The sequence below is a fragment of the Providencia sp. PROV024 genome (assembly GCF_032709665.1).
Lineage (GTDB): Bacteria > Pseudomonadota > Gammaproteobacteria > Enterobacterales > Enterobacteriaceae > Providencia > Providencia huashanensis.
In genome coordinates, this window is sequence record NZ_CP120545.1 from 980416 (window position 1) to 1095758 (window position 115343).

Annotated in this window: 106 protein-coding genes and 1 tRNA gene (2 of these 107 only partly in view); 56 read left to right on the forward strand and 51 right to left on the reverse strand. The window is 39.5% G+C overall.

Features of this window, described 5'->3' with window-relative positions; translation table 11 throughout:
• The 16 genes from P3L56_RS04415 to P3L56_RS04490 form a co-directional block, all read right to left on the reverse strand.
• Positions 1–467, reverse strand: partial view of a LemA family protein gene (locus P3L56_RS04415; protein WP_272686248.1) — the 5' portion only. 88 nt of this gene lie to the left of the window's left edge; 467 of the gene's 555 nt are visible here — the first part of the coding sequence; its start codon is at positions 465–467; its stop codon lies beyond the left edge, outside the window.
• A complete protein-coding gene (locus tag P3L56_RS04420; protein ID WP_208292085.1) occupies positions 457–1497 on the reverse strand; it encodes a hypothetical protein in 1041 nt (346 codons plus the stop codon). The genes P3L56_RS04415 and P3L56_RS04420 overlap by 11 nt, the downstream gene beginning before the upstream one ends.
• Positions 1498–1527: 30 nt before the next feature.
• Complete coding sequence (locus P3L56_RS04425; RefSeq protein WP_129466848.1) at positions 1528–2085, reverse strand: LemA family protein; 558 nt, start codon at positions 2083–2085, stop codon at positions 1528–1530.
• A gap of 227 nt (positions 2086–2312) precedes the next feature.
• Complete coding sequence (gene hpaC, locus P3L56_RS04430) at positions 2313–2831, reverse strand: 4-hydroxyphenylacetate 3-monooxygenase, reductase component (protein ID WP_042846858.1); 519 nt, start codon at positions 2829–2831, stop codon at positions 2313–2315.
• A gap of 19 nt (positions 2832–2850) precedes the next feature.
• Positions 2851–4413, reverse strand: coding sequence for a 4-hydroxyphenylacetate 3-monooxygenase, oxygenase component (gene hpaB / locus P3L56_RS04435; RefSeq protein ID WP_042846857.1), 1563 nt, complete (start codon positions 4411–4413; stop codon positions 2851–2853).
• A gap of 514 nt (positions 4414–4927) precedes the next feature.
• On the reverse strand, positions 4928–5818 hold the full coding sequence (gene hpaA, locus P3L56_RS04440; RefSeq protein ID WP_042846856.1) for a 4-hydroxyphenylacetate catabolism regulatory protein HpaA: 891 nt from the start codon (positions 5816–5818) through the stop codon (positions 4928–4930).
• 189 nt (positions 5819–6007) lie between these two features.
• The gene (gene hpaX, locus P3L56_RS04445) at positions 6008–7375 is read right to left on the reverse strand and encodes a 4-hydroxyphenylacetate permease (RefSeq protein ID WP_042846855.1); all 1368 of its coding nucleotides are present in this window, start codon (positions 7373–7375) and stop codon (positions 6008–6010) included.
• A gap of 163 nt (positions 7376–7538) precedes the next feature.
• Positions 7539–8345 (reverse strand): 4-hydroxy-2-oxoheptanedioate aldolase, encoded by an 807-nt coding sequence (gene hpaI, locus P3L56_RS04450; protein WP_210831591.1) that lies wholly within the window; start codon positions 8343–8345, stop codon positions 7539–7541.
• Positions 8346–8354: 9 nt separating this feature from the next.
• Positions 8355–9158, reverse strand: a complete 804-nt coding sequence (gene hpaH, locus P3L56_RS04455; RefSeq protein WP_048608303.1) for a 2-oxo-hept-4-ene-1,7-dioate hydratase — start codon at positions 9156–9158, stop codon at positions 8355–8357.
• A 192-nt stretch (positions 9159–9350) separates the two neighbouring features.
• Positions 9351–10814 carry an NAD-dependent succinate-semialdehyde dehydrogenase gene (locus P3L56_RS04460; RefSeq protein WP_042846852.1) on the reverse strand — a complete coding sequence of 488 codons (1464 nt, stop codon included), beginning with the start codon at positions 10812–10814 and terminating at the stop codon, positions 9351–9353.
• The gene (locus P3L56_RS04465; protein WP_080750906.1) at positions 10811–12037 is read right to left on the reverse strand and encodes a Bcr/CflA family multidrug efflux MFS transporter; all 1227 of its coding nucleotides are present in this window, start codon (positions 12035–12037) and stop codon (positions 10811–10813) included. The genes P3L56_RS04460 and P3L56_RS04465 overlap by 4 nt, the downstream gene beginning before the upstream one ends.
• A gap of 40 nt (positions 12038–12077) precedes the next feature.
• On the reverse strand, positions 12078–12461 hold the full coding sequence (locus P3L56_RS04470) for a 5-carboxymethyl-2-hydroxymuconate Delta-isomerase (protein ID WP_129466845.1): 384 nt from the start codon (positions 12459–12461) through the stop codon (positions 12078–12080).
• A gap of 9 nt (positions 12462–12470) precedes the next feature.
• Positions 12471–13352 (reverse strand): 3,4-dihydroxyphenylacetate 2,3-dioxygenase, encoded by an 882-nt coding sequence (gene hpaD / locus P3L56_RS04475; RefSeq protein WP_272686249.1) that lies wholly within the window; start codon positions 13350–13352, stop codon positions 12471–12473.
• Between the two features lie 223 nt (positions 13353–13575).
• Entirely contained in the window at positions 13576–15042 is a 1467-nt protein-coding gene (hpaE, locus tag P3L56_RS04480) for a 5-carboxymethyl-2-hydroxymuconate semialdehyde dehydrogenase (RefSeq protein WP_042846849.1), read from the reverse strand.
• Positions 15042–15821, reverse strand: a complete 780-nt coding sequence (locus P3L56_RS04485; protein WP_042846848.1) for a fumarylacetoacetate hydrolase family protein — start codon at positions 15819–15821, stop codon at positions 15042–15044. The genes hpaE and P3L56_RS04485 overlap by 1 nt, the downstream gene beginning before the upstream one ends.
• On the reverse strand, positions 15821–16450 hold the full coding sequence (locus tag P3L56_RS04490) for a fumarylacetoacetate hydrolase family protein (RefSeq protein WP_042846847.1): 630 nt from the start codon (positions 16448–16450) through the stop codon (positions 15821–15823). The genes P3L56_RS04485 and P3L56_RS04490 overlap by 1 nt, the downstream gene beginning before the upstream one ends.
• Before the next feature lie 428 nt (positions 16451–16878).
• Here P3L56_RS04490 and hpaR point away from each other — a divergent pair, with 428 nt between their 5' ends.
• The 5 genes from hpaR to P3L56_RS04515 all read left to right on the forward strand — a co-directional run bounded on the left by hpaR (position 16879) and on the right by P3L56_RS04515 (position 26338).
• Entirely contained in the window at positions 16879–17334 is a 456-nt protein-coding gene (hpaR, locus tag P3L56_RS04495; protein ID WP_042846846.1) for a homoprotocatechuate degradation operon regulator HpaR, read from the forward strand.
• Positions 17335–18740: 1406 nt separating this feature from the next.
• Positions 18741–20414 carry a ShlB/FhaC/HecB family hemolysin secretion/activation protein gene (locus tag P3L56_RS04500; protein WP_198861153.1) on the forward strand — a complete coding sequence of 558 codons (1674 nt, stop codon included), beginning with the start codon at positions 18741–18743 and terminating at the stop codon, positions 20412–20414.
• A 24-nt stretch (positions 20415–20438) separates the two neighbouring features.
• Positions 20439–24869: a DUF637 domain-containing protein gene (locus P3L56_RS04505; protein WP_233102487.1), complete on the forward strand. Its 4431-nt coding sequence runs from the start codon at positions 20439–20441 to the stop codon at positions 24867–24869.
• A 27-nt stretch (positions 24870–24896) separates the two neighbouring features.
• Positions 24897–25736, forward strand: a complete 840-nt coding sequence (locus P3L56_RS04510) for a hypothetical protein (RefSeq protein ID WP_198861474.1) — start codon at positions 24897–24899, stop codon at positions 25734–25736.
• Positions 25733–26338 (forward strand): hypothetical protein, encoded by a 606-nt coding sequence (locus P3L56_RS04515; RefSeq protein ID WP_048608298.1) that lies wholly within the window; start codon positions 25733–25735, stop codon positions 26336–26338. The genes P3L56_RS04510 and P3L56_RS04515 overlap by 4 nt, the downstream gene beginning before the upstream one ends.
• A gap of 98 nt (positions 26339–26436) precedes the next feature.
• Here P3L56_RS04515 and P3L56_RS04520 read toward each other — a convergent pair whose 3' ends face one another.
• From P3L56_RS04520 to P3L56_RS04535, 4 genes are all read right to left on the reverse strand, one after another.
• Positions 26437–28443 (reverse strand): BCCT family transporter, encoded by a 2007-nt coding sequence (locus tag P3L56_RS04520; RefSeq protein WP_042846844.1) that lies wholly within the window; start codon positions 28441–28443, stop codon positions 26437–26439.
• Between the two features lie 419 nt (positions 28444–28862).
• A complete protein-coding gene (locus P3L56_RS04525; RefSeq protein WP_166685449.1) occupies positions 28863–29129 on the reverse strand; it encodes a DksA/TraR family C4-type zinc finger protein in 267 nt (88 codons plus the stop codon).
• Between the two features lie 71 nt (positions 29130–29200).
• Positions 29201–29644, reverse strand: coding sequence for a GNAT family N-acetyltransferase (locus P3L56_RS04530; RefSeq protein ID WP_042846842.1), 444 nt, complete (start codon positions 29642–29644; stop codon positions 29201–29203).
• A gap of 216 nt (positions 29645–29860) precedes the next feature.
• Positions 29861–30184 (reverse strand): hypothetical protein, encoded by a 324-nt coding sequence (locus P3L56_RS04535; protein WP_042846841.1) that lies wholly within the window; start codon positions 30182–30184, stop codon positions 29861–29863.
• Between the two features lie 308 nt (positions 30185–30492).
• Here P3L56_RS04535 and P3L56_RS04540 point away from each other — a divergent pair, with 308 nt between their 5' ends.
• The gene (locus P3L56_RS04540) at positions 30493–31179 is read left to right on the forward strand and encodes a DUF421 domain-containing protein (RefSeq protein WP_042846840.1); all 687 of its coding nucleotides are present in this window, start codon (positions 30493–30495) and stop codon (positions 31177–31179) included.
• A 44-nt stretch (positions 31180–31223) separates the two neighbouring features.
• Here P3L56_RS04540 and cptA read toward each other — a convergent pair whose 3' ends face one another.
• Entirely contained in the window at positions 31224–32933 is a 1710-nt protein-coding gene (gene cptA / locus P3L56_RS04545; RefSeq protein WP_217008440.1) for a phosphoethanolamine transferase CptA, read from the reverse strand.
• A gap of 329 nt (positions 32934–33262) precedes the next feature.
• Here cptA and P3L56_RS04550 point away from each other — a divergent pair, with 329 nt between their 5' ends.
• The 4 genes from P3L56_RS04550 to P3L56_RS04565 all read left to right on the forward strand — a co-directional run bounded on the left by P3L56_RS04550 (position 33263) and on the right by P3L56_RS04565 (position 37531).
• Positions 33263–34441, forward strand: coding sequence for an ion channel (locus P3L56_RS04550; protein ID WP_042846838.1), 1179 nt, complete (start codon positions 33263–33265; stop codon positions 34439–34441).
• A 29-nt stretch (positions 34442–34470) separates the two neighbouring features.
• The gene (ccmA, locus tag P3L56_RS04555; RefSeq protein ID WP_042846837.1) at positions 34471–35103 is read left to right on the forward strand and encodes a cytochrome c biogenesis heme-transporting ATPase CcmA; all 633 of its coding nucleotides are present in this window, start codon (positions 34471–34473) and stop codon (positions 35101–35103) included.
• The gene (gene ccmB / locus P3L56_RS04560; RefSeq protein WP_042846836.1) at positions 35088–35753 is read left to right on the forward strand and encodes a heme exporter protein CcmB; all 666 of its coding nucleotides are present in this window, start codon (positions 35088–35090) and stop codon (positions 35751–35753) included. Before ccmA ends, ccmB begins: the two co-directional genes overlap by 16 nt.
• Positions 35754–35941: 188 nt before the next feature.
• Complete coding sequence (locus tag P3L56_RS04565) at positions 35942–37531, forward strand: hemagglutinin repeat-containing protein (protein ID WP_306804103.1); 1590 nt, start codon at positions 35942–35944, stop codon at positions 37529–37531.
• On the opposite strand, the gene P3L56_RS04570 is transcribed toward P3L56_RS04565, so the two are convergent.
• A complete protein-coding gene (locus P3L56_RS04570) occupies positions 37524–38399 on the reverse strand; it encodes a leucine-rich repeat domain-containing protein (protein ID WP_166687306.1) in 876 nt (291 codons plus the stop codon). The two genes, P3L56_RS04565 and P3L56_RS04570, sit on opposite strands and share 8 nt — an antisense overlap.
• Before the next feature lie 128 nt (positions 38400–38527).
• Between P3L56_RS04570 and P3L56_RS04575 the strand changes: the two genes are divergently transcribed.
• The 3 genes from P3L56_RS04575 (at position 38528) to P3L56_RS04585 (ending at position 40946) form a co-directional block, all read left to right on the forward strand.
• Entirely contained in the window at positions 38528–38872 is a 345-nt protein-coding gene (locus tag P3L56_RS04575) for a thioredoxin family protein (RefSeq protein ID WP_042848788.1), read from the forward strand.
• Between the two features lie 56 nt (positions 38873–38928).
• A complete protein-coding gene (locus P3L56_RS04580) occupies positions 38929–39723 on the forward strand; it encodes a sulfite exporter TauE/SafE family protein (protein ID WP_166687308.1) in 795 nt (264 codons plus the stop codon).
• 215 nt (positions 39724–39938) lie between these two features.
• Complete coding sequence (locus P3L56_RS04585; RefSeq protein ID WP_048608281.1) at positions 39939–40946, forward strand: LacI family DNA-binding transcriptional regulator; 1008 nt, start codon at positions 39939–39941, stop codon at positions 40944–40946.
• A 64-nt stretch (positions 40947–41010) separates the two neighbouring features.
• Here P3L56_RS04585 and P3L56_RS04590 read toward each other — a convergent pair whose 3' ends face one another.
• The 6 genes from P3L56_RS04590 to P3L56_RS04615 all read right to left on the reverse strand — a co-directional run bounded on the left by P3L56_RS04590 (position 41011) and on the right by P3L56_RS04615 (position 48562).
• Positions 41011–41988 carry an ABC transporter permease gene (locus tag P3L56_RS04590; protein WP_370661210.1) on the reverse strand — a complete coding sequence of 326 codons (978 nt, stop codon included), beginning with the start codon at positions 41986–41988 and terminating at the stop codon, positions 41011–41013.
• 4 nt (positions 41989–41992) lie between these two features.
• Positions 41993–43477, reverse strand: a complete 1485-nt coding sequence (locus tag P3L56_RS04595; protein ID WP_198861154.1) for a sugar ABC transporter ATP-binding protein — start codon at positions 43475–43477, stop codon at positions 41993–41995.
• 157 nt (positions 43478–43634) lie between these two features.
• Positions 43635–44495, reverse strand: a complete 861-nt coding sequence (locus tag P3L56_RS04600) for an ABC transporter substrate-binding protein (RefSeq protein ID WP_370661211.1) — start codon at positions 44493–44495, stop codon at positions 43635–43637.
• A gap of 149 nt (positions 44496–44644) precedes the next feature.
• Positions 44645–45718, reverse strand: a complete 1074-nt coding sequence (locus P3L56_RS04605; RefSeq protein WP_042848783.1) for a zinc-binding dehydrogenase — start codon at positions 45716–45718, stop codon at positions 44645–44647.
• A 733-nt stretch (positions 45719–46451) separates the two neighbouring features.
• Entirely contained in the window at positions 46452–47753 is a 1302-nt protein-coding gene (locus P3L56_RS04610) for an anaerobic C4-dicarboxylate transporter (RefSeq protein WP_042848782.1), read from the reverse strand.
• Between the two features lie 80 nt (positions 47754–47833).
• Complete coding sequence (locus tag P3L56_RS04615; protein ID WP_166685456.1) at positions 47834–48562, reverse strand: aspartate/glutamate racemase family protein; 729 nt, start codon at positions 48560–48562, stop codon at positions 47834–47836.
• A 460-nt stretch (positions 48563–49022) separates the two neighbouring features.
• Between P3L56_RS04615 and hypT the strand changes: the two genes are divergently transcribed.
• The 19 genes from hypT to P3L56_RS04710 all read left to right on the forward strand — a co-directional run bounded on the left by hypT (position 49023) and on the right by P3L56_RS04710 (position 67379).
• Positions 49023–49931, forward strand: coding sequence for a hypochlorite stress DNA-binding transcriptional regulator HypT (hypT, locus tag P3L56_RS04620; RefSeq protein ID WP_198861156.1), 909 nt, complete (start codon positions 49023–49025; stop codon positions 49929–49931).
• A gap of 930 nt (positions 49932–50861) precedes the next feature.
• On the forward strand, positions 50862–52106 hold the full coding sequence (locus P3L56_RS04625; protein ID WP_131680461.1) for an ammonium transporter: 1245 nt from the start codon (positions 50862–50864) through the stop codon (positions 52104–52106).
• A gap of 103 nt (positions 52107–52209) precedes the next feature.
• The gene (locus P3L56_RS04630; RefSeq protein WP_071547765.1) at positions 52210–53799 is read left to right on the forward strand and encodes an ABC transporter substrate-binding protein; all 1590 of its coding nucleotides are present in this window, start codon (positions 52210–52212) and stop codon (positions 53797–53799) included.
• Positions 53799–54767, forward strand: coding sequence for an ABC transporter permease (locus P3L56_RS04635; RefSeq protein WP_042848777.1), 969 nt, complete (start codon positions 53799–53801; stop codon positions 54765–54767). The genes P3L56_RS04630 and P3L56_RS04635 overlap by 1 nt, the downstream gene beginning before the upstream one ends.
• Complete coding sequence (locus P3L56_RS04640) at positions 54764–55570, forward strand: ABC transporter permease (RefSeq protein ID WP_042848776.1); 807 nt, start codon at positions 54764–54766, stop codon at positions 55568–55570. The genes P3L56_RS04635 and P3L56_RS04640 overlap by 4 nt, the downstream gene beginning before the upstream one ends.
• Complete coding sequence (locus tag P3L56_RS04645; protein WP_272686167.1) at positions 55570–56349, forward strand: ATP-binding cassette domain-containing protein; 780 nt, start codon at positions 55570–55572, stop codon at positions 56347–56349. The genes P3L56_RS04640 and P3L56_RS04645 overlap by 1 nt, the downstream gene beginning before the upstream one ends.
• A gap of 221 nt (positions 56350–56570) precedes the next feature.
• Positions 56571–56873 (forward strand): urease subunit gamma, encoded by a 303-nt coding sequence (locus tag P3L56_RS04650; RefSeq protein WP_042848774.1) that lies wholly within the window; start codon positions 56571–56573, stop codon positions 56871–56873.
• 19 nt (positions 56874–56892) lie between these two features.
• A complete protein-coding gene (locus P3L56_RS04655; RefSeq protein ID WP_042848773.1) occupies positions 56893–57318 on the forward strand; it encodes an urease subunit beta in 426 nt (141 codons plus the stop codon).
• A 62-nt stretch (positions 57319–57380) separates the two neighbouring features.
• Positions 57381–59099, forward strand: a complete 1719-nt coding sequence (locus P3L56_RS04660; protein ID WP_042848772.1) for an urease subunit alpha — start codon at positions 57381–57383, stop codon at positions 59097–59099.
• A 63-nt stretch (positions 59100–59162) separates the two neighbouring features.
• Entirely contained in the window at positions 59163–59819 is a 657-nt protein-coding gene (gene ureE, locus P3L56_RS04665; protein ID WP_042848771.1) for an urease accessory protein UreE, read from the forward strand.
• A 29-nt stretch (positions 59820–59848) separates the two neighbouring features.
• A complete protein-coding gene (locus P3L56_RS04670) occupies positions 59849–60535 on the forward strand; it encodes an urease accessory protein UreF (protein WP_042848770.1) in 687 nt (228 codons plus the stop codon).
• A gap of 29 nt (positions 60536–60564) precedes the next feature.
• Positions 60565–61197, forward strand: a complete 633-nt coding sequence (gene ureG, locus P3L56_RS04675) for an urease accessory protein UreG (RefSeq protein WP_042848769.1) — start codon at positions 60565–60567, stop codon at positions 61195–61197.
• A 2-nt stretch (positions 61198–61199) separates the two neighbouring features.
• Entirely contained in the window at positions 61200–62165 is a 966-nt protein-coding gene (locus P3L56_RS04680; protein WP_042848768.1) for an urease accessory protein UreD, read from the forward strand.
• A gap of 141 nt (positions 62166–62306) precedes the next feature.
• Positions 62307–63296 (forward strand): urea transporter, encoded by a 990-nt coding sequence (gene yut / locus P3L56_RS04685; protein ID WP_042848767.1) that lies wholly within the window; start codon positions 62307–62309, stop codon positions 63294–63296.
• 30 nt (positions 63297–63326) lie between these two features.
• The gene (locus tag P3L56_RS04690) at positions 63327–64502 is read left to right on the forward strand and encodes an ion channel (RefSeq protein WP_042848766.1); all 1176 of its coding nucleotides are present in this window, start codon (positions 63327–63329) and stop codon (positions 64500–64502) included.
• 101 nt (positions 64503–64603) lie between these two features.
• On the forward strand, positions 64604–65839 hold the full coding sequence (locus P3L56_RS04695) for an SLC13 family permease (protein ID WP_042848765.1): 1236 nt from the start codon (positions 64604–64606) through the stop codon (positions 65837–65839).
• 19 nt (positions 65840–65858) lie between these two features.
• Positions 65859–66458, forward strand: a complete 600-nt coding sequence (locus P3L56_RS04700; RefSeq protein ID WP_071547770.1) for an ATP-binding cassette domain-containing protein — start codon at positions 65859–65861, stop codon at positions 66456–66458.
• Positions 66459–66608: 150 nt separating this feature from the next.
• On the forward strand, positions 66609–66989 hold the full coding sequence (crcB, locus tag P3L56_RS04705) for a fluoride efflux transporter CrcB (RefSeq protein ID WP_198861158.1): 381 nt from the start codon (positions 66609–66611) through the stop codon (positions 66987–66989).
• 12 nt (positions 66990–67001) lie between these two features.
• Complete coding sequence (locus P3L56_RS04710; RefSeq protein WP_198861159.1) at positions 67002–67379, forward strand: CrcB family protein; 378 nt, start codon at positions 67002–67004, stop codon at positions 67377–67379.
• Between the two features lie 408 nt (positions 67380–67787).
• On the opposite strand, the gene P3L56_RS04715 is transcribed toward P3L56_RS04710, so the two are convergent.
• The 5 genes from P3L56_RS04715 to mutY all read right to left on the reverse strand — a co-directional run bounded on the left by P3L56_RS04715 (position 67788) and on the right by mutY (position 72025).
• Positions 67788–68798, reverse strand: coding sequence for an FUSC family protein (locus P3L56_RS04715; RefSeq protein ID WP_042848760.1), 1011 nt, complete (start codon positions 68796–68798; stop codon positions 67788–67790).
• 502 nt (positions 68799–69300) lie between these two features.
• Positions 69301–69376, reverse strand: a tRNA-Phe gene (locus P3L56_RS04720).
• Positions 69377–69563: 187 nt separating this feature from the next.
• Complete coding sequence (mltC, locus tag P3L56_RS04725; RefSeq protein WP_042848739.1) at positions 69564–70637, reverse strand: membrane-bound lytic murein transglycosylase MltC; 1074 nt, start codon at positions 70635–70637, stop codon at positions 69564–69566.
• 54 nt (positions 70638–70691) lie between these two features.
• Entirely contained in the window at positions 70692–70961 is a 270-nt protein-coding gene (locus P3L56_RS04730; RefSeq protein ID WP_042848738.1) for an oxidative damage protection protein, read from the reverse strand.
• Positions 70962–70972: 11 nt separating this feature from the next.
• Complete coding sequence (mutY, locus tag P3L56_RS04735) at positions 70973–72025, reverse strand: A/G-specific adenine glycosylase (protein ID WP_048608261.1); 1053 nt, start codon at positions 72023–72025, stop codon at positions 70973–70975.
• Between the two features lie 289 nt (positions 72026–72314).
• On the opposite strand from mutY, the gene trmB reads away from it, so the two are divergent.
• From trmB to P3L56_RS04760, 5 genes are all read left to right on the forward strand, one after another.
• Positions 72315–73034 (forward strand): tRNA (guanosine(46)-N7)-methyltransferase TrmB, encoded by a 720-nt coding sequence (gene trmB, locus P3L56_RS04740; RefSeq protein ID WP_042848736.1) that lies wholly within the window; start codon positions 72315–72317, stop codon positions 73032–73034.
• The gene (locus P3L56_RS04745; protein ID WP_042848735.1) at positions 73034–73363 is read left to right on the forward strand and encodes a YggL family protein; all 330 of its coding nucleotides are present in this window, start codon (positions 73034–73036) and stop codon (positions 73361–73363) included. Before trmB ends, P3L56_RS04745 begins: the two co-directional genes overlap by 1 nt.
• A gap of 109 nt (positions 73364–73472) precedes the next feature.
• The gene (glsB, locus tag P3L56_RS04750; RefSeq protein ID WP_042848734.1) at positions 73473–74399 is read left to right on the forward strand and encodes a glutaminase B; all 927 of its coding nucleotides are present in this window, start codon (positions 73473–73475) and stop codon (positions 74397–74399) included.
• Positions 74400–74452: 53 nt separating this feature from the next.
• Positions 74453–75184: a DUF2884 family protein gene (locus P3L56_RS04755; protein ID WP_042848733.1), complete on the forward strand. Its 732-nt coding sequence runs from the start codon at positions 74453–74455 to the stop codon at positions 75182–75184.
• Positions 75185–75385: 201 nt separating this feature from the next.
• Positions 75386–76336: a siderophore ABC transporter substrate-binding protein gene (locus P3L56_RS04760; protein ID WP_187550637.1), complete on the forward strand. Its 951-nt coding sequence runs from the start codon at positions 75386–75388 to the stop codon at positions 76334–76336.
• Positions 76337–76506: 170 nt separating this feature from the next.
• Here the strand turns inward: P3L56_RS04760 and hemW are convergent, their stop codons facing one another.
• From hemW to P3L56_RS04790, 6 genes are all read right to left on the reverse strand, one after another.
• Complete coding sequence (gene hemW, locus P3L56_RS04765; RefSeq protein WP_042848731.1) at positions 76507–77646, reverse strand: radical SAM family heme chaperone HemW; 1140 nt, start codon at positions 77644–77646, stop codon at positions 76507–76509.
• Positions 77639–78232, reverse strand: coding sequence for an RdgB/HAM1 family non-canonical purine NTP pyrophosphatase (gene rdgB, locus P3L56_RS04770; protein WP_042848750.1), 594 nt, complete (start codon positions 78230–78232; stop codon positions 77639–77641). The genes hemW and rdgB overlap by 8 nt, the downstream gene beginning before the upstream one ends.
• Before the next feature lie 16 nt (positions 78233–78248).
• On the reverse strand, positions 78249–78833 hold the full coding sequence (locus P3L56_RS04775) for a YggT family protein (protein WP_042848730.1): 585 nt from the start codon (positions 78831–78833) through the stop codon (positions 78249–78251).
• A 19-nt stretch (positions 78834–78852) separates the two neighbouring features.
• Complete coding sequence (proC, locus tag P3L56_RS04780) at positions 78853–79674, reverse strand: pyrroline-5-carboxylate reductase (RefSeq protein ID WP_042848729.1); 822 nt, start codon at positions 79672–79674, stop codon at positions 78853–78855.
• 14 nt (positions 79675–79688) lie between these two features.
• Entirely contained in the window at positions 79689–80381 is a 693-nt protein-coding gene (locus P3L56_RS04785) for a YggS family pyridoxal phosphate-dependent enzyme (protein WP_048608256.1), read from the reverse strand.
• Positions 80382–80685: 304 nt separating this feature from the next.
• The gene (locus P3L56_RS04790) at positions 80686–81675 is read right to left on the reverse strand and encodes a LacI family DNA-binding transcriptional regulator (protein ID WP_042848727.1); all 990 of its coding nucleotides are present in this window, start codon (positions 81673–81675) and stop codon (positions 80686–80688) included.
• Positions 81676–82026: 351 nt separating this feature from the next.
• On the opposite strand from P3L56_RS04790, the gene P3L56_RS04795 reads away from it, so the two are divergent.
• The 3 genes from P3L56_RS04795 (at position 82027) to P3L56_RS04805 (ending at position 86574) form a co-directional block, all read left to right on the forward strand.
• A complete protein-coding gene (locus P3L56_RS04795; protein WP_071547811.1) occupies positions 82027–83271 on the forward strand; it encodes an MFS transporter in 1245 nt (414 codons plus the stop codon).
• Between the two features lie 27 nt (positions 83272–83298).
• On the forward strand, positions 83299–84507 hold the full coding sequence (locus P3L56_RS04800; RefSeq protein WP_071547812.1) for an adenosylhomocysteinase: 1209 nt from the start codon (positions 83299–83301) through the stop codon (positions 84505–84507).
• A 189-nt stretch (positions 84508–84696) separates the two neighbouring features.
• Positions 84697–86574, forward strand: coding sequence for a metallophosphoesterase (locus tag P3L56_RS04805; RefSeq protein WP_210831874.1), 1878 nt, complete (start codon positions 84697–84699; stop codon positions 86572–86574).
• A gap of 68 nt (positions 86575–86642) precedes the next feature.
• On the opposite strand, the gene ruvX is transcribed toward P3L56_RS04805, so the two are convergent.
• The 4 genes from ruvX to rsmE form a co-directional block, all read right to left on the reverse strand.
• Positions 86643–87059 (reverse strand): Holliday junction resolvase RuvX, encoded by a 417-nt coding sequence (ruvX, locus tag P3L56_RS04810; RefSeq protein WP_042848722.1) that lies wholly within the window; start codon positions 87057–87059, stop codon positions 86643–86645.
• A complete protein-coding gene (locus tag P3L56_RS04815; RefSeq protein WP_042848721.1) occupies positions 87059–87622 on the reverse strand; it encodes a YqgE/AlgH family protein in 564 nt (187 codons plus the stop codon). Before P3L56_RS04815 ends, ruvX begins: the two co-directional genes overlap by 1 nt.
• 82 nt (positions 87623–87704) lie before the next feature.
• Entirely contained in the window at positions 87705–88652 is a 948-nt protein-coding gene (gshB, locus tag P3L56_RS04820; protein ID WP_166685463.1) for a glutathione synthase, read from the reverse strand.
• 9 nt (positions 88653–88661) lie between these two features.
• Entirely contained in the window at positions 88662–89393 is a 732-nt protein-coding gene (gene rsmE, locus P3L56_RS04825; protein WP_042848719.1) for a 16S rRNA (uracil(1498)-N(3))-methyltransferase, read from the reverse strand.
• A 274-nt stretch (positions 89394–89667) separates the two neighbouring features.
• Here rsmE and P3L56_RS04830 point away from each other — a divergent pair, with 274 nt between their 5' ends.
• The gene (locus tag P3L56_RS04830) at positions 89668–90486 is read left to right on the forward strand and encodes a prepilin peptidase (protein WP_226619186.1); all 819 of its coding nucleotides are present in this window, start codon (positions 89668–89670) and stop codon (positions 90484–90486) included.
• A gap of 19 nt (positions 90487–90505) precedes the next feature.
• Here the strand turns inward: P3L56_RS04830 and P3L56_RS04835 are convergent, their stop codons facing one another.
• Together P3L56_RS04835 and P3L56_RS04840 are read right to left on the reverse strand one after the other, a co-directional pair.
• The gene (locus tag P3L56_RS04835) at positions 90506–91150 is read right to left on the reverse strand and encodes a DsbA family protein (protein WP_198861163.1); all 645 of its coding nucleotides are present in this window, start codon (positions 91148–91150) and stop codon (positions 90506–90508) included.
• Positions 91151–91313: 163 nt separating this feature from the next.
• Positions 91314–92186 carry an MBL fold metallo-hydrolase gene (locus tag P3L56_RS04840; RefSeq protein ID WP_042848716.1) on the reverse strand — a complete coding sequence of 291 codons (873 nt, stop codon included), beginning with the start codon at positions 92184–92186 and terminating at the stop codon, positions 91314–91316.
• Positions 92187–92322: 136 nt separating this feature from the next.
• On the opposite strand from P3L56_RS04840, the gene P3L56_RS04845 reads away from it, so the two are divergent.
• Positions 92323–93243: a LysR family transcriptional regulator gene (locus tag P3L56_RS04845; protein WP_166685465.1), complete on the forward strand. Its 921-nt coding sequence runs from the start codon at positions 92323–92325 to the stop codon at positions 93241–93243.
• On the opposite strand, the gene P3L56_RS04850 is transcribed toward P3L56_RS04845, so the two are convergent.
• Positions 93214–94152, reverse strand: coding sequence for a LysR family transcriptional regulator (locus P3L56_RS04850; RefSeq protein WP_166687059.1), 939 nt, complete (start codon positions 94150–94152; stop codon positions 93214–93216). The genes P3L56_RS04845 and P3L56_RS04850 overlap by 30 nt on opposite strands.
• A gap of 141 nt (positions 94153–94293) precedes the next feature.
• Between P3L56_RS04850 and lysA the strand changes: the two genes are divergently transcribed.
• On the forward strand, positions 94294–95559 hold the full coding sequence (gene lysA, locus P3L56_RS04855) for a diaminopimelate decarboxylase (protein ID WP_210831870.1): 1266 nt from the start codon (positions 94294–94296) through the stop codon (positions 95557–95559).
• Positions 95560–95671: 112 nt separating this feature from the next.
• Here lysA and fadE read toward each other — a convergent pair whose 3' ends face one another.
• Positions 95672–98137 carry an acyl-CoA dehydrogenase FadE gene (gene fadE, locus P3L56_RS04860; RefSeq protein WP_272686168.1) on the reverse strand — a complete coding sequence of 822 codons (2466 nt, stop codon included), beginning with the start codon at positions 98135–98137 and terminating at the stop codon, positions 95672–95674.
• Positions 98138–98524: 387 nt separating this feature from the next.
• On the opposite strand from fadE, the gene lpcA reads away from it, so the two are divergent.
• Positions 98525–99103, forward strand: a complete 579-nt coding sequence (gene lpcA / locus P3L56_RS04865; RefSeq protein WP_042848711.1) for a D-sedoheptulose 7-phosphate isomerase — start codon at positions 98525–98527, stop codon at positions 99101–99103.
• Positions 99104–99130: 27 nt separating this feature from the next.
• On the forward strand, positions 99131–99898 hold the full coding sequence (locus P3L56_RS04870) for a class II glutamine amidotransferase (RefSeq protein WP_042848710.1): 768 nt from the start codon (positions 99131–99133) through the stop codon (positions 99896–99898).
• On the opposite strand, the gene P3L56_RS04875 is transcribed toward P3L56_RS04870, so the two are convergent.
• Positions 99869–100606 carry a murein L,D-transpeptidase family protein gene (locus tag P3L56_RS04875; RefSeq protein ID WP_042848709.1) on the reverse strand — a complete coding sequence of 246 codons (738 nt, stop codon included), beginning with the start codon at positions 100604–100606 and terminating at the stop codon, positions 99869–99871. The two genes, P3L56_RS04870 and P3L56_RS04875, sit on opposite strands and share 30 nt — an antisense overlap.
• A gap of 414 nt (positions 100607–101020) precedes the next feature.
• Here P3L56_RS04875 and P3L56_RS04880 point away from each other — a divergent pair, with 414 nt between their 5' ends.
• From P3L56_RS04880 to nqrM, 8 genes are all read left to right on the forward strand, one after another.
• Positions 101021–102364 carry a Na(+)-translocating NADH-quinone reductase subunit A gene (locus P3L56_RS04880; RefSeq protein WP_042848708.1) on the forward strand — a complete coding sequence of 448 codons (1344 nt, stop codon included), beginning with the start codon at positions 101021–101023 and terminating at the stop codon, positions 102362–102364.
• Positions 102365–102368: 4 nt separating this feature from the next.
• On the forward strand, positions 102369–103607 hold the full coding sequence (locus P3L56_RS04885; protein ID WP_042848707.1) for an NADH:ubiquinone reductase (Na(+)-transporting) subunit B: 1239 nt from the start codon (positions 102369–102371) through the stop codon (positions 103605–103607).
• Complete coding sequence (locus P3L56_RS04890; RefSeq protein ID WP_048608237.1) at positions 103600–104394, forward strand: Na(+)-translocating NADH-quinone reductase subunit C; 795 nt, start codon at positions 103600–103602, stop codon at positions 104392–104394. Before P3L56_RS04885 ends, P3L56_RS04890 begins: the two co-directional genes overlap by 8 nt.
• Positions 104387–105016: an NADH:ubiquinone reductase (Na(+)-transporting) subunit D gene (locus P3L56_RS04895; RefSeq protein WP_042848705.1), complete on the forward strand. Its 630-nt coding sequence runs from the start codon at positions 104387–104389 to the stop codon at positions 105014–105016. The genes P3L56_RS04890 and P3L56_RS04895 overlap by 8 nt, the downstream gene beginning before the upstream one ends.
• A 4-nt stretch (positions 105017–105020) precedes the next feature.
• Positions 105021–105617, forward strand: coding sequence for an NADH:ubiquinone reductase (Na(+)-transporting) subunit E (nqrE, locus tag P3L56_RS04900; protein ID WP_042848704.1), 597 nt, complete (start codon positions 105021–105023; stop codon positions 105615–105617).
• A 15-nt stretch (positions 105618–105632) separates the two neighbouring features.
• Positions 105633–106859, forward strand: coding sequence for an NADH:ubiquinone reductase (Na(+)-transporting) subunit F (gene nqrF, locus P3L56_RS04905; protein ID WP_042848703.1), 1227 nt, complete (start codon positions 105633–105635; stop codon positions 106857–106859).
• Positions 106860–107093: 234 nt separating this feature from the next.
• Entirely contained in the window at positions 107094–108125 is a 1032-nt protein-coding gene (locus tag P3L56_RS04910; RefSeq protein WP_166685468.1) for an FAD:protein FMN transferase, read from the forward strand.
• Positions 108126–108143: 18 nt separating this feature from the next.
• Positions 108144–108371, forward strand: coding sequence for a (Na+)-NQR maturation NqrM (gene nqrM, locus P3L56_RS04915; RefSeq protein ID WP_042848701.1), 228 nt, complete (start codon positions 108144–108146; stop codon positions 108369–108371).
• A gap of 227 nt (positions 108372–108598) precedes the next feature.
• On the opposite strand, the gene P3L56_RS04920 is transcribed toward nqrM, so the two are convergent.
• Both P3L56_RS04920 and P3L56_RS04925 read right to left on the reverse strand, forming a co-directional pair.
• Entirely contained in the window at positions 108599–108973 is a 375-nt protein-coding gene (locus P3L56_RS04920; RefSeq protein ID WP_166687060.1) for a hypothetical protein, read from the reverse strand.
• A gap of 317 nt (positions 108974–109290) precedes the next feature.
• Complete coding sequence (locus P3L56_RS04925) at positions 109291–110187, reverse strand: glycerophosphodiester phosphodiesterase family protein (protein ID WP_048608232.1); 897 nt, start codon at positions 110185–110187, stop codon at positions 109291–109293.
• A gap of 290 nt (positions 110188–110477) precedes the next feature.
• Between P3L56_RS04925 and dinB the strand changes: the two genes are divergently transcribed.
• The gene (gene dinB / locus P3L56_RS04930; RefSeq protein WP_042848698.1) at positions 110478–111533 is read left to right on the forward strand and encodes a DNA polymerase IV; all 1056 of its coding nucleotides are present in this window, start codon (positions 110478–110480) and stop codon (positions 111531–111533) included.
• 50 nt (positions 111534–111583) lie between these two features.
• On the opposite strand, the gene pepD is transcribed toward dinB, so the two are convergent.
• On the reverse strand, positions 111584–113044 hold the full coding sequence (gene pepD / locus P3L56_RS04935) for a beta-Ala-His dipeptidase (RefSeq protein WP_042848697.1): 1461 nt from the start codon (positions 113042–113044) through the stop codon (positions 111584–111586).
• A gap of 439 nt (positions 113045–113483) precedes the next feature.
• Here pepD and gpt point away from each other — a divergent pair, with 439 nt between their 5' ends.
• Together gpt and frsA are read left to right on the forward strand one after the other, a co-directional pair.
• A complete protein-coding gene (gene gpt / locus P3L56_RS04940; RefSeq protein WP_042848748.1) occupies positions 113484–113948 on the forward strand; it encodes a xanthine phosphoribosyltransferase in 465 nt (154 codons plus the stop codon).
• A 192-nt stretch (positions 113949–114140) separates the two neighbouring features.
• Positions 114141–115343: the 5' portion of an esterase FrsA gene (gene frsA / locus P3L56_RS04945; RefSeq protein ID WP_071547818.1), read on the forward strand. It continues 48 nt past the right edge of the window; only the first 1203 of its 1251 coding nucleotides appear in the window; its start codon is at positions 114141–114143; its stop codon lies off the right edge, out of view.

The following is a 115343-nucleotide window of genomic DNA, read 5'->3' on the forward strand; positions in this document are numbered from 1 at the left end:
ATATCGGTATTGTAGAGTGTGACCGTTTGGTTGAAAAATTCACGTCTGTCAGCAATTTGCTCTTCAATATGCTTTGCTTGTGTTTGTAATTCCAATAGTACCGCCTTACTGATAAGCGCGGGATAGTTTTCTGCGATAGCAATTAATGGCTTTATTTTTGGCGATAGTTGGTTTGCAGTATCAATTTTGATTTCAATGGCCGTATTGGATAAATAGCGCTGTCGGCTTTCAACTATTTCATTAATAAGCTGTTTTTCATACGCGATAGCTTTATCTGCCACTTGAGTCAGCGCTGGTATTAACTCAATTTGTTTCATTAATAGCACATCAATATTGGCAAATGCTTTGAGGCAATTATTTTTCAAAAAGACAATATTGTTATAAATATTAATTAGATAGCGAATGATTATATAGCCAATGATAACAATAATAATGAAGAAAATAAGCGTTTCTATGCTAGTTATCACCGAATAATGATATTTTGTCAAAATACAGATTTAATTGCCCATTACGGTAATTTATCGGGGTAACCAAAATAACCCCAATCAATAACAGTGCAATAATGGCGGTAATGGATAAATTCCGACGTAACGGCCCGGTTTTATTCCAACGTACAACATAGTCAGCCGGAGAAACACCTAATAGCATATGAGGAGCTTTGCGGATAATAACGGGCTCACCTTTTTCATTCGCGTCAGCGGTGCCAATCAGTAAATAACGGGTTTTTGGTTCAAGCAAATATTCAGTATAACGACGGTTGCCTTGCTCAATATCCATATGCGCTTGTAGCCCTGGATAAACAAAGTAATCGGGGTCACATTCTACCTTTACTGACCCTGTATCATCGGTCAGGATAAAACTCTCCATACGGCTTTTACTATTTTGTAATGTATAACTTTTTTTACCATCTTTATCTTTCGATATGGAATACTCAAAATAAAAGGAGCCATAGCAGGTTTTATTACCTAACTGGCTTTTAATTTCAGTACCTGTGGTTATTTCACCTTCAACTTCGACAAGCCCCATAGCTATTGAGCGTATTTTGGATGTCGCGAGGTTTTTTTGAAATTTTAAGAAGCGCTTGGTTGGTGTATTTTCAATAAACTTAAATACGAAGGCTAAGACAAATGCGATGAAAAACACTCGCATGTCGATAAAAAAGCCTACAAATAAGCAACTTGCTAGTAAAGTCCCCACGAGTACTTTAAGAAAAGCGCTAAACTTTGATGAACCTTCATTTTGTAATCGCTGATACCGCTGAAAGCCGGCTTTACTGGCTTTGACGATATGACGAATAATAAAAAAGGAAATGGTCAATATCACAATATAATAAATGATACTGCCGTAATCCCCTTGAGTAGGTGATAGCGAGTACCACATACCGCAGGCAATGCTGATAAAAGGGATGATCCCCCAATTTACTCTTTTATTTATCAAAAACTTATTATCGATAAATAAAATTAAAGCACCAATCGCTGCCCCGAGTAAAAAATACATATTCACAGACTAATACCCTTTACGTTGATATTATTTAAACTGGATACCATGATATTTTTTATCATCTTCAGAAATATCAAGTAATGGTAATTGTGTAAAACGAAAGGCATTAGCAATCAGGTTGTCAGGGAACATTTGTATTGCAGTATTATACTCTGTTGTTGCATCGTTAAAACTTTCACGGCGTTGGGCTATTTTATTTTCAACATCGCTTAGGGCTAATTGTAATTGTGTGAATTGCTCACCAGAAATGAGGGTAGGGTAATTTTCTGCGATAGCTATAAGGTTACCCAGTGCGCGGTTCATTTCATTTGAAGCGGTGATCTTGTCCGCCATATTTTGGGCACTAAAGTAGCTTTGGCGTGCGTCACTTAATGAGATAAAAAGGCTTTTTTCATGTTCCATTGCTTTTTCTGTAATAGTGACCAGTTGTGGAATTTGATCGGCACGCTGCTTTAAAACCACGTCGATATTAGCAAATTGGTTATTCACTTGGTTACGCGCATTGATTAAGCGGTTATAAATAGATATCCCCCAGCCAACAGCCAATAATAATAAAACAGCTACAATGATAAGAGTGATGGTCATATTAATGCCTTTTAGTCAGCGGTTTTTATTTAATTTGATTTTAGCTAACCGTATAAGAGTCTTATTAATTATGCAATCAGAAAAGAGTGAAAGGGAATGTAATATAAAAAGAAAAGGAATATCGTAAAGTATTTCTGTAACAGTTTAGTATATATAACAAAATAGCCTCTTAAATTAGAGGCTATTTCAGTCAGATATACTCGTTATATTTCAAGTTGTATCGCTACTTACGCTGTTGGTTCAAGTATTTGGTGCATAACAGGGTGGAACTTGCGTTTAAAGTAAACCAGACCATGCCCTGTGTCATTGACAATGATTTGTTTCATTTCAACCATATACACTGAGTGAGTACCAATATCTTGGACTTGCGTAATTTCACCTTCGAGGTTGGCAAGGGCATTTTTCAGTAAAGGTTGTTGTAAAATACCGTTGTCCCACACATTCCAACTAAAACGCTCTTCCATGGTTGAACCTTTCATACCTGCGAAGTGGCAGGCGAGTTCTTCTTGATCATGGCTTAGTACGTTTACACACAGGCGGCCATTCTTTTGAAATACCGCATTCATGGCGCTATTGCGGTTGACACATACCATCAAAGTTGGTGGCGTATCTGTAACTGAACAGACTGCGGTTGCGGTGATCCCACAGCGACCTTCAGTACCATCCGTGGTGACTATGTTAACTGCTGCACCAAGACTTGCCATCGCATCTCTGAAACGCAGGCGATGTTCATTTTCTAAAGACATTTTGACCTCCTGCTGCCGATTATTTTAGCAGCGAATCTAACTGATTAATATCATTGTTGTTATGCAGGTGTGGACGTTTCCATCCGTGCTGATCGTAATCGGATAAACAACGATCAACCATATCTGTCATGGCTTTCATATTGCCAGAACCGTATGAATGACGCAGACATTGCAGGCGAATTTCATCTTGGCTACCTGCATAGTTAATTTCATACAGCTCATGACGGCCACCAAATTCACTGCCGATTGCATCCCACATAAGTTTTAAGATCTTAATACGTTCAACATGATCCATACCGTTGGAGCCACGAACATATTTTGCTAAATACTTATCAATCTCTGGGTTATTCATGTCACGAACGCTAGATGGTAGATAAATCAGGCCGCTGGTGACGTTACTTTCTATTATATTTTTGATTTTGGTGTAGGCCATTGGTGCCATAACACGATACGTTTGAATTGCTTGAGTATCAGGTAAGAATGCACCGCCTTCCCAAGCTTTTGCTTCAGAGGTCATTGCATCAGTTAATGACCAGAACAAATTGCGCCATGCAACCACTTCACCTAAGTCTGCTTGTACACCACGGAAGTCGATAACACCAGTACACTCCAAGCTTTTTTGCAGAAGACCGGTGATGAAATCGAGTTTCACCGCTAAACGTACACAAGCTTGTAACGGGAACAGGCGAGCGAAACCACCTTGTACTGCCCAGTTACGAGCGCGATCAAAGTCGCGGTAGATCAATACGTTTTCCCATGGAATTAACACATGATCCATCACGAGGATTGCGTCATTTTCATCGAAACGGCTTGATAATGGGTAATCAAATGGTGCGCCAGTAGCTCCTGCGACTAATTCATAAGATGCACGTGAAATCAGTTTCACGCCATCAGCATCCATAGGGGCGACAAACATCAGTGCGAAATCAGGGTTGTCACCCATGACTTGCGCAGAGCCAAAACCAATAAAATTGTAGTGCGTTAACGCAGAGTTAGTTGCAACGACTTTTGCACCGCTGACGATAATACCTGCATCAGTTTCTTTTTCTAGTTTTATATAAACATCTTTTACTTCATCTGCGGGTTTATGGCGGTCGATAGGTGGGTTAACAATAGCATGGTTAAAGTAAAGCCCACTTTCTTGAATGCGTTTATACCAGTTACGGGCGTTATCAGCAAATTGGCCGTAATATTCTGGGTTAGCACCTAAACAACTGGCGAATGCCGCCTTATAGTCTGGAGTGCGTCCCATCCATCCATAGCTCTGGCGTGACCAATCTGCGATTGCATCGCGCTGTTGGCGCAATTCATCTGCACTTGTGGCGAAACGAAAGAACTTATGTGTGTATCCCCCATTACCGGTGTCGGTGTTCCAGCAAAGTTGGTCATGAGTCGTTTTATCATGAAGCGCATCATATAATTGTCCTATAGAAGCGGCGGAGTTACGAAAAGCAGGGTGAGTGGTGACATCTTTCACACGCTCGCCATAAATATAGATTTCACGGCCATCTTGTAGGCTTTTTAGATATTCCTGGCTATTAAAAGGGCGTTTAGCATCTGAACGAAAATCTTCTGGTTTCATGTCTACCTCGTTATCTCACAATGAGGGCTTGCAATGATAGGGGGTACAAAGGTTGCAAGCTAAATTATGTTAATTTTATGTTTCTTTTGTGTTTGTTAATTGAATCGCTTTCTGAGTAAGTTTTAAAGAGACTTTTTAAAGGTTAACGGGTACTTTTCGTTGGAAATGGTTTTTTATGAAAGAATTGTGATCACTTCGATGTTTTGATGTTAATGTAATTATTGGATTAAACATAAAAACAATGTATATCAATTAATTATAATTTATTTATATATTAATATATATTTGTTATTTTGGTTTTTGGTGGTTGTTTTTTAATCTTGACATTCACTTTTTGTTAATCAGTTTGACATTGTTGATAATGTTGAAACAAAATCAATAAAACATCAAAATGTTTTTAAAATGTAAAATAAAAGTGTGGTGGTGGGAAAAGATAGGCTATCAGGAAGCATGAAAATGTATTGCATTCTTAATATGCAATACATGTGTTATTTTTGTGATAAAACTACCCGTACTAGTGGATATTTTGTTCGCGCCATAAACTTGGGGAACAACCCACTAATCGGTTAAAAAAGCGGGCAAAATAAGCGGGGTCTTTAAAACCAAGCTGGTAGGCAATTTCAGAGACTGGGCTATCAGAAAATAGCAGCATACGTTTTGCTTCCCTTAATATCCTATCAAAAATGAGCCGTTTAGGCGGCCTATTCGCGAAACGGCGGCACATATCTTTCAATCGAGATTCAGTGACCCCGAGTTTTTTTGCATACTCAGGTACTGCTAGGTGCTCATGATAATGTAAGTCAATGAGTTGATTAAAGCGTTGGAATAAACGATGCTCCCCTCGAACACCTGTGGTCGGGTGCTCATCAAGAGGGATTGACCTTAGTAGAAAAGCAAAAAAAGCCTGTGCTAAAGAGGATAAAACCTGATCTTTCCCTACAGCGTTATTTGCCGATTCACGAGCCATTAGCGCCCAATAATGATTGAAGGTGTCAATATCTTCGGGTTTGTCTGCAACAGATAAACAAATTGCTGGAATATTGACTAAGTCAGGGTTAGCAGGGTAAAGCGAACCCAATAGTGGGCTAATTAAATCTTGCCGTACAGTTAGTACGTGGCCATCAGTGTCTTCTTGGGTAAAGAAGGCATGGGCGACAGATGGGGGCGTTAGAATAAATAAAGGTGCCTGAACCGAATAACGAGATTCATCAAGTTGTAGGGTGATATGACCAGTAACCAAATAGTGTAATTGGAAAAAACCGTCATGGCGATGGGCTTGCATATCACGGCCAAAGAAAGCCGCCATGTTACCAAAGGTTTGGTAGTGAACGTCATCGTTACCTTGGGTTTCGTCGTAGTCTGTACTGATGTCGATATTCGTAATTAAAGTTGAGTTACCCTTCATTCTTCGGCTCGCAGCGTTGTTGGCCTCACAAGCCAACCCTAGTCACATACCGCAGTATGTTCTTAAGGGTTAACTTGCTTGCCGCCTAGCTGCAAACCAAATTATTTTGGGTAACACCCTTTAATAATTATTTGCAGCATAAATTATTAAAACATTCAAAACCTTCAAATCATTCAAACCATCAAAATATTAAGGTGTTGCTCTTGGTCTTGAGTTCTTCATTGGGATAGCGATAACTAATAGTGCACCGACGACCAGCAAACCTGCCACAAAATAGAGGCCTGAATTAAAGCTACCTGTTTGGTCTTTTAGCCAACCTATCAATAGTGGACTGACGGCTGAGCCTATATTACCCGTTGCATTGATAACCGCAATACCGATAGCTCGAGCACGTAAACTAATGGATTGATCAGGGGTCGTCCAGAATACGGCCATGGCAGTGAAAGAACCTGTCGAGGCCATGATAATCCCAATCAATTGGATAATTGGGTGACTCGTCATGGCAGCAAGTACCCAGCCTGCGGCGGCGAATAAATACGGTAAGGCAGTATGCATTTTCCGTTCTTGCAAACGGTCTGACCGCCGACTCCAGTAGATCATCCCTAAGATGGTACAAAATTGTGGGATTGCAGTTAACAGGCCGATCATGGCATTACTACTGCCTTCATTGAAGCTTTGCATGATCTGAGGTGTCCAGATGTTAATTGCGCTTAATGTATTGGTTAAACAGAAATAAGCGACGGTATACATCAAGACAACAGGGGTGAATATTTCTTTCCATAAACTGGTATTTTGCATTGCTGTATGGCTTTTTGAGCCATGGGGTTGCACTAATTCCAGTTGGTCTTGGTCCATCATTTCTTGAAGCGTGTCTTTATCTTCTTGGGTCAGCCATTTGGCTTTTTTCGGAGAATCATCCAGATAGAACCAAACGAGTACCCCAAGGATCACTGATGGGAAACCTTCTAGTAGGAACAACCACTGCCAGCCTTTTAAGTTTAAAACGCCATCTAAACCAAGGATATAGCCAGATGCGAGTGAACCAAATGCCATGGTAACTGGCATGGCTATCATAAATAAGGCATTAGCACGAGCGCGGAAATAAGCGGGGAACCAGTAGGTTAAATACACTAAAATGCCCGGTAGGAAACCTGCTTCTGCTATCCCAACTAACATCCGTAAGATGTATAAACTGGTTGGCCCGGTCGCAAACATGGTTGCGGTTGAGGCAATTCCCCAAAGCACCATGATGGTGGCTATCCAACGGCGAGCCCCCACAATACTGAGCATGATATTGCTTGGAATACCAAAAATAACATAAGTGACATAAAATAAGGTTGCCGCTAAGCCAAACATGGTGGAAGTGAGGCCGATATCTTTTCCCATAGTTAGGCCGGCAAAGCCGATATTAATCCGGTCTAAGAATGAAAACACAAATAGTACGAATAAGAATACTATCAGCCGTTTGAATAGTTTATTAATTACCCGTTGCTGTGGCTCAGTTAAATTTTTATGTTGCTCAGCAGGGTTAGTGCTTGCAAGTTGTTGATTACTCATATTGTAGGGCCCTCAATTCTTTCTTTTGAAGATTTTATAGGTACAAGGGACTAGTAGGCAGTCATGGTGCTGTCTGCCCTATATTGTGATATTGCTTTTTTATTTAGCTAAATAGGGTAATTGTCTGTAGGGTTAAAATTGACCTATTTAGCGATATTTATTGTTAATAAACGCTTGGTGTACTTGGAGTGACCTCTGAGACGGTTTTGCCAAATTTAGCTGCCAGCGCTTCAGCGGTACGAGCAAGTAATGTGGTATCCACACCTACTGCCACAAACAGGGCACCGAGTTTCAGGTAGTGTTCGGCAACGTCTGGTGCCGCCATTAAGATCCCAGGGGCGATACCGGCTTCACGAATTTGTACAATAGCTTTTTCTATTGCGGCTTTAACTTCTGGGTGATTAGGGTTACCAGAAAAACCCATATCGGCACTGAGATCTGCTGGGCCAATAAATACGCCATCCACTCCTTCAACGTTTAAAATTTCAGGCAGGTTATTCATTGCTTCACGAGTTTCTACTTGCACGATTACGCACATTTCATCATTTGCACGAGTTAAATAATCGGGGATACGGTTCCAGCGTGACGCACGCGCTAATGCACTACCAACACCGCGTATTCCCGCTGGTGGATAGCGAGTCGCACGGACGGCTTGTTTTGCTTGTTCAGCATTTTGCACCATAGGTAATAAAAGTGTCTGAGCACCAATATCCAGCAATTGTTTGATGATCACCGGGTCATTCCACGGTGGGCGGACGACTGGCTGTGATGGATAAGGGGCTATTGCTTGTAATTGAGATAATATAGTTTGTACATTATTCGGTGCATGTTCACCGTCAATCAATAGCCAATCGAAGCCAGCACCAGCAACAAGTTCAGCACTGTATGGGCTACATAACCCAAGCCATAACCCAATTTGCGGTTGACCACTTTTTAAGGCTTTTTTAAATTTATTTTCTAACAGAACCATAGTATTTCCTTATACAAAACGGCAGCTAATAGAACCCATATTGCCGTAGTCGACGTGGAACACATCGCCTTTACGTGCAGGAACAGGTCGGGTAAATGAACCACCAAGAATGATTTGGCCCGGTTCAAGTTGGACATTATGCGGCGCTAATTTATTGGCTAACCAAGCAACACCGTTAGCGGGATGATTGAGAACTGCGGCAGCGACACCAGACTCTTCAATCACGCCATTGCGATATAACAGTGCGCTAATCCAACGCATATCTAAGTCGCGTGGTTTGATAGGTCTGCCGCCTAAAATTACTGCACCATTAGCCGCATTATCCGAAATTGTGTCGAATACTTTACGGGGACGGCTAGTGTCTGGGTCTATGTTATGGCAACGTGCGTCAATTAGCTCAAGAGCAGGGATCACATAATCAGTTGCGTTATAGACATCAAAGATGGTGCAGTTGGGGCCGCGTAAGGGTTTTGCGAGAACAAAAGCAAGCTCTACTTCAATACGAGGGACAATAAAGCGGTCAGTGGGAATATCACAACCGTCATCAAAAAACATATCGTCAAGTAGCGCGCCATAATCAGGTTCATCTATTTGTGAGCTTGCTTGCATTGCTTTGGAGGTTAGCCCAATTTTATGGCCTTTGAGTATACGTCCTTCAGCAATTTTCAAACCAACCCATTCTTTTTGGATGGCATAAGCATCGTCAATCGTCATCTCTGGGTGATCCAACGAAATCTGGCGGATCTGCTCACGTGATTTTTCAGCCTGATTAAGGCGTTGGGCTATTTGCAATATGACATCTTTTTGTAACATCTTATTCTCCTTTTGCACCTCAGCTCGTCATACTTCGAGCTATAACTGCGTTAGCTTCACGATAGGCTTGCGCCTATCCCCTAGTCACACGGGTATGCTCCTAAGGGATTAGTCTCATTTGCCGCCTTGTTCTAACTCGAATTATTTAGAGCTAAGGTTTTAAAAGCGAATACCGCCAGTTAATGTGTCTTTCTAATTAGAAAGACCACCGAAACAGAGGTATTTCACTTCCAGATAATCTTCAATTCCGTAGCGTGAGCCTTCACGCCCCAGACCAGACTGCTTAATGCCACCAAATGGGGCCACTTCATTTGAAATAATGCCTTCATTAATACCGACCATTCCGCTTTCTAAAGCCTCAGCAACACGGTAGATTCGACCGATATCTTTTGAATAGAAATAGGATGCCAAGCCGAACTCAGTGTCATTCGCTAGTGCAATGGCTTCTTGCTCATCACGGAATTTGAATAAAGGCGCGAGTGGACCGAATGTTTCCTCTTTAGCGACTTTCATGGATTCGGTTACACCGGTGATCACTGTAGGTTCAAAGAACAAACCACCCAACGACGCTGGTTTACCACCTGCAATCACTTTCGCACCATGAGAAACAGCATCAGCAATGTGCTCTGTCACTTTATCGACAGCGGCTTGGTTAATCAGCGGGCCTTGCTGTGAATCTGCTTGGGTTGATGGGCCAATTTTTAGTTCATTTACAGCTTTTGCTAAGCGAGCGGCGAATTCATCATAGACACCTTCTTGAACTAAGATGCGGTTAGCGCATACACAGGTTTGCCCGCTGTTACGGAATTTTGCGGCTAAAGCCCCTTGTACTGCTGCGTCTAAATCCGCATCATCAAAGACAATAAATGGCGCATTACCACCTAACTCAAGGGACATTTTTTTCACAGTATTAGCGCATTGTTCCATCAGTAATTTGCCAACACGGGTAGAACCTGTGAAAGTCAATTTACGGACAATAGGGCTGGAGGTCATTACCCCGCCAATGGCTTGGGCATCTGTGCCTGGGACGATGTTAAATACGCCAGCAGGGATACCTGCTTGTTCACCTAATGCCGCGAGTGCAAGCGCGGAGAGTGGTGTTTCTGCGGCGGGTTTTAGTACCATAGTACAACCGGCTGCTAGAGCTGGACCGACTTTGCGGGTGATCATCGCATTAGGGAAGTTCCAAGGCGTAATTGCCGCAACCACACCGACAGGTTGTTTTATTGTTACAAGGCGGCGACCTGGGAGTGGTGATGGAATAGTTTCACCGTAAATGCGTTTACCTTCTTCAGCAAACCATTCAATAAAACTGGCTCCGTAGGCAATTTCTCCCATCGATTCGGTTATCGACTTGCCTTGTTCTGCACTGAGCAATTGCGCTAATTCTGTTTGGTTTTCCATCATCAAATGGAACCATTTATTTAAAATCTGGCTACGTTCTTTCGCAGTTTTAGCTCTCCATGCTGGGAGGGCTTTTTCAGCAGCTTCAATAGCCTGCTGGGTTTCTAACGCCCCTACATTACTCACTTTGGCGATAACGTGGTTATTCGCAGGGTTTGTCACTTCAAACACGTTGTTGTTTTGTGCGTCAACCCATTGACCGTTGATATAAGCCTGTTGGCGGAATAATGTAGAATTGGTATTTATGCTCATTTTTCGTTTTTCTCCGAAGACACTGATTGCACCTGTGAGTGGGGATTTTTAGCCGATAAATATTGGCTTGTGAAACTTAACCCAGCACAGATAGCCATAACGAGTGTCATAGCAAATGGGGATTCATCCTGTAATACAGAAACTGCAACACTAGCCAGAGCAGCCAATGCAAATTGAATTGAAATTGCGAGTGCACTGGCGCTACCTGCAATTTTTCCGCGATGTTGCAGTAACAGTGACAAACTGTTAGTGCCGATAGCATTTACCATCGATAGGAACAGTACCACCAGAATAACAATTATGGAGAGGCTTTGTTGATAAAAAAGTAACAACAATAAGCCAAACGCAAGTTGAAAACCGCTTTGCATGGTCAATATACGCGTCAAACTATAGGTTTTTAGCAACTTAACATTGAGTAACAGCATGACAATCATCCCCAAGATGTTGCAGCCGAATAACAGGCCATAATGCTGTTCAGAAACACCAAAATAGCTGATGTAAACAAATGGTGAGCCACTAATAAAGGCGAACATCCCTGCGAAAGAGAACGCCATGGTACCGATAATACTCAGTGCTTCTTTGTCGCTGAGCACCTGAGCGTAGTTTTTAAAAGCAACGCAAATAATATTCTCAGTGCCCCGCTGGTGGCGTAATGTTTCAGGGAGCAAGAAAAAAATTGCCGCCACGGAAGATAGGCCAATCAGCGCCAACAAATAAAAAATAGCTTGCCACTGAAAGTGGATAAGTAGAAAACCACCTAGTAATGGGGCAAGTAATGGAGCAATCATGGTGACGAGTGTCATTAATGACAACACTTTAGGTAATTCATTTGCGGGATACACATCCCTAGCAATTGCCCTCGCCATCACGATTGCAGCACCGCTGCCAAAAGCTTGTAGCGCCCTGAAAATAATTAACGTATTGGCATCAGAGGCTTGAGCACATAATAAGCTTGCTACGGTAAAGATTGCCAAGCCACTTAACAACATTTTACGGCGGCCCAGCAAATCGCTCAGTGGCCCGTAAAACAGCATCCCGACACAAAAGCCAGCAAAAAAAGCGCCTAGTGTGTACTGCATTTGCCCCTGAGAGGCTTGAAGAGCAACCCCCATCTGAGGTAGGGCAGGAAGATACATATCGATAGACAATGGGCCGAATGCCACTAATGACCCCAATAATGGGATTAGGTAGTGCGGTATGTGTTTATCGAAACTTTTAACCATCTTGCCCTCTCAATACAACGATTAGTTACTGCCTAAACCCTCACCCTTTAAATAGGGCGTGCACATTGTTTTGTTTGTAATTTAATACAGGGTCTAGCTCTTCCATGGTGAAAGATAGTGCTAAGTAGCGTTTTGCCATTAAATCAGCAAAATGGTTTTTGATGAGGTCGAAAATCATTTCCCCTGTTTTTTGCTTATCTTCAAGGGAACGACCAGCACCAATTTTTAACGTCATATGGACAAACGCATAGTCGTGCTTACCATCGGCCATCTGCCAAGTATCTAGCCAAATAGCGCGACTACGAATTCCAGCTAGTGGGAAAATCCCCGTCTCAGCAAGGGCATCATTCACTTTAGCGAATAACGCTAGGAGCTCGGCTTCATCACGAATGTTTTCTGTGCATTCTGCATAAAAATGAGGCATAACAATTCCTTATACAGTAGCGGTTTGTTTTTCAGTAATATAACTTGGAAGAGGGAATACGGCGTTAATTTGCCCTGTCCCCGAGCTGGCGAATAAATCCGTTAACACTTCCACTTTTTCCGCGTATTTATCCCAACCCAGCATGCCTAATAGCATTACCGTATCGTGCATATGCCCTTCACCATAGCAATAATCAGCATATTCAGGCAGCATTTTGCAAAACTCTTGGAAACGACCTTCACGCCATAGTTTCACAACACGTTTGTCCATTTGCTCATCAAATTCGCGGGTGTAACTATTCATACCATCTTCGGCTTTTCGGTCATCAATAAAACGGTGTGATAAAGAACCACTAGCCAATACAGCCACGGTGCCATCGTATTTTTCGATCGCGGTCAGTACGGCTTCGCCTAATTTCCGGCTGTCTTCAAAGCTGTGAGAAGTACAGAATGCGGAGATAGAAATCACTTTAAAGTGGCGGTCGCTATTCATATAGCGCATAGGAACTAAAGTCGCATATTCGAGAGTTAAGCTTGGAATTTCATGAGCTTGAGCTCGAACACCTAATTTGCGCGCTTCTTCGCCGATCATTTGGCCTAGGACTGAGTTTCCATCATATTCATATTCCATATCACGAATAAAATGAGGGAGTTCATTACTGGTATATATACCTTTAAAATGATCGGCGCAGTTGATGTGGTAAGCACTATTGACCAGCCAGTGCGTGTCAAAAACAATGATGGTATCAACGCCTAATTCGCGACAACGACGGCTAATTTCTTTATGACCATCGATAGCGGCTTGGCGGCATCCATGATTTTTACCCGGTAGTTCTGATAGGTACATGGATGGGACGTGTGTTATTTTTGCGGCGAGTGCCAACTTACCCATTTCCTTCCTCCTTCGCTTATCCGTCATACTTCGCGCCGTAGCGTTGTTGGCTTCATAAAGTTACCCTAGTCACATACTTCAGTATGCTCCTAGGGATAACTTCACTTGCCGCCTAGCTACAATACGAATTATTTAGGATAAGTAGCCAAATTAATTATCATTGATTCAAAATTACTTAGAATAAAGAATGGTGTAGCTTGCTACTGAATAATTTTGCTTTTTATTACACACCCCAGCGAGGGATGTTATGGTCTCCGTAGGAGATACAGACGTTCTTCATTTCCGCGAAGACTTCGAAGCTATACTCGCCACCTTCACGGCCAACACCGGATGCTTTAACACCACCAAATGGCTGACGTAGGTCACGTACGTTTTGGGTATTAACAAACACCATACCGGCTTCGATATTACGAGATAAACGTAAGATTTTGCTCACATCTTGTGTCCAAATATAGGAAGCTAAACCGTATTCGATATCATTTGCCATGCGTAAACCGTCTTCTTCTGACTTAAACGGAATTAAGCAAGCAACTGGACCAAAAATTTCTTCCTGTGCGACACGCATGCTGTTATCAACATCGGCCAGAACAGTTGGGCGTAAGAAGTTACCGTTTCTTAGGTGTGCAGGTAAGTCAGTTGGTTTATCTGGGCCACCAGCTAATAGGGTTGCACCTTCTTCCATACCTAAGCGAATGTAACCAGATACTTTGTTCCAATGTTGTTCGCTGATTAATGCACCGACTTGTGTTTTTGGATCGTTCGGGTCGCCGACGATGAGGCGGTTTGCACGTTCAGCAAAGCGTTTTACAAACTCAGGGTAAATGCTTTCTTGAATGAAGATCCGAGAACCTGCGGTACAACGTTCGCCATTTATTGAGAAAATAGTGAACAGTGCGGCATCTAATGCGCGTTCAATGTCTGCATCTTCAAAAATCAGAACCGGGGATTTTCCGCCTAATTCCATTGAGTATTTTTTCAAGCCTGCATTTTGCATGATGGTGCGGCCAGTGGCGGTACCCCCTGTGAAGGAAACCGCGCGTACATCATGGTGTTTAACTAACGCGTCACCGGCAGTACTACCGTAACCTTGAACCACGTTAAGAACACCCGCAGGGATACCTGCTTCAAGTGCCAGTTCCCCAAGGCGGTTAGCGGACAATGGTGATAATTCAGACATTTTCAACACAGCGGTATTACCCAGCGCTAAACAAGGGGCTGTTTTCCATGTTGCCGTCATAAATGGGACGTTCCATGGGGAAATCAGTGCGCAAACACCAACAGGTTGAACTAAGGTATAGTTCATCATTTTGTCGTCAACTGGGTAGGTACGACCATTCATTTGCTGGCAAATTTCGGCAAAGAATTCAAAGTTATGTGAGGCACGAGGGATCAACACATTTTTAGTTTGATGAATAGGTAAACCAGTATCTTGGGTTTCCATTTCCGCTATTTGAGGGACGTTTTCATCAATGAGTTCACCAAGGCGACGCATTAAGCGAGCGCGCTCTTTCATCGGGGTATTGGCCCATTTAGGAAAGGCATCTTTTGCAGCAGCAACGGCTTGGTTGATTTCATCTTGCCCACCAGCCGCGACTTCAGCCAATACTTCGCCAGTTGCTGGGTTGGTGGTTTGAAAATAGTCTTTGCTAGCAACGTTTTTTCCGTTGATCCAATGGTTAATCTTAGTCATTACACTCGTTCCTCATATTCTTTTTCGCTGATAATGGTATTGACTAGTCTGCCAACACCTTCAACTTCAACAATGACTTCGTCGCCCGGTACCACATCAGACAGCCCTTTTGGTGTCCCTGTGGCAATCATGTCCCCCGGTTGCAGTGTCATAAAGTCACTGAGGTAAGCAATTAAAAATGGAATATCGAAAATTAGGTCAGCAGTTGTCCCTTTTTGGCGAAGTTCACCATTAACATAGGTATATAAAGCTAGGTTGTGAGGGTCTTTAACTGCGCTTTTATCGACAATCCAAGGACCAATTGGTGTTAAGGTATCGCGGCTTTTAACACGTAAATTTGGGCGATAATAGTTTTCAAGATAGTCGCGGATCGCATAGTCATTACACACGGTGTAACCTGCGACATAATCCATCGCGTCTTCTTTCGATACTTTATGGGCAGCTTTACCAATTACGACCACTAATTCAGACTCATAATGCATATATTCAACATTATCTGGACGGACTGAGACTTGGCGGTGGCCCGTTAAGCTATTTTCAGCTTTAATAAAAATTAGCGGCTCTTCAGGTGGCTTAAACTCTAATTCTGTTGCGTGATCCGCATAATTCAAGCCTAGGGCAAATAAAGTCCCTTGTGCAGGAGGTAACCACACGATATCGGAAGAATCACCAGCAATAACATCCCCGTTTGGTAAGGTTATTTCTTCGTTGTCGCCAACAGTGACGGAATATTCAGTGCCTTTAAACAGAACTTTTGCGCGTTTAGTGATAGTAGACATTATTTTCCTCCTGCTGCCACAACGGTGTTTTTCAGGCTAGGGAAGCCTTCTGCTAGGATGACCACTTCGTCACCCGGTTTGATAGTGACACGTTGTTGTGGCGTGCCTATTAGGATCACGTCCCCTTGTTTTAGGGTGGCAAAGTCGCTTAGTGCTGCCACTAACTCGCTAGCATCGCGGATCAGATCTTTTGTTGACCAACGATCCACTTCCTTACCATTTACTTGAGTGATGATATCGACAGGAGCATTTAGCGAAGTTGTCGCCATTTCACCTATTGGGCAAAAGGTGTCGCGACACTTAGCTTTAATGGCAGGACGATAGAAGGTGTCTTCTGGCAAGCTCACTTCGTTTGCTAGTGCAAACCCTGCAATAAACTGATGTGCATCGGTTTTACTCACTTTACGTGCTTCTTTACCAATGACTAGCGCTAGCGTTGCACCACTTTGAACTTCTTCTCCAATAGGATGGATGATTGGCTCACCTGAGTTAATACGCGTATTACGCGGCTTAATAAACCACACTGGTGTTTTAGGTGGGGTTTTATAAGGGGCTTGCTGGAATGCCTCTAGCCAGTGATTAAGCTGGCTTTGGTGGTTGAGGGCAACGGCAAAAACAGTGCCTTTCATTGACAACTCCTTATGAAAAGAATTTAACTTTCGAGTAATTATTAATATATTAATAAAGTATAATTTTGAAATTAGCAATAGGTTTATGGAAATGTTAATTTTAATTGTGATCGTATTAACATAATCAGATGGCAATGATGCAACCCATTGTTATTGTATGGTTTATTATTTTTGCTATTTTTTATGGTTTACAAATATTTAACTTGTATGTTGTTTTTTAAATTATTTACTCATTAATATTTTAGGGTTTTTCTTTGAGATTGTTATTTGACCGTGCTACTCTTGGTAATAAGTAAATTGGTCGTGTAAAAGTCAGTATAGACAGTGTGCGATTGAACAAAATAACGTCCAATACAGCAAAATGGTAGTCACCGTGAAGCACCTAAATTGGATTAAATAACTTTAATTGAGTGGTGAGTTTTAAGCTTATGCATGAATCATTGACAATTGCATTGTTGCAGGCAAGGGAAACCGCAATGGGGTTCTTTCGGCCAATATTGAAGTCGTATAATTTGACTGAACAGCAATGGCGTATCATTCGGGTTTTAGCTGATAAACGTTCAATTGATTTTCATGAATTATCAGTCCAAACCTGTATTCTTCGTCCAAGTTTAACGGGGATCTTAACCCGTATGGAGCGTGAGGGCTTAATTTTCCGCTTAAAACCGTTGAATGACCAACGTAAATTGTATGTCTCTTTGACGCCCGCAGGGCAAGAGTTATATGACAAAGCGCGTCAAGAAGTGGAAGAGGGTTATCAAAAAATAGAGCAGGCCTTTTCTCAGGAAAAAATGCAACGTTTAACCGAGCTATTAGATGAGCTAATTGCATTAGAGAGCCCAGATTATAGTAATATTTCTGCTGATAAGAGAAAGAGCGCCTAAATTTTCGTCATATTTCGAGCTCTAGCTGTGTTGGCTTCTTTCGGCTATTTGGGTCACATACTAATGTATGCTCCCCAAACTATCCTCAATTGCCGCCTTGCTAGAGTTCGAACTAGTTAGAAAATTAATTTGTATTCGTTATATTTCGAGCTCTAGCTGTGTTGGCTTCTTTCGGCTATTTGGGTCACATACTGATATATTCTCCCCAAACTATCCTCAATTGCCGCCTTGCTAGAGTTCGAACTATTTAGAAAATTAACTTGTATTCGTTATATTTCGAGCTTTAGCTGTGTTGGCTTCTTTCGGCTATTTGGGTCACATACTAATGTATGCTCCCCAAACTATCCTCAATTGCCGCCTTGCTAGAGTTCGAACTAGTTAGAAAATTAATTTGTACTCGTTATATTTTGAGCTCTAGCTGTGTTGGCTTCTTTCGGCTATTTGGGTCACATACTAATGTATGCTCCCCAAACTATCCTCAATTGCCGCCTTGCTAGAGTTCGAACTAGTTAGAAAATTAATTTGTATTCGTTATATTTCGAGCTCTAGCTGTGTTGGCTTCTTTCGGCTATTTGGGTCACATACTGATATATTCTCCCTAAACTATTCTCAATTGCCACCTTGCTAGAGTTCGAACTATTTAGAAAATTAATTTGTACTCGTTATATTTCGAGCTCTAGCTGTGTTGGCTTCTTTCGGCTATTTGGGTCACATACTGATATATTCTCCCTAAACTATTCTCAATTGCCACCTTGCTAGAGTTCGAACTATTTAGAAAATTAACTTGTATTCGTTATATTTCGAGCTCTAGCTGTGTTGGCTTCTTTCGGCTATTTGGGTCACATACTAATGTATGCTCCCCAAACTATCCTCAATCGCCGCCTTGCTAGAGTTCGAACTAGTTAGAAAATTAATTTGTATTCGTTATATTTCGAGCTCTAGCTGTGTTGGCTTCTTTCGGCTATTTGGGTCACATACTGATATATTCTCCCCAAACTATCCTCAATTGTCCCCTTCCTGCAATTTGAATTATTTAGATACTTAAATGATTCACTTTCCCTGTAGATTCACTGAAGTCGAACTTCACTGATACTTATTAGATAGGTAGTCAATTCCTCACTGTCATGTTCTTTTTTGCAATTGTGAAATTACCTCGATGGCTCTACTTACTAGTGCCAAACTCACCAATAAAATCAATCGATTGATTGTCAGCATATAACAATAATTTTTACCGTTAATGAAGAATTAATCGAAGCAATAAAATAAAAAAATACAAAAAAACGCATTAAAAATAAAAATATTAAATTTTATTCATGGTGGATATTTTTTATCTAAAAACAGTTAATGAGAATGAGAATGAGTTACATTACGATCACTTTACTATTCATAACGAAAATTTAGATAACATGACAAATCATCAAATTATGCGGCGTTTATTATACTTATCGTTATTCATCATTTCGCCTTATGGCTACACAGAAAATCAATTGCTATCCTCTGCACAGGAAAGCATTCAATTTGAACAGAAACAACGATTGGAATCGGAGTTAACCCAACGTAGTCTATTAGAAAAACAAAGTACAATCCCCATTGAGGATGCATCGCTTCCCCCTTATAAAAATAAAATATGTTTCCCTATCAATGAGATCCAATTTGTCGGCTCAACACGCCTTAGCAGCACAATACAAACCCAATTAACCTCACCTTACTTAAAACGTTGCCTCACGCTAGGTGAAATATATAAGCTTGCCAATCATGTGACTAATTACTATATAGAACAGGGTTTTATTACTTCTCAAGCCATCATTCCAGAGCAAGATTTATCCTCACATCAATTGCTATTACAAGTTATTGAAGGGCATATTGAAACTATTGAGATTGAAAATTCCCCTGAGCGCTTAGTTCAGCAAATATTTCCTCATCAACAAGGCAAAATATTAAATCTACGGGATATTGAACAGGGACTGGAGCAACTCAACCGATTACCATCTATCAAATACACCATCGATATTCAGCCAGGAACCCAAAATGGCTACTCTCGGATTATTATTCATCAGCAAGGGAATAAATGGCCTATCACTAGCCAACTGAGCCTCGATAACTCAGGAATGAAGGCAACGGGAAAACAGTTGATTACGGGGAGTTTAACGGTAGATTCCCCTCTAGGGTTTGGTGAACAGTGGTCAGCCTCGGCCAATACAGATCTGGATGGAAGTGCATTCCACTATAATCGTTATATCGTTGCTAATCTGAATGTTCCTTATGGCTACTGGTCTTATCGTTATCAATTTTATCGTAATAATACGTTACAGCCATTTTATACATCGGGTCAGCAATACCGTTATGAAGGAAAAAATACTAATCAACAATTTGATATAAACCGCTTAGTTTATCGCGATGGCAAACAGCGCCTAACCCTGCAAGGCAGTTTAAAACATAAAAACGCCAATACTCAGTTAGCTTCCCAAACCCTGAGTATCAGTAGCCCAACCTTAACCTCACTCTCATTTACTCCGCAGTACAGCACCATGCTCGGGCAAGGTTATTTCACGTTTAACCCTGTCGCTGAATGGGGGGTATCCGCCTTTGGTGCCTCACCTGATACTCTCGCGAAAGACTCGCCGCGCAGTCATTACCGAAAATTCACTCTAAGCAGCAGCTACCAGTATTATTTTTCCAATGGTATGACTTATTTAACCTCATTTTACGGTCAATATTCACCTGATAACTTATACGGCATTGAACGCATAAGTATTGGGGGTCAGTACTCTGTTCGTGGCTACCATGAGCAGTCTTTAAGTGGTAACCGAGGCGGGTATTGGCGCAATGAAATTCATAAAGATATCTCGACGACTAGCATTGGGCAGTTTCGTGTAATCAGCGCCTTAGATTATGGTTTTATCGCCTCAGATAAATACCACGTTGAACATAACACCTTAGCGGGGGGAGCCGTTGGCCTCTCTTTTACCGGTAATAGCCTGTTTTATTCTCAGTTTCTACTTAGTAAACCTTTGCATTATCCCTCACAACTTAAACCAGACCATTGGTCGACCTACTGGTCGGTTTCATTCTCTCTGTAGCTTTACGTTTTTAAAGGATTATTTATGCTAAATGAACAACTGCCTTCACGGCCTAAGCGGTTATTAAGTTACACCATTATTTTCTTAACCGCTGTCTACCCTTTGCATCCCGCTTGGGGAGCCGCTATGACTGCGGCAGATAAAAACACCCAAGTCACTCAACAAAAGAACGTCCCGATTATTAATATTGCTACGCCGAATGGGGCGGGGGTATCGCATAATAAATTCCAACAATTTAGTGTCGATAAACAAGGCGCGGTACTCAATAACGCCACCACTAATGTGAATTCCCAAATCGCAGGGCAGGTTAAAGCCAATGCGAATTTAAAGGGAAACGCCGCCAATCTGATTATCAACGAAGTCACTGGCAGTAGCCGCTCTGAATTACAAGGTAAGTTGGAAGTGGCTGGTAAAGGGGCGAATGTCGTCATTGCCAACCCGAATGGGATTACCTGTAATGGTTGTAGTTTTGTGAATACCCCTGCGATCACTTTGACCACGGGGAAACCCATTCTGGATAACAAGGGCGCATTGTCTGCGGTTGAGGTGAAAAAAGGTAGTGTGGTTATCGGGGCAAATGGCATGAATGCGCAAGCGCAAACCTATGCCGATATTATTAGCCGTGCCACAGAACTGAATGGGCAAATTAAAGCCAAAAACCTGACCTTGATGCAAGGTGCTAACCGTATTGATTTTCAAAAAGGTACCGTGACACCGATTGCCGGTGAAGGGGCAAAACCGAGTGTCTCAATCGATACTAAGGCGCTAGGGGGGATGTATGCTAACCAAGTTAAATTGGTCAGCACGGAGGCAGGGGTGGGGGTTAACCTCAGCAATGTGCAAACTAATCAAAATGACCTAACGTTAACTGTCGATGGCAAAATTACCCTTGCAGGCAATATCCAAGGTAAAAAAGACATTAATGTCAGCACCAAAAATCTGCAAATTAACACCAATGCTAAAGTGAATGCCATCAAGGACATCACATTAGCCACCAACACCCTCACCAATAATGGGAAAGTTATCGCCGGTAAGGATATACGTGTCTTTGCTGACAAAGTCAGTAATACGGGTAATAACGCACTGATTCAGGCACAAGATAATCTGTGGATGCAAAAAAATGCCAAAGGGGATTTGAGTACCCTGATTGAGAATAAGTCAGGGACAATAAAGACCAATGCGGGGGATTTGGTTGTTAGAACTAAGAAACTAACGAATACAGCAATGGCATCCCCCATAAAAATTTCCAATATCGATGCAACTACCAGTGATAGAAATGGCACTTATGTATCTTCTTTTTTTGGTACTAGGCAGGGAGTTGTATCAATTATTTCACTCTATCCTCGATTAGAAAGTTTTCCCTATAAAAAATGGTTTGGGGAAATGGATTTTATCAACAGTGACAGCATTAATGTTGAGCGAAAACAGTATTTGGGTCTAGGAAACATTGGGACTATAACATCAGGAAAGAATACCTATATTAACGCAAATAATTTAGTTAGTGACTTTGGAAAAATTGCTGCAAAAAACAATGTGATATTGACTGGGCAAAATGCATCAATATCCTCTTTTGATTCAGGGAAATTAGATCTTTGGTATAAATACGATACATCTAATGCAGATTTAGGAAAATTTGCAGATGAAAGTGAGGATAATGGAACTTATGATATTTTTTATGTTAGTGAGCCAGTAGATTTTAAATTAATCGATAAATTTTATTCTTGGGCGCCTGAAACTTTAAACTATAAAACGATATCAGCTGGAAATAATGTTGTCCTTGATTTTAAAAATACTATTAATCTTGAAAGTAAACTTCCTAATACTGATAAGCCCGTTGCAAAAATAGTACAAATAGGGAATCCTTCTTTTGCTATTACTGCCAAAAATATTATCTTAAATTCTAATAATATAAATATTTCCTCTAACTTACAGTCTGAAAATGATCTGTCTATTATCGCAGGTCAAAACATCAATATTCATAATGCACAGCTCGCTGCAAAACAATCACAAAGCCTAATTGCGAATAATGACCTTAATCTTAAACAAGTCAACTTAACCGCTAAAGACGGTACCTTAATTGCGAGAAATGGCAGTATTCAGTATAACTTGAATCCTATCTCTGCTTTTAAGGGGAATGTGTTATCGCCCCCGGTCCTTAACGCATCGAACTCATTAAATATACAAGCCGGTAAAAACGTTACATTTGATAATGTGCAGTTAGCCAAAACGAATAAACTCTCTATCAGTGCCAATGACAATATTATTATTCGTCGCGATGAATCCAATTTAATGAAACTCGCAGCTTCAGAGCCTGCTGCCAATATCAATGCGTTACTCACAAAAATAGGAAACTGGGCTAGTTCGGGGGAAATAAACCTCACCGCAGGTAAAAATATTGAAGCGCGTGGCATTGCCTTCAACAGTGGAAAATCACTGTCATTCAATGCAGGACAAGATATTTTATTAGGCTCAAAATCTATTAAAGATGTTGATAATATATTTAAAACCAATCGCTACCCAGAGCTGCGCTCTCAACTTATTGCGAATGGTAATATTAAGTTAAATGCGGCACGTGATATTGACTTGCAATCCGCCAATCTCCAATCAAAAGATAAAATTACTGCAATTTCAGGCCGTGATATTAAATTAACGGCTACCGCTTATTCCGCCATTCCCAACCCCAACGAAGACAATCAAGATGTACGTTATGTGACCTCGACACTCTCCGGTGATAAAGGTGTCACACTGGCCTCCAATGGTGCATTGACCGCACAAGGTAGCACAATTAAATCCCTAGGTGACATCACACTCTCAAGTGGGGGAAATATACGCTTAGAGTCTGTCAAAACGAATTATCGAAAACAATCAGGTAAACGATTTGAAGAGTTATATCGCCAGATAGGCACTGAAATTAACAGCGGTAAAACCCTGACCATTTTGTCTGAGGGGAGCATTCTTTTCCAAGCGTCTCGCCTCGTCGCCAAAGGGGCAATGGATATTGCAGCAAAAGGCGGATATCTCTATGCGCAAGCGATGGAGGAAACTAGTTACTTCGAAGAGTATAAAAAGAAATGCAATCGATGGACGCTTTGTATTACTAAAAAGGAAGTTAGAAAAACACGTAGTGATAAAACCAATAAAGTCACTGAATTTACCGCAGGCGGCGATATTAATTTGTACGCCAAAGATGATGTGACGTTAGAAGCCACTAAAATTAATGCGGGCAAGAATGCCAAAATCACCAGCCAAACAGGCAAGGTCAATTTTAAAGCTGTCAAAAATTCGCAATTTGAACAGGTAATTACAAATTCTAAAGGGTTTTATATCACTCAACGCAACAAAGGGTATACCTCAGATAAATGGGTTTTACCTGCATTGCATATTGGTGGAAAACTGACTGTTGATGCGAATAAAGGGATTACTGCGGATGTTAAAACCAAAAATAATCAAAGCTTACAAAATGCCCTGAATGCTCTAGGTCAAACAGAAGGCACCAAATGGTTAGCGGGTCTAAAAGACCGTAAGGATGTGCAATGGGGATTGGTTCAAGATGCGTATGACAGTTGGGATTATAAAAGCCAAAGCTTAAATCCAGTGGCGTCAGCGTTAATCATGATAACCGTTGCGGCGATGACGTCAGGTACGGCATCACAGTTTGCAGCTTGGGCAGCGTCTGGATCTAGCGGAACTACTGCAACAGTCATTTCCGGCGCAGCCTATTCAGGCATGACAGCACTTTCCACACAAGCCGCAGTCGCATTGGCTGAAAACCAAGGGAATCTATCCAAAACTCTGAATTCATTGGGCAAAAGCGATGTCGTCAAATCAATCATCACCCAGATGGTGATTTCAGGAGCGCTCAATGGCCTAGATATAAAAATGGGGTGGACTAAAGGTAATCCAGCAGATGCTAAATTACCGCTATTAAGCAATGGAGATTGGGGTAAAGTTGCCCAGCGTGTTGCAGCTCAATCGGTAATTAGCTCAACAGTGAATACCACAATACAAGGTGGCAGTTTTACTGATAACTTTAAGACTGCCTTACTCAGTAATATTGGAAATCAGATTAATGCTGAGGGTGCTCGACTTATTGGCGACAATGGGGAGATTCTAGGCCATACAGGAAAACTATTAAGTCACTCTGTTGTTTCGGGTGTAAGTGCTGAAATTGCTGGTGGAGATGCGAAAGGTGCAGTTGTTGGTGCACTAGCAGCAGAGTTGGCTGCAATAACATTAAACAGTAAATTGTTTGAGCCAAAATATATCAATGAGCAAGAAAGACAAATCGCATTACTACAAGATGCTATTAAGGGGAATGATGCCAAAACTCAATTCACTAAAGTATTAGGTGGATTTGCAGGGGCATTAATTACCCATAAGCCAGAAGGGGCTTTTTCTGCCGCTAATTCTGCTGAGCTGGTTTATACGTACAATTATACAGAGCATCAACTATAGCAAATAATTATAGAGAACAATCTGGATATGATGGCAGCAGCTAAAGGAGATAAAGCTGCCGCACAAAGAGTTGCTGCAAGAGAACAAGCAGCTGGAGTAGTGGGTTTAGTTGCCGTCGGCGGGGTTGTCATCATACTCGGAGGTGAAATAGTTGTTGCCGCGACTCCACAAATTGCGGAAGGGTTAAAATTAAGTTTTGCTGGATGTAAAGCTAGCGTCAGTTTCTGCGCGACTAAGCTAGGCTTGGTAGCAGCCGATATAGCAGCACCTGAAGCTGCTATATCGACAACCGCAATTGGAGGAGCGGGCTATAAAGTCGTAGTGAATTCTGAAGAGGCACTTAAATCATTAAAAAATATAATACCAACCACCTCAAAAGAGCTATTGACTTCAGGTAAGCTTAATATCTCGAAATTAACCCCCATCATAGAAAAAGAGCAGTTGCACGCCTCTGCGACTAACAAACTGATCGCAGAGATTAATAGACTCCCGTCTAAGACTCAGGCTGCAAATACAGCCACCATGATAGGTGCGTATGATCCTGTGACGGGGAAGATAGCTATTGGATATAGCGATGGTAAAATTTCAGCTGAAATGCTGAATAAGGACACTGTAATTTATGTTGAGAACCAACTCGGTGTTAAAATAGGTGAATATACAACATTTTGTAAAAATACAGTTGGCTCTTGTGCTGAGGTATCAGCCGCGGACTCGTTGATTCGTCAAGGAGTTAAGCCAGAAAATATCCGATTTACCCAAGCGATCAGGCCAAGAGAGGTTTGGGGAAAAGATACAATTCCGCTAAAAGCAATAAAAGAAACATGTGATAATTGCTTAGTTACATGGCCAACAGGAGTAGATAAATGAGTATGTTAGATATTAATTGGAAACCTAGCTTTGGTTCGGTTTTTACTTGGTTTGCCATGGATAAAAATGGAAAAATCGCAGTCATGATTAATAATGGTTTTGGTGATTTACCTAAATCGTTACTGGCGATTAGTAATGTTACAGAACTATTGAATAATTTAAATGAATTTATGTGGGAAGAATCAGCAACTTTTGTAAACTATCCCCTTGATAAAGGTGGCTTAGCTATTTTAGATTTATATTCATCATGTCTTTATCGACATCTATCTTCGAAAAAAGAAGTTGAAGAGTGCATAGAAAGCGAGTTAATGACTTCGGGGCATTACAGTGATACTAATCTGTCAGTCAATAAAGGCTTTTTTATTTATCAAGCTATAGAAGGCAATAACCCCGGAGATGATTACCCTGTCGGCTATGATGGTGAAACTAAGATGGGAGATTATTTCCGTTATTTGATGCCGACTATTTATGCTTCAGTTGAAGACTTTCCCAAAGAGTTGCGCCATGGAATTGCGGTATCTGATACCATTGATTTCACTGTAGACCAGTTATTCGATAACGACAAAATTAGTGAATATTTTCCTCGTATGTACCATGATTAAAGTTAGGAAAGTATTATAAATAACCGCCATCTTTACGTAAAGATGGCGGTTACTGCGGTATAAACTTTAGTCTCTAATGACTAAGTTCTTTTTTAGGGCTACTTACCCAATAAGTGTAAAAAGTGAATATGTTTTTCATATTGGTCAAGAATATCGTGAATGATTTGTTCTTTAGCCCAACCCATCACATCATAATCTTGCCCACCTTCTTTTAGATGGATTTCAGCACGGTAGTAACGTTGTTCTTCATTTTTCTCTTCATCAATTTCATCCCCCATACCTGCTAAGGCAAAAGAAGGTTGAATATAGTAACGAAGGCGAACTTCATATAAAAAGTTCATATCATTACCTAAATCCACTTCAAACCCGATCCGGTCATCTCTGTCGGTGTGGATATGGCAAACCGTCCCTTGCTTCTCGAGTTCCTCTGATACCATTTCCATTGAAGGTTTCACGGATTCCTCGATAAAACGCTTAACATGTGAACGCTTAGGGAAATAAACGATATTACGTAAGCGACGCTGCCACGGTATAGGATTACGGCTTGCTGTAGGAGCGATCGTTGCGAGCTGTTGGCTATCGCGTTTGTAGGCATCGACACGCAATGCTTTAAACAAACCATAAATAGAGACTAACAAGACCATAGCAAATGGTAATGCACTCGCAATCGTCAGCGTTTGCAAGGCTTGTAAACCACCAGCGAGTAGCATAGTGATAGCAACAATACCCATCAGGGCTGCCCAGAAGATACGCTGCCAAATAGGGGTATTTGAATCACCACCTGAGGCAAGGGTATCAACAACCATTGCACCTGAGTCCGCCGAAGTCACAAAGAACACAATGACCATCAGCATGGCGCAAAATGACAATACAGTAGAAAAAGGAAAGTAAGTTAAAAATTCAAATAAGGCGAGAGAAACATCAGATTGTACGGTTTCCGCTAACTTAGTAGCTCCCTGATTTTTAATTAAATCAATAGCAGTATTACCAAAGAACGTCATCCACATTAAAGTGAAACCGGCAGGAACAAACAGTACTCCAGTAACAAATTCACGGATAGTACGCCCACGAGAAATACGAGCGATAAACATCCCTACAAATGGAGACCATGATAACCACCAACCCCAATACAAGAGAGTCCATCCCCCTAACCAACTACTTGATTTGGGTTCATAAGCGTAAAGATTAAAGGTTTTAGTGACGATCTCTGATAGGTAGCCACCTGTGTTCTCAACAAACGATTTCAACAGTAATACTGTTGGCCCTAAAATAAGAACAAGGAGCAACAATAGGAAGGCTAAACCAAGGTTGAGTTCAGATAAAATACGGATACCTTTATCTAACCCTGAGACCACCGAGATAGTCGCTAAGCCTGTAAAAGCAATAATTAACCCAACTTGCACCATTTCATTAACGGGCAGACCAAATAAGTGGTTCATCCCCGCATTGACTTGTAAAACACCAAAACCGAGCGATGTGGCGACACCAAATACGGTACCGACAACCGCAAAAACATCGACAGCGTGACCAATTGGGCCATAAATACGCTCGCCAATAATAGGATAAAGAGCGGAGCGTAAAGTAAGAGGAAGCCCATGACGATAGCTAAAAAAGGCTAAAATTAATGCAACTATGGCGTAAATCGCCCAAGCGTGTAACCCCCAATGGAAAAAGGTTAATCGCATGGCATCTTTAGCGGCTTCAACGGTTTGGGGATCACCAATAGGTGGGTTCAGATAATGCATTACTGGTTCAGCAACACCAAAGAACATCAAACCAATACCCATACCAGCGGAAAATAGCATGGCAAACCATGAAACATAGCTAAAATTTGGCTGTGCGTGATCCGGTCCTAATTTTATTTGCCCATAACGAGAGAGTCCCAGATAAGTCACACTCAATAGAACAATCGCAACAGCAAGGATATAGAACCAGCTGGCGTTATTAAATAAATTTTGTTGAAGATGACTTAGATGAGATTCTGCAACTTGGGGCATTAAGGCAGCAAAGCCAACAATGACCAAAATAACAATTGCGGAGCTATAAAATACTGGGGGACTAATTTTGGAGCGAACTTTTTTAGAATCATCATTTATTTGACTCATAACAACCTTCTTTTGTTTTATTTTATTTTTGGCATACCAATAGAGACAAAGTATGCAACCTGCTGTCCTTCTTAATGAAACAATGGATAATTGTGAAAGGTTTCCTAAGGAAACAAAGTAGAAAGAACAATAAATACATCGTGTTAATAGCAGTAAAAACGGCTAAAAGTAGTGATTAATTTTGAGCCTTGAACCCTCTTTAGTGTAAAAAATCAGGCGGACATACTGCCACGATATGGATAAATGATCAACAACAGCGGGAAATAAAATAAGGATGTAATAAAAATATCATGTTAATTATCATATTATTAATAAGTTATAATGTAATATTTACATTCTTTATGGAGAAGTTAATCGAAATAGATAAAACAAGCGGTTTTTTACGTAAAAACGATAAGTTAGCAGTGAGATTAACAGAATTATCGTAGCTGGCTGTCTTTACTTCCACGGCGGTTATAGCCGCTATACGCAGCGTTTTTTTTATCCAATTCATTTTGGCAGCTGATACACAACCTGACCCCTGGTAAGGCTAAACGACGGGCTTCAGGAATGGTTTCGCCGCACTCTTCACAAATCTCAGCACTTTCACCTGAATGTAACTGGTTACGAGCTTTGGTGATTGCGTCATCTAATGTTGCATCAATTTGTTCTTGAACGGCATTTTCATTTGCCCAGCCATTCGCCATAAGAAACCTCGGTTTGTTTAATTATTGACCTAATATTAATATAGGGGCGAGAAAATTAAATTCAAGGTCAATTATTGTTCTAAAGAGCGAGTCATATAGATGTGGTCCATTCCGTCTTCATCGTACATTTCCCCCTCTGTTTGGTACTTTAAAGAGTGATAAAACTCGATGGCAGTATGTTGTGCAGAAAGGCCTATTTTTTTGAAATGATGTTGTTGTGCGTAATGCTCAACAAATTTCATGAGTTCGCGGCCTAGCCCTTTTCCTCTATGCTGTTTTTGTACCGCAACACGGCCCACTTTGACTAACCCGGTCTCTTCAAACAGAATGCAACGTAACACTGCTGCTGGGTGTTGATTAAGGTACAAAACGACATGCAAGGCAGTATCATCATATTCATCAACATCGATGTCAGCAGGAAAGCCTTGTTCGTGGGTAAAGACTTGTTGGCGTAGGTCAAATGCATCTTCCACGAGTTTGGGGATTGCATGTCCAAGGCTATATTTAATTTGCATGAAAAATCCTGATATCGACGTTATAAAAGAAACCCCACTATATAACGAGATAACCATTAAGTAAGGAAGGTTTTAGTACTTTTATTGTTACGAAAAATAAAAAATGGGAAATGCAGGCATTTAAGCCTGCATTTAAGGTTGCAGATAAGGTGAGAGTATAGGCGTTTGATTTATTGATTAATCAAAGCTTATTCCTATTTTTAGCGTTACTAAAACTTATTTCTCATCTGTTTTAGCATCGTTTTCGGCTTTGAGTGACTCCGTTTTTTCTTTCACATCGGTGGCCATTTCATCCGCTTTATTGATAGCATCTGTTTTGACTTCTTGGCCAAACTCAGCCGTGTTTTGCTTTAATTCCTCGGTCTTATTTTTTACATCTTCAGAGAGTTCATTTGCTTTTTGCTGACCATCTTCTTTTAGCTGTTGTGCTTTTTCTTCAGCTTGCTTAACCGTATCATTCCCTTTGGATGCGTCATCACAGCCTGCTATGGCCGTCATAATGCCAGCAAAAAATAGTGAGGCGATAACTTTCGTATTCATAAACATATCCTTAGTATTAAAGGGGTGATTGAAATCATGCAAATGCATTAATCATAATGCTCATATTTAAATATAGTTGAAAGTAAAATTGTTATAAAACAAATTAATGATTTTTTGAAAGGTTAATATAAATTAGGGTAGATAAAGAGACTTGATGGCCGACTTGGTTGAAAGGCAAATAAAATATTTTAATGGTTAAGTCGGTCATGTAGACATATAAGTAAGCAAACCAGCTAAAATGATGAATAGCTGTCGGTTTACAAACGATAAAAATATATTTTTAATTGAGATAATAGAGGGATAGCAATATGACGTACTATTATTCGTTTATCATTTTGAAGTTTATTATTGGTTTCGCTATTGTTATCACACATATGAATTTATCAGGAAAGACTCAGCTTTCCCAGATGACACCAATTGATTTTATTGGCAATTTTGTGCTTGGGGGAATAATTGGTGGGGTCATTTACAGTGATACTATCCCTCTTTATCAGTATATTACTATTTTAATAATTGGTGTTTTATTTATTAGCTCTTTGAATTTTCTAACAAAAAAGTTTAATTTTTTTCGTAATGTTGCAATTGGTAATCCCATACCAATCATCAAAAAAGGGCAGTTCATTATGGAAAATATCTTAAAAAAAGGAAATAAAATCGACATTATTAATATTTCTTCACGGATACACGCCCAAGGTATTCACTCATTTCAAGAAATTTATTATGCACAAATAGAGCCTGATGGGCAGCTAACGGTTATTTGTGATGAAAAAAATATGCCTTCGGTGATCTTGATGAAAGATGGCATCGTTAGAAATAGCGAGTTAGATTCTATTGAAAGGGATGAAGAATGGCTAATGCAGCAAATTGAATTACAAGGAATTGCTTCTGTCGATGATATTTTCTTAGCTGAATTTTGGCGCGGAGAAGTTAGTTTTATTTTACGAGATGGTAAGATAAACCGTAAAAATAGCCATGAATTAAAAATTATTGCATAAAGCAAGTAAGTAGATGAAGCAAACCTCATCTACTTACCCTCATATTATTTCTTCAAATCATCATAAAGCATCAGTGATGATTTATTTTCAGGGTCGCCTATATAACGGGGTTGCGGTTTAAACTCATTGTTAAATAAGCTTTTTTGAGATTCAAACCCAGTATAATTTAACCCAGCTAAGTCAGACCATGCATAGATAAAATCCATAGTACTAAATGGGCGAGTTGTTTTATCATTTAAATCAAATTGATGGGTATTCAACCACTCAGGGGACTGCCAAACAAGGAAAGGAACATTGTAAATGACTTTACTTGGTTTGCCTTCACTACGCCCTAGCATTTTGTGTGGCGGTGTATCGTAGACATCTTCACCGTGGTCGGAGAAAAAGACTAAAAAGCCATTTTCTTTTGAAGAATCAAAGTCTTTAATTAATGTTGAAACAACATAATCATTATAATGTTGCGCATTATCATAAGCGTTATAATCGTTTACTTCATCTTCATTAAGGTTTTTGGGGACAACATCGTCTTTCCCTTTAAATATGGCTTTTTCTTCCGGATAGCGGAATTCATAGCGCATATGCGTCCCTAATAGGTGTACAACAATGAATTTTTTCTCAGCAGGGTCAGCGAGCGCTTCTTTAAACGGAGCAAAGACCACGTCATCGTATATACGCGAGCTTTGTGCCATATCATTATTGAGGTAATACTGTTTATCCGTTTGGCGAGAGAACGCTGTAAGTAACGTATTACGCTCGGTCATCGTTTGCTGATTGGTGATCCAGAACGTTTTAAAACCTGCTTGTTTCATCATGTTCATAATGGAGGGGCGGGAATTAAATAGCTCCGGTTCTGTTTGAGTTGCAAAGGTGAGAATTTGTTGTAATGCTTCAATGGTGTAAGGACGCGATGTCACGACATCATTAAATACTGACAAATTTGTTGGGTAATCCCTAGCGAGCTCATCTAATTCAGGCGTTGTTGGGCGTGTGTAGCCGTATAAACTCATTCTATCACGGCTGGTGGATTCACCGATAACCAACACAAATGTCCGAGGGGTGTTACCATTCGCATCGACGAAGTTTTCTAATGGTGGGATCTTGCTATTATCGCGAATGAGCTCTTCCATATTCGCAAGTTGGTTCTTATATAATAAGTAACCACTCACAAACTGCCATGGAGCTGCGTATGCCAGTTTACTATTCACATAAGAGGCGACATTGGCTATTGGGCGGTCTTGCTTAATTCCTTTATTATAATAAGGGATACCAAACAGAATAATTAAAATCAGTAATGAGATACCGATTCGCCCTGATTTTGGAAGTGTAACTGGTTTTAGGCGTGTCCAAAGAAAAATAGCAACGACAGTATAAGCCAGTATTACACCAACCACTTTGAAACTAAAATATTGTTTAAGAAACTCCCCAGCTTCATTGGTGTTGGTTTCAAACATCACAAACATAACACTTTGTGATATTTGGTGCCCATAAACAACAAAATAGGCGAGAGCAACCACAGAAGATAGCCACAGGACGATACCTATCAGCCCTGCAACCAGCTTAATTTTTTTTGGAAAAAGTAAGGCGGGGATTAGCCAAAGGGAGCTGTAAAGTAATGAGTCCCTTAAGCCGATAGAGTTGCTTTGCCCAGTAACAAGCACATATAGCTGTAATAATGACGAAAAATACCAAAAGTAGATTAATAACCAGAACAAAGCGATCCAGCTAAACCTTGCAGAGCGTGTAGTGTTAACCATAGTTTTGTAAACTCTTGTTTTCTATTATCGTTAAGTCACATTGAAAAATAATTGGGAAATCGGTGTTTAGATAAAAAGGTGTAAATTAAGTTCAAAAATATGTTATCTATCAATAAGGATTTCTTAATTTTTCTTTGTTTTTTTCATGTTAGCAAATAGCCAAATAAGGTGACATTCAATTATAGACGATGTTTTATAGGTTATTATAGAAATACTATGATGACGGATAATTGTGTGTTATCGCATTTAGCGAATTGATATTATCCTTTGATATATTTATGGTATATCAAAAATTTGCAAATTTTATCAATAAAGGGTGAGAGCAACTCATGTTAGACAACTCATTTGTGGCTTTTCTGAAATCATCCTTATCAATCAGGGTATTACTTTCTTTACTGATTATTATTGATGGTGCAATGATTTTAAAACCTGTTTTAAGCGCTTATACAGACTACATTGATTGGCGTGAATCAGGGCTAACACAGTGGTTAAAATCATTAGGCTTTATGAAATTACTGGATATCCCGCGTTTCCTATTGGGGATTTCATTGATTTTCCTTTCGTTATTTATGGTCAATGGTGCGCGGATCGCCTGGGTGTTTTCGTTGTTTTTACTCGGGATCATTTCATTTGTTGATCTAAAATTAGTGCAAGAAAATATTCACCAAGGCTATTTCTCCCTCGCTTTGTTAGTGGCACTTTGCGTATTTTGGAAGCTATATCATCACCATAGCTTAACCAGTGCAGGGTTCGTGGCCATTACCTGTATTATTGCATTATTGCTCTATTCAATTTTTGGTACTTTGTATATTGGTGATGAATTTTTACCTGTCGTTAAAGATGGCACGACCGCTTTTTATTTTGCTTTGGTTTGTATGACAACAGTCGGTTTCGGCGACATTGTCCCAGTCACCGTGGATGCACGGATATTTACAGTGACAGTCATTCTTTTAGGGATCACGATTTTTACCACTTCAGTGGTTTATATCGTTGGGGTATTAGCGAAAGGCACAAAAGAAATTGTGCGTAAGAGGTTTTCTTATATGAAAAATCATTATGTGGTGATTGGCAGTACCCCAATGGCTGTGAATGTTTACCAAAGCCTGAAAAAACGTGAATTACCTGTTGCAGTTATTTGCCAAGAAAACCATCGAAGTCACTATCCAGAAAAAGATAACATTGTAACTGGGGACCCAACGAGTAGTGAATTACTCGCTGCAGCCAATGTAAAGCATGCTAAGTGTGTGCTGATTATGACAGACAGTGATTCACTCAGTACATTTGCTTTATTGGGCGTGAAAGAGTTAGCAGGGAGTGATAACCCAGTTAAAACTGTGGTTTTGATCAACCAAGAAAACAATATGGATAAAGTTCGTTTATTGAAGCCGGATATGCTGTTTTCATTATCGACTCTAGGCTCTGAAGTTTTGATGCAAGTGCTTTGCGGTGACGCAATATCCAATGACTCGATTAGTGATATGCTGTTGAATAAAGTTGCAAAAAGCTAACCTCTAAATCAAAACAGGAATTCTGCTTCATGCTAAGTGCTCAACAGGTGAGTTGCCATCGGCAAAATAGAGTGTTATTTCACCAGCTAGATTTTACGGTGCAGCCCAGTGAAATTTTACAGGTCGAAGGGCCAAATGGGGCGGGGAAAACCACCCTTTTACGCATGGTGGCTGGGCTATTAAAACCTGATGAGGGGGCTATTTGTTGGAATAATCAGCCGATTGATAAACTTAAAGAGGAGTTTACCCGTCACCTACTTTATTTAGGGCATAAACCGGCAGTTAAATCCTTATTGACCCCTTACGAAAACCTAAAGTTTTATCATCAAATGCATCATAAAGGGGATGCTGGAGAGCAGATTTGGTCTGCTTTAGAGGAAGTTTCTTTAATTGGTTATGAAGATATCCCTGTTAGCCAACTGTCAGCAGGGCAACAGCGCCGAGTGAACTTAGCTAGGTTATGGCTAAGTGATGCCCCATTATGGGTATTAGATGAGCCGTTTACTGCGATTGATGTAGCTGGTGTAGAACGCTTAACAGAGCGTTTTCATCAACATGCAAAACAGGGGGGCATCATTTTATTTACCTCTCATCAAGCCATGTCGGGGCAATTTGGGTCACTAAAACTGACTGGTGGGGTTGAATCATGTTTTGGTTATTAATTAATAGAGAACTCAAAATTGCATTTCGTGGTTTTTCTGAACTGATGAACCCGTTGTGGTTTTTCTTAATTGTTATCACATTATTTCCGCTAAGTATCGGGCCTGAGCCCCAGTTATTAGCGCGTATCTCCGTAGGGGTGTTTTGGGTGGCTGCAATTTTATCGTCACTCTTATCATTAGAACGCTTATTCAAAGACGACTATCTTGATGGTTCCCTTGAACAGTTGTTACTCGCACCACACCCCTTATTTATTAGCGTATTCGCTAAAGTTATCGCCCATTGGTTAGTGACTGGTCTGCCGTTGATCCTGTTATCTCCCATTGCCGCATTAATGCTGTCTTTCAGTGCTGATACACTTTTAGTGCTTGTGGGGACGTTACTATTAGGGACACCAGTGCTGAGTTTTATTGGGGCGATTGGGGCCGCATTAACGGTTTCATTGAAGAAGGGCGGTGTTTTAGTGAGCCTGCTAGTTCTTCCTTTATATATCCCAGTACTTATTTATGCGACAGGGACGATGGAAGCCCATAGTTTTAAAATGCCATTAGATGGCTATTTTGCTATTTTAGCGGCTTTATTCGCTGCGAGTATCACTTTTTCCCCTTTAGCGATTGCTGCGGCATTAAAAATCAATATCAGTAATAGCTAACTGGTTTATCTCATCTATATTCATCAAAAAGCCCTCTGAAACCTTCGTCTTTTTAGTTCGAGGGGAGAAAAGAGGGTTTTAAAAACTCGAATAAGTTTTTTCCTCCTTCCTGATAAAAAAGTGTAACCAATTTAATCTGACTCCGGGTACTCGGAACTAACGATGTTACCGTCAATGCTGGCAATCAATTGAATGTAACCACTTCTGACGAAGCACAGCATGAAACTCATGTGTCGAAAACAAAAAAATCAGGGTTAATGAGCAGTGGCGGTTTAGGTTTCACGGTTGGTTCAACTTCACAAAAAGTGACTACCGAAACCGATAGCAACCAGAAAAAAGGCAGTGTGATTGGCAGTACGGCGGGAGATGTAAACTTAACCGCTGGTGGCAGTGCAAATATTCACGGCAGTGATGTGATTGCGGCGAAAGATATCAATGTAACGGGCAGTGATGTGAGTATCACCGCGGCTGAAAATAGCCGTACGGATATCACCACGGTGGAAAGTAAATCCAGTGGGTTGACGGTATCGTTAGGCGGTACAGCGGGTAGCCTGTTAGATGGTATGGCGCAGACTGCAAAATCAGCGAAACAAGAAGATGATGGTCAGTTAGCTGCACTTAAAGGAATGAAAGCGGGCTTACAGGGTGTACAAGCTCAGCAAGCCGGTGAGTTGGCTGGACTGAAAGAAGGTGGTAGTGTGGCAGATGCCTTTGGCGTCAATGTGTCTTATGGCAGTAGTTCTTCAAAATCCACCACGAAAACACAGCAAAATACCGCATCAGGTAGCAGCTTAAGTGCTGGGGACAATGTCAACCTTACAGCCACAGGTAAAAAAGAGGGTAGCCAAGGCAACCTGACGGTACAAGGCAGCCAAGTGGATGCAGGTAAAAACATAACCTTAACTGCGAAAAATGATATTAACCTGACCAGTGCCACCAACACTCAAACCGTGAATGGTAAGAACGAAAGTAAAGGCAGTTCAATCGGTGCAGGTATTAGTACGGGCGGTTGGAATGTTAATGCGAGCGTGAATAAAGGCAATGGTTTTGAGAAAGGCAATAGCCAGTTCTATACCGATACAGAGGTTAATGCGGGTAAACAACTGACGCTGAACAGTGGCAAAGACACCACGCTAACCGGTGCGCAAGTGAGCGGTGAAAGCGTTAAAGCCAATGTAGGTGGGGATTTGACCCTATCTAGCCAACAAGCGACGGACAAATATGACTCGAAGCAACAAAGTGGCAGTGTATCTGGCAGTATTGGGTCAGGGTTGAATACCACAGCTTCCGTGAATGCCAATAAAACCGAAATGCACAGCGATTATCAATCGGTAGATAAGCAAACGGGTATCAATGCAGGCAAAGGCGGTTTTGATATTACGGTGGGTGAGCATACACAACTTGATGGTGCGGTCATAAGCAGTACGGCAGAGGCGGATAAAAACACATTGGATACAGGTACTCTGGGCTTTGGTGATATTAAAAACAAAGCGGAGTACAAGGTGGATAGCCAAAGTGGTGGTTTCAGTACAGGAGGCACACCATTTGAAGACCAGTTAATGGGGAATGCAGCGGGTTCACTGCTGACCAATGTGAATAACAAAGGGAAAGACAGCAATACCACGCATGCAGCGGTATCGGAAGGTGAGATAATCCTTCGTGATAAGGCTAATCAGAAGCAAGATATACCTCTACTCAGATGGCAAAATTTATTAAAACATCATAAATATACACAATGGTTATCTTTGCAAACTCATAATATGAACAAGCTTATATAAAAACAGTACAACCTCGGCTTCTTAGTATTTTTACAATCGCAGGTTCTATACTAAAATTATTCCATCGTAAGTCTAGCTTCATTAGTTTTGGTATATTTACTAGGCTATCGGGTAAATTACTAAGCTGATTAGCACGTAAATCTAGATATTGAAGTGACTCAATTTCCCCAATAGAGCTCGGTAGTGAATATAGTTTATTAAACCTTAAATTAAGAGTGTGAAGATGTTTAAGACTTGATATCTTTGAAGATATGTTATCAATTTTATTATTATTTAAGTCGAGTATTCTTATTGCAGCTAAACCTAAAATATCATCGGGTATATGAGTTACTGAATTATTCATTAAATAAACCTCATGGACACCTGATAGCTGCGTGATCGAGTTTGTTAAATCTATAATTTGATTGTTATATAATCTTAATTCTTTCAAATTTGTTAACTTAGAAAATTGGTCAGGAAGTTTTTTTAATTGGTTATCAGTGGCATTAAAATATAACAAGTCGTGTAGGTTTGATAATGATTCAGGAAGCTTTTTAATACCATTATCGCTTAAATAAAGAAATTGTAGCTTATTTAGGTTACCAATTTCGGTAATGACCTCATTAATGCTATTATGCCCTAAATCTAGCATCTCAAGATAACAAAGGCTTGCTATGTCAGTAGGGATTGATTTAAGTTCATTACAAGATAAGTTAAGGACTTTTAATGATTTACATTGGGTTATTAATGATGGGAACTCCGCTAACTTATTGTTATATGCACTAATAACACTATAGGAAAATGGCGATGAAATTAATGAATCAATTTCTAGATGGTGACCTGAATCTAAATTTAACGCTAAACTAGAATCTGAATGTTGGTGTAACATAGGTTTCTCCCTATGATGAGTAAGTGAGTTACCCTTAAATTTCAGGTAACGCTCAAAGTCAGTAATAGTATAAAACAACCACGATATTCTAATTAAACAAAATAATACATAACAAAAGGTAGGAAATAATGTCTAATATCTTGTTATTAGATAGCGACAATTTTTCACGTATGCTTTATCAGCCTGAACAACAACCTGGGCAGTGCGTTATTGTTTATTTTTCGGCTTCTTGGTGTGTACCATGTAAGAACATGCAACCTATTTTCCAACAAGTCGCGAACCACATTGATGATAAAAAAATAGTTTTTGGGGTTGTTGATATTGCACAATCACCAACTTTAGCACCTAAGTACGGGATAAAAACTGTACCCACTATCGCAATTTTTCAGGACACTCGGTTAGTTCACACGATTGCAGGAGAGGTACCCTTAAATAATGTATTAATGGTATTGAAGCAGGTGCTCGATAGTTAGTAATATTCGATTTTTTGCGTTAAGTTAACTCTAACTACTCATACAAGACATTCACAATGTTAATACTTATTTTAGAAGGTGTATTAATCGGTTGCTTACTTGGTTTAACTGGGGCCGGTGGCGGGATTCTTGCTGTCCCCGCCCTGATGGTAAGCCAGAACTGGAGTGTAGCTTTAGCCGCTCCAGTTGGTCTTTTGGCAGTGACACTCGCTGCTTTGGTTGGTGCAATTCAAGGGCTTATAAATAAAACTATTCGATATAAAGCTGCTATTTGGATTGCGTTATTAAGCATACCTACGGCTAAATATGGTATCTATCTTTCCCATATTATCTCTCCGGTTTGGTTAACGCTCACTTTCAGCATGGTTATGTTTTATGTGGCTTATCGAGGTTTTTTGGGCGAACCAAGTGAGTTAACGCATTCAGTTTGCCAAATTAATCAAGAAACAGGAAAATTTATTTGGAATATCAAAACTGCTGCTGTACTTGGTGGTATTGGTATAATTTCTGGGTTATTGACAGGGTTGCTCGGGGTGGGTGGGGGGTTTGTGATAGTCCCAGCACTACGGAAGTTTACCAATTTAAATATGAAGAGTATTATCGCAACATCATTACTGGTGATTTTTTGTATTGGTAGTATTAGTATTTTTATTAATGTATTAAATGGATTCCCCTATCCAAAAGAAATTAGCTCTATTTTTATTGTCTCTTGTATTATTGGTTTATTAATAGGGAGGTTAATAATTAATTATCTTTCAGCTAAAATGATTAAAACGATATTTTCAATATTGGTCATTATTGTTGCATTAGTCTTGTTTATTTCATCATTAAGTGAGTTGAATTTCATTTGATTTATTAAGGGATTAATAGGTAATCGATTAATCTATGTGGTATGCCACTATTTTTGATAAACCGTAGTTTAACCTATCATAATGGCATAAAATCGATTTATCTTCATCCGCAAATAGGTATAATGAATAATCGCATTTTTTCTGCCCTGATAAAGATTGATATGAACTAATATTATATTCATCGGGGTGGTCATTAAAGGTTAACTAATATAATTATGGCAAAGCAAGATAGCTCAACAACGATAATAGATATAGCTAAGCGTGCTAATGTAACGGATATTACAGTCTCAAGGGCATTTAACCATCCAGAAATGGTAAAGAAAGAAACTCGAGATAAAATATTGGCAATAGCTCAAGAGCTAAATTATGTTCCTAACCTTTTCGCTCGGAATTTGAAGAATAAAAATAGCCGCATAATTGGTGTGGTTACTGATAGCACATTTAACCCATTTTATGTTGTATTAATTCAAACAGTTTCTCGTTTAGCGAAAGAAAAAGGCTATCAGGTGATGATCTTTGACTCGGATAGCGATGAAAAAGCAGAGAAAACGGCTATTGAGACCTTAGTTAGCTATAAGGCTAGTGGTATTCTGCTATCTCCTGTTCGCGATGATAAAGGCTATCAACCAAGTTACCTTTCTTTAATTGACCAGCACAATGTACCTTTAGTTTTTGTAGACCGTGCAATTTATGGCTATGAAAATAAATACTCGGGTTTATTTTTGAAAAACTTTGAAATTGGGGCATTAACAGGTAAGTTTTTGAGTCAGCAAGATTGTGATAATACGTTAATTGTTTCTGGTCCTAAAGATTCGGAAATTAGTTTGTCGCGTTTATCAGGAATATATGAGGCCTTTCCAAATAGGGGGAACATTCATGTATTATACAGTAGCTATATGTTTAATAAAAATGATGAAGCTTATTTAAGGGAAAAGGTTCAAGAACTATACACACCTAATATGTATATTGTGGGGCTTAATGGTATTATCACAGCAGGTATGTATAAAATTATTTTAGAATTAGGCTTGTCTTGCCGTTATTTTTCAGTCGATTTACCGCCATATGCTGATACTTATCACCTGTCTATTTCAGGTGTTCATCATGACTCTGTTTACCTTGGTGAGTTAACTACAGATTTATTATTTTCTGAAATAGAGCGTGAAACAAATAAAAATCACCAAACAAAGCAAATATTTGTAGATGGTAAACTGGTTGTTTACTAATTAAAGCGGCCTCGTTTAGAGGCCCTTTAATTTTTTTATTATATTATTTTAATAAAAGTTTAGCTTAGCGTTTCATTGAGCTAATTAATGTTGCTCCCCAGATAATTAAGCCTTTTACAATATATTGTACATAAGGGGAAATACCGAGTAAATTTAAGCCATTATTGAGAACACCTAATATCATTGCTCCAATTAAGGTTCCGATAATCATTCCTCGGCCACCAGCGATGGATGCACCACCAAGCACAACGGCGGCAATAGCATCTAATTCAAAGCCTACACCTGCATTAGGTTGGCCACTCATAACACGGGAAGTAAAAATAAGGCCAGCGAATGCCGCGGTAAAACCACTAATCACATAAACTAACATTTTATAGCGTTCGACACGGATACCACTAAGACGAGCGGCTTCTTCATTACCTCCGATAGCATAAATATAGCGACCAAATGAAACGTGGTTTAAAACAACATAAAAAATTAAGTAAAGCCCCAGCATTAATAAAATAGGAACTTGTATCCCCATTAATTCTTCACGTCCCCAAAAAGCAAATTCTTGGGGGAGCCCTGAAACAGGATAGCCACCGGTATAAATTAATGCTAAGCCTTTGGCGATTATCATGGCACCAAGTGTGACAATGATAGGTGGCATTTTACCGTAAGCGGCTAATATTCCATTAATAAAACCGAATGCAATACCTGATAATAGGCCAAGAGCGATTGCGGCATAGGGGTCCATGCCATAATATTTCATTAAACCCGCCATTAAAGTTCCAGAAAGAGCCATAACAGCACCGACTGACAGGTCAATCCCCCCGGTCAAAATAGCAAATGTCATACCAATAGCAATAATGGCATTAATTGAAACCTGACGAGCAATCGTTGAAAGATTATTTACCGTTAAGAAATGCTCATTAAAAATGGACATACATGTAAATAAAAGAATTAAACCAACGAGTGGTAGAAATGCAGGTATTTTTGTTAGCTTAGAAAAACTAAATTTATTTTTAGTTAATGGAATAGCACTTTGATTAGACATAGTCATTATCCTATATAATATTGCCGGCTGCATGTACCATGATCTGAGTTGAGTTTATATCGTCCCCATTTAACTCAGCGGCAATTTCACCATCTCGAAAAACTAAAACTCGGTCACTAACACCGATAACTTCTGGCAACTCTGATGAAATCATAATGATAGAAATCCCTTTTTCAGTCAGAGAGCGCATTAACTGATAGATTTCTGATTTCGCACCAACATCAATTCCTCGAGTAGGCTCATCGAAAATAAGAATTTTAGCTTGCTTATTTAGCCAGCGAGCAATAACAACTTTTTGCTGATTACCACCACTTAAAGTGGAAACGGCAGTATGAGGCTCTGGTGTTTTAACTTTTACTTGAGAAATTAATTCAATAGATAAAGTGAGTTCTTTTTTATTTTGGATTAAAAATAATTTTTGAGCGTGGTTATTTAACCAAATATTCTCTTTTACAGAGAAAGGCAAAACAAGTCCTTGAGTTTTTCGACTTTCAGGTAATAAACCAATTCCTAATTGTAAAGCCGTCGCAGCTGATTTAATTTTGACTTCTTTACCTTCTAAAATAACTTTTTTCTTATAGGATTTATCAGCACCAATCATGGCAAGAATGGTTTCGGTACGGCCTGAGCCGACTAAACCAGCTAACCCTAATATCTCCCCTTTTTTTAACTGAATATAGTTTACAGGGCTATTAGCAAAACGCTGGACCTCAGCATCTAAAATGACCTCTTGTTGATCAAATTGGCGCTTATGAGGGTAAATATTTTCTACTTCACGACCGACCATCATTTCGATAATCACATCTAAATCGGTATCATCGACTTTACGCGAACCGATGTATTGACCATCGCGTAATACGCTGATAGTGTCACAGATCTCATAAATTTCTTCTAAATGGTGAGAAATAAAAAACATCCCAACCCCTTTAGCTTTTAAATCACGCATCACATCAAATAAATGATTGGCTTCATTTGGTGTTAATGTCGCTGTAGGCTCATCTAATACGAGGATTTTTGCATCTAAAGAAAGAGCTTTTGCAATTTCGACAAATTGTTGTTCTGCGATACTTAAATGGCTAATAGGTTCATCAATATTAATATTCACACCTAGCTCAGCTAATATCTCCTGAGACTTTTTACGCATTGATTTTCTATCTAATAAACCAAGTTTATTCTTTAACTCTCTATTTAAAAAAATATTTTCAAAAGCATTTAAATAAGGAATTAGTGAAAACTCTTGGAAAATAATACCCACACCCGCTTTAATGGCGTCTCTGTAGTTATGAAACGTATGTTCCTTACCTTCAATCAGAATTTGCCCGCTATCAGGTTTATGTATTCCACATAAAACTTTCATTAGCGTTGATTTGCCTGCGCCATTTTCACCTAATAATGCGTGAACCTCTCCTTTTTCCAAAGAGAGATTGATATTATCTAACGCCTTAACCCCAGGGAAAGTTTTGCTGACATCTTTTAATGCTAATAATTGCATCATATTGCTTCCCTATATTTTCTTCACCGCTTAAAAATGGGTAACAAAGTCATTTGGAAGATAAATATTCCAATATGCATTTTATTATTAATTGTTATTGGAGATGTATTGCACCTATACATAGGATATGGGTGCAATACATTATTTATAAAACGAACGATTACCAGTGGAAATCTTTAGCGTTAGTTTTGTCGATTAACTTAACATCAATAGGGACTTCTTTCGGTACGTTAGCGCCCCAATATTTTGCTAGCCCCATTGCTAAGCCAATGCGGACTTGGTCACGCGGGAACTGCGCAGAAGTTGCGATAAACGGAGAGTTACCTTTTGCAATTTCAGCAACAGCTTCAGGTGAACCATCAACACTGACCAATTTCACATCACGACCAGAGGATTCAATTGCGGCTAATGCACCTAAAGAACCGACATCATTAACACTGAAGATCCCGTTTAGTGTAGGGTTAGCTTGTAGCATGTTTTCTGTGACATTCATTGCAGTATCACGCTCTTGCTTACCGTTCAATTTAGTCACAATCTTGATATTTGGATATTCTTTCATGGCGGCTTCGAAACCGCGAACACGTTCTAGAATTGGGACTACTGGAATACCATCTAAAATAGCGACTTCACCTTTACCACCAAGTGCTTCACCTAGGCGTTTACCTGCCATTAAGCCCGCATCGTAGTTTTTAGAACCTACAAAAGAGTCTATTGGCCCATTTGCTTGCGCATCAATAGCGATGACAACGACGCCGGCTTTCTTCGCTGCAAGTACTGCAGTTTCAGCACCGACACTATCGGCTGGGTTGATTAGCAAAATATCGATTTTTTTCTGTAACATATCTTCGATATCGCTGGTTTGTTTTGAGACATCATGAGCGGCGTCAGAAATATATAATTGTGCACCCATATCGCCTGTTGCGCTCTCTAAGGCTTCTTTCATGGTGACAAAATACTCGTTATTTAGCTCTTGAAACGACATGCCAACGGAAACTGGTTTAGCCGTAGCGTTAAACGCCATACCTAAGGTTAGTACACTTGCAGCTACAGCTAACTTTTTGAATTTACTCAACATAAGATGTTCTCCTAAACGAGCGTTTAATTATATGTAGGGTATTACTTTGTTTAATGTTTATTTGAATTATCAATTGCGACAAACGGTTAATATATTTATGGTTTAATGACGACTTTAATTGAGTCTGCCGATTTGGCCATAACAAAGGCTTCTTCCCAATCATCGATGGAGTAGAAGTGGGTAACGATATCATCGGCACTGACTAAACCACGGCTAAATAGGTCGATAGCGACTTCATAGCTGTATGGGCCTAAGTGAGCTCCGCGGATATCTAATTCTTTACGGTCACCAATAATCGACCAGTCAACGGTTGTTTCTTTACCAAAGACGCTAAACTCAACGAAACGCCCCAATTTACGGATCATTTCTAGGCCTTGAGTAACGCCAATAGGTGCGCCTGTCGCTTCGATATAAACATCGCAACCGTAGCCTTCGGTCATCTCTTTAACTAGTTTGATGGCGTCTTCTTTAAGCGGGTTGATCACCACGTCAGCCCCAAATTTTTTTGCTAGCTCAAGGCGTTCATCAATAGCATCGATAACGACCAGTTTTTTCGGAGTTTTCAGTTTAGCAACTTGGATCATGCATAATCCAAGAGGCCCAGCACCGGCAATGACGACGACGTCATTTAAGTCAATATCACCACGGCGTACCGTGTGAATAGCACAAGCCATTGGCTCAATTAAAGCGGCATCTTTATCCGAAAGTTCATCAGGGATTTTGTGAATAATTGCACGTTCAGAAAACCGCATATATTCAGCCATACCACCATCGGCAACTTCTTTTTGGAAGCCATAGATATCATGGGTTTCACACATCCAGTATTTACCAGATTTACAGAAACGGCATTCCCAACAAGGAACGATTTGTTCTGCTAGTATGCGGTCACCTACCTTTAATTTAAATTTTTCGGCAGAGCCTTCACCTAATTCAGCGACACGACCATAAAATTCATGGCCTGGCACTACAGGTGCTTTGATCCACGGGTCATCTCCCCAGAACATTTGAGCACCATCATTCGCTTTACAGTCACCAGCACAGATCCCGCACCCATCGACTTTGATAACAACTTCTCTATATCCTGGTATTGGTCTTTTTATATTTTCAAATCGGTAATCATGGGGACCATGACAAACAACGGCTTTCATTTTTTCAGGTAGCTTACTCATGTTCTAAAACCTCTTTCTAGTTGTTAGCCCTAATGTTGACGTCAACATTAAGCGTTTTTTTTATAACTCATGACTTGATTTTTTAACGCTTAACTATCAATAACGGTACGAATGTAAGAAAAATGGTTATTTAATGTTATAGATAAAATAAATTTTTTTTAATATGACGACGTCGTCATTTTTGAAACTAGGTATTTAAAAAACTAAAATTTGTGATTTAAATCCTAATTTTAGTCGTCTCTCTAAGTGTTTTCATTAGTAAATGGGAACGCTATGGATGTTTGTAATGCAATGAAATTAAACATAAAAAAATTCTCATTTCTCGATTTACTTCTTTTTAAGAAATGAATGTAACGCCGAGTATAATTATTTTAACTATTTTCAGAAGAGGGGAATGCATGCAAAAACATTTCAGCTCACATTTTTCAATGAAAATAATTTTAATGATTATCAAATAAAGTGATCTATATTGGTGAAATAGCCATTATTTTAAGAAATAAAATTTTATTTAAAAAGACTAAACAGAGTAATAGATAATTTTGATTGGTTATTGCTACTATTTTTCTTAAGAATGACTTTTACAAAAAAAGAGCTTTATACTTTGTTGTAATTTATCAAGCAAAGCATAAAGCCAATTAGAGCCAATATTTAACTTCATTTTGTTAAGGAAACTGTCGAACTACTATTAAATAAAGTGGTGCGAGGGGGATTCTCTCGCACCGAAAGCAGAAGGTTAAACGACCATCGGTGCAATGATAAAACCGAAGGCGACACCTGCAATTATTCCGCCTAGCCCTGGTAACATAAATGGGTGATTTAAAATGTATTTTCCGACGCGTGTAGAACCGGTTGAGTCAAACTCTATTGCGGCTAAAGACGTTGGATAGGTAGGCAGAACAAAAACCCCAGTGACGGCGACAAAAGATGCCAATATAGCCCATGTTGGAACATCTAAGGCAATGGCTAAAGGAATAATTAATGGTGTGGTGGCACCTTGTGAGTAGAGTAATGCGCAGGTAAAAAATAGCACTAAAGCTAACAAAATAGGGTAGGCGGATAATACATCTCCAGCGATGGCTTTAATTTGGTCCATATGCGCATCGACAAATGTAGTTCCTAAAGTCACGATACCTAATATGACCGCGAGGGAGCTCATTCCTGAACGGAAAGTTGGCGCTAAAACAATTGAATTTGGCGATGTTTTACAAAAAACAACCATTAAACACGCAGCACTGAGCATACAGATAATGATGATATCTCGAGTTCCCATGGGTTTACCAATATCAAAACCAGGGCGCAATTGAGGGAATGCAGCTAGTATAACGATAGCAAACGTCGCAATAATAAATAGGACGACAGAGAATTTTTCTCTCGTAGTGCTCTCGCCTTTTTTCTCTTCGTATTTATGAACTAACCCTTTTTGTAGGCGTTCTAAATAAACCTCATCATCTTCTAGTTCACAGCCTTGGCGTGATGCGATAAATGCTGCGACCATTGCTGCGACGAAAGAGGCTGGTAGACAAACAGACATAACCACAATAAAGGTAACACCATTCCCTTCCATAATGGTTAACATGGCAGCCATCGCCGCACTGATTGGCGAACCAGAAATGGCGATTTGGGATGCAACAACTGAGCCTGCTAAGGTTCTGGATGGGCGGATACCCGAATCTTTCGCAATTTCAGCAATCACGGGGAGCATGGAGAACACAATAAAGCCGGTTCCTGCCATGATAGTCATTACCCAAGTTGTAATTGGTGCTATAATATTCAAATACTTAGGGTTTTTACGCATAAATTTGCTGGCAAGGCGTACCAAGTAATCCATACCTCCAGCAGCTTGTAATGCGGACGCTGCAACTACGACGGTCATAATAATTAAAATAACATCGACAGGGGGAGAGCCTATAGGTAAACCAAATCCAATCGTTAAGACGGCTAAACCTAATCCACCGCATAGCCCTATACCTATTCCTCCCATACGTATACCGAAGAAAATTGCGCCTAATACCACAATGATTTCTAGCCAAACCATAATCGTCTCCAATAGACAATATATTGTCATTAGTAATATAAAAATTAATTTTTGATAATTAATATGAGTTATAAATGTTTTTATGCGTTTCTATTTATCATTAGATTTTGTCGTCCAACTCTATTTTCATACCAATGAATACTGGCTCTGACTAATGAGCTGGTTGAGTCAATGTATTTTTCAGGGTATTTATTTGTTTCATTTTCTAGAATGACGGGAACTTCAGTACAACCTAAAACAATAATTTCAGCACCTCGAGAAAATAATAATTCGGCTTGTTCTTTCATGATGGATTCCGCCATTTTTTTATTTCCCGACTTTAATAAATAAATGCTTTTCATTACCATCTCTTGGCTTTTAATATCTGGAGTAATACACTTTAATTTTTCATTCTCTATATTTTTTTGATATAACCCCATAAGCATAGTGGCATTGGTTGCTAATAAACCGATATGTTTTTTCTTAGTGGCTAGTACTTCCATCATTGTCGTTTCAACAATACTTAGCATATCGACGTGACAGGCCTGCTTTAGCTCGTCAAACCAAAAATGTGCAGTATTACAAGGGATAACAATACATTCAGCACCAGCAGTTTCGAGTTTTTTTAAATAATCAGTCATTAAGGGTAAGGGGGATACGCCATGGTTTAATAACGCTTCAGTACGGTCTGGAATATCAGGAATGGATGATATTATTAAAGGGATATGCTCTTGGTCTTTATTTGCGACAGTATAGTTCACAAATTTATTAAATAAATCGACGGTGGCAGCAGGCCCCATTCCTCCTAACACTCCAATTAAACCTTTCATTTTAATACTCCTGCCTCATACACCTTAATTTATAAAATAAGGGTAGTGAGATGTTATATTACTTAAATTATTTAACATATAAGTTAATATTTAATTAGCTATTAACTTATTTATCCCTGATTAATCTGTGGATAATATTTATCAATGTTTATCTAGGAAGAGAAATGCAAGTAAGTATGGTTTGATGCAAGATACGCATTAAAAATTAATCCTAAAATTAAATTATTTTAATAATGTAAGCTGAAAGGCTGAGTAGCATTGGCTTTGTGGAAAAGATATGAAATAAATAAAATTAGTTTTTGATTTTTGTTAATGTTTTAAATGGTAGGCTTATGCATAATACAAATAATGAATCTACAATATCAGCTTAATATTTTAACTAACAATTAACTTAAGATATCAATAAAAAAACTTTTAATGTTTTATATTTTAACAGCAAGTCCACTTAAGGCTTAATAACATGAAAAATATAGAAACAAAGTGGCTATATGATTTTTTAACACTGGAGTCATGTCGGCATTTTTCTCATGCAGCAGAACAACGAAATATTTCTCAACCCGCTTTTAGTCGCCGAATCAAGGCATTAGAAGAAGCAATAGGCGTTGAATTGTTTGATAGAACCACATCCCCTTTACAGCTTTCTGAAGAAGGTAAAATATTCCATTCCCAAGCTCGTAGCTTATTGCAGCAATTAGAATGTAACTTAAATGAATTATCTGGGCACAATGTGCTGAGTCTGCCCAATATTAAAATTGCTGCGGCGCATTCGCTGTCATTAAGCCTATTGCCTAAGTTAGTTCATGCATTATCAGGTTATGGGGAAGAATTTGTCTATCATGTTGAAGCCATTGATGTGGTTCAAGTGGTAAATACGTTGCGAGAAGGGAAGAGCGATTTTATCATTTCATTTTATGATGAGGATTTAATGCAGTCGCCATTTTCTTGTTTAAATGTGTTTGAGTCCGAGTTGTACCCAATTTGTGCAGCGGATGAGTTTGGCAAACCGTTATTTGATATCTACCAACCTCAAGTACCGTTATTGAACTACACCAGTGCTTCTTATATGGGAAGGTTAGTTAATCGTCGATTAAGTGAGTTTGGTGCGATTAACTCTAAAACACTCTTTATGTCATCAATGAGCGAATTGCTAAAAAATATGGCATTGGATGGTCATGGAATTGCATGGTTGCCGATTTACTCGGTAGTTAATGAGTTAAAAGAAAAAAAACTAGTCTGTCTCAACACCCCAGAATTAACGATACCTATTCAAGCTTACATTTACCGCATGGATACTCGCTTGAATAAAACAGCAGAGGATTTTTGGCGTATTTTAAAGAAAAATATTCCAGAAGATTTACGGTATTTGTAATGGAAAAGGAATAATTTATGATACATAACATCTGGATATATTGAGCGTTATCCTACGATGATATTGATGAGGTCTTAGCTGGTAATTAAGTCATAAGGTGTATAAAAGACCTCTATTCAGGTAGTCAGATTAATTATGTAGCCTTAATTTTAGCTTGTATTCCGTCAATGATTATCAGCGCTTGGGGTCTTACCCTGGAAAATAGCTTTAGTTTTTAGTGAATGTTTAAGCTTATCGTTGCTGAGGGAGTATTTTTGGGTGTGTGACCAACACCTATTTGGAAAACATGTTTAGGTTTCTTTAAAGAAAACTTTAATTTATTCTCTTTTAGATTGTCTTATTTGGATTGGTTATTTGTGGTTAAAAGAAAAAAGTACTTTAATAGACAAAATATTATTAATGTATTCTCTTCAGCGTTAGCTAAAAATGAGAATGAGCGTCAATAAGTTTTGACTTTACTTAAAAATTGATTATCGGAACTGTATTAAATACTAAGCTTTTACATATCTGTGATATGGCAAAATCAGCCTATTGTTATAGGTAATTTTTGCTATAGCTTTTTCCCTTAGGGGCTGCTCATATATTAGGGTAAGCTTTGGTTTTTATATAACCATCTGTAATTAAAGGGTTTATTTTTATCGATATGTTGTGAAGTAGCAGGCTTGGGATGAAAAAGCTTGCCGGATAAGTCGAGTAGTTATTTGCTTATGCTAACGAAAAATTTAAAAATATAGTAGGTGCTTTTTATTTGGATATTAAAAAACAGAGGAATATCATTTATTGACAATTGAAAAATGAACTAATTGTTTTTATTGAATTTAGTTTCGATTTTTTTATTGATAATCTTACTGATCACTCTATTATGAGTATAGTTTCAATTATAAATCATTTCTAATATTTAAATATTGTTATGTTAATTTAGGAGTATCCATGGAGAATATATTGTCAATTTTGGATGTCCCAAATACTGCATTTATGCTGCTTTGTACGAGCCTTGTTATGCTAATGACTCCTGGACTTGCTTTTTTCTATGGTGGATTAGTCTCTCGTAAAAGCGTTATTACCATTATGTCCCAGAGTTTCTTTTCTATGGGGTGGGTGGCAATTATTTGGTTTGTTGTTGGTTATTCATTATCGTTCGGTCCCTCGATTAATGGGATTGTCGGTGACCCATTTTATTATGCATTCTTGAATAACATAAGCCCTCAAACGATGTATACCGGTAATGATGGCGGCTTACCAATACTGGTTCATTTTGGATATCAAATGATGTTTGCGATTATTACTCCAGCCTTAATTACCGGAGCTTTCGCAAATAGAGTTAATTTCCCTGCTTATCTCGTATTCTTAACCCTATGGACATTATTTGTCTATGCACCGTTCGTTCATATGGTTTGGAGCCCAGATGGTATTTTCGCTAAATGGGGGGTTGTTGATTTTGCGGGTGGTATTGTCGTTCACGCAACAGCAGGTTTCGCTGCAATTGCTTCAGCGTTATATGTCGGTAAAAGAGTCGTTAAATCGGATGGTACTCACAATATTCCGTATATTGCACTTGGCGCGGCTTTATTGTGGTTCGGTTGGTATGGTTTTAACGCGGGCTCTGAATTGCAAGTCAATACTGTAACTGTTTCAGCGTTTATTACTACAGATATCGCCGCCGCATTTGCAGCAATTACTTGGTTTATTATTGAACGCTTCCATACAGGAAAACCTAAACTTGTCGGTTTTTTAACAGGGGCTGTAGCAGGGTTAGCTACTATCACACCGGCTTCGGGGTATGTTTCAATAGGTTCTGCAGCAATTATTGGGGTTATTGCCAGTATCGTCTGCTATACCTGTGTTTTCTTAGTCCGACGCCATTTAGATGATGCATTAGATGTTTTCGGTGTGCACGGTGTCGGTGGTATTACAGGCTCAATTTTAGTCGGTGTATTTGCATCAACGGTTTGGAATGCGAAAGGTCCCGCGGGGTTAATTGAAGGTAACGGCATGCAAATTGTGAAGCAAACTGTAGCTGTTGTCTTTACCAGTATTTGGTCCTTTGTCTTTACAATCTTAATTCTTTGGATAATCAATAAATTTACGCCAGTTAGAGTCGACCAAAATGCGGTTGGTGACAATTTAGATATTGTTGGATTTGACGAAGACGCGTACCGAGAAAAAGCAGATTAGTTAGCAAATATATTGTTTCTTGCAGTTTATCCTAATTGGTGGGTTTATTTGAACCACCGGTTGGGGTAGCTGCTAAATACAGCTGGTAATTTAGGATGGGTATATGAAAAAGAAAATAGCAATAGCTATTCAGGCTATTTGTTTTATGGGGCTATCGATGGGTGCAAATGCTGCGACCGATACACAGCAACCACAAACTTTGCGTCTAGCGATTGGCTCTGAACCAACCGAGGGGTTTGACCCAATGTTAGGTTGGAGCCACGGCAGCTATTTACTTTTACATAGCCCATTACTCAAGCAAAAAGCGGATTTGTCATGGCATAGTTACATGCTTGAGAAATATGAACATTCAGATGATGGTAAAGAGTGGACATTAAAATTAAAGGATGGACTTAAATTCTCCGATGGCTCCCCTTTAACGGCAAAAGATGTCGTTTTCACCTATAACAATGCCGCAGCAAGTGGTGGAAAAGTGGATATGGGGAACTTTGCTAAAGCGCAGGAGATTGACCCATCAACCGTTAAAATCACATTATCCTCACCCCAAAGTACCTTTATTAACGTTTTGGGCTCATTAGGCATTGTTTCAGCAGATAAATATGATGCAAAAAAATATGCACATAACCCTATCGGAGCAGGCCCCTACCGTTTAGTGAATTTCCAGCCGGGCCAGCAATTAATCGTAGAAAGAAACCCTTTCTATGCGGGGCCTAAAAACGATTTCGATAAAATGGTTTTTGTCTTTCTCAATGAAGATGGCGCTTTTGCTGCCGCTCAAAGTGGTGAACTAGATATTGTACGCATTCCCGCAGCGGTCGCGAGTAATGCTAAAGATGTTAAAAGTATGAAACTAATTGAACGTCATAGTGTTGAAAACCGAGGGATCTCATTCCCAATTCCGCCAGCGGGCGAGAAAAATGCCTCAGGCGACCCAATTGGTAACGACATTACTTCTGATGTTGCTATTCGCAAAGCGATCAATTACGCCATTGACCGCAAACTATTAGCAGATGCTGTTTTAGAAGGTTTTGCTATTCCTGCTTATACGGGCGTTGAAGGCTTGCCTTGGAATAACCCTCAATCTTCGTTTAAAGATGGAGATATTGAAAAAGCGAAATCTATACTGGAAGACGCTGGCTGGAAAATTAATAAAGACGGCTTAAGAGAAAAAGACGGTAAGGTTGCGAAATTGACACTGTGGTATGCCAGTGGTGATAGCACTCGTCGTGATTTAGCTCAAGCCGTAAGGGCTAGCTTAAAGCCGATTGGTATTGAGATGGATTTAAAATCAGGCAGTTGGGAAACCGTGGAAAAGTACATGCATGCCAACCCAACATTATTTGGGTGGGGGAGCCTTGACCCAATGGAACTGGTGCATAACTACAGCAGCAAAGCGGCGGGTGTCGGGTTTTATAACGCAGGTTACTATAAAAATCCCGCAGTTGATAAGGTGATAGAAGAAGCACTTCGCCAACCAGATCAAGATGCCGCTATTCCATTTTGGCAAAAAGTGGATTGGGATGGACAAACAGGAACTGGTATTCAAGGTGACGCCGCTTGGGCTTGGTTAATGAACGTACAACACCTTTATTTATTGAATAACTGTGTTGAGCTAGGTAAAGGGGCACCTGAAATCCACGGTTCATGGTCAGTGTTGAATAATGTTGATGACTGGGCTTGGACCTGTAAGTAATGCGGACAACCATAGGGCTTTTGTTCAGGTTTATCTGTTTATTAGTGGTGACTGCATTTGGGGTTTTTATTCTCCTTAGCTATTCACCTATAGACCCAATTAAAGCCTATATTGGTAATGATTTAATGCATGTTCCCCCAGACCAGTATCCGTTGATTGCGGCTCGCTGGGGGCTTGACCAACCATTGTGGATGCAGTTTTGGCGTTGGTTTTCTCAGTTGTTACAAGGTGATATGGGGTATTCCATGCTCTATAACATCCCTGTATCACAGGTGATTACCGATAGGTTAGCGCCATCGTTAGCTTTGTTATTATCGGCGTGGCTGTTTTCTGGGGTGATTGGTTTTGGTTTGGGGCTGATAGCAGGGCGCTACCTAAATAGATGGCCAGATAAAATTATTTCAACGCTATCTTATTTATTGGCGTCGATCCCCGTTTTTTGGGTTGGTTTACTGTTATTGTCACTTTTTGCTGTTTCACTACAGTGGGCGCCGATTTGTTGCGCTTGGCCGATTGGCTTAGATGAACAATCATCCACACTGTCACAAAAAGTGCATCATCTTGTGTTACCTGTAGTGGCTCTAGGGATGTTAGGCATTGGTAATATAGCTCTGCATACTCGTTCGAAAGTTGCTGAGGTGATGAACAGTGAGTTTATCCACTACGCGAAAGCTCAAGGGGATAAAGGGTGGTCGATGATAAGCTTTCATGTGGTAAAACATGCGATTACACCCGCAATATGTTTACAGTTCGCCTCTATTGGTGAGTTGCTCAGCGGAGCATTACTAGCAGAAAAAGTGTTTGCTTATCCTGGATTAGGCCAAGCAACCATTGATGCTGGTTTACGTGGTGACATCCCTTTGTTAATGGGGATCGTGATGTTATGTGCGGTAGTGATTTTCTTTAGTAATAGTATCTCTGACATGATGCTTAAGAGAGTGAATAAAGGGGTACTCCGAGAGCCATGACTTATAACCCAAATAAAGCCTTAATTAAGTTAGTTATTTCATTGTTATGTTTATTGGTTTTAGGGGCTTATGCCGCATGGCTTTCTCAAACTGATGTGGATGTGAATTTACTCGACCGTCGACAAGCGCCTTCATGGGCACATTTATTCGGTACGGATAATTTAGGTAGAGACTTGTGGGACAGAGTATTTCAAGGAATAGCGACCAGCTTACAAATTGGCACCACCGCAGCATTATCGAGTGGAGTGATAGCGCTTGTGATGGCAAGTTTATCTTCGTTCAGTAGGACGATGGATTATGTTATTCGTGGCTGTATTGACTCCCTGTTAGCCTTGCCTCACTTGCTATTATTGATATTGATTTGCTTTACGTTAGGTGGTGGAAAAGTGGGCGTAATTTGGGCTGTTGCTTTGACTCACTGGCCAAAGCTAACGTTGGTCTTACGTTCCGAGTTGCTTCGAGTGCAACAAACAGATTACATCATGTTATCGAAACGGATTGGAAATAGTGCGCTTTACCGATGCCGATATGACTATTTACCGATGATCCTTTCACAATGGTTAGTAGGGACGTTATTGATGTTCCCACATGCGATATTACACAGTGCGGCATTGAGTTTTTTGGGTTTTGGTTTGTCTCCACATGAAGCATCGTTAGGTATTTTACTTTCCGATGCATTGCGTTACTTAAGTACTGGTGCGTGGTGGTTAGCCATGTTTCCGGGCGTCGCATTAGTTGGGTTAGTGCTGTTATTTGATCAGTTTGCTAAAGCGGTACAACAATTATGGTTGAGGAGCGATTGATGCTAAGTTTTGATAACCTAACGATTGATGTTGCGAAATTTCGCTGGCTAGGCAAAAAGCGTTGGTCTCCACTTTTACAAGATATCTCATTGGATATTGCGCCAGGTGAAATGGTTGCATTGGTAGGAGGAAGTGGAGAAGGGAAAAGTTTACTTCTACAAAGTAGTTTAGGTTTATTACCTGAAAATATGCGTTGTCGCGGTGATATTGTATTAAATGGGTGCCAGTTGACAGAAAAGTCAAAACAACAATATCGCGGTAATTCACTGTGCTATATCCCACAAGGGGTTAGTGCATTAAATCCACTCATTAAGATAGGCTCTCAACTTGAACGTGCTGCGGTATTAAGTGGGCAGCATATTAAAATGCATGACGTTGCATTGCATTTACAGCAATACAATTTACAAGCAGATTTAATTCATAGTTATCCCAATAAGCTTTCAGGGGGAATGGCAAAACGCGTTCTCGCTTGTAGTGCGACGCTCTCCCAAGCTGAATATATTCTTGCGGATGAAATTTCATCATGGCTAGATGATGAACATGCGATACAACTTCTACAACATATCAAATCTCTTTGCTTTGCTGGTAAAGGTGTTTTATGGGTTACTCACGACCTTGCAATGGCGGTGCGTTTTGCTGATCGCATTGCGTTATTGCGTAATGGTGTTTTAGAAGAAGTACTCAGCAGTGAAATATTAAAGCAAGGCGGAGGAGGGAAGTGGTTTCAATCTCTATGGAATTCTTTGCCTGAACAACAGTTTATGAATTGGACTCAGTGAATAAATATTATTTAAAAATTAAATGTAGGAAGTCACTAATAAATAAAAACTCTTATTTCGACTGTCTTAATTTGAATGTTTATTGGTGTGAATTTTATTTATTTAACTCGTCGTTATTAGATATTTAACTCAATTTATATTTAAAAATAAAATGAGTTATTCGCTCATAAAATGATTACTTATCAGTATTAACACTAAGCTTTATCAATTGAGGAGGCGTTATGCAGTTAACCCCAAGAGAAATTGAAAAATTGATGGTTTACACACTTGCTGATGTGGCTGAAAAACGCCGCGCACGTGGCGTGAAATTAAATTATCCCGAAGCCGTTGCCATTATCACGGTTACTGCACTTGAAGGTGCCCGTGATGGTAAAACCGTTGAGGATGTGATGAAAGAAGCAGCGACTGTTTTAACAAAAAAAGACGTTATGGATGGCGTGGAAGACTTAATTCCAAATGTTCAAGTAGAAGCTATTTTTACTGATGGTACTCGTTTAGTGACCGTCCATAATCCGATTAAATAAATGAAGGATGAGGTGAAATATGAGTAATTCAAAAACAAACATTAAAGCCCCGACTCCTTTAGGTGGTGTTATTTTTGCAGATGAGCCTATTGAGTTCAACGTTGGCAAACCTGAAACAAAAATTAAAGTCCGTAATACCGGTGACAGGCCTGTGCAAATTGGTTCCCACTTTCATTTTTTTGAAGTTAACCATGCATTAGAGTTCGACCGTGCAGCGGCTTACGGTAAGCGTTTAAATATTGCCTCTACAACGGCAATTCGTTTTGAGCCAGGTGATGAAGTAGAAGTTTCACTGATCCCTTATGGCGGAAAACAAAGTGTCTATGGGTTTAATAACCTTGTTGATGGTTGGGCGGGTGACAACGTTGCCGCTACTGAACGTCCTGCTAAAGCAATCGCCTTAAATAAAGCAATTGCTCGTGGTTTTAAGCATAAGGAACAGTAAGCGCGTTAGATGTCAGTAATGATGAATAACAATGCACCTTCTTAACATTAAAGGTAAATAACATGCCAAAAATTTCTAGACAAGAATACAACGGTTTATTCGGGCCAACAGTAGGCGATAAAATTCGTTTAGGCGATACCGACTTATATATTGAAATCGAAAAAGATTTACGTGGATATGGCGAAGAGTCTGTCTATGGTGGAGGTAAATCTTTACGTGATGGTATGGGAGCAAATAACACTTTTACCAGCGACAATGGCGTTTTAGATTTAGTTATCACTAACGTCACCATCGTGGATGCACGTTTAGGTGTCATTAAAGCCGATGTGGGGATTAAAGCGGGTAAAATTGTTGGTGTAGGGAAAAGTGGTAACCCAAATATTCAAGATAACATCACACCAGGCATGGTTGTCGGGGTATCTACGGATGCTATCTCTGGTGAACATTTAATCCTAACGGCTGCCGGTATTGATACCCATATCCACTTGATTTCTCCGCAACAAGCCTATGCCGCGTTATCAAATGGTGTGACAACTTTCTTTGGTGGCGGTATTGGCCCAACTGATGGAACTAACGGTACAACAGTGACGGCAGGCCCTTGGAACATGCGCTCTATGTTACGTGCTATCGAAGGTTTACCTATTAACGTGGGTATTTTAGGGAAAGGTAACTCGTATACACGTGAGCCACTTATCGAACAATTAGTTGCAGGTGCTGCGGGGCTGAAAGTTCACGAAGACTGGGGCGCAACAGGGAACGCTATTCGTCATGCGTTACGTATTGCTGATGAATTTGATGTACAAATCTCAGTGCATACAGACAGCTTAAATGAAGGTGGTTATGTTGAAGACACCATCGAGGCCTTTGAAGGTAGAACTATTCACACCTACCATACAGAAGGTGCGGGTGGTGGACATGCTCCAGATATCATTAAAGTTGTTAGCCAACCTAACGTATTACCAAGTTCAACCAACCCAACGTTACCGTTTGGCGTGAATAGCCAGTCAGAGCTATTTGACATGATCATGGTATGTCATAACCTGAACCCAAATATCCCTTCGGATGTGTCATTTGCGGAAAGCCGTGTTCGCCCTGAAACCATTGCAGCAGAAAACGTGCTGCATGATATGGGCGCTATTTCGATGTTCTCAAGTGACTCACAAGCGATGGGGCGTGTGGGGGAAAACTGGCTACGTATTGTCCAGACTGCGAACGCCATGAAAGCTTCCCGTGGCAAGCTACCTGAAGATGCTCCGGGTAATGATAACTTCCGTGTTCTGCGTTACGTGGCAAAAATCACTATCAACCCTGCAATTGCTCAAGGCATCAGCCATATCTTAGGCTCGATTGAAGTTGGCAAAATGGCCGATCTCGTATTATGGGACCCACGTATGTTTGGGGCTAAACCAAAACTGGTCATTAAAGGTGGCATGATCAACTGGGCTGCAATGGGTGATCCAAATGCATCCTTGCCAACACCTCAGCCTGTTTTCTATCGTCCAATGTTTGGTGCGATGGGTAAAACTGTCAATGACACCTGTGTGACTTTCGTTTCACAAGCAGCATTAGATGATGGCATTAAAGAAAAAGCCGATCTTGAGCGCCAAGTGGTTGCAGTCAATAACTGCCGAGCAATCGGGAAACGTGATTTAGTGCGTAACGGTGAAACACCAAATATCGAAGTTGATCCTGAAACTTTTGCTGTAAAAGTGAATGGTGAACACGCAACTTGCCAGCCGATTAGCGAAGCTGCAATGAACCAACGTTATTTCTTTAGCTAATCAGTACATGTTTGGATTATCTGCCCGCCGGTGGTGGGCAGAATTAACATAAAAGGTAATATTATGATCATTATTGAACATATTCTTGGCAATGTTAAAAAAGACCCAGTGTGGCAAGCACGTCAGAAAAATGCTGATGTTGATATTTTGATCCTCGATCAACGAGAAGCTCAGAAAAGCCGCTGCCGTAAAAATACCGAAAAAGGCCAAGATTTAGGTATCGCGCTGGACAGGAATGTCTTGTTATCTGATGGCGACGTTTTGCTATTTGATGAAGCTACCAACGCAATGACGATAGTTCAGATCTCCTTACGTGACGTCATGATGGTCAACTTATCCCACCTAAAAAATCTAAGTACAGAAGAACATATTCGTATTAGCTTCGAATTAGGGCATGCATTAGGTAACCAACACTGGAAAGCCGTTTTAAAGGGAGACCTTGTTTACGTACCGCTAACGGTAAGTGAAAAGGTAATGGGGTCGGTCATGCGAACGCATGGTTTTGGTGAAGACACCTTTACCTTCGTGAAGGGCGAAACTATTTTACCTGAATTGAGCCACTCTGAAGCGCGTTTATTATTTGGTGGGGCAGAAGAAACGGATACGCATGTTCATGTGGAATTAGGGCAGATCCACGGACACAGCCATAGTCATGGGCACAGCCACGATCACAACCATGATCATCATCATGACCATGGGCACTCTCATACACACAAATAACGTTCGTGTTAATGAGTAAGGAAAGTGATATGGAAGCATCTGACCTAATTAGAATTATGCAGTTTGGTGATTCAGCATTGCCAATTGGTGCATTTACATTTTCAAATGGGGTTGAATCCGCCATTCAAAAAGGTGTTGTCCACGACAAAGAAACGCTGAAATCCTTTGTTCACACGTCTTTGAAGGTTGCTGCACATTCAGATTGCATTGCTATTGTGGCTGCACATCGCGCCACTCTTGCTCAAGATAGCGACACATTGGCGAAAATTGATTGGGCTGTAAATAACCGCAAGCTGAATGAAGAAGCACGAATAATGACAACCCGAATGGGGAAAAAACTCGCTGAAATCTCAGTTCATATTTTTGAAGATCCACTAGTGAGTGGATGGCTTGCAAAAATCAAAGCGAATGAGGTTCCGGGAACCCAGCCGGTGATACAAGCCATGGTTATGGCAGTACAAGGAATAACAGAAAGAGATGTTGTCGTGATGCACCAATATGGTATTGCCATGACAATTTTAAGTGCGGCGATGCGATTAATGCGTATCACACACTATGAAACTCAGCATATTCTTTTTGAATTAAATGAAGAAATTAAGGTTTTTTGTGACATCGCAGCCTGTGGTGACATAGAACAAATGTCCTCATATGTTCCTGTTATTGATGTCTTAGCTGCGGTACACACTAAATCATTTGTCCGTTTGTTTATGAACTAACGAACAACTAAAAATTTTGGGGAAAAACGATGAAAAAAATGACTCGGATCGGAATTGGTGGGCCTGTTGGCTCAGGAAAAACTGCAATTATTGAAGTGATCACCCCGATCCTTATTGAAAGAGGCATTAAGCCGCTAATCATCACAAACGATATTGTGACGACCGAAGATGCGAAACAAGTAAAACGTACCTTGAAAGGTATTCTTGATGAAGAGAAAATTTTAGGTGTTGAAACGGGGGCATGTCCTCACACTGCGGTACGTGAAGACCCAAGCATGAACATTGCTGCAGTTGAAGATATGGAAGAACGTTTCCCTGATAGCGACGTGATCATGATTGAAAGTGGTGGCGATAACCTTACTTTAACTTTTAGTCCTGCACTAGCAGACTTCTACATCTATGTCATTGATGTAGCTGAAGGTGAAAAAATTCCACGTAAAAATGGCCCAGGTTTAGTACAAGCTGATATTTTAGTTATTAATAAGATTGACTTAGCGCCTTATGTTGGTGCTAGCCTTGAAGTGATGGAACACGACACGAAAATCGTTCGTGGCGACCGTCCCTATGTACTAACCAACTGTAAAACAGGGGAAGGGGTTATTGAGTTGGTTGATATGATCATGGATAAATTCCTCTTTACGCACCAAGTTCCAAGGGGGTAAAGATGACGAATTTCAGGGCAGATATAGCAAATACTCCAACGCGTGTTAAAGCTCATATTTTAGGCAGCAATGCACCTGAACTCGCCGCATATCAAGATGAACCGAAACAAATGCAAAGTGGTGCTGTTGGTAAAAGTGGTTACTTAAAATTAAGGTTTGCTCAAGGTGAATATCGTAGTGAGCTGGTGGAAATGGAGCGTCGTGTTCCCTCATTAGTGCAAAAAGCACTTTATTGGGATGAACTGATGCCCCAACTGCCTTGTGTCACGATGATTTCAACTTCAGGTAGCCTATTACAAGGTGACCGACAAGCCCTTGATATTATTGTTGAAAAGGGGGCTTGTGCTCATGTGACAACGCAGTCTGCGACCAAAGTTCATATGATGGAAGCGAACTACGCCACACAGTACCAGAATATTGTCGTTGAGGAAGATGGGTATTTAGAATATTTACCAGACCCAATCATTCCTCACCGTAATTCTCGGTTTATTACTGACACGCGGATTAATATTCATCCAAGTGCAACGATGATTTACTCAGAAATACTGATGTCAGGTCGAAAATATCATCACCCAGATGAGCAGTTTGGGTTTGATGTTTTTTCATCACATATTCGAGCAGAGTCATCGTTAAATAAAGAGTTGTTTGTTGAAAAATATATTTTAGAGCCCAAAAAGGCACCGCTAAACATTACTGCGGTTATGGATAGCTTCGATACTTTTGGCAATGTGATTTTACTGACACCTAAAATTCATCATGAACGCATTTTAGAACGGTTAGATGCGATATATGACCCGAAAAATGAAATTGCTTTTGGGGCAACTCAATTACCGAATGAGTGTGGGTTAATATTTAAAGCATTGGGGGTTGATAGTCCAAAAGTGAAGGATGCCGTCAGGTATTTTTGGCAAATAGCGAGAGAAGAAATATTAGGTATTTCGCTACAAGAACCTTTTTTATGGCGTTAAATATTTTTTAGCAATGAGATACACAGTAGTCATAAAGTGACTGAAATAACCTTTTGGGTTATCAAGGTAATTTATTAATATATTATCAGTAGAGTGATTTTTATAATTTCTCTACTGATATTCCTATTAAGGAATTTCACGATGGAAAAAACAATAAACCAGAACGCTTGGAATAAGTTGGCCAGCGAAAATATAGCGATACAATTTATTGATATCGTTTTGCGTGGCTGTGCTCAAGTTATGTTTCAAAATAACGCACTAACCGGACTTCTATTTTTTATTGCGATTTTCATCGGTGCTTTTTTAGAAGGAATGCCGCAAGTCGCTCTAGGTTGTTTGTTAGGCACCGTTGTCGCTACACTTACAGCTTATATTAGTAAGTTAGATACTGAATCGTTGCGTTCAGGGCTTTATGGTTATAATGGCTGCTTAGTTGGAGTTGCACTACCGACTTTTTTAGAGAATACCCCATTTGTTTGGTTAACTATCGTATTAGGGAGCATTGTTTCCGTTATAGCCACTATCTCTTTAATGGATTTTCTAAAAAATTGGAAAGTCGCAGCATTAACTGCTCCTTTTGTTTTAGTATCATGGATTATTCTGCTCGCGAGTTATAACTTCTTAGGTATTGAAGGCGTTGCGTTACCAACTCCTGCTTTGCCAAAACAACTTATTGAACCTATTGGGTCAATTCCTCACAGTGACCTAATCGCTGATATTTTTCGTGGTGTTTCTGAAGTATTTTTACTTAGCAGCATGGTTGTTGGTATCATTTTTGTAATTGGTCTAGCGGTGAGTTCTATGTGGGCGGCGATATTTGCCGTATTTGGTTCTCTTCTTGCTTTTATCGTTGCGACCTTTTTAAAAGGTGATTTTGCGAGTATTCACACTGGTTTATATTCATTTAGCGCTGTATTAACCGCGATTGCTCTAGGTTCTACGTTTAATAAACCGAGCTATCGGGTGGTGGTTTATGCCATCGTTGGTGTGATATTCACCGTATTTGTTCAAGGCGCACTCGACATTATTCTTGAACCATTTGGTATCCCGACTTTAACGATGCCATTTGTTCTAGCATCATGGCTATTTTTAGTACCGAACCAAGATATTATGCCTAAGCATCGGCAATAATATTGCAATAAAACTTTTTGGTATTCAATTATGAAAAAAAATGCAATATATAAATATATTCAAAATATGAGAATGCTACGCATAGTGCTCTCATTATTAATACTTGCTGATGGGGGCTTGATTATTTCCCCCATCATTTCAACTTATGATTTCCATTTATACTCGCAGCATCTAGGTTTTGTTGATTGGCTACAATCTTTAGGTTTAGTTAAATTATTAGATATTCCAAGGTTTGCTATTGGTGTAGTGCTCATTATTCTTGCTATTCCTGTTTATTTAGGACTGCGTATAGGTTGGTTATTTAGCTGCTTTATGCTGTTCATTATTATGTTAATTAACTTGGTATTAGCGAGAGAAAATGCGCTGACTGGAACCTTTTCACTAATAGTGTTGATTATTGCCATTGCAAATTGGAAAGCATTTAATCGCCATAGCTTATCTGGCGCTGGCTTTGTTGCTTTTATGAGCTTAAGCGTCCTACTGGGCTATTCTGTATTTGGGACTTTGTATTTAGGCGAACAATTTCAACCTCATGTTACTGATATCTCATCCGCATTCTATTTCGCTTTAGTTTGTATGACGACAGTCGGGTTTGGCGATATTATTCCGATTAGTGTTGAAGCTAGGTTATTTACAATTTCGATTGTTATTTTAGGTATTACAATTTTTACAACCTCTATTGTCTATTTCCTAGGGGTATTTGCAAAGAGCACACAAGAAATTGTTAAGAAGAGATTATTTCGTATGAAAAACCATTACATTATTGTTGGCGCAAGCCCTTTAGCTTTAAACACCTACCACGGATTAAGAAAACGCGACTTAGACGTCATGGTACTTTGCCATGAAGAACAGAAAAAGAACTATCCAGATAATGCGCAAGTTATTGCCACGGAGAAAATTAATAAACATACATTAAATAGCGCTAATTTAGGCCAGGCTAAAGCATTATTTATTCTAGGTAGCTCTGATTCTGAAAATACTATTTCTATGTTAGCGGCGAAAGAAATTGTTGGCGGAAACATTAAAAGTGTTATTGCTGTCAATGATGATAAAAATTACGAAAACATGCAGTTATTGCATGCAGACTTGCTTATTTCTCTCTCATCTTTAGGGAGTGAAGTGTTGATTAAAATGATTTTTGGAGAAAATATTAATAACCAAGTGATGGAAAATATTATCTTTTCAAACAACATCTTAGATTCATAGTATGCAAGGGTCTCAATTGTATAATTGCTGTTATGGAATATCTACAGCTTTATCATTTATACGAAGAAATAAAAATATAGATAAGAGATAGAGAATTTATTATGGATCTAACCGTTATTATTTTTATTTTAGTGTACGTCGCAATGGCTTTTGGGACTTTCCCTGGGATTAAAATTGACCGTACTGGCGCATCTGTAGCGGGTGCATTGGCCATGATAGGGTTTGGGATTATCTCGCCAAAATTATCTTGGGATGCCATTGATTACAGTGCAATTGGGCTATTATTTGGTTTAATGGTGGTATCCGCATCATTTACGGTATCAGGTTTTTATCACCAAGCGGCTCAAAAAGTCGCTAGCTTAAATATTAGCCCACCCAAATTAATGGCGGTTTTCATTATTGTTGGGGCACTTCTTGCTTCAGTACTTACAAACGATATTGTTGTCGTTGCAATGACGCCTTTATTGGTGTCTATCACGTTATCTCGAGGCCTTAACCCTATTCCTTTTTTACTTGGCTTTTGCTTTGCTGCCAATAATGGTGCCGCCGGTTCTTTAATTGGTAGCCCTAAAAATATGGTTGTTGCACAAGGATTGGACTTATCTTTTATTGGAATACTCAATATTACGGCTATTCCAGTATTATTTTCAATTCCAATTGTATGGTGTGTGATCTCCTTACTTTATCGTAACCGCTGGTATTTATCTGAAGATAAAAAATCATTAATGTCTAGTGGTGAGCCTTCAGTTATTGAATTTAATTGGTGGGAAACAATAAAGGCCGCTACAGTTTTATTTGCTGTTATTTTGGCTTTTTTATTCAGTGATTTGCCGCGTGAGCTTGTTGCATTATCGGCAGCATGCTTTTTATTGTTAAACAGAAAAATAGCGTCCAGTGACATGTTAAAGCATGTTGATGGTGACTTAATTCTGCTAATGATGGGGCTATTTATTATTAATGCCGCATTTTCAAATACGGGTATTCCTCAAGAGATACTACATTACTTATTGGGTAAAGGTATCGACCTAAATAGCCCGATTACGTTATTTTTAGTCACTATCGTGATGAGTATTTTTGTCGGAACCACACCAACGGTTATTTTATTGATCCAGTTTGTTTACCCTCATGGCAATGTTGATTTACTCGGTGCAGCGTTAATTTTAGGTGCTTGTTTTGCAGGTAATATATTTATATTCGGTAGTATTGCTGGAATTATTGCCGTTGAACAATCTTCAGCCCACGGCATTAAAATATCGTTTTTAGAGTTCACTAGATCTGGCGGTATTATTTCCATCATTTGTATTTTTATTGCTGTTGTTTGGTTATCCATCTATTAGCTTATAGAGAGCTGAAAATATGTTAGAAGTTAAAAACTTATGTATAAAGCAAGATAACCGAACCTTATGGGATTCGCTTTCTTTTTCACTGGATAAAAATGAGCGATTAGGGATTTCAGCACCGAGTGGTTTTGGTAAAACAACCTTGGGCCGTGTATTAGCACAATGGCAAATACCGACCCAAGGAAATGTATTATTTAATGGTAAAAGTTTATCTCAAAAAGAATATTGTCCTATTCAGTTAGTTCCTCAGCACCCTGAAAAATGTTTTAACCCGTACCGGACAGTAGGGGAAAGTGTTAGGGATGCTTGGGAGCCTGACCCATACTACCTTGAAAGGTTGTTCATTAAATCAGAGTGGTTGGTTAGAAGGCCAAGTGAGCTTTCTGGTGGTGAACTTGCTCGAATTGCCTTATTAAGAGCCTTAGACCCAAGAACAAAAATATTAATTGCGGATGAAATTACCGCACAGTTAGATGCGCATTTACAGAAAGATATATGGCAGTTTTTAATTCAACTTTCGGAAGAAAGACCATTATCGATGATTGTTTTTAGTCATAATAAGTTCCTATTGGAAAAGGTGTGTACATTGGTTTGGAATATGGCAATATCAGAATGAATTATCTTATAAAGCTAAATAAGATTACTGGCTATTTAATATCGTCATTTAACGATTATTGATTAACGATGTTTAATTAATGTGTGTGCTTTAATTTAAATTCTAAAAACGATGTCTTTATATCTATGATATTAAATAGAGGGCGTTGCAATGATAGCTGTTGATATTTTATTAGTCGGTTTTGGCGGCGGTATTGGTTCATTACTGCGGTGGTGGATTGGTCGCTTAGTGGGGGAGCGTTATCATGGGAAATTCCCATTATCAACATTCATTATTAATATTTCAGGAGCATTTGTTATTGGTTTTTTAAGCCGTTATTTTGCGATCGATTGGGATGACCGTTATGGTGCATTTCTACAATCAGCAATTTTAACTGGATTACTGGGGGGGTATACAACGTTCAGTAGTATGCAGCTTGATGCCTTGAAGTTAACTCAAACTAGACAAAAATTGCTCGCCTTATTTTATTTATTACTTTCGGTTTTAGTTGGGTTAGCTGCGGCATTTACTGGTGCTTGGTTAGCAAACTAACAGGGGCTAAAAATGAATATCATGATCTTAGTTTTTATTGGTGGTGCAATTGGTGCAATTTGTCGCGAGTTATTGATGATATCTGTTCCAACCATGAATGACCATTTCCCTCTTGACATATTTATAGCAAATATCGTCGCATCCTTATTGTTGGGTATTGTTGCAGGCTTACTTATGAGAAATAAAATAAGCCAAGGGATGAATGCTTTTTTAGCTACAGGGATCATGGGAGGGTTATCGACATTTTCCAGCTTTGTGTATGGAGCAGTGGAAATAATGAAGTACCCACAGTTCTTCTTAGTTGCAATAAGCTATTTGGTTTTAAGTGTCGTTATCGGGTTTGTTGCGATTTATATCGGATACTCAGTAGGTAATAAGCAATATAGTTAATTATCATACTAATATTTTTAAATTTATAAGAGAATAAGAGGTTTTGAAATGAAAATAGGTAAATCAATATGGAATGGGATCACTTCAAAGCCTTATAGATTACAATTATTTTTTGATATAATACTTTTAATATTATCACCTGTGATCTTCATAAGTATAATTGGCTTTGATACTAAAACTCTAGATATGGATGTTTTTATTGTTACATTAGTTATTCTGATTTATATTTACATTACACGTTGGTTTAGCCATTGGTATTGTAATAGACGTGAAAAATAAGTGCATAGATATACAAAAATTTGATAAAGCTACATTTGCTTTTTTGTCATAACTAGCGTCTGTTGTGGTCTAAAAAGAGAGGAAGCTTCATGGTTTATAAAGAAGAAGCTTCCCTGTTTTTCCTTACTATTAACTTGTGATTTTCCTTTTCTTTATAATCCTTATAATGTTTAAAACCAAGCTAGCAAGGATTGCTACAACCCCACCTATAAATGTCTCATATACCCTTGATATGGGAAGTAAATAAGTTGGGTTATGTAAAAATAGCGTTTCCTCAAGAAGAAGTAAAACAAATACAGTAATAGAGAAGGTCTTTAGCATGTAATTTAAACGGAAAAATGTAGGGATAAAAAATATGGTTAAAGCTAATACAGATAAGTAAATATAAGTTTCTTTTGATTTTGTTATACTAAACATAGTGATGACAAAAGCTGCTGCTAATAGACTTCCTAAAAACCTAAGTAACGTAACTTTTATTATATTCATTTCTTTTGGGTGGAGTAACATAATGAATGTTAGAGGAGCCCAATAAGGTTTGTATAGATTTAGATAGTCGGGTATTGAAAGGCTTAAGAATAGAAAAAAGCTGAAAAAGAAGGCTCTTATATATATTTTTTCGTCACTATGATAAATTGCTTTTGAAAATAACCCATTTTTAAACGCATGAATTTCATTGTTTTTATGTTTCAGTAGGCTAAAAATGACTAAACTAACGGCAACCCCCGAGAGATATGCCATTGGCAAGTCAATGCTAATAGAGTCTAACGTTGTTCCCATACAGGAAAAAATAATTAAAAATGGAAATGTGCGATCTAAATAATCATCTTTTTTGTAAAAAAGGTAATAACAATATGATAGGATAAATAAATAGATATAAAAATAAATGGTTAGCTTTAGTAGAAAACCAATGCCCCCACCAACGATAACCAAACATAATAGAAAAAAGATGTAAAAAATATTACTGCTATCAGGTTTTGCATCATAGACGATATTAGAGAATAATGTTGTTATAACTCCAAATACTCCTCCAATGGTGCCAAATAAAGAAAAACAGATAGTTGAGTTTACTATTGCGGCAATCAAAAATGTTCCGTTATTTCTAAAGTTAATATATTTTAATTTTTTATTAATATCTTTCATATTGCTCACTCATTTAATTTTTAAGTTATTTGTATCATATTTTGGAGTGAAGTTATATAGTCGGAAAATGTATTGTTTTTATATGCAGAGGTGATTATTTAAATAATATTAAGCTAATTTTTATGTAAATTTTAACTAATTGGTAAACTTAATTGGTGGTTATTCTGTTGGTTCCTAAAACTGAGTAGGTTTTTTAACAGATAAAAATTGTTGCAGCCCACGATAAACTAGAGAGCATCGGTATGGGCCTCACATAGGTAAGCGTCAATTTTTACCTAATGACATTACGCTGGCAATATCACATATATCAGTCACAGTTATAGTGAGCTTCCTGAGGGGGATGTGAGTACAATATCGAGTACTCTTAAACAACACTCGGACAATGAAGTTGATAATGTTGATAATAGATAGAGTCGAGTTGAATTGGAATTTAGGAGAGTGTTGAAATTAGCGGGCTTTACAAACGAAAACAGACGTCGATTGACGTCTGTTAATAATGAGGTGGTGCCCGGACTCGGAATCGAACCAAGGACACGGGGATTTTCAATCCCCTGCTCTACCGACTGAGCTATCCGGGCAACGGAGCGTATTAAACCTGATTTCATTGGTTGAGTCAAGGCGCTTTCAATAAACTTTTGACTGTATGCGCTTTTTTTCAACATGTTAGCTAGTTTTTAACCGAAAACACATAAAAAGACTAAGGTTATTAGTCAACGCCAGCCTGAAATGGCTTTAGGGTTGGCTGGCGTTGATGTTTATCGGCTTTTAGCGTAAGTAATTTTTCTGAGCTTTATTCACTTTAATTAGATAATTACGTGACTCAGCGGCAGGGTGTTTAGTGGACAATGTTTCATATACCTCACCTGGCTCTAAATTATTAATACGTTGTGCTGCTTGTTTTTTATCACTGTGAAAGACACGCAATACGCTGCCAGCACCGCCGTTATAGGCCGTTATAACGGCATATCGGCGTGATGTTTGGTTACGGATATCGCCTAAATAACTGTTTTGTAATATCGCCAAATAGGCTGTACCAGTATCGATATTTTTTTCAGGGTCAAATAAATAACTACGGCTAGGAACACCGGATTTACCTTGTGAGCGGAAAACATCCTTACCCGCAGTATTTGGCATTATTTGCATTAACCCCATAGCATCCGAACGGCTTACAGCATAAGGGTTGAAACTTGATTCAATTTGCATAATCGCCAGAATTAGTGATTCATCAACACCGTATTTTGCGGCTGATTTTTTAATATATGGCAAATATTTATGAGCTCGTTTGTCTAAATGATTCGGGACTAATTGCATGGTCACTGACCAAACAACATTCATACCAGACTGCCGGCGCTGCATTTTATTTTCGACTAGATAATCAGCAAACTTTGTTGCACGCCATTCCCAACGAATAGCTTCCCCAGTGTTATCGAGTACTTGGCCAAATAAAAATGGCTCTTTACTGTGGGGAATATCATTAATATCAGAGTAAAGGTCGATAGAGTTGGGGTCATCACCCATCAATAATGTGGTGACAATTGCTTTTTTTAAGTGTTCAGACGGCTCTATTGCTGAAATAGTTTCGACGGTGATAGTCCCTGCATCAAAGTTAATATGGCTGCGGGTACGGTATTCATCTGTGTATTTCACATAGTCTTTTGGACCTGCAATCAGCACTTCTTTAATGCCCCAAATATTTTCAATATTATGGGCAAATTGCCCCATTAAAATATCGAACCCATTGGTGTCTTTGACATGATTAGGGTTAAAGTCAGACTTTTGATTACTAGAACATGAAACAATTAGAGGGATCAATAAGCTCAGCGCAAATAGTTTTTTCATACGATTCACAGTCTTGGTGCAAGAGTCTACCTACTGAGTAGGTAGACAAACAGATTATTTTTCAGGCGTATAACCATCAATATGAATATCATGACCTTCAAACAAGAACTTGATCATTTCTTGTTCTAACATTTTACGGTCATCGGGGTTCATGGTATTGAGTTTCTTTTCATTAATGAGCATGGTTTGTTTAGCCATCCATTGACTCCATGCTTCTTTCGATATCTCGTTAAAAATACGTTTTCCTAACTCACCTGGGTAAAGCTGAAAATCTTGACCATCAGCATCACGTTGTAAGAATGTACAAAAAATGGTTCTACTCATTAACTTTTTCCTCAAATTTCAGGTAGTAAGGCAAGCTGCTTTAATAAATTTTCAACTGGGGCAGCAAGACCGATAGTTGCACCTAAGTGTAAGTTATACCAGAGTCCCTTGCCTTCATCCATGGCAGAATTAAATGCCTGAATATTAACTTTTACAGGGATAATATCTAAATGAAAATGGCTAAATGTGTGGCGGAAGGAAATTAATTGCTCTGGCGAGTTATATTCAAGGCCAGAATCTTTTAACCATTGATTAAGTTGCTCTAAAGACTCAAATTGAGGGAAGGCAAATAGCCCACCCCAGATGCCTGATGGCGGTCGTTGTTCTAACCATACATTATCTTCGTGTTGCATAATTAAGAACCAAGCACTTTTTTCAGGGATCTTTTGTTTCGGTTTTTTTCCGGGGTAGTTCGACCATGAGTGATTCGCATAAGCAATACAGCCAAAATTAACAGGGCAAATTTCACATTTAGGTTTACTACGGGTGCAGACCATAGCCCCTAAATCCATCATGGCTTGGTTAAAAAACTCGACCCCAACTTTTGGCGTGACGTCAGTGCTAATATCCCACAGGCGGTTTTCCACTTCCTTTTTCCCCGGCCAGCCATCAACCGCATAGGCACGAGCTAACACGCGTTTAACATTACCATCTAAAATAGGGTAGTGCTGCTGTTGTGATAATGACAAAATCGCCCCTGCTGTTGAACGCCCAACACCGGGTAGAGCAAGTATTTCATCGAATGTACGGGGAAATTGGCCATTATATTGAGTGGCGACCATTTGTGCGGCTTTATGTAGGTTACGAGCCCGTGCGTAGTAGCCAAGACCTGTCCACAGGTGTAATACTTCATCAAGCGGCGCATTGGCAAGGGCTGTGACATCCTCAAAACGAGCAATAAACTTCTCAAAATACGGAATGACAGTACTTACTTGGGTTTGTTGCAGCATAACCTCTGACAACCACACATGATAGGATGATTTTTCCTGTTGCCAAGGCAAGGTTTTACGGCCGTATTTGTGATACCAGCCGAGCACTGCAGATGAAAATTGTTGAGCTTCCATTGATAATTTTATTTTTATTGATATTGCCAGTCATGGTAGGAATTGCAACATAGACTACGGGGGCTGTAAACCGCTATTGTGTGGTTTAGTGTAAAGTTAGCTAATTATCAACTGCAACCTTGCAGAAGTTTTGCTAAACTCCGATATCCTTTGTGTCTCAAAGGGGCTAAAGGCTCCCATTTGGGGTATTTAGGGTAGGAATTGATAGGTTTGATAATGAATCACCTTAATATCACTTGATTGTTGGCACATTAACTTAATTGGGCAACTATTTTTTAGAACCTTTATTATGATCAATAATGTAATCTCCCCCGAATATAATGAAGAAGGGCGGGTTATGCGCCGAGTCCGTAGTTTTGTCCGCCGTCAAGGGCGTCTGACAAAACGTCAGGAAGACGCATTAGAAAAAGAATGGGCAGAGAAAGGCATTGATTTTATCAATCAGCCTTTTGATTTTGCCAAAGTATTCAAGAACTCAAATCCAGTGACATTGGAAATTGGGTTTGGCATGGGCGCTTCATTGGTGGCCATGGCATCACAAAATGCAGATAAAAACTTTTTAGGTATTGAAGTTCATGCGCCGGGGGTTGGGGCATGTTTAGCATCAGCAAAAGAAGAGAATGTCACTAATTTACGCGTGATGTGCCATGATGCTATCGAAGTATTGGATTACATGATCCCTGATGGTAGCTTGGCAATGGTTCAGTTGTTTTTCCCTGACCCATGGCATAAAGCCAAGCACAACAAACGTCGTATTGTTCAAGTCCCTTTTGCGGAAAAAATTCGCAGTAAATTAACAATTGGCGGTGTTTTCCATATGGCGACTGATTGGCAGCCATATGCTGAGCATATGCTTGAAGTCATGACGAGTGTCGAAGGCTATAATAATTTATCATCATCAGGTGATTACGTTCCTCGTCCTGCAACAAGGCCAGAAACAAAGTTTGAAAAGCGAGGCCAGCGGTTAGGGCACGGTGTATGGGATTTAATGTTTGAGAGGATCAAATAATGGCTAAACAACCACGTAGTCGTCGTTTACGTAAAAAAATGCGCTTGGATGAATTCCAAGAGTTAGGCTTCACTGTTAAATGGAGCTTTAAAGAAGGTACGCCGATTGAGGAAGTTGACAGCACCGTTGACCAACTGATTGCAGAAGCGATTGAGCCGAATGGTTTAGCGTTTGAAGCAAGTGGCTACATGAGTTGGGAAGGGATCGTTTGCTTACAAAAAATTGGTAAGTGTACCGAAGAGCACCGTCAAATTGTTGAAAACTGGCTAAAATCAAAAGGCATGAACGACGTCGTTGTTTCTGAGTTGTTTGATGTTTGGTGGGAATGATTTTATTGGGTTTATCTCAATGAATAAACTCAATTTTCACTAGTTTGAAGAGGCATCCAAAATTGGGTGCCTTTATTTTCTGTAGTAAACATTATCTGGAGTCAACGTTTTGAGCGCCATGTTTTCTAACCAGCTACTCAACGATATCCTAGACCAAGTACGCCCACTTATTGGAAAAGGCTGCGTTGCAAACTATATCCCTGCTTTGGGCTGTGTGCCGCCTCATCAATTAGGTATTGCTGTTTCCACTATAGATGGTGATATTTTTACTGCGGGCGAGGCATATCAGCGCTTTTCAATACAGTCCATTTCTAAAGTGTTGAGCCTCACCTTGGCGATGACACGCTATGAAGAAAATGAAATTTGGAGTCGCGTTGGTAAAGAACCTTCTGGGTTACCATTTAACTCCCTTATTCAAATTGAAATGGAAAAAGGCATCCCGCGAAACCCATTTATCAATGCGGGAGCGATAGTGATCGCCGATATGTTGCAATCTCGTTTAAGTGCGCCTAAGCAACGGATGCTAGAGTTTGTTCGAAAATTGTCTTGTGAACCTGATATAAGCTATGACACAGTGGTTGCCCGCTCAGAACTGGAACATGCAAGCCGTAATGCCGCAATTGCTTATTTAATGAAATCCTTTGGTAATTTTGAGAACGATGTTTTAACCGTTCTCGAAACTTATTTTCATTATTGCTCTCTAAGTATGAACTGTGTTGAATTAGCGAAATGTTTTTCCTATTTAACATCACAAGGAATGTCATCTTGTTCCATTGACCCAATCATCACTCCACTACAATCAAGGCAAATCAATGCGTTGATGATGACATGTGGTATGTATGATGGCTCTGGCGAATTTGCATTTCGGATAGGAATGCCCGGCAAGTCTGGTGTTGGCGGTGGTATCGTTTGTGTGGTACCAAACCAATTCACTGTAGCAGTTTGGTCCCCCGAACTCGATGCGGCGGGGAACTCTCTGGCTGGTTGTGCTGCCTTAGAGTTATTATCAAAGCGAATTGGACGTTCTGTTTTTTAACGCCACTGGTTGAAGCCATTAGTCGTTGATATAACGTTTTACTAGGAGATTTTATGTTACGTCGTACATTAATTGCATTTTCACTCCTTGCCTGCGCGACAAGCCAAGCTGCAGATTATAATTGCTCTGTCACTCCGAAAGATGACATCTTTATGACGCCAGAAAGCGTACAGGTCATTGGCCGTAGCGGTGATTTAAAAATTACCCCAGACGGCGATATCACACTCAATGGTAACAATATTGCCGCGACAGAAACGCAAAAACAGCAAGCTATCCGTTATCAATCGATGATCCGTAGTGATTTACCTTGGATAAAACAAGAATCAGAAAAAAAATTATCTACTTCAAGGGAAACCATTGATAAAGTGGTTGTTAAAGTCATTGGGGGGGATAGCAATATTCGTAACAGGTTGACTAAACTAGAAAAAGAACTGAATGGGCAAATTGATCAAATCATTGAGACTCGCCCTAATGGTTATGTATTCCATCATGAAGCGATGAAAACAGTAGAAACAAAAGGGCGTCAGCTGGTTAATGAAAGCTTAGGTGGTATTTTGCAAGATAGCATCAATGAAATGGGGCGCAAACAATTGTTATCTGGGGGCGATGCAAGCAAGGCCTTGCAAGGGATGTTGGGTAATCTAGGTGGGTTGCAGCAAGAGCTTGAGTCCGAATGGAAAACACAAGAAAAAAGCTTCCAACAGTTTGGGCAGCAAGTCTGTGCTAAAGTGACTTCAATGGAACAACAACGCGTTTCACTACTTAACTCGCTCAAAGCTAACTAATTAGTTAATCCCGTATAAAAACAGTAAGATATAAAATCATCTTACTGTTTTATTATTTCATTCTCTGTAACTTCTCATTATAAATGTGATATTCGCATCATTAATGGTAATGAAAATGAAATTGATTCTTATTTAGTTGACATCTAAGTCACTCTCTTTACAATGCGGGTTTGGCTTAATGACTAAATTGGGATCGTTTAAATGAAAAAGTTCATTCCTGCAGTACTTGTTTCTGTATTGTCATTCTCTGCTCCTTTGGCTTTTAGCGCAGAACCGGCTGCTTTCACACCCAATGTGGTGACAGCGCAAGGTGCTGAAAAAGTCACGATTAAACATCTTTCAGGTGAAACTGAGGTGGCCAAAAAACCACAAAAGGTGGTTTTATTTGATTTCGGTGTTTATGACTCAATGCAAAAACTAGGCCTAGGTGATAAAGTCGTTGCGTTACCAACAGCAAATGCACCTGCTTATGTTAAAGGCAATATTCCAGCGTCAATGGAAAATGCAGGTGGGATGAAACAGCCCGATTTAGCAAAAATTGCACTGTTAAAACCTGATCTTATTGTGATCACGGGCCGCCAAGGCAAATCTTATGAGGCGCTATCAAATATTGCACCAACGATCAACCTAGGCTCCGATAGTAAACATTATATGGAATCAGTAAAGGCAAATCTTGGGGTAATTGGTGAATTGTATGGCAATCAAAAATCAGTTGATGAACAACTGGCCGAATTAGATAAAACCATTGCAGATGCTCAGAAAAAAGCCGCTGATTCAAATAAAAAAGTATTAGTGTTAATGCATAATGATGGCAAGCTGATCCCAAATAACCAAGCTGTTGTCTATAACGTAGTGAAAGCACAGCGTGCTGAATTACCTATTGATGAAAATGCCGATAAGTCTAAACGCCGTGTGGTCGATAGCAAAGCCATCGCACAAGCCAATCCTGATGTGATCCTGATTATTGACCGTAGTGAAGCGATTGGCGCAGGCAAATTAGATAAAACTGTTTTTGAAGATACAAACATTCAAGAAACGAAAGCTTATAAAGATGGCAAGATTACCTATTTACAATCTGACTTGTGGTACTTGTCAGGTGGTGGCTTAGTCAGCTTAACTGAACAAGTGAATGCTGTCGTTAATGCCCTGTAATTAATATCTGCCGTTGTCTTATTGGCTACGGCAATATTTACTATCCTCATTGTTATTGTCGTTTATTTCTTTTTTATCTCTAAATAAAAAGCCCGCATCAGGTGTTGATGCGGGCTTTCAATGAACGAGAAAATATACCTTCGCTTAACAAACGATTTTTTGCTTAAAAATCATTCCTCATCTAAAAACAATTCTAACAACGAGTTGAGAAACAGTTTTCCATGTTCTGTAATTTGCCATTCGTTATCCGTCTCAGTGATATAACCCTTTGTTAATGCTTCATCAATAGCTGGTCTAACTGTTGATTCGGGTAACCCAGTATATTGGGTAAATTCATCACGAGGCATTGCTTCAAGTAAGCGGAGACGGTTCATAAAATATTCAAATGGCCTATCTTTGGTGTCAACATCATAGGATTGATGAATGTAACGACCTTCCATATAGCCACGAGGGTGCTTGGTTTTTACTGTACGTAAAATTCTTCCATCTTCAAACGTGATTTTACCGTGTGCTCCACAGCCAATACCAAGGTAATCACCGAATCGCCAATAATTAAGATTGTGCTCGCATTGATAACCCGGTTTGGCATAAGCTGACGTTTCGTATTGCTGATAACCAGCTGCACTCAATAATTTATGACCTTCTGTATAGATATCCCACAGAGTATCGTCGTCAGGTAACGTGGGAGGGCGTGACCCAAATTGAGTGTTAGGTTCAATGGTCAACTGATACCAAGACAAATGCGGTGGGGCAAGCTCAATAGCTTGACGTAAATCAGATAAACCTTCATTGCGAGTTTGAGATGGGAGGCCGTGCATTAAATCGAGGTTAAAGCTTCTCAAATTTAAATTTGTCGCTAATTGAGCGGCACGCTTTGCTTCATCAGCGCCATGAATGCGGCCTAATGTTATTAATTTATCATTACCAAAGCTTTGCACACCAATGGAAATTCGGTTGATCCCCGCAGCTTGATAGCCAGCGAAACGGTCTGCCTCTACCGTTCCGGGGTTAGCTTCCATGGTAACCTCAGCTTGTACATCTAACTGGATACGTTGGCGAATACCATCCATCAAGGCTTGCATGGACTCGGCAGTTAACAGACTCGGGGTTCCCCCACCAATAAAAATAGTTTTGACAGGGCGTTCACCAATTAATTGCGCATCAATATCAAGGTCTGCCAATAGGTGCTCAACATATTCCATTTGGGGAATTTCCCCTTTGAGGGTGTGTGAATTGAAATCACAATATGGGCACTTTTGCACACACCAAGGAATATGAACATATAAACTCAATGGTGGTTGTTTAAGCATTTTTTAATGCTTCCAACATCATTGTTAGGGCTTTACCGCGATGTGAAATGGCTTGTTTTTCTGCTTTAGTTAACTCCGCTGAAGTACAACCCAATTCAGGAATATAGAAAATAGGGTCATAACCAAAACCCCCTTGGCCTTTACGTTCACGAGTAATAATGCCTTGCCAACGACCGTGGAATACTAAGGGGGTCGGGTCTTCTGCATGGCGTAAATACACTAAAACACAGTTAAATTGTGCCTGACGTTGGCCATCAGGCACATGTTCCATTGCATTAAGTAATTTTATAAGGTTTTGCTCATCATTCGCCTCTTCCCCCGCATAACGTGCGGAGTAGATACCCGGAGCTCCTCCCAGTGCATCAACAGAGATCCCTGAATCATCGGCAATTGCGGGTAAGCCCGTTTGCGCCGCAGCATGTCGGGCTTTCAGGATAGCATTTTCAATGAAGGTTAAACCTGTTTCTTCAGCAGATTCAACACCTAATGAAGTTTGCGCGACAATATCCATACCAAAATCACGGAGTAAGTCGGCTAACTCATTCACTTTTCCCGGATTGCCTGTGGCTAAAACAACTTTTTGCATCATTTAGAACTCATTTTTACATAATACCAATGGAATACATCATTGCTGTGAGTGATGGGTCAATCCATAAGGAAATATCTACACGCAAATAGTTAAGCGCAATCAAGATAAACATCACAATCATGGCTGAGAAGTCTAACCCGCCCATTGCTGGAATAATACGACGGATTGGTGCCATTAATGGTTCTGTTAATTGGTACAATAAATAGTCAACAGGGTTACGGCCTTGGCTGACCCAGCTTAAAATAGCGCGGATTAAAATCATCCAGAAAATCAATTTACCTGCGTAGGTTAATAATAAAATAACCCCCATAGGTAGGATCGTAACACCTAAAATTGGCAGTAAATTAGTTGCCCACATACCGAAAATAATTGCAGCTAATGCCAGCACAAAAGCGACAACAACTGAAGCGGTATCGACTGAGCCAATAGCGGGGATCACTCGACGTAATGGCCCAACAATGGGTTGAGTTGCCTTAACGACAAATTTTGAAAATGGGTTATAAAAATCGGCACGTACACATTGCATCCAAACACGCAGTAGTAAAACAAAAATGTACAGCTGGATCAGGGTAGTGACAACAAAAACGATAGTCTTCATGGCAAATTCCGCGATTAAATTAAAAAAGTTTTTCCATCTCTTCGGCTCTGTCAATTGCACTTTGCATTGCATTGGCAACAGTTTGCGGAAGATTTCCATTATAAAATTGTTCTAAAGCCATCGCGGTAGTACCGCCTTTAGAGGTGACCTGTTCACGTAATGTTGAAAAGGCTGTATCACTTTGTGATTTAGCTAGTTCCACAGAGCCTTCTATGGCATTGAGGACTAATTCACGGGCTTGCACACTATCATAACCGAGTTGTTGCGCTTTTTGCTGCATTGCTTCCATAAATAAGAAGAAATAAGCAGGGGAACTGCCTGTAATCGCAATAATATTATTGATCTCTTGCTCTTTTTGGCACCAAATTGTTGTCCCAACGCTTTGCATGAGTTCTTGTGCGAATTTTTTATCTTGCTCTGATACTTGCCCTTGAGCAAACAACCCACTAACGCCTTTACCCACTAATGATGGCGTATTTGGCATAATGCGCACTAAATTAAGCGGGTGTGCGAGGTATTCGTTATAGCGTTCAGCAGGGATGCCCGCAGCAATGGTGAGGACTAATTTTTGGTCAAAATTGGTAACTTGTTGCAGAGGCTCACAGACCTCTTTCATCATTTGTGGTTTGACTGCGAGCATAATCACATCGGCGGCTTGCACTGCGGCTAGGTTGTCATGGCGACTGATTATACCGTACTGTTCGGCGAGTTTGTCACGGCGTACAGGGGTTGGAGAACAAACCGTGATCATGGATGCAGGGTAACCGTGGTTAACCAAACCTGTAATAATGGCTTGAGCCATATTTCCGGCACCGATGAAGGCAATTTTACGATGTTGCATTCTGTTCTCCTTATTTATTGGTGATACTGGCGAGCGCCAAAAATAGCGGTTCCTATACGTACCAAAGTAGAGCCGCAATGAATTGCTGCGCGCATGTCATCAGTCATACCCATAGAAAGTGTATCGACGGTAGCGTAATTTGTTTGTAATTGCTTAAATGCAGCATCCATCTTGCGAAATGTGGCACACTGGCGTTCGTAATCTGTTTCGGGGGCAGGGATTGTCATCAAACCACGTAATACCAGATTAGGCATAGTGGCGACTTGGGCGGCTAGTTCGTTTAATTCCGCTAAGGTGATCCCCGATTTACTATTCTCATCACTAATATTGATTTGGATGAGAACATTTAAAGGGGCTTTATCGCTAGGACGTTGGTCGTTCAATCGTTGAGCGATTTTTGCCCTGTCAAGGGTGTGAAACCAATCAAAGTGTTCGGCAACTAGGCGGCTTTTATTGGATTGTAATGGGCCGATAAAATGCCAAACAAGGTCATTCCTATTTGAAAAATATTGAATTTTTTCAACACCTTCTTGAACATAATTTTCACCAAATTGGAAAAGACCAGCCTCAATGGCTTCTGAAATAGCTTCACAAGGTTTGGTTTTACTTACAGCAAGCAGCGTAATGTCTTGTGGTGAGCGTTGGCACTCTGCGGCGGCAAGATCAATACGTGCTGTGACATCAGAGATATTATTTTGAATGGTCATTGTTTTATTCAATATAGTTTAATTCAATATTGGTGTATTCACATACAGGTCTATTTACCAAGTAGATGAATTGCGGTTATTGACCATAGTGTAAAGCAAATCGCGTCAGAACGGCACCTTTGCATAGGGGGAATTCAAAAAAATACTGATTAAGCTTGATAAAAAAGCATTTTCTAACAGTGTCCTTAAATCTGCTTTCCCAGATAATAGCAAAAGACCGATTGATTCATAACAGACGGTGATGCTGACAAAATAGGCACACTAGTGACAGCAGTAAAAGATAACGGCAACCCGAACTCGATAATCAAAACTGTGTTGAACCCCTTGTAATGATTTCCAATTTAATAACTTCTTGTTTTATTGGTTCTTTCCGGTCAGAAATTTTATCTAAAAGCATTTTTATCGCTAATTCGCCTATATACTGAGTGGGTATTTTAACCGTAGACAGTTCGGGGTTTAAATAATTGCAAAGGTCAGTATCATTGAATCCGATCACGGCAACATCTTTAGGAATCGTGATGTTAAGCTGCTTTGCTGCTCGATAAAGCGCACCAGCTAATAAGTCATCATCGCAAAATACAATATTGGGTTTTTGCTGAAGTAAAGATGCTGCATTTTGGGTTGCTTCAGCAAGGTTAAAGGATGAGTAAATGACACATTTAGATTTTTCTACATAGTTTAATGACTCGAATTCATTGTTAAATAATTTATGGCGATTTAGAAAATGTTGCCTTGGGATATCAGATCTAAAAAAACCAACCTTAAACCGTTTCATTTTATGCGTAATAGAGAACGCAGATTTGATCGTTTTATCAATATCTAAAAGAATGTCATTATTTTTTTCATCATCAGACTCTATGAATATCAGCTTATCTCGGTAATTTTCTAATAATTCGATATGTTTTTTTTCACATGAATAAATAATGCAGCCACTAATTAGTTTACTTTGAAATAATGAAAATAAATGTTCAGACCATTGTTTGTTGGCATAACTATCTAAAAGAATTAAAGAATACCCGGATTTGGTTGCTGAAAGCTCTGCAGCATGAACGACTTTTCCGAAATAGGGTTGTTGAATATCGGGGACAATAAATGCAACGGTACGTGAATTTCCACTACGTAAAATTTGCGCATTGATATTAGGCTGATAGCCTAGCTCTTTTGCCACACAGAGGATTTTTTCACGGGTTTTTTCAGATACTCGGCCTTGGTAACGACCACTAAATACAAGAGATACAGCCGACTGTGAGACGTTAGCTAAACGGGCGACATCTTTACTGTTAACAGTAGACATTTTTTCTCCATATCAAGAGTGAAAACATAAAAAATACTTTATAAACAGATGGATGCGTTATTCTAAACGAATTAAAAATGATCTAATACGCTCATACTAAATGATAAATTTTGTTTGGGCTTATTAATTTGCAAGCTTTATGTTTTTATGTGATCCATGTCAAGTCATACGTATTACTTGCTGTGAAGTATATCACTTTATTCTTGTTTAATACCCAGTACATTAATTAAAACCAAGAAATGCCTTAGAGGAAAATGCTCAGTAGTAGAATCAATGTTTTTATTAGCCATACCGAATGTACATTGTATATAAACGTGTTTACGTAATATTGAGTGAGGTAAATAAATTATTATGAGCACAATTACTCGATTAAAAATAGTCTCGTTTATGCAGTTTTTTATATGGGGCTCTTGGCTAGTTACATTTGCTTCATATATGTTTAATACTCTCCACTTTACAGGTGGAGATGTTGGGTTAGTCTTTAGTTCTTTAGGCATTGCATCACTATGCTCACCTATTTTAATGGGGCTAATTGCAGATAGAATTAATAATAGAAAATTCGTCTATGTTACCATTCATTTAATATCGGCGTTTTTTTTGATTGCAATGGCACATAGTACTTCGGTTAGTTTGCTTTTCGCCATGACATTAGTTCATCTGATTTTTTATATGCCAACAATGTCAATCTGTAATAGTATAATTTTTGAAATACTGGATAGGGAAAAATTAAAATCAGAAAATTATTTCCCAAAAATCAGGGTGTATGGAACTGTTGGTTTTATAGCTGCAATGTGGATTATTAGCTTATTAAAGTTAGAAATGAGTTATTATCAATTGTATATAGCAGCAATAGCTTCCGTGGCTTTAAGCCTTTACTCTGTTATTTTTATATCGGTAAATAAAGATAACCATAATTTGGAATGTGATCCTCATTCATTTAAATTTAGTGATTTGGCTGTCTTATTTAGGAAATCTCAAGTCGTTGTTTTCTTGTTTTTTTCTATGCTGCTAGGGTCTGTTTTACAAATCACGAATACTCTCGGTGTACCCTTTTTGCAGGATCTGGCTGCCGCACCAGAGGCTCAAAACTCTATTTTTTCAACCTACCCGACAATTTTTTTATCAATATCGCAATTCTCAGAAGTGATTTTTATATTGCTACTTCCTTTTTTATTAAAGTATATCAAGATAGAAAAAGTTTTATTGTTGAGCATGATAGCTTGGATTTTACGCTTCGGGTTATTTGCATATGGTGATTTTACCTATATAGGAACAATAGCATTATTCCTTTCAATGTTAGTATATGGTTGCGCTTTTGATTTCTTTAATATTTCGGGTTCTTTATTCTTGGAAAAAGAAATAGCACCTGAATTTCGTTCTACAGCACAAGGCGTATTTACTACTTTAGTTAATGGATTTGGTACTTTCTTAGGTGCCATATTGAGTGGCTGGGTATTAGATCTTAATACGATAAATGGGGTTGTAGATTGGAAAATGTTTTGGATTGTATTCACTAGCTATACGATTACATTCACATTTATTTATGTACTGTACATGTTTTTTTCAAATAGAAAAAAACAGCATGCTTATTCATAAAAATGTAAAAATATTGAGGTATATATTATGTTAGATACTCATCAATACTCTATTGCTGATATTAATTTAGCAGATAAAGGAATAAAACGTATTAATTGGGCCAAAGCACATATGCCTATTATGCAAAGTTTAATTGAAAGACTTGAAAAAGAACAACCATTTAAAGGTCTGACAATTGGTATTTGTTTACATGTTGAAGCAAAAACAGGGGTATGGCTTGAAGCCTTGACAAAAGGTGGCGCAAAAATTGCTATTACAGGTTCTCCTGGTTCTACACAAGATGAAACAGCGGCAGCATTAGTAAAATATATGAATGTGAGTGTTTTTTCGAGGAGAGATGAATCTTTTGAAGACCATATAGCCTATTGTAAAAATGTCTTGGAAATGAAGCCGGATATCATCGCCGATAATGGTGCAGATTTACATGAGCTGGTTCTTACCGATCCTAAATTTAAGGCATTACAAAAAGTAATTATTGGTGCGACGGAAGAAACAACCACAGGAGCAAATAGGTTAAGGGAAGATTTCACATCTCAGCTTTGGCCAACATTAATTATTAATGATACTCAGTCTAAAAGAATTATAGAGAATCGATATGGTGTTGGCTCATCTGTTGTGGAAAGTATTGCTCATGCAACTAATGTAATGATACACGGTAAAAAAGTAGTGGTGATTGGATATGGTTATTGTGGCTCTGGTGTGGCACAGCGTTTTAGGGGAATGGGGGCACATGTTACGGTAGTAGATACAAATCCGCTTACTCGATTAGAAGCTCATTTAGAAGGTTTTCAAACTGCTGAATTAATCAGTACGTTACAGGATGCCGACTTTGTTGTGAGTGTCGTTGGGCGAGATAATATACTTACTACAGAACATTTTTCTGCAATGAAAAATAATGTGCTTGTGGCTAATGCGGGGCATTTCCAACGTGAAATTGATGTGAATGCATTGAAGAATTTAAGTAATAATAGTGAAGAGGTCATACCTAAAATTAATAAATACCAATTGAAAACGGGTAAAAATATATTCCTAATGTCGGATGCAAACCTTGTTAATTTGTCTGCAGGAAATGGTAATCCTATTGAAGTTATGGATTTAGGCCTCGCTTTACAAACATTAAGTTTAGAAAAAATTGCTTTAGATAGCAAAGCATTAAAAAATATTCCGCAACCTGTTCCTTTTGATATAGAAATGAAAGTAGCACAACTTGCGTGTGATAACTGGATAACGCATTAAGCCACTTGTACATACTTCAAGTTACATTGTGTTGATTATACTGAGTTTGCTGAGTCGTTTAGCTTATCTAAGCTCCAGGTCTAACTTTGCTTATTGCCTACATGTATATTGAATTATTAAGAGTATATTGTCTTATAAGAAGCTGGTGTGATTAGCGCTTTTTGTAGGAATTAACTTTGAGTGACTAATATGAAGAATAAATTTTCTGTTGCATTACTTTTAAGTATTATCATCCCATTGTCTTACGCTGATAACCTAGTGGAAATTAATATCCTTGGTACGTCTGATATTCACTCTTTCATAAGTGATGAGGATTATTTTAATAATCTAAAAAGTGAAAAATATGGTTTGAAATCGCTAGTTGGTGCGATTGAAAAATTTAGGCATGATAATAAAAATACCTATTTAGTTGATGTTGGTGATTTATTATCTGGCAACCCATTAGGGAATCATATTATTAAACGCTATAACCAAAATGAAAGCTATTATCGTATATCTCCTGTTATCTGTAGTTTAAATGCACTTAATTATGATGTAGCAACCCCTGGTAATCATGATTTTGATAATGGTGCTGAGTTTTTGAAATGGTCTTATTCTGGAGCGAACTTTCCAGTAGTTTTAAGTAATGTTATTGATAATACGTCACAAAAAAGCCTTTATCCTGAGTATATTATTCAGGAAAAAGAGGTTTTAGATGACGCGGGTAATAAGCATTTACTGAAAATCGCATATTTAGGGTTAGTTCCTATGCAAACAATGCTTTTTAATAAAAGCAAACTTGAAAGTGAGATTACATTTACTGATATGCTAGATGCTGCAAATAGTACTGCTATTCAGGCGAAAAAAGATGGGGCTGACTTGGTTATTGCCTTATCTCATTCAGGTATTGATGTATCACAAGTTGAACATGGTATGGAAAATGTCGCATTTTATCTTGCCAAAAATCCGAATATAGACGGTATTTTATTTGGTCATACTCATGAAGTTTTTCCTTCTGAAAAAATAACAGCTAATGAAAATATTAATGTTAAGGATGGGAAAATGTTTGGCAAGCCAGCGGCTCAACCGGGTAAGTGGGGGGAGTCACTATCCGCTATTAAATTTGTTCTAGAAAAGAATAATGATAAGTGGGATATAAAAAGTAGTAAAGGATATCAAGTTGATAGAAAAAATTCTGTTGCTAAAGAGAGTACTATTGAGAAAATATCGTTGTGCATAAATGATACAGAACAAGACTTAAAAAGTGACTTAGACAAAGAAGTAAGCCAAGACAAATTTAAAATCAATAATAATTTTAATCTGATTGGAAATGAAAGCCTAACAACTGTACTTGCGGACTCCCTTCGTTATTATATGCGAAATTTTACGAGTGAAAACGATAAGGTGTTAATTTCTATTTCACCATCTTATTCATTAAATGATGCAAGTTTTTTTGTTGACATACAAGACAGGAAAATAACCAATAGGGATTTAAACAAGATTTTTTATCCCGCTTCTTTATCTGCATTAAAGGTAAACAAGCAACAATTAATCGAATGGTTGGAAATGAGCTCAAATATTTATAATATGCCAATAGATGAGTCTACACCATTAATTAATACTAATGCCCATAGCTTTTTATTTTACCCAATTATGGGGCTAACCTATGATGTAAATATTAGCAAATTACCGTTATATGATTTATACGGTAAGAAAAATGAAGGGGCTACGGTAGGGAGAATTTCGAATATTCGCTATAACAATAAAGAAGTGGTCGATACAGACTCATTTATTATTGTTGCGAGTAAGTACGCACCGTACTTTCAAAAGCACAAAGATGCTCCTTACTTAGATATTGGTAATGAAAGAAATATTGATATATTTACGGGGTATATTTCGGCGCACCATGAATACCCACAGCCGAAAAATAATTACCGTATAGTGTCGGATATACCATTAGAAATGAATTTGATATTACCCCATAATACAGATAAATCAGCAACATTTTTATGGGGAACTGAGTATCCTTTGCAAGTAAAAAGCCAAGATACAAAATCAGTAACTTACCAAATAAAAATAGCCCAGTGATATTAAAGACTATCTTAGGGGGCAGTTAGTCCTCTACTTTTAGTGGGCTCTCAGTAAGGGAGCCCCACTTAGTTTTGCTCAAACCAGCTTTCAAGGATAACAACAGCAGACGCCGAGTCTACTTTTCCTTTGCTTAATGCACGGTAACCACCTTGCTCAAAAAGACCAGCTTTTGCTTCTACAGTGGATAGCCGTTCATCATGCAATTCGACTTTGACACCAAAGCGACCATGAATGCGGTTGGCAAAATTACGAGCTTGGCTTGTGACGAGTTGCTCGGTTCCATCCATATTAAGTGGCAGGCCGACAATGACCAATTGAGGAAGCCACTCTTTAAGTAATTTTTCGATTTGTTGCCAATCAGGGCGACCATCGTTGGCTTTTAAAGAAGCCAACGGTCGAGCAGTGCCCGTAATTTCTTGCCCAATAGCAACACCGATACTTTTAGTTCCAAAATCAAAGGCGAGCAAAGTTCTTCCAGACATTAAGCGTGCCCCGCTTGCATTGAAATAGTATGAATATTAACACCGATTAATTTTGCAGCAGCAGCCCAGCGTTCATTAATAGGGGTATCAAAAATGAGCTTAGGGGAAGCTTCCACCGTTAACCAGCTATTTTCCATAATTTCTCGTTCAAGTTGACCCGGTTCCCAGCTTGAATAGCCGAGTGCTACGAGGGAGTTCTCGGGGGAATCCTCACCACCAAGCGTTTCTAAAATATCTTTGGAGGTGGTGACCATGACATCTTCATTTAAGTGTAGGCTAGATAAGAAACCAGTTATTGGTGTGTGTAAGATAAACCCATGTTCTTCTGCCACAGGGCCACCAGCAATTACAGGTCTTTCTAAGTTACGGTTATTAACTTTATCAGATATCGTAATTTCAAGTTTTTTGAGCATTGTATCGACGGAAAAATCATCAATAGGCTTATTAATTACTATCCCCATCGCCCCTTTTTCATTGTGCTCACACACATAAACAACAGACTGTTCAAAATAAGGGTCTGTTAGGGATGGCATGGCGATAAGAAAATGGTTTTGCAGATTCAAACTAAGGCTCCATTGAATTTAATAACAACTTTAAAACAACCAGTTAAAAAGACCTAAACAGGCCTTTTTAACCATTTATGGCTTATTTTTTTAGGCGACGTTCAATCGCATCCATCAACATACCCGTGATAGAAATATCGAATGCTGCTTCGATTTCACGCGCACAGGTTGGGCTAGTAACGTTAATCTCAGTCAGACGGTCACCAATAATATCAAGACCAACAAAAATTAAGCCTTTTTCTTTCAGCGTTGGCGCGACAGCCCGTGCGATGGCCCAATCACTTTCACTAAGAGGACGAGCTTCACCTCGGCCACCAGCGGCAAGGTTACCACGAGTCTCACCTTGTGCAGGGATACGTGCCAAGCAATATGGAACAGGTTCGCCATCGACAACTAATACACGTTTATCACCGTCTTTAATTGATGGTAAAAAGTTCTGAGCCATACAGTAACGGGAACTATGTTCGGTTAGCGTTTCAATAATGACACCAACATTTGGGTCATCTTGTTTTAGACGGAAAATGGAAGCGCCACCCATGCCATCTAAAGGTTTGAAAATAACATCCCCATGTTGCTGGTGGAATTCTCTCAGTTTTTGTGGGCTACGAGTGACTAACGTATCTGGTGTCAGCTCAGGGAACCAAGCGGTAAATAATTTTTCATTACAGTCACGCAGACTTTGCGGTTTATTGACAATTAAAGAGCCCGCTTGTTCTGCTCTCTCTAAAATATAGGTAGCGTAAATAAATTCGGTATCAAAAGGCGGATCTTTACGCATTAAAATAGCATCAAGTGAACCAAGTGCGATGTCTTGCTCACCATGAAACTCATACCATTTGTCAGGGTTTTCTTCGACAGTGACTATTTTAGTTTGTGCTCTAGCCTCACCTTGGTGTAAATACAGGTCATTCATTTCCATATAATGGATTTCGTAACCACGACGCTGAGCTTCCAACATCATCGCAAAACTGGTGTCTTTCTTGATTTTGATGGATGAAATTGGGTCCATCACTATACCGAGCTTGATCATTTTTTCTCCTTAACCCAGATCACCTAAGCGCACTTGCAGTGCAGTGATAGCGGTTAGCGCAGTCGTTTCTGTTCGTAATACTCTAGGCCCTAACAGTATATCGGTAAATTGATAATTTGCTGTCATTGCGATTTCATCGGCTGATAACCCCCCTTCAGGGCCAATTAACAACCTGACTTTTTTCAATTCAGTTGGCAGTGTATTGATGCTTTCTGTTGCCCTAGGATGAAGATTAACTTTAAATGCGCCATCATCTTCTGCACACCAATCTTCAAGTGTTTGTACGGGGCGGACTTCTGGGATACGGTTGCGCCCACATTGTTCACAGGCCGCAATAGCAATTTTTTGCCATTGTTGTAATTTCTTCGCTAACCTCTCACCTTCTAAGCGAACGCCGCAACGCTCTGATAACAGTGGTGTAATGATATTCACCCCTAACTCTACGGATTTTTGGATGGTAAATTCCATCTTTTCTCCACGGGACATCACTTGCCCTAAATGCAAATCGAGAGGGGACTCTCTATCATCAATACGGCTATCTACAATGCGAACATATACATTCTTTTTAGTCGCTTCAGTAATTTCAGCATCAAACGTTTGATTGCTACCATCAAAAAGTTCGAGTTTTTGCCCCGCAGTCATGCGTAGTACTCGCCCTACATGGTTTGTGGCGTCATCACCAAGAGAAATTGTCATATTCGTTTTAAGAGGCTCTGGGTGATAAATGCGTGGGATGCGCATAGCTTTTCCTTAGTACAGACTAGGTTAATAAATAAGATAGCTTTGATGAATATGGGGATTGAATCTCTAAACACAAGCACTAGCGCTTAGTTTATAACGAAAAAAATGCTAATTGTAGTACGTCTGTGCGGTGGCAATTTTATCAATAATTACTCAAAAAAATAAAACCTGAAAATGTCGAATAAACCGACGAAATAACACGGAATTAAAGTGTTGGGATAAGCCAGAATAGCGAGTATATTTATTTTGGCTCCGTAATGGAAGGAAGTATAAAATGAAGGAATTATTTTATTTTTTATTATCATATATTAAATCATTTATTGATAATATGACAAATATGATATCTTCCTGGCAGGGGGATGAAAGGCTTTTTTTTATTGAGTCAATTGGATTTCATCTATGCAAACAAGATGTTATATTTCTTGTTGTGTTGTTTTTATCCGTTTTAATGACTCAAAAGTTACTTATTTATCTCCCTGTTTGGTGTTTTGGGAAAAACAAAATAACAATTAAACTTCATACTTTACTTATTCTATATGGGGTGTTCGGTTGTATTATTATTGGGTCATTTAATAGTTTATGGGTAATGTTGTTTTTAGTGGTTTTTATTAATTTAATAACACCGTTATTTATTATTGATTATAAAATGGGTTATTTACCGGATGTACTAACCTATCCTTTATTGTGGTCTGGTTTGCTATATCAAATTAACTTACCTCAAGGCAATGTCATTTCGGCTATCTATGCAGTTATATTGAGTTATTTTATGATGCTAATTACCGTTACACTCGTGGAAAAAATTAAAAAACAACCACAGATGGGGCGAGGGGACTTAAAATTAATTGCAGCGTGTGCTGCATGGTTAGGGGTATGGTTATTACCTTATTTTATAGGGCTTGCGGCTTGTTTAGGGCTGTTACATTATGCATTCGCTCATTGGGTATTGCCGAAAATAAGCCAAGGGGGTCATTCTCCAAGTTGTGTAAGTGCTAAGCCGTTAGTAAATGAAATAGCCCAAACCATACCATTCGGGCCTACAATTATCATTAGTGCAAGTATCTTGCTGTATTTATCTATACTGCGTATTGGTTAGCGACAACTAAATGTAAGGGTTAAGACGCAGCAGCGACCAACGAGTCTAAAAATTGCTGCCATTTGTCTGGTGACCCAAGGTAATTTTGTAAAGGAACCCGTAACCATTTCCCTTGTTGCTGAATTAACAGCGTAGGGAAACCTGACGCACCAGACTGGGCGAGCAATGCTTTACTATTCTGTATGTGTTTTGCAGTTTCATTTTGTTCACATTGCGTGTAATCACTGGTGTACTGCTCAGCATTCAAGTTAAGCTTTTGGGCTAATTCAGTAAGCACTGCCGTATCATTAATATGACGCCCAGAAATATAATGGGCTTTTTGAATGGTTTTAAGCATCTCAAAGCCTTTACCTTGCTTGGTTGCAGCTAAAATAGCGGTTTGTGGTGGTAGGGAGTCCATGACTAAATTAGGTTCATGGAGCATTTTTATATAGTCATCACCAAAAACTTGCCCTGTCATCGCTGCAATACGTTTATCTGATTGCATAATATATTGGCGAAAATCATCATCAAGATACAAACGCGCATCACCGGCTAACATGCCACCACCATGCATCTCAACATTGGTACTGGGGTGTTTGGTTGCAATTTCCACTAAAGGGGCTGCTGCATAACACCAGCCGCAGTAAGGGTCATAAATATAGTGTAGGGTTATATTTTTCATTATTGATCCTCAGTAATAATTTGGGGTTAATTTGAGTTAAGTTGTATCATTATTATCAACAGTTATATACAACAATCTCCCTTATACTCGCGGTTGTATTTCTAGGTATATTATTCAGTATGTTAAATATACAAAATGGTTGTTATAAGGGAGTGATACTAATTTATTGAGGCCACTGCATTTCGCCTTTAATAACCTTAGCGCTTAGCTCTAAACTTGATTTATCATCCAGTTGCGGGTATTTAGCTGCAACCTGCTGTACTAATTCATTCGAGTTTTTACTCGATTGCGCGGCGGTTTCAAAATCTTGTAAGTATTGCTGAGTAAATGTCACCGTACCAATATCCAATTTAGATGCTCCCGTGAAATGACCAGGGACGACAATCGTCGGGTTCAGTGCTTTGATACTTTCTAACGTTTGCTGCCAATTTTGGCGTGATGCCTTAGTCTGTGTATCAGCCACCCAAACGTGTATATTGTCTGAAACAATCACACCACCGACAACGGCTTTTAGCGATGGAACCCACACATAAGTTCTATCTGGCGAAGCACCGTCAAGGCCTTTTATCTCTAGTTTCTCGCCATCAACAGTAAAGCTATTCCCTTTGATGATTTCGGGGACTATCACATGGGTCGGAGCTTCACCCTTTAACTCATTTCCCCAATAAGCGAGCTTGCCATCTTTAGTCGCTTTAATAGCGGCAACGGTTTCAGATGTTGCAATTACTTTAGCTTCAGGAAAGGCTTTTGTAATTGTCTCTAAGCCGAAATAATAATCAGGGTCTGAGTGGCTAATATAAATAGTGGTTAATTTTTTATTGAGTTTTTTAATTTTATCGACCAGTTGTTGAGCATCATTATTTTGAAACTGAGCATCGATTAATACGACTTCATTAGGGCCACTAATAATTTCAGATGATACAGGGAATACACTGTTGTTACCTGGGTTATAGATATCGAGTGTTAATTTCTCGGCTTGTGCTACTTGAAATGATGTTGCGATGAATACTGTTGCTGCTAAAAAAGTTAATTTCATTTTGAGTCCTAAAATTGAATTGTCTGAGAATGAACTAGGCGTTTTTGCTTGGTATGTATATTAAGTTGCAATGATTAACGGAAAAACACCATAATTAGGCGAAGTTTGTTGCATAAACCGGACGAATGGGGCGTAAATGGATAGGTTAAAGGCAGCACAAGTGTTTATCACGATAGTGGAACAAGGCAGTTTAGTTGGTGCTGCTGAAAAGTTAGATATGTCGCGTGCGATGGTGACACGTTATTTATCTGAAATGGAACAATGGGCTGGAGTACGGTTACTTAATCGAACAACAAGGCGTTTAAGTTTAACCTCCGCTGGTGAGGGGGTGTATCAGCAATCATTACAGCTCAATGCGATTTCACAATTAGTACCTGTACAACAACATCATGATGCAAAAGAGCTATCTGGCTTGGTACGTATTAGCTGTTCACAATCGATAGCCCAAAGTGCATTATCCGTTGCTATGGCAGAATTTTTGCAGCAATACCCAAATATGACGATAGATATGCAAATATCTAATAAATCGATTAATCTTATCGAAGAACGTATCGATTTAGCGATCCGTATTACTAACCAGCTAGAACCTAACTTAATTGCTAAGCCTTTATCGACCTGCCACTCTGTAATTTGTGCTTCCCCAAAGTTTTTAACGGGGAAAAAAATGCCCACTAAACCTGAAGACTTAGTGTTACTTGAATGTCTTACATATAGCTTTTTTGGGCGCAGCATTTGGCGTTTTGAAAAACAAGGGGAACAGCATACGGTATTAGTTGGCGGGCGGTTGAGCGCCAATGAGTCCGTATTTCTTGCCCAAGGCGCTTTAAATGGTGCAGGGGTTACCATGCAACCTTATTATTCCGTCGCAGAGTATTTAGCAAGTGGTGAGTTAATTCAATTATTATCTGATTACCAACCAATGCCATTAGGTATTTACGGGGTATACACCAGTCGACAAAAAATGCCTACACCATTACGTGCTGTGATTGATTTCCTTACAGACTGGTTCAAAACGTCACCATATTGGTTAGCGTTGATGCAACAAGGCCGACGCTAAGCTCTCTTCTATTTGGCTGAAGGTATTTTTTAGTGATTGGGTGAAAATATCTGTCAGTTGAGAAGATGGGCGGTGAATGGGGCGAATTAAACTCACTGTAAATGGAATGGAAAAACTGAGGGGACGGATCACCAATTTCCCTGCAGATTGCTGATGAAAGTCTAACGCTGTTAATGGGTTTACAATGGATATCCCGATCCCCTTTAATGCCATAGCGCATATGGATGATGCAGAGTGTGTCTCCATCACCATTTTTCGTTCAATATGGTGTTCTGTAAAGGTTGAATCAATTAACTGGCGGTAACTGTCTGTTAATGACAAACTGATAAATCGTTGATGTTGAAAGTCAGTAGGCGTTAAAACCTGTTTTAGTTCAAGGGGGTGCCCTGCAGGTAACACACACACCTCATTTAAACAGCCTAACGTTTGCTGTTCAGTGCCGGGTGGTAGTTGAAGGTGTTCTGTTAAGCCAAAGTCATAACGCTGAGCAGAAAGCCATTCTTCCAGAACTGGGGATTCTTGTGGGATCACCGTGATATTTACATCAGGGTAACTTTCCATAAATGACTGACAAACCTGAGGTAATAAAGACTGGGCAAAAGCCGGTAAACAAGTAATGGATATTTGTGCGTGTTCAAAACGCCGAATAGTTTTAGCCGAATTTTTGATCCGCTCTAATCCATAATAAGAACGCTCGACTTCTTCTAAAAAACGTAAGCCTTGCGCAGTTGGTTGTAATCGGCCTTTTACCCTATCAAATAATTTAAATTGTAATAGATATTCAAGGCGAGCAAGTTCACGGCTGATGGTGGGCTGTGATGTACTCAGTAATGTAGCAGCTTCCGTTAAGTTTGGGGTAGTCATGACTGCACGGAATATTTCAATATGACGCCAAGAGATAGCTTGCATGTTTAGCCTCTAAATAAATGCTATATCAAATATGAATAGACTTTAGCAAAATGGATATTTTTTTTCCCGTTTTTTCTCTGAATAATAGATTTCAATACAATAAATTATTAAGACCATAAAAATTTGCAAACGAGAAAGACAATGACTTCATTCGCAACTACGACAAGCCAGTATTTAACACCTGAACATTTGCGTGGATTACCAGCCCAGTATGGAACCCCTGTTTGGGTTTATGATAGCGCTGTAATCATTGAGCGTATTAAGCAATTACAAGTCTTTGATACTGTTAGGTTTGCACAAAAAGCAAGCTCTAACATTCATATCCTCCGTTTAATGAAAGAGCAAGGGGTCAAAGTAGATTCTGTTTCTTTAGGTGAAATAGAGCGTGCGCTGGTCGCTGGCTTCCAAGCAGGGCGTGAAAACTCAGAAATTGTTTTTACCGCAGATGTATTGGACAGAGCAACATTAGAAAAAGTGACGGCTCTGGATATTCCGGTAAATGCAGGGTCGATTGACATGTTAGACCAGATTGGTCAGAAAAAATCTGGTCACCCAGTTTGGTTGCGGATTAACCCGGGGTTTGGTCATGGCCATAGCCAAAAGACTAATACGGGTGGTGAGAATAGCAAGCACGGTATTTGGCATGAAGATTTACCAGCCGCGTTAGAAAAAATTCGTCACTATAATTTATCGTTAGTGGGCATTCATATGCATATTGGTTCTGGCGTTGATTACCAACATCTTGCTGATGTGTGTGATTCAATGGTGGCATTGGTCACCACCGCTGGGGTTGACCTACATGCGATTTCGGCTGGGGGAGGGTTATCAACCCCTTACCGTGAAAGCGATGAATTAATAGATGTACAACATTATTATAGTTTATGGAATAACGCCCGTCAGCGTATAGAGCAGCATTTAGGGCACTCAGTCGAACTTGAGATAGAACCGGGGCGTTATTTAATGGCTGAATCCGGTGTTTTGCTGGCGGAAGTCCGTGCGGTTAAAGATATGGGGAGCCGCTATTATGTGTTAGTGGATAGCGGTTTTAATGATTTAATGCGCCCTGCGATGTACGGCAGCTATCATCATGTATCGGTTCTAACTGCGGATGGCAGTTGTGCTGATAGCTCTCAACTCATCGATACTATTATTGCAGGCCCTCTATGTGAGTCAGGGGATGTATTTACTCAATTAGAGGGTGGTTTAGTTGTTACACGCGCATTACCTGAGGTCAAAGTAGGGGATTATTTAGTTTTCCACGATACTGGCGCTTATGGTGCATCTATGTCTTCGAATTATAATAGTCGTCCATTATTACCGGAAGTCATGTTTGTAGATGGCAAGCCAACGCTGATCCGTCGCCGCCAAACGATTGAAGAATTATTAGCATTAGAATTGGAATTATAAGTTTTAAATATAATTTACATACAAAAAGCCAGCTATAATAACTAGCTGGCTTTTTGTTGTTACCCTTAAACTCACTTCTAAGAAGATAACCTTTTATAATTTACTTTATAAATTAAGCTGCTTTCTTTTTCTTACTTGTATCTTCACTTGAAGGTTCGTCAGGAGACTTTTTTGACGGAAGTACCCCTAAGTCATCAAACTCAAACTCATCCACATTAATAGTCCGTAACCGGCTAGCTTCCGCTTTACGTAAAATATCAGCTTCTTCTTGCGTAATTACATTTTCAGGGAGTAATTGGTCTGCTAGTTCATCTAAGCGAGTAAAGCTGAGTTTACGCTCTTTTAAACGGCAGATACGGTCGAAGATTGGCTCAGCAGCAATAATATCGAGTAGTGCTTGGTTTACTAAGCCATGCGGGTTGTTTTCTGTTGGCGTTAAGTACTGACCACGACCTAATCTATCCCGTGTTTCAGAAGGTTCCATCAGTAGCTGCGCCAGTTTGTGGTCAAGTCGGTCAGATGGCATCGACATAGAACGGCCAACAGGGAAGAGTGTCACTCGCATTATCGCCGCTACCATTTTATTAGGGAAGTTTTTCAATAAATCATCCATGGCTTTTTCTGACTGATAGAGACAATCTTCAACAGCCCATTTTACTAGCGGTAAATCTGCTTTTTGGCGACCTTCATCCTCATAGCGTTTTAGGGTTGCAGAGGCAAGGTACAGGTTACTTAAAATATCCCCTAAGCGTGCCGAAATACGCTCACGGCGTTTTAAGCTTCCGCCTAACACCCCCATTGCCACGTCAGACAATAAAGCTAAGTTAGCACTTTGACGATTTAACATTTGATAATAACGGCGTGTTTCGTCTTTTGTTGGCGCGCTACTGCCACGACCGTTAGTCAAGCCTAACCAGAAACTCCGGAACTGGTTACTAATCACATGACCGATATGCCCGAATACAGCTTTATCAAATTTATGCAAATTATTATCTTTTGCAGCAGCCATTTCGTCTAATACAAATGGATGGCAACGAATAGCACCTTGGCCGAAGATGATCATACTACGAGTGAGAATATTGGCCCCTTCAACCGTAATAGCGATTGGCGCACCTTGGTAGGCTCTGGCGACAAAGTTTGAATCGCCAAGGCAAATTCCTTTACCACCAGTGATATCCATTGCATCAATAATGGCGCGTTGACCTCTATGAGTACAATGGTATTTTACGATAGCAGAGAGAACCGCGGGTTTTTCGCCTAACATAATCCCCGACGTAATCAAAGTTGCTGCTGCATCCATCAAATAAGTGTTACCAGCAATGCGTGCTAATGGTTCTTCAATCCCTTCCATTTTACCAATTGATAATTTGAACTGGCGACGAATATAGGAATAAGCCCCTGTTGCAATAGCGATGCTCTTCAGACTTCCTGTTGAGTTAGATGGTAATGTAATACCGCGTCCGACAGAGAGACACTCGACAAGCATTCTCCAACCTTGCCCCGCCATCTTTGGCCCACCAATGATGTAATCAATAGGAACAAAGATATCTTGACCGCGAGTCGGGCCATTCATAAATGGCACATTAAGAGGGAAATGGCGATGACCAATTTCGACCCCCGGTGTATTGGTTGGAATTAAAGCACAAGTGATACCAAGGTTTTTTTCTCCGCCTAATAGTTTATCTGGGTCAGATAATTTAAAGGCTAGACCTAACACGGTCGCGATTGGTGCTAAGGTAATGTAGCGTTTATTCCATGTTAAACGCATACCAAGGACTTGTTCACCTTGCCATTCACCCATGCAAACTATGCCAGTATCTGGGATCGCACCTGCATCAGACCCTGCTTCAGGGCTTGTTAAAGCAAAACATGGAATTTCTTCACCAGTAGCTAAACCCGGCAAATAACGCTGTTTTTGCTCATCGGTACCATAATGTTGTAGGAGTTCACCAGGACCTAAAGAGTTAGGAACACCGACAGTTATTGCCAGTATGCCCGAAACTCCGGCAAGTTTTTGTAATACTTGTGATTGAGCATAGGCAGAAAATTCAAGACCTCCGTATTCTTTTTTGATGATCATGGCAAAGAAACGGTGATCGCGTAAATATTGCCACACTTCAGGAGGGAGGTCTGCGAGCTCATGACTCACTTCAAAATCATTGACCATGCCACAAACTGTTTCAACGGGACCATCAATAAATGCTTGTTCTTCGGTAGTCAATTGTGGTTTTGGGTAGTCATGAAGCTTATTCCAATTAGGGGCTCCTCGGAAAAGGTCGCCTTCCCACCAAGTTGTCCCTGCATCAATGGCTTCTTTTTCTGTTCTTGACATTGGTGGCATGACTTTTTGAAACATTTTCATAGCGCGGGCGGAAAATAATGATTGGCGTATTGGGCTGAAAACAAATGGAAATAATACTAAGGCGACTGGCAATAACATCCAGTAGCTCCAAATATTTATCACACCCATAACAGCAGTATAAGCCAATAATAATATTGCGCTAAAAACCAACGATGTTTTGTGATAACAAAGTACGCCAATTAAGGCTAGGAATAACACAATGCTGAGAAGGATCATAGTTAAGCTCCTGTCCACTTGTAAGAGGTCTGACCTGTTTGTTATCTTAATCTATACCCATTAATAAAGAATTAGCAATGTATTTACATCCTAATTACAACTTGGCTCACAAAAACACCAAATTATGAAAATGGTTAAGGTAATTTACATTAAGGCCATTAAAAAATTATGGTTACTAGTAAGGAAAAAGGAGGTCTTTTTCTACGAAGCTAAGACAGCACAATCAAAAGTAGAAACAAAACAATCCCTGTGCAACAATCTGAGTATTAAAGGTTAATTGTGGATACCTATCTGCTCTTTGCCATTAGATGGCATTTTTATTTAGGCTATTTTAAATATAAATTAATCATACTCTCTGTAACATGTTCTTAATTAAGAGGAAACCTCATGTATCAAGACCTGATCCGTGGCGAGCTAACAGAAGCTGCCGACACGCTATCAAATTTCCTTAGCGATGACGCAAATATTGAAGCTATTCAAAAAGCAGCCGTATTGTTAGCCGATTCTTTTAAAGCTGGTGGCAAAGTATTGTCTTGTGGTAATGGTGGTTCACACTGCGATGCGATGCATTTTGCTGAAGAGTTAACAGGGCGCTATCGTGAAAATCGTCCCGGTTATCCAGCGATTGCAATTTCAGATGTTAGTCATCTGTCTTGTGTCAGTAATGACTTCGGTTATGAATATGTTTTTTCACGTTTTATTGAAGCAGTAGGGATGAAAGGTGATGTTTTACTGGGCATCTCAACATCTGGTAATTCAGGGAATATTATCAAAGCGATTAGCGCTGCTCGTGAGAAAGGGATGAAAGTAATCACGCTAACAGGTAAAGATGGCGGGAAAATGGCAGGTACCGCAGATATTGAAATCCGTGTCCCACACTTTGGTTATGCTGATCGCATTCAAGAAATTCATATTAAAGTTATCCATATCTTAATTCAGTTGATTGAAAAAGAGATGGTGAAGTAAAGTTTTAACCGGTTTAGGAGCCTTTAAATGTGTGAGTTACTTGGCATGAGTGCCAATGTTCCAACTGATATTACGTTTAGTCTTAGTGGGTTAATTTCTCGAGGTGGGCATACCGGTCCACACAAAGATGGCTGGGGAATTACGTTCTATGAAGGCTTGGGATGTCGCACATTTAAAGATCCTCAACCAAGTTTTTTATCACCCGTTGCCCGCTTTGTGCAGGAATATCCTATCAAATCAGAAACGATTGTTGCGCATATTCGGCAAGCAAATCAAGGTGATGTATCATTAGTCAATACACATCCCTTTACGCGTGAATTGTGGGGGCGCAATTGGACTTATGCTCATAATGGCCAATTAAAGGGCTATCGTTCATTGAAAACAGGGCGTTATTGGCCTATCGGTGAAACTGATAGCGAATGGATATTTTGCTGGATTTTACATCAGTTAAGTGAAAAGTACCCACGAAAACCCTCCAATTGGAAAAGCGTGTTTCGTTTTGTCGCGACATTGGCGGATCAGCTACGTCATAAAGGGGTGTTTAATATGTTGCTCTCTGATGGGCAATATTTGATGGCGTTTAGTTCAACGAATTTACATTGGCTGACGCGTAGAGCACCCTTTGGTAAAGCGAAATTATTAGATCAAGATATTGAAATTGATTTCGAGCAATGCACCACACCCACTGATATTGTTTCTGTTATTGCAACTCAACCTTTAACGGGAAATGAAAATTGGCAGCGGATCGAGCCAGGTAACTTTGTATTATTCCATCTTGGTGAGCGCATATTGTGATTTAGATCCTAATAATTTCGTTGGGGTATCTGGTAAGCTAACTACCGCGTATTTACCTAATGTCACTGAAATTTCTGCGGGTCTTCCTGTTTGGTTAAAGTATTCGTAAGCAGGCTGTAGCTGTTTCCAAAATGAATAGTGACTTGAGTTTCTGTAGCGCGTCATATTTTCATTTGTCATCTTAAATGGGTAGATGCTGACATTGATGGTTGGCTGGCCATTTAATAAGGCAGTTTCGACGGTTTGATAAATTTCACCCATATATTTATCTGTCATGGCATAGCATCCTACAGAAACGCAACTGCCATGGATCATTAGGTAACTACCGCTGTAACCTTGTGCTTTATCGTATTCATTAGGGAATCCAATATTGATAGATCGGTAATACCGACTATTTGGGTTGAGCTGTTCTGCGGTAATTTGATAAAATCCCTCAGGGCTTTTGAGGTCTCCTTCTATTTTTTTCGGGCCAAGGCCCCCAGAAAACTTACAAATTGGGTAAGTTTTGGTCAGCTTATATTTTCCAGAAGGGGTTTTTTGATAGAGTTCGAGTAAACCCTCTTGCTTAAATATTTGAATAAAAATAGATGAATTTTGATTATCCAAAGCATTATTCTTAAGTATAAATGAAGAGTTGCTCGCCTGAATTACAGGTGGATATATGAGTACAAATGGAAAAATTGCACTAAAAAATTTACTTAATTTCATACTAAGGCCAAATGTAGAAGTTTTCACTGATTAAAAAGAATACAGAATTTATGCATTTTAGACGAGTAAATAGAAAATTAATATAGCTTGTTAATAGTTTTTAGATGAATCTTTATCGGTTAAATAGTAATCAGCAATCGATAAAGGTGATGTTATAGTTCGGCAATTTCGAATTGTTAACAGAAAAATTTAAATATTAATGCAATTTGCTTGAACTATGTCACTTCTATAGACGGACATAGTGAGTGGGAACTGATAAAATTACGTCCGGCAGAAGAAAAAATTTAGTAACAATTATGTGAAAATACCTGCTTAAGTGGCGAAAGTGGCTTGAGCTGTTTTTATTACTGAGTCGCTATCATTCATTGCTGAATCGTTAGCTTAGGGTTTAACTGATAAACTTGTGCAGATCTTATGATTAAAATTAAAAAAGGCCTTAACCTTCCCATCGCAGGTGAGCCAGCCCAAGTGATAGAAGACGGCCCGAAAATTCAACACGTAGCTGTGCTAGGTGAAGAATATGTCGGAATGCGTCCTTCGATGCTGGTTAAAGAAGGTGAACGTGTCATAAAAGGGCAGGTTCTTTTTGAAGATAAAAAGAATCCGGGGGTTGTTTTTACAAGTCCAGCCTGTGGTAAAATTGTTGCTATTCATCGTGGTGAGCGTCGTGTGCTTCAATCTGTTGTCATTGAAATTGACGGTGATGAACAGGAAAACTTTGCAGCTTATACTCGTACTGAGTTATCTGCATTAACCAGAGAACAAGTCGAAGATAATCTGATTAAATCAGGTTTGTGGACCTCTTTAAGAACGCGTCCATTTAGTCGTTCGCCACAACCAGGTTCTTCACCTAGCGCTATTTTTGTTACTGCAATGGACACAAACCCTCTTGCTGCTGATGCCGTTTTGGTTATTCGTGAACAAGAACAGGCATTTAACGATGGGTTATTAGTCCTTAGCCATTTAACAGAAGGTAAAATCCATGTATGTCATGGAGAGGGGGATTTACCAAAAGTTGAGGCTCATAGCCAGATTTCATACACCCAGTTTGCGGGTCCTCATCCTGCTGGGTTAGCGGGGACTCATATCCATTTCTTGGAGCCAGTAAGCATCAAGAAAAAGGTATGGAGCCTTAATTACCAAGACGTTATTGCGATTGGTAAGCTGTTTGTCACTGGGCAGCTTTATACTGACCGTATCGTTTCATTGGCAGGGCCACAGGTTGAAAAGCCGCGTTTATTACGCACTTGCCTTGGCGCTGATTTATATGAATTAACTCAAGGCCAGCTTAAAGCGGGCGAAAACCGTATTATTTCAGGCTCTGTCCTTTGGGGCGTAACTTGTGATGATACCCATCATTATCTTGGTCGTTTTCACAATCAAGTCTCTGTATTAGCCGAAGGTCGCGATAAAGAACTATTTGGCTGGATTATGCCTGGTGTTAATAAATTTACGATCACTCGTACTACGATCGGGCATTTCCTGAAAAATAAGCGCTTTAATTTTACGACAACAATGAACGGCGGTGAGCGTTCAATGGTACCAATTGGTAACTATGAGCGTGTTATGCCTCTTGACATCATGATCACTCATTTGTTGCGCGATCTCCTTGCTGGAGATACCGATACATCACAAGAATTGGGCTGTTTAGAGTTGGACGAAGAAGATTTAGGTTTATGTACCTATGTTTGCCCAGCGAAGTACGAGTATGGTCCTGTATTACGTGATGTTCTGACCAAGATTGAGCTAGAAGGGTGATTCCATGGGTCTGAAAAATTTATTTGAAAAGTATGAACACCATTTTGAGCCCGGTGGAAAACTCGCTAAATACTATGCATTGTATGAAGCAGTTTCTACAGTGTTCTATACACCGGGAACGGTGACGAAAGGTCGTTCTCATGTCAGGGACACTATTGACCTGAAGCGCATGATGATTTTAGTCTGGCTTGCTGTTTTCCCTGCAATGTTCTGGGGGATGTACAACGTAGGCAACCAAGCTATCCCTGCACTTCATCAACTGTATAGTGGAGCAGAGCTACAGCAAGTGCTCGCGAGTGACTGGCATTATAGTTTGGCACAATTTTTAGGTGCCTCGCTGTCAATGGATGCTGGTTGGGGAAGTAAAATGCTGCTTGGTGCAGTTTATTTTCTTCCTATTTATGCCGTTGTTTTCCTTGTCGGTGGGTTCTGGGAAGTGTTGTTTGCCATGATCCGTGGTCATGAAATCAACGAAGGCTTCTTTATAACCTCTATCTTGTTTGCTTTGATTGTGCCTCCAACAATTCCTTTATGGCAAGCGGCTCTTGGTATTACCTTCGGTGTCGTGATTGCTAAGGAAATTTTCGGTGGTACAGGGCGTAACTTCTTAAACCCTGCGTTAGCGGGTCGTGCATTTTTATTCTTTGCTTACCCTGCTCAAATCTCCGGTGACTTGGTTTGGACTGCAGCGGATGGTTTCTCGGGAGCAACTCCATTATCACAGTGGGCTTCAGGTGGCGAACACGCGCTAATGAACACAGTAACAAGTGAGCCTATCACTTGGATGCAAGCGTTCTTAGGTAATATGCCAGGCTCGATCGGTGAAGTTTCGACGCTGATGTTGTTTATTGGTGGCGCACTCATCATGTTCTTCCGCATTGCATCATGGCGTATTGTGGCGGGTGTCATGGTTGGTATGATTGCCATGTCTTACCTATTTAATGCTATTGGTTCAGACACCAATCCGTTATTTGCCATGCCTTGGTGGTGGCATATGGTTCTGGGTGGCTTTGCATTTGGTATGATTTTTATGGCGACAGACCCAGTATCCGCTTCATTCACTGATAAAGGTAAATGGGCATATGGCATTCTGATCGGCGTAATGTGTGTACTTATCAGGGTAGTAAATCCGGCTTATCCTGAAGGGATGATGCTGGCTATTCTGTTCGCCAACCTGTTTGCTCCTTTGTTTGACTATCTGGTCGTTCAAGCAAATATTAAGCGGAGAAAAGCTCGTGGCTAATGATAAACCAATTAATAAAGATAGCGTCGGTAGAACATTTCTAGTCATTTTTATCCTTTGTCTAGTTTGTTCTGTTGTTGTCGCAGGTGCTGCAGTTGGTTTGAAGCCGAAGCAGCAAGAACAAATTCAGTTAGATACTCAGCGTAATATTTTAAGCGTGGCAGGTTTAATGCAGCCTAAAATGACCGCAGAAGAAATCCAAAAAGTTTATGGGGAGCGCATCGAACCTAAGCTTTTGAATTTCAAAACGAATGAACTATCTGACAGCACTAGCCGTTATGACCTAAATGCTGAGCTACGTAGCGATGAAACCAGTATTGCCCTTTCTCCAGCAGAGGATATCGCAAAAATTCGCCGTCGCGCCAATAGTGCTGAAATCTATTTAGTGAAAGATGATGCCGGCAAAGTATCACAAATTATTTTACCTGTTTATGGTTCAGGTTTGTGGTCTGTAATGTATGCGTTTGTGGCAATCGATGTTGATGGGGTAACCTCACGCGGTATCACTTACTACTCGCATGGTGAAACACCAGGTTTAGGTGGTGAAGTCGATAACCCACAATGGAAAGCCCAATGGCCGGGTAAAAAACTGTTCAATGAACAGGGTATTCCGGCAATTAAAATCGTACGTGGTGGTGCCACAGATAGCCCATACGGTATCGATGGCCTTTCAGGTGCAACCCTAACGTCAAACGGAATTCAACATATGTTTGATTTTTGGTTAGGGGATAACGGCTTTGGTCCGTTCCTGAAAAAAGTACGTGAAGGAGCGCTGAATAATGGCTGATTCAAAAGAAATAAAACGCGTCCTACTTGGACCACTATTAGATAACAACCCAATTGCTTTGCAAATACTGGGGGTCTGTTCTGCATTAGCAGTAACAACTAAGTTAGAAACAGCATTGGTTATGACCATTGCGGTAACATTAGTTACGGCATTTTCTAACTTCTTTATTTCACTGATTAGAAATTATATTCCAAGCAGTGTGCGTATTATTGTACAGATGGCAATCATCGCTTCTCTCGTCATCGTGGTTGACCAAATTTTACGTGCGTATGCCTATGAAATATCAAAGCAACTTTCAGTATTCGTTGGTTTGATTATTACTAACTGTATCGTAATGGGGCGTGCTGAAGCTTATGCAATGAAAGCGCCACCAATAGAAAGCTTTATGGATGGTATCGGTAATGGTCTTGGCTATGGTGTGATCCTTGTATTAGTCGGTTTCTTTAGGGAATTATTTGGCTCCGGCAAACTGTTTGGTATCACTGTCTTTGAATCACTGCAAAACGGTGGCTGGTACATGCCTAATGGCTTGTTCCTCCTCGCGCCAAGTGCATTCTTTATCATCGGTATGCTGATTTGGGGACTACGTATCCTGAAACCAGCTCAGGTAGAGAAGGACTAATCACATGGAACACTATATTAGCCTATTTGTTAAATCCATTTTTATTGAAAATATGGCGTTAGCATTCTTTTTAGGTATGTGTACTTTTCTCGCTGTTTCAAAGAATGTTAAAACAGCCTTTGGACTGGGGATCGCAGTAACTGTCGTTCTTGGTATCTCTGTTCCAGCTAATAACTTGGTGTATAACTTAGTGTTGCGTGATGGGGCAATAGCAGAGGGTATTGATTTATCCTTTTTGAACTTCATCACCTTTATCGGTGTTATTGCTGCATTGGTTCAGATCCTTGAGATGATTTTGGATCGTTACTTCCCATCACTGTATAACGCACTTGGTATCTTCTTGCCATTGATTACTGTTAACTGTGCAATTTTCGGTGGTGTTTCTTTCATGGCTCAACGCGATTATAACTTTAGCGAATCGATAGTGTATGGGTTTGGCTCGGGGATCGGTTGGATGCTTGCCATTGTCTTGTTGGCAGCTATCCGTGAGAAAATGAAGTACTCAGATATTCCAGCGGGTCTAAAAGGGTTAGGTATCACCTTTGTGACAACCGGCTTGATGGCATTGGGCTTTATGTCCTTCTCCGGTGTGCAGCTATAAAGGCGAGAAGAATTCATGGAAATTATTATTTTAGGTGTAGTGATGTTTACCCTGATTGTCTTGGTGCTTACAGGCTTAATCCTGTTTGCAAAATCCAAGTTAGTCAATACAGGGAACATCAAAGTTGAAGTAAATGGCGACCCTGACAAAAGCTTTGAGGCTCCAGCTGGCGATAAGCTGTTAGGTATGCTATCTAACCAAGGTATTTTTGTTTCATCTGCTTGTGGTGGTGGTGGTTCATGCGGCCAGTGCCGTGTGACAATCAAAGAGGGTGGTGGTGATATTCTGCCGACAGAACTTTCCCACATTAATAAGCGAGAAGCAAAAGAAGGTTGTCGTTTAGCTTGTCAGGTTAACGTTAAGCAAGATTTAAAAATTGAGCTTCCAGAAGAAATCTTTGGTGTGAAAAAGTGGGAGTGCGAAGTTATTTCTAATGACAATAAAGCCACTTTCATTAAAGAGCTGAGATTGAAGATACCAGAAGGGGAGGTTGTTCCTTTTCGTGCCGGTGGTTTTATTCAAATTGAATGCCCTGAACATATTGTTAAATATGAAGATTTCGATGTACCTGAAGAGTATCGTGAAGACTGGGATAAATTTAACCTATTCCGTTATGTTTCAGAGGTTAAAGAGCCTACTGTACGTGCCTATTCAATGGCCAACTACCCTGAAGAATACGGCATTATTATGTTAAATGTGCGGATAGCAACGCCTCCGCCACGTAACCCAGATGTTCCACCAGGAATTATGTCCTCTTATATTTGGTCATTAAAACCAGGGGATAAAGTGACAATTTCCGGTCCATTTGGTGAGTTCTTTGCAAAAGAAACTGAAGCTGAAATGGTGTTTATCGGTGGTGGTGCGGGTATGGCGCCAATGCGTTCCCACATATTTGACCAATTGCGCCGTTTAAATTCTAAGCGTAAAATTAGTTTCTGGTATGGGGCTCGTTCAGTTCGCGAAATGTTCTATACAGAAGATTTTGACCAACTTGCCGCGGAACACGAAAACTTTACATGGAATATTGCACTTTCAGATCCTTTACCAGAGGATAACTGGGATGGTTATACCGGCTTTATCCATAATGTTCTGTATGACAATTACTTAAAAGATCACCCAGCACCAGAAGATTGTGAGTTCTATATGTGTGGGCCTCCAATGATGAATGCTGCTGTAATTAAGATGCTTAAAGACCTTGGTGTTGAAGATGAAAACATCTTACTAGATGACTTTGGTGGTTAAGTTATTAGGTTTATTGTACTTAACAAGGTTAGTACAGTGATAACACTTTAAAGAGGGAAGCTACTTCCCTCTTTGTAATTTAACAATGATGGCTAATTACTAATTATCTAATTGGTAATTAGTAAGTTAATAATTATTTTGACTGAAACATTCTCTGCATGGGTGACGATGTAAAGTGTGTTAATAGTCTGAGCGACTTCTACAGACTCGCTCATGATTGACGCGGAGAAAACGATGCTAAGTAAAAGAATTTATACCCCAATACTTCTGTTTGTCGCGACCCTGTTTCTTGCTGCTTGTGGTGGGCCAGAGCAACAAAATCTTCAGGGACAAACAATGGGCACTTATTACTCGGTTAAATATGTTACGGATTCTTCAGGGGCAAAACCTGAAGCGATTCAAGCTGAGATAGATAAGCGCTTAGAAGAAGTTAATGACCAGATGTCAACTTACCGACCTGACTCTGAGTTAAGTCGTTTTAACCAGTCTAAAGACATAAATACACCATTCCCTGTCTCCGCAGCAACTGCAACAGTTGTTAAAAAAGCTATTGAGATTAATAAAATCACAGATGGCTCTTTAGATGTAACTGTTGGGCCTTTAGTTAACTTATGGGGGTTTGGCCCAGAAGGGAGAGTCACTAAAGCCCCTTCAGATGAAGAATTGGCCAAGCGCAGAGCATGGGTAGGGATTGACAAATTATCCGTTCAAGACAATAACCTAGTCAAAACCATTCCTGAACTATATGTAGATCTTTCATCAATTGCGAAAGGCTATGGTGTAGATGTTGTTGCTGAATACTTAGAGTCAGTGGGTATCAACAACTACATGGTTGATATTGGTGGTGAAGTGCGTACTAAAGGTACCAATGGTAAAGAGGCGCCTTGGCGTATTGCCATTGAAAAACCTGCGGCAGATGGTGCAAGCCAAACAGCGCAAGAAGTTATCGAGCCTGGAGATAGCTCAATTGCAACCTCTGGGGATTACCGTAACTATTTTGAACAGGATGGAGTTCGTTTTTCTCATACTATTGACCCAAAATCAGGGCGACCAATTACCCATAATCTAGTTTCTATTACGGTTATTGCAGATAACTGTATGAGTGCCGATGGGCTATCAACAGGGCTAAATGTGCTAGGGCCTGAAGCTGGCTTTGCCTTAGCTGAGAAAATGAATATTCCTGTTTTTATGATTGTTAAGACAGATAAAGGTTTTGAAGAGCGTTATACTAAAGCATTCGAACCATTTTTAACCAAGAAGCAGTAATTCGGGGAGGATAAAGGAATGCTAAATATTTTTATTGCCGCCTTTGCACTGTTCTTGCTGGCGTTTTTAGGAATGTCTCTTGGGTATATTTTCAAGCGTAAAAGTATTCAAGGTAGTTGTGGCGGCTTAAGTAGTATCGGGGTTGATAAAGTATGCGATTGCCCTGAGCCTTGTGACGCCCGCAAAAAACGCATGGCACGTGAAGAAGCTCGCCAAAAGATGCTGGAAAAAAACCGCATACTTTAGTATTTAATCTATCTGTTTTCTAAACCTTAGCCATATAAAGTATATGGCTAAGGTTTTTTTATAGCATTAGCCAGTTAAAACGGTATCCGCATTTTTGTCGTATAACTAGCTATAATGGAAGGGAGTTAAGGTATTTCAATGCGGTTTTATTTCTAGTGTCAATGACAACAATAATAGCCGAATATACTATTCGTATAATATTTAAACAGCATTATTCTTCTATTTTATTATATAGATTTTAGTTGACTCATTTTCTTATGGCATGAATTTTGTGGGGTATATATGACACCCATTTCTTTACGGTATTCATCAAATTTAATGATAATTTTGCAGTTCTCGGCTTTGTTTGCATTACATTTTAGGGGACTTCCACTACTCCATTTTTGGCCGCTAGAAGTGGTAACTGTCCCTATCCATGAACTTTTCCCCGTGGATGAGTATTCGATATCAAATACATCATTATGCGTTTGTTGAGCCCTTATATTATAGGTAATGAAAGCCTTATCTACATCATCTTCACTGCTTTGATAAATAATTTCGACTTTTTTAAAGTCTTCATCCCATTTATTTTCAATAGAGATTGTTCCTTTTGATTTTGACATTTTATCCTCTTGATATTTATAATGAAAGGTCATTTTGTAAGAATAGGCTTAGTTAGTTTTTAAAGGTAATTATTGAAATTAAATTAGTAGTTTAAATAAAAAATAGTATTATTATAAACTGGTATTTTTAATTTTTTCTAAAAATAGAAGTCAAGAAAATATTGCACTTTTTAATATTGGTTTTATTTAAAGTAGATGTAAATAATGATTAACATTAAAGTGTTATAAAAATAAAATAGGAGGTAGTTTAGGTAAGGAAATTAAGCTAATTTATTATGATTAAACATAATTCAAAATAAAATAGCTTAATTATTAGATTATTTTTTGAAGTTTTTTGGGGAATCAACCATTACGGCATCAACACCAATTTCTTTTGCGAGTTGATAGTCTTTTTCGTTATTGACACCAAATACAATAATATACGCTTTACCATTTTTTCTAAAACAATCGATAGCGTTTTTATCCCATGATAAGGTTGCAGGTGAACGAGCTTCACCTAAAGTATACTTTTCAACAACTTCAACTTTACGATGAAGCTCGAAACCATACCAGCGAGTATTATCTTTATCATTTTCTATAGGGCATTGGCGACTCATAACACTATTCGCTAGCATTGTTCTTGTTTCATCACGGCTTTCAAATAATTGGAATTGAGGTGAAAGAGACTTTAATGCCGTTAGAAAGGCATCATTAGTTGAATAAAAACGGACTTGTTTAAATGCCTTAGTCTTATTTAATAATGTAAGGATAGCTTGTGCTTGCTGAGCAGGGTCGGCATCAGGGGATTTTAAGTCAATATAGAAAGTGGTATTAGGGTATTTCTGTAGAACAGCTTCTAATGTATTAATTGTTGTTTTTTGCAAAGGGAATTGTTGGTTATGTTTTTTACTAAACTTATAGGCAGCATTGATATGACTTAATTGCTCTGCGGTATAAGCAGATACTGGCCCTTTTTTTTCTGTTAACGAGTCTAAATCACTTGGGCGATATAAAACTAATTGATTATCTTTACTTAATTGTACTGTTAGCCAAATAGCATCGGCTTTATTTTCTTTTGCTAAATCAATTGCATAAATTGTATTTTCCGGTGCATCAGCAGTACCGGCTCTGTGTGCAACAATTTGTGGTGATAATGCTAAAGCAGTTTGACTTGCAAGAAGTAGAATAACTGACGCCATAGTTTTAACATATTTTGATGTTGATAGAATTGCCATAGGTATCATCCATAAAAGAATTTTTTATAAAATATAATGAGTGAAAAGGACGCATCTGTTTTATTACATTTTCACGGTAAAGTAAGTATTTACGATTGTTTTTAAGACAAACTTTAAATAACAAATGCTGTTATATAGTGTGGCAGACTATTATTTCAATAATATTAATTATTTTTATTATCATTAGGTTATCTGCTATTTTAGAATTGATGTCAGCGAATAGGCCCAGATTGCACGGCTAATAATAATACTGTATATTTAATCAGTTGATTGATTGTGTGGGCTAACTTGTGCGTAAAATTATACATATTGATATGGATTGCTTTTATGCAGCCATCGAAATGCGTGATGACCCAAGCTTGCGTAGTATCCCTATTGCGGTAGGAGGAAGTGCCGATCGCCGTGGTGTGATCAGCACCGCAAACTATGAAGCTCGTCGTTATGGCGTACATAGTGCCATGTCTACCGCTATTGCTCTAAGGCTTTGCCCTCAACTTAAAGTCGTTTCAGGGAGAATGGCGTTATATAAAGAAACGTCCATTCATATACGTAAGATTTTTGCGCGATATACAGATTTAATCGAGCCGCTTTCCCTCGATGAAGCTTATCTTGATGTGACTGACTGCTCACAATTACATGGTTCAGCTACGTTAATCGCAGAGGCAATTCGTCAGCAAATTTTTGATGAATTACAATTGACAGCCTCAGCGGGGATTGCCCCTATCAAGTTCCTTGCTAAAATCGCCTCTGATATGAATAAACCAAATGGGCAATTTGTGATCACCCCGCAAAATATTGATCAATTCATTCTGACTTTACCACTAAGAAAAATTCCGGGAGTGGGAAAAGTCACCGCACAAAAGCTAGCAGATATGGGGCTAACGACTTGTGCTGATGTGCAAAACTATGACGTTGTTACACTGATTAAAAGCATGGGGAAGTTTGGGCAGGTACTATGGGAGCGTTGTCACGGTATCGATGAACGGCCTGTAAACCCAGATAGACTAAGGAAATCCGTTGGTGTTGAGCGGACTCTTGCTGAAGATATTCATGAATGGAATGATTGCCTTTTATTATTAGATAAACTTTATGATGAACTGCAATTGCGTTTAGCTAAAGTGAAGCCTGATTTACGCATTGCGCGCCAAGGCGTAAAGTTTAAATTTGATGATTTTCAACAAACAACACAAGAGCATGTTTACCCAATGCTTAATAAGCAAGATTTAGTCCAGTTGGCAAAACAAGTTTGGGTTAATCGACGTGAACAGCGAGGGGTACGATTAGTTGGGTTGCATGTTATGTTACAAAGCCCTCAATTGGAAAGGCAATTGTTATTAGAACTATAAATAAAACATCTACCATAATGAATGGCAGATGTTTCAGTTATGATCAGGTTTTAACCTTTAACCGGGATTGCTTTTAAAACAGCGGTCAACAGTTTCCAATATTCACCAACACTTGCAATATGCACTCTTTCATCAGGAGAGTGAGCACCACGAATGGTTGGCCCAATTGAAACCATATCCATATCTGGGTAAGGCTTTTTGAATAAGCCACACTCAAGGCCTGCGTGGATCACCATCACATTTGGGATTTTACCAAATAGCTTGTTATAAGTTTCACTCACTAAGTGCATTACGGCTGAATCGGCATCTGGTTGCCAACCTGGGTAGCTCCCCTCAGCGCGGTACTGTGCTTGTGCTAATTTACTAATAGATGTGAGCATGTTAACAACATAGTTTTTGCCACTATCAATCAGTGAGCGAACAAGGAAGATAACCTCCGCTTGGTCTTCTGTCATGCGAACAACGCCCTCATTAAGCGATGTTTCTACGACACCTACAGCGACATCACTCATGCGAATTACGCCATTAGGTGCAGCATTTAAGAAGAACGTAAAACGTTTTTGGCAATCATCAGACAGTGCTTTCAAGTCACTTTGTGTTTCATCTAAGAGTAGAACAAGGTTAGGTTCTATAACGGCTAACTCATTCTTTAAAATACCTTCGTAGCGTTCTCTTAATGCTGTCAGTTCAGCAACTTTTTCTGTCGGAACAGAGATAATTGCATGCGCTTCACGTGGGATAGCATTACGTACGGTACCGCCTCTAAATTCTAATAATTTCAGGCTTAAGTCTTCTGCATGTCCAGCAAGGAAGCGTGCGAGTAATTTATTCGCATTACCTAAGCCTAAGTGAACATCACCACCGGAGTGACCACCTTTTAACCCTTTTAGGGTTAAAGTAAACGTCTGATAACCTTGTGGTAAAGGTTCACGCAGTAGATCAAATGTTGTTGTGAAATCAACCCCTCCAGCACAACCCATATAGATCTCACCTTCCTCTTCAGAGTCGGTGTTAATCAGAATATCCGCCTGTAGCCAACCTGCTTTTAGACCAAACGCACCTTCCATGCCAGCTTCTTCAGTCATGGTGAGTAAAACTTCCATAGGCCCATGCTCGACACTGTCATCAGCCAGAACCGCCAATGCAGAAGCTAAACCAATACCGTTATCTGCGCCTAAAGTTGTACCTTCAGCGGTCACCCATTCACCATTAACATATGGGCGGATTGGGTCTGTTTTAAAGTCATGCACGGTGTCATTATTTTTTTGTGGCACCATGTCTAGGTGTGCTTGCAAGACTACTGCTTTGCGGTTTTCGTAACCCGTTGTTGCAGGTTTACGGATCAAAATATTACCAACTTCGTCGCGTTCTACATGAAAACCTTTTTGTTTTGACCAGTCGATAATATGCGCAGCTAAAGCTTCTTCATGATATGAAGGGTGCGGAATAGAGCAGATGGTAGCGAAGATGTCCCATAGCGGTTGGGGGGATAATGTAGCTAGCTCAGACACGTTTCTCTCCTTTTATTTTCCCTTTATATTTCAATCTGTAGCATTGTTGGCTTCACTCGTAAACTCCAAGCATATACTTATGTATCCTCAAAGGATTTACTCATTTGCCGCCTAGCTACAAATTGAACTATTTAGGAATAATATCCTGAATAACCCATGTAGGAACTGATTGGCAACCAACGTTAATTTCAGCTTCAATTTTTAAAAGGAATATTGCTGTAATTATGACCTAACAGCCTGAAGTTTCGAATTAAAGGCTGCATCTTTTATAATCTCAGGATAACACTTTCTTTTGAAGAATGGATAGTGTAAATGATAATAATTAATGGCGAATGATGCTTTTTACTGGTTTTTAACGCGCCAAATCACTATAATCTCGCGCAACCTTTTTTCCGCAAGACACATTTCAGATTTACTCAGCAGTCGGGACCCGAATTTTATGAGCGAAAAATATGTCGTAACGTGGGATATGTTGCAAATACATGCCCGTAAACTCGCACAACGTTTATTACCAGTAGAACAATGGACCGGTATTATCGCGGTTAGCCGTGGTGGTCTTGTTCCAGGCGCGCTTCTTGCACGTGAACTGGGCATTCGTAACGTTGATACCGTATGTATATCTAGCTATGACCATGATAATCAACGCGAATTAAAAATTATAAAGCGCGCTGAAGGTGATGGCGAAGGCTATATCGTCATTGACGATTTGGTCGATACCGGTGGTACAGCGCAAGCTATTCGTGATATGTATCCAAAAGCACACTTTGTTACTATCTTCGCTAAGCCAGCTGGTCGTCCATTAGTTGATGACTATGTGGTTGATATCCCGCAAGACACATGGATAGAGCAGCCTTGGGATATGGGCGTTGCTTTTATAAAGCCATTGTGTGAACAAGACAAATAAATCAAAGTTAAACTTATTTTCTGGTAATAGATTGTCATTAACAGCCTTTGGGGTTTTTCCTCATAGGCATAACACATAAATACCTAAAATTTTTGAGTCAAACGCGATATAATCTCGGGGGAGTGCATTTTTGCATTCCCCTTATTTTTGGTTTTTTGGCACAATTCAGCTCAGGTAGACAAGGAAATAGGGATGACTCAGCAAAACCTTTCAGAAAAACTTTTCAAACCTAGAGTCAGACAAGTTGAAACGTCGACACTTGTATCCTACTCGTCAGAAACGACTCCTCTGATAAAAGCTCATAGCGTTCTAAGTGGTTCTCATCATGTTGGCTGGTATCGTATGATCAACCGGCTAATTTGGATTTGGCGTGGTATTGATGCACTAGAAATTGAAGAGGTACTTAGCCGAATAGCAGTTTCCGATGCGCCACGCAGTAATGAAACCCAGTTGGATACCGTCATTGGTAATAGGCGTGGGAATTGGTGCTTCGAATGGTCACAGCAGGCTATGCGCTGGCAACAGAAAGCTTTGGAATTCGAGCAAGGGCCGGACGCGGGTAATGCATGGTTGCGAGCCGCAAATTTATACAGTATTGCAGCATACCCTTTTATTAAAGGGGATGAACTAGCAGACCAAGCTATTTTATTAGCGTGTAAAGCCTATGATAATGCAGCCAAATTTTCAGAATATCGGTTAAAGAAAATTGCATTCAAAGTGGATGATGGGAAAGAAGTTTGTGGCTTTTTACATATCCCATCCCACGGTCAGGGGCCTTATCCTACCGTCATGATTTGCGGCATGTTAGACAGCTTACAAATCGATTTTTGTCGCTATTTTCGCGATTATCTCGAACCACTAGGTATTGCGATGCTAACGCTCGATATGCCTTCTATTGGTTATTCGATAAAACATAAATTGACACAAGAAACAACAACACTGCATGAGCAAATTGTTCGCCAGCTTGAGGATATTGCATGGATTGACCATACCCGCTTCGGTATCGTCGGGATGCGCTTTGGTGCCAATATAGCCTTAAGATTAGCTTATATGTGCCCAGAAAAAATTAAAGCAGTCGCTGTCATAGGTCCAATTGTGCATAGTTTATTGCACGAAGAGAAATATCAACAAGATATTCCTCGGGTAGTTTTGGATGTGTTCGCGAGTCGTTTGGGAATTTATCAGGTTGATGGTGCCGCTTTACGCCATGAGTTGAGTTGTTATTCACTTAAAAATCAGGGCCTTTTAGGAAAAAGAAGCAAAGTTCCGATGTTATCGGTAAGCTTAAAAGATGATATCTATAGTCCGAAAGCAGAATCGGATCTAATTCGGCGTTCATCAATGGATGCAGATACAATAATACTACCAAGTCAGCCTGTTTTTGCTAATTTTGAA

Coding starts and splice junctions, on each gene's coding strand:
- lysA (WP_210831870.1), top strand. CDS start 94,294: ATGACTTCATTCGCAACTACGACAAGCCAGTATTTAACACCTGAACAT.
- P3L56_RS04790 (WP_042848727.1), bottom strand. CDS start 81,675: ATGTCTACTGTTAACAGTAAAGATGTCGCCCGTTTAGCTAACGTCTCA.
- nqrF (WP_042848703.1), top strand. CDS start 105,633: ATGGAAATTATTATTTTAGGTGTAGTGATGTTTACCCTGATTGTCTTG.
- P3L56_RS04805 (WP_210831874.1), top strand. CDS start 84,697: ATGAAGAATAAATTTTCTGTTGCATTACTTTTAAGTATTATCATCCCA.
- P3L56_RS04550 (WP_042846838.1), top strand. CDS start 33,263: ATGTTAGACAACTCATTTGTGGCTTTTCTGAAATCATCCTTATCAATC.
- P3L56_RS04700 (WP_071547770.1), top strand. CDS start 65,859: ATGTTAGAAGTTAAAAACTTATGTATAAAGCAAGATAACCGAACCTTA.
- P3L56_RS04500 (WP_198861153.1), top strand. CDS start 18,741: ATGACAAATCATCAAATTATGCGGCGTTTATTATACTTATCGTTATTC.
- ccmB (WP_042846836.1), top strand. CDS start 35,088: ATGTTTTGGTTATTAATTAATAGAGAACTCAAAATTGCATTTCGTGGT.
- P3L56_RS04470 (WP_129466845.1), bottom strand. CDS start 12,461: ATGCCTCATTTTTATGCAGAATGCACAGAAAACATTCGTGATGAAGCC.
- fadE (WP_272686168.1), bottom strand. CDS start 98,137: ATGATCCTTCTCAGCATTGTGTTATTCCTAGCCTTAATTGGCGTACTT.
- gpt (WP_042848748.1), top strand. CDS start 113,484: ATGAGCGAAAAATATGTCGTAACGTGGGATATGTTGCAAATACATGCC.
- ruvX (WP_042848722.1), bottom strand. CDS start 87,059: ATGTCTGGAAGAACTTTGCTCGCCTTTGATTTTGGAACTAAAAGTATC.
- proC (WP_042848729.1), bottom strand. CDS start 79,674: ATGCAACATCGTAAAATTGCCTTCATCGGTGCCGGAAATATGGCTCAA.
- P3L56_RS04485 (WP_042846848.1), bottom strand. CDS start 15,821: ATGTCTACTATCACTAAACGCGCAAAAGTTCTGTTTAAAGGCACTGAA.
- P3L56_RS04465 (WP_080750906.1), bottom strand. CDS start 12,037: ATGGTTAAAAGTTTCGATAAACACATACCGCACTACCTAATCCCATTA.
- P3L56_RS04800 (WP_071547812.1), top strand. CDS start 83,299: ATGTTAGATACTCATCAATACTCTATTGCTGATATTAATTTAGCAGAT.
- hpaA (WP_042846856.1), bottom strand. CDS start 5,818: ATGAAGGGTAACTCAACTTTAATTACGAATATCGACATCAGTACAGAC.
- P3L56_RS04645 (WP_272686167.1), top strand. CDS start 55,570: ATGCTAAGTTTTGATAACCTAACGATTGATGTTGCGAAATTTCGCTGG.
- P3L56_RS04785 (WP_048608256.1), bottom strand. CDS start 80,381: ATGACCATTCAAAATAATATCTCTGATGTCACAGCACGTATTGATCTT.
- P3L56_RS04760 (WP_187550637.1), top strand. CDS start 75,386: ATGAAAAAGTTCATTCCTGCAGTACTTGTTTCTGTATTGTCATTCTCT.
- P3L56_RS04885 (WP_042848707.1), top strand. CDS start 102,369: ATGGGTCTGAAAAATTTATTTGAAAAGTATGAACACCATTTTGAGCCC.
- P3L56_RS04540 (WP_042846840.1), top strand. CDS start 30,493: ATGACGTACTATTATTCGTTTATCATTTTGAAGTTTATTATTGGTTTC.
- rsmE (WP_042848719.1), bottom strand. CDS start 89,393: ATGCGCATCCCACGCATTTATCACCCAGAGCCTCTTAAAACGAATATG.
- P3L56_RS04695 (WP_042848765.1), top strand. CDS start 64,604: ATGGATCTAACCGTTATTATTTTTATTTTAGTGTACGTCGCAATGGCT.
- hpaH (WP_048608303.1), bottom strand. CDS start 9,158: ATGTTACAAAAAGATGTCATATTGCAAATAGCCCAACGCCTTAATCAG.
- P3L56_RS04795 (WP_071547811.1), top strand. CDS start 82,027: ATGAGCACAATTACTCGATTAAAAATAGTCTCGTTTATGCAGTTTTTT.
- P3L56_RS04755 (WP_042848733.1), top strand. CDS start 74,453: ATGTTACGTCGTACATTAATTGCATTTTCACTCCTTGCCTGCGCGACA.
- P3L56_RS04895 (WP_042848705.1), top strand. CDS start 104,387: ATGGCTGATTCAAAAGAAATAAAACGCGTCCTACTTGGACCACTATTA.
- nqrE (WP_042848704.1), top strand. CDS start 105,021: ATGGAACACTATATTAGCCTATTTGTTAAATCCATTTTTATTGAAAAT.
- P3L56_RS04605 (WP_042848783.1), bottom strand. CDS start 45,718: ATGAGTAAGCTACCTGAAAAAATGAAAGCCGTTGTTTGTCATGGTCCC.
- cptA (WP_217008440.1), bottom strand. CDS start 32,933: ATGGTTAACACTACACGCTCTGCAAGGTTTAGCTGGATCGCTTTGTTC.
- hpaE (WP_042846849.1), bottom strand. CDS start 15,042: ATGACTAAGATTAACCATTGGATCAACGGAAAAAACGTTGCTAGCAAA.
- P3L56_RS04660 (WP_042848772.1), top strand. CDS start 57,381: ATGCCAAAAATTTCTAGACAAGAATACAACGGTTTATTCGGGCCAACA.
- P3L56_RS04845 (WP_166685465.1), top strand. CDS start 92,323: ATGGATAGGTTAAAGGCAGCACAAGTGTTTATCACGATAGTGGAACAA.
- P3L56_RS04625 (WP_131680461.1), top strand. CDS start 50,862: ATGGAGAATATATTGTCAATTTTGGATGTCCCAAATACTGCATTTATG.
- P3L56_RS04635 (WP_042848777.1), top strand. CDS start 53,799: ATGCGGACAACCATAGGGCTTTTGTTCAGGTTTATCTGTTTATTAGTG.
- P3L56_RS04715 (WP_042848760.1), bottom strand. CDS start 68,798: ATGAAAGATATTAATAAAAAATTAAAATATATTAACTTTAGAAATAAC.
- trmB (WP_042848736.1), top strand. CDS start 72,315: ATGATCAATAATGTAATCTCCCCCGAATATAATGAAGAAGGGCGGGTT.
- P3L56_RS04595 (WP_198861154.1), bottom strand. CDS start 43,477: ATGATGCAATTATTAGCATTAAAAGATGTCAGCAAAACTTTCCCTGGG.
- P3L56_RS04670 (WP_042848770.1), top strand. CDS start 59,849: ATGGAAGCATCTGACCTAATTAGAATTATGCAGTTTGGTGATTCAGCA.
- P3L56_RS04655 (WP_042848773.1), top strand. CDS start 56,893: ATGAGTAATTCAAAAACAAACATTAAAGCCCCGACTCCTTTAGGTGGT.
- P3L56_RS04515 (WP_048608298.1), top strand. CDS start 25,733: ATGAGTATGTTAGATATTAATTGGAAACCTAGCTTTGGTTCGGTTTTT.
- hpaI (WP_210831591.1), bottom strand. CDS start 8,345: ATGGTTCTGTTAGAAAATAAATTTAAAAAAGCCTTAAAAAGTGGTCAA.
- P3L56_RS04835 (WP_198861163.1), bottom strand. CDS start 91,150: ATGAAAAATATAACCCTACACTATATTTATGACCCTTACTGCGGCTGG.
- ccmA (WP_042846837.1), top strand. CDS start 34,471: ATGCTAAGTGCTCAACAGGTGAGTTGCCATCGGCAAAATAGAGTGTTA.
- P3L56_RS04520 (WP_042846844.1), bottom strand. CDS start 28,443: ATGAGTCAAATAAATGATGATTCTAAAAAAGTTCGCTCCAAAATTAGT.
- P3L56_RS04710 (WP_198861159.1), top strand. CDS start 67,002: ATGAATATCATGATCTTAGTTTTTATTGGTGGTGCAATTGGTGCAATT.
- P3L56_RS04920 (WP_166687060.1), bottom strand. CDS start 108,973: ATGTCAAAATCAAAAGGAACAATCTCTATTGAAAATAAATGGGATGAA.
- P3L56_RS04420 (WP_208292085.1), bottom strand. CDS start 1,497: ATGTATTTTTTACTCGGGGCAGCGATTGGTGCTTTAATTTTATTTATC.
- hpaR (WP_042846846.1), top strand. CDS start 16,879: ATGCATGAATCATTGACAATTGCATTGTTGCAGGCAAGGGAAACCGCA.
- P3L56_RS04630 (WP_071547765.1), top strand. CDS start 52,210: ATGAAAAAGAAAATAGCAATAGCTATTCAGGCTATTTGTTTTATGGGG.
- P3L56_RS04570 (WP_166687306.1), bottom strand. CDS start 38,399: ATGTTACACCAACATTCAGATTCTAGTTTAGCGTTAAATTTAGATTCA.
- hemW (WP_042848731.1), bottom strand. CDS start 77,646: ATGCTTAAACAACCACCATTGAGTTTATATGTTCATATTCCTTGGTGT.
- mutY (WP_048608261.1), bottom strand. CDS start 72,025: ATGGAAGCTCAACAATTTTCATCTGCAGTGCTCGGCTGGTATCACAAA.
- ureE (WP_042848771.1), top strand. CDS start 59,163: ATGATCATTATTGAACATATTCTTGGCAATGTTAAAAAAGACCCAGTG.
- P3L56_RS04640 (WP_042848776.1), top strand. CDS start 54,764: ATGACTTATAACCCAAATAAAGCCTTAATTAAGTTAGTTATTTCATTG.
- hpaX (WP_042846855.1), bottom strand. CDS start 7,375: ATGAGTAATCAACAACTTGCAAGCACTAACCCTGCTGAGCAACATAAA.
- P3L56_RS04745 (WP_042848735.1), top strand. CDS start 73,034: ATGGCTAAACAACCACGTAGTCGTCGTTTACGTAAAAAAATGCGCTTG.
- P3L56_RS04585 (WP_048608281.1), top strand. CDS start 39,939: ATGGCAAAGCAAGATAGCTCAACAACGATAATAGATATAGCTAAGCGT.
- hypT (WP_198861156.1), top strand. CDS start 49,023: ATGAAAAATATAGAAACAAAGTGGCTATATGATTTTTTAACACTGGAG.
- P3L56_RS04775 (WP_042848730.1), bottom strand. CDS start 78,833: ATGAAGACTATCGTTTTTGTTGTCACTACCCTGATCCAGCTGTACATT.
- P3L56_RS04525 (WP_166685449.1), bottom strand. CDS start 29,129: ATGGCGAATGGCTGGGCAAATGAAAATGCCGTTCAAGAACAAATTGAT.
- P3L56_RS04590 (WP_370661210.1), bottom strand. CDS start 41,988: ATGACTATGTCTAATCAAAGTGCTATTCCATTAACTAAAAATAAATTT.
- P3L56_RS04870 (WP_042848710.1), top strand. CDS start 99,131: ATGTGTGAGTTACTTGGCATGAGTGCCAATGTTCCAACTGATATTACG.
- P3L56_RS04880 (WP_042848708.1), top strand. CDS start 101,021: ATGATTAAAATTAAAAAAGGCCTTAACCTTCCCATCGCAGGTGAGCCA.
- P3L56_RS04615 (WP_166685456.1), bottom strand. CDS start 48,562: ATGAAAGGTTTAATTGGAGTGTTAGGAGGAATGGGGCCTGCTGCCACC.
- hpaB (WP_042846857.1), bottom strand. CDS start 4,413: ATGAAACCAGAAGATTTTCGTTCAGATGCTAAACGCCCTTTTAATAGC.
- lpcA (WP_042848711.1), top strand. CDS start 98,525: ATGTATCAAGACCTGATCCGTGGCGAGCTAACAGAAGCTGCCGACACG.
- P3L56_RS04505 (WP_233102487.1), top strand. CDS start 20,439: ATGCTAAATGAACAACTGCCTTCACGGCCTAAGCGGTTATTAAGTTAC.
- P3L56_RS04575 (WP_042848788.1), top strand. CDS start 38,528: ATGTCTAATATCTTGTTATTAGATAGCGACAATTTTTCACGTATGCTT.
- crcB (WP_198861158.1), top strand. CDS start 66,609: ATGATAGCTGTTGATATTTTATTAGTCGGTTTTGGCGGCGGTATTGGT.
- P3L56_RS04610 (WP_042848782.1), bottom strand. CDS start 47,753: ATGGTTTGGCTAGAAATCATTGTGGTATTAGGCGCAATTTTCTTCGGT.
- P3L56_RS04830 (WP_226619186.1), top strand. CDS start 89,668: ATGAAGGAATTATTTTATTTTTTATTATCATATATTAAATCATTTATT.
- P3L56_RS04535 (WP_042846841.1), bottom strand. CDS start 30,184: ATGAATACGAAAGTTATCGCCTCACTATTTTTTGCTGGCATTATGACG.
- P3L56_RS04650 (WP_042848774.1), top strand. CDS start 56,571: ATGCAGTTAACCCCAAGAGAAATTGAAAAATTGATGGTTTACACACTT.
- P3L56_RS04580 (WP_166687308.1), top strand. CDS start 38,929: ATGTTAATACTTATTTTAGAAGGTGTATTAATCGGTTGCTTACTTGGT.
- P3L56_RS04530 (WP_042846842.1), bottom strand. CDS start 29,644: ATGCAAATTAAATATAGCCTTGGACATGCAATCCCCAAACTCGTGGAA.
- mltC (WP_042848739.1), bottom strand. CDS start 70,637: ATGAAAAAACTATTTGCGCTGAGCTTATTGATCCCTCTAATTGTTTCA.
- ureG (WP_042848769.1), top strand. CDS start 60,565: ATGAAAAAAATGACTCGGATCGGAATTGGTGGGCCTGTTGGCTCAGGA.
- P3L56_RS04490 (WP_042846847.1), bottom strand. CDS start 16,450: ATGAAAGGCACTGTTTTTGCCGTTGCCCTCAACCACCAAAGCCAGCTT.
- P3L56_RS04840 (WP_042848716.1), bottom strand. CDS start 92,186: ATGAAATTAACTTTTTTAGCAGCAACAGTATTCATCGCAACATCATTT.
- yut (WP_042848767.1), top strand. CDS start 62,307: ATGGAAAAAACAATAAACCAGAACGCTTGGAATAAGTTGGCCAGCGAA.
- nqrM (WP_042848701.1), top strand. CDS start 108,144: ATGCTAAATATTTTTATTGCCGCCTTTGCACTGTTCTTGCTGGCGTTT.
- P3L56_RS04425 (WP_129466848.1), bottom strand. CDS start 2,085: ATGACCATCACTCTTATCATTGTAGCTGTTTTATTATTATTGGCTGTT.
- P3L56_RS04690 (WP_042848766.1), top strand. CDS start 63,327: ATGAAAAAAAATGCAATATATAAATATATTCAAAATATGAGAATGCTA.
- gshB (WP_166685463.1), bottom strand. CDS start 88,652: ATGATCAAGCTCGGTATAGTGATGGACCCAATTTCATCCATCAAAATC.
- P3L56_RS04910 (WP_166685468.1), top strand. CDS start 107,094: ATGCTAAGTAAAAGAATTTATACCCCAATACTTCTGTTTGTCGCGACC.
- hpaC (WP_042846858.1), bottom strand. CDS start 2,831: ATGTCTTTAGAAAATGAACATCGCCTGCGTTTCAGAGATGCGATGGCA.
- P3L56_RS04510 (WP_198861474.1), top strand. CDS start 24,897: ATGATGGCAGCAGCTAAAGGAGATAAAGCTGCCGCACAAAGAGTTGCT.
- hpaD (WP_272686249.1), bottom strand. CDS start 13,352: ATGGGTAAGTTGGCACTCGCCGCAAAAATAACACACGTCCCATCCATG.
- P3L56_RS04600 (WP_370661211.1), bottom strand. CDS start 44,495: ATGGCGTTTAACGCTACGGCTAAACCAGTTTCCGTTGGCATGTCGTTT.
- rdgB (WP_042848750.1), bottom strand. CDS start 78,232: ATGCAAAAAGTTGTTTTAGCCACAGGCAATCCGGGAAAAGTGAATGAG.
- P3L56_RS04925 (WP_048608232.1), bottom strand. CDS start 110,187: ATGGCAATTCTATCAACATCAAAATATGTTAAAACTATGGCGTCAGTT.
- P3L56_RS04680 (WP_042848768.1), top strand. CDS start 61,200: ATGACGAATTTCAGGGCAGATATAGCAAATACTCCAACGCGTGTTAAA.
- P3L56_RS04850 (WP_166687059.1), bottom strand. CDS start 94,152: ATGCAAGCTATCTCTTGGCGTCATATTGAAATATTCCGTGCAGTCATG.
- P3L56_RS04730 (WP_042848738.1), bottom strand. CDS start 70,961: ATGAGTAGAACCATTTTTTGTACATTCTTACAACGTGATGCTGATGGT.
- P3L56_RS04875 (WP_042848709.1), bottom strand. CDS start 100,606: ATGAAATTAAGTAAATTTTTTAGTGCAATTTTTCCATTTGTACTCATA.
- P3L56_RS04460 (WP_042846852.1), bottom strand. CDS start 10,814: ATGAGCATAAATACCAATTCTACATTATTCCGCCAACAGGCTTATATC.